The following is a 114630-nucleotide window of genomic DNA, read 5'->3' on the forward strand; positions in this document are numbered from 1 at the left end:
ATCGCGCGACGTACACCCGTAGACGAGCCGCGAGTAGACGTCGCCGCCCGGCTCGACGTGTGGCCCTTCGAGGTCGACCACGATGACGTCGGCACGTTTTCCCGCTTCGAGGGTGCCGATCCGGTCTTCGAGGCCGAGGGCCCGGGCCCCGTCTTTGGTGGCGAGGCGAAGCGCGCGCTCGGCGGGCAGCGTCGTCACGCCGGTCCTCACCTTTGCGAGGAGCGCTGCGTGCCTGAGCTCGACGAAAGGATCGAGGTTGTTGTTGCACGGCGCACCGTCGGCACCGAGGGCGAGTGGAACACCCAAGCGATCGAGCTCGGCGACGCGGGCGATGCCGGACCCGAGCTTCAGGTTCGCGCTCGGACAATGGACGATGCGCGTCTGATCGCGGGCCACATCGCGCGCCTCTTTGTCGGTGAGCTGGACGCCGTGAGCGAGGATGGCGTGAGGCCCGGCGAGGCCGTAGCGACGCAAGATCGCGATGTCGTCGTCGCCGAGAGCCGCCTTCACCGCTTTGCGCTCCCCTTCGTGTTCAGCCACGTGCGAGTGAACGAGCGCGCCGCTCGCGAGGGCCCGCTCCACGGCGCCGCGAATGAGCTTCTCCGTGCACGAAAGGATGAAGCGCGGCGCGTACGCGTAGGAGAGGCGCCCTTCTCCCCGCCCCGTCCACCTCTGAGCCAAGGCCTCGCTCTCGTCGAGGCTCGACCGCGTGGCTTCTTTGAGCCCCTTTGGCACGCCCTCGCCGGCATCCATCATCGTCTTGCCGCCGACGGCGCGAACGCCGCCCTTGTCGCACGCGTCGAAGACGGCGTCGTAGTGGTGCACGGTCCCCATATCGAGGACCGTCGTCGTCCCTGCGAGCATCATCTCGAGGAGGCCAAGCTCGGCGCTCGCGGCGAGCGACGACTCATCGTGGGCCGCCTCAAGAGGCCAGATGCGGGTCTTCAGCCACTCGAGGAGCGGCATGTCGTCGGCCATGCCGCGAAAGAGCACCTGGCACAAATGAACATGCGCTTGCACGAAGCCTGGGAGGACGGCGGCTCCCCGCGCCTCGACGACGCGACTGAGCCCCCTCTTGCCGGCCCGCGTGGCCCGGAGCTCGGGCCCGTCGCCGACCTCGACGATCGTGGTCCCTTCAATGAGCAGGTCTCCGACGAGAACGCGCCCGTCGGCGTCCATCGTGACGAGCGTGCCGTCCCGCAAAATCGTGCGCACGGACGGAAAACTAACACGGGCGGCGCCGCGGCCCCAAAAGCCGGCGGAGGCGCGCCCGCCGGGCTTTCCCGCGACCCGCAGGCCGTTCGAGGGCCCGTGTCTCCCAAAGGGAACACTCGCCCCCGCGACGCCTCCTCCCTTCGGACCTTGACCCGGGCCACGGTAGGGATAGAACGCGCAGGTGGGCGCGACCGGCCAGCGGATCTTGGTGATCGACGACAGCCCGACGCTGCGGCTCGTGGTCACGGGAATCCTCGAGCGGGCGGGCTTCGAAGTCATCGCCGTCGCCAGCGGAGAGCACGGCCTCGACGTGGTGCGGCGCGATGCGTTCGATCTGATCCTCGTCGACTTCGTGATGCCGAAGATGAACGGCTTCCAGTTTTGCCGTGCGCTTCGACAGGAGCACGCGGCGACGGCCCCGCCGGTGGCGCTCATGAGCGCCAAGGCCGACAAGATCCGCGACCGCTTCGTGGCGCACACCGGCGCCGTGGACGCGATCAGCAAACCGTTCGACGCACGAACGCTCTCGCGCTTCGTGGAGCGCGCTCTCGAGCGGGCCCGAAGCGGCGCGACCACGCGCCCCACGGCGCCGACCATTCCACCGGCCGACGAAGCCGTGTCGGCGACCACGACCTTCGCCGGCGATCTCCGCGGCGTGAGCGTCGGTTCGGTCCTCCAGCTTCTCCACATGGAGAGCGCCTCCGGCGTACTCTCCGTCGAGAGCCCGACGAGCGAGGTCCGCGTCGTGATGCGCGGTGGCACCATCGCGCGAGCCATGGCGCGGGGCGCGGCCGGTGAGTTCCGTCTCGGCCGCTTCCTGGTCAAAGAAGGGCGCGTCACGCAAGAAGACATCGAGCGCGCGCTGCACCCCTCCCCCGACGACTCCGCGGCCTTCGCCATTCGTCCGCGCCTCGGAGACGCGCTGCGCGCGGCAGGAAAGATTTCCGAGCGCGAGCTCGTCGACGCCATTTCGAAGCAATCAAGCGAGCTCATCTACGAGGTCCTTCGCTGGAAGTCGGGGCGTTTCGCCTTCCGCTCGGGTCTCGAAGACACCGATCAGCGCGAGCCCCATCTCGGCCTGCCGGTCTCCGCCGTCATCATGGAAGGCTTCCGCCGCGTCGACGAGTGGCGGCTCCTCGAAGCCAAGCTCGGCGACTTCGACGAACTGCTCGTGGTGGACACGAAAGCGTTGGAGGCGCGCGGCGCAAAGACGGCCGACGAGGAGACCGTCCTTCACGCCCTCGCGGAGGCGCGCTCGGTGCGCGACATCGTCACGGCGAGTCACCTCTCGAGCTTTGACGCGTGCAAGATCGTCTGTCAGCTCCTCGACGCGCGACTCGTCCGTCGCCAAGCCGCCTGACCCGATGTCCGACGAACTGCGTCGGCTCCTCGCCTACGAGATCGAGAAGCGCGTCGCCCCCCTGGAGGTCGGGCCCGCCGACGCCGACGGCGCGCTCCTCGCTGTGGTCTCGCTGAAGGGCTCGGCAGGGCTCGCCGGCGAGGCGGGCCTGGCCGCGAGCTTGACCCGCCTTGAGGTGCGGCTCCGCAGCGGCGACGCGACCGCCGTGGCCGCCGCCGTGGCGCTCCTGAGGCGAGCCGCACAGCGCATCAAGGAAGGGAGCGCCGCTGTGCCAGACAACTGGCCCGTCCCTCCCTTTGACCTCGAACCCGGCGAGATCGACCCCGACGTTCGTGGGCCCTATCACTCGGAGGTCAAAGACCGACTCGCAGCGCTCGATCTCTGCCTCAGCGGCGACGACGACGTCATCGAGAAGGTGCGCGTAGCGTTTCGGCACGTGCACACGCTAAAGGGCGCCGCCAGCGCCGTCGGCGATGAGCCCATGAGCTGGTTCTGTCACGGCCTCGAGGAGCGGCTCCGCGACGTGACGGAGGATGCTCGCGCCAAGCTCGCGCTCTTGGAAGTGAGCAAGGTGCGTGGCGTCTTGGGCGCGATGGCCGAGGCGCCAGCGGCGACGCTTCGTCGTCTCAGAGATGAAGTCGAGAGCCCGCCGTCGAGCGGAGCGCTCAAGGACGCTTCTTCCGATGACGAAGGCAACGACGCCACCGTGCGCGTCGCCACCGAGAACATCAACGAGCTGCTCTCGCGAATCGACGGGCTAGGGACCATGCGAGAAGAGCTCGATCGACAGGCCCGGCGCGCGAGGGAAGCCGCGCGCCGCGTGCGTGCCATCCGAGCGGAGGGCGCGCACGCGACGGCCGGGACGGCCGACCGACGAGAAGCCATCGACCGCGCCTTGGCGACGCTCGGCGACGACCTCGACGCTATGGGCGGAGAGCTGCGGCACGCGGGCGACGCCTTCGGCACCGATCTTCTCCACGTAAAGCGCCTCGCCGGCGTGCTTCGAACGACGAGCATGGGCTCGATCTTCGATCGCGTCGCCGCCGTCGTCGAAGCCGAAGGAAGGCGCCTCGGTCGCGAGGTCAGGACTCGAGCGACGGGCGACGAAGAGCTCATCGACAGGCGCCTCACAGAGCGCCTCGTGGAGCCCTGCATGCACATCGCACGCAACGCCGTCGCCCACGGCATCGAGGCGCCGGAGGTCCGCCGCGCCGCCGCGAAGGACCCCATCGGCACCATCACGCTCACGGCGAAGCGCGCTGGAGACAAGCTCTCGGTGACCATCGCCGACGACGGTGCCGGCGTCGATCTCTCGCGCGTCAGGGCCCACGCCGTCGCCCGGGGCGTGCTCACAGAGGAGCGCGCCGAGGCCGAACCCGACGCGCAGATCCTGGCCTTGCTCCTGCGGCCTGGGTTTTCGCTGCGGCAAGCGCCCGACCTCCTCGCCGGCCGCGGCATCGGCCTCGACATCGCGCTCCACGGCATTCGAAAGCTCGGCGGGAGCCTCAAGCTCATGAGTCGCCCGGGGCAAGGATTCTCTGTGCGCCTCGAGCTGCCTACCGACCCCGCCGTGAGCGGCCTCCGCGTCGAGCGCATGACGGAGGATGATCTGCCGGCCGCCATCGAGATCGTCGAGCTCACCGGAACGCGTCCCGCCGATGAGCAGCGGCAGGTGGCGGCGACGCGCCTCCGCGAAGAACTCGGGCGTCCGTGGTCTCGCGTGCGAGTCGTGCGCAGTCCTGCCGGTGAACTTTTGGCGATGCTCGTGGCGTGGCAAGTCGCCGACGAAGTGCACGTCCTCGACGTCGTCACGCGCGCTTCTTGGCGCAGGCGTGGCTTGGGCCGTGCTCTCATGAACGAGCTCGTCGCATTTGCCAAGGGCCTGCCGGTCCGGCACATTCTCCTGGAGGTGCGTCGGTCCAACGCCCCCGCCATCAAGCTGTATCGAAGCCTCGGTTTCTTCGCGACCAACGTCCGGCGTCGCTATTACGACGACGGCGAGGACGCCGTAGAGATGCGACTCGTGTTCGACGAGACCTCCCGCGAGATTCGCCTCCTGGCCGACGAAATCCCCATCGAAAACCCATGAGCAAGAAGCCCCTCGCCTGCGCCGCCCTCGCCTCGCTCTTCTTCACCTCGGCGCCGGCGGCGGCACAGGGGGCACCCTCGCGGCCTTTCGCCGCCCCGCCACCGACCAGCCCCGCGCCCGCGCCCGCGCCCGCGAAGGGCACACTCGCGGAAGGCGAAGAGGCGCTCCGCGCGAGCGACTATGGCAAGGCCAAGGCCACCCTCGGGGCCATTCAGGGCGACCTCAGGCCGGCGGCGCTCGTGGCGCTCGCGCGCGCAGAGTTCGAGACGGGACGATTCGCGGAAGCTTTGGCGCGCGCGAAGGAGGCGGAAGCCAAGCCGGCTCAGCGCGCGGCCGCGGCGTGCGTGCGCGCGGAGGTCCTCATGGCCACCGGCAAGCTCGACCTTGCCATGACTGTCCTCGCGAGCGTCGCCAAGGAGAGCGGCACGGCGAGCCTCCGCGCGAAGTGGCTCCACGGCGCAACGCTCTTGGCGGCGGGCCGCCGCGTCGACGCCGAGGCGAAGTTGATGGAGGTCATCGACGCCTACGACCAGATGGCCCCAACCGACGCCGAGGGATTGTTTCTCGTTGGCGCATCGGCCCACCTCATGAGGAGCCCGAAGGACGCCAACCAAGCGTTCAACGAATCAGAGAAGGCCGACAAGAAGAACGTCGAGCTGCTCTTGGCACGGGCCGAGCTGTTCCTCGACAAATACGATCCGGGGCACGCGGCCGAGGTCGCCGAAGAAGCGCTCGCGCTCGCCCCCAACCGCGCCGATGCCCTGGCCATGGTGGCGCGCGTGAAGCTGGAGCAGGCGCTCGACTTCGCTGCCGCCGAGCGCCTCGTCGACAAGGCGCTGGCCGTTCACCCGACCCACGGCGGCGCCCTCGCGGTGCGCGCCGGCCTCGCGCTCCGCGACCTCGACATCGCGGGCGCCGAGAAATGGATCAAGCGCGGCCTAGACACCAATCCGCGGGACCTCGAGCTGCTCAGCTTGAAGGCGACGGCACGCTTCCTGAGCGACGACCGAGGCGGCTACGAGGCGGCGAAGAAGCAGGTCTTGAGTCTCAACAAGGAGTACTCGAGGTTCTACGGCATCGCCGCGGAGTACGCCGAATGGGAGCACCGCTACGACGACATCGTCACGATGATGCGCGAGGCGACGAAGGTCGACCCGAAAGACGCCAAGGCGTGGGCACAGCTCGGTGTCATGCAGATGCGCTCCGGCGACGAAGCCGCTGGCCTTCTGGCGCTTAAGCAAGCGTGGGCCCTCGACCGCTTCAACGTGCGCGTCTTCAACACGCTCAACCTCTACGAGAAGTCCATCGCCACGGACTATGAGACCAAGACCGGTGGCGTCTTTCGCATTCGCTACCCGAAGGCCGAACGTGCGCTCTTGGAGCGCTACGTGCCGCGCATGCTCGACGAAGCATGGGCCTCCATGAAAGCCCGCTACGCGTTCGTCCCCAAGGAGCCCGTCACCGTCGAGCTCTACGAGAGCCGAGAACACTTCTCGGTCCGCACCAGTGGCCTCCCGAACGTGGGCATCCAGGGGGTCTGCTTCGGTCGCGTTCTCGCTTCCATGACGCCTCGCGGCGAGCCCTTCAATTGGGGCAACGTCTTGTGGCACGAGCTCGGCCATGTCTTCGCCATCGAGCTCTCGAAGAGCCACGTCCCCCGCTGGTTCACCGAGGGTCTCAGCGAATACGAGACCATCGTGAGGCGGCCCGAGTGGCGGCGCGAACAAGATCCCGATCTCGCGTTGGCGCTCCGCCGGGGCTCGTTGCCGAGCGCCGTCGACATGAACCGAGCCTTCACGCACGCCAAGAGCGGCGCCGACGTAACCGTCGCCTACTACGCCTCGAGCCAACTCCTCGTGTACACGGCGGAGACCTTCGGGATGGACCGCATCGCCAGCGCACTCCGCGCCTGGGGCGAGGGCCTCGTCACGGAGGACGTGTTGAAGCGAGCCTTCGGCGTCACCGCCAAGGCCTACGACGACGGCTTTCGCGCCTGGCTCAAGCAGCGGCTCGTGCGCTACGAAGGGCAATTCATGATGGACGATCGCGCCGAGCCGCTCGACCTTGCGAAGGCGCTCGCGGAGAAGTCCCCCGCGAACGCCGACGCACGCGTGGGCTATGCGCTCTCGCTGCTCCACGCGCGGAAGCTCGCGGAGGCCAAGGTGGAGCTCGGGGCGGCGCTCGCAGCCGCGCCGTCGCACATGGCCGCGCACTTTCTGTCGGCAAAGCTCGAGAAGGAGCCCAACCTGCGCGAGGTTCACCTGCGAGCGATCCAGAAGGCCGGCGGCGACGGCTACACGGTGCGCATGGCGCTGGCCGAGCTCGCGGAGATGCGCAAGACGCCCGCGGCGGCGCGAAACGACCTGCTCGCGGCGCATCGCTTCGATCCATCGCAGGCCGATCCGCTCCGGGCCCTCTACGAGCTCGCGCACGAAGCGAAACAGGCGGATGAGGAGCTGTCGATTCTGAGGAAGCTCGCTCCCCTCGAGCAACACGATCGCAAGCTCTGGCGCGCCTACCTGGAACACCTCGTCACGCGGAAGGCCTGGGACGAGGCACGCCGCGTGGGTGAGGCCGCGGTCTTCGTGGACATCGCGAGCCCCGACACCCACTTCGCGTACGGTCGCGCGCTGGCGGCCGTAGGCGACTCGAAGGGCGCGATCTTCGAGCTGGAGACGGCCGTGCTTGCGGGGCCGAAGCCGCCCCTCTTGGCGCAGATCCATGAGGCCCTCGCGGCGGTCCATCGAACGCTCGGCCAGACGAGCGAGGCCGTGCGGCACGACGACGAGGCCAAGAAGGCGCGCGCCGCCGGTCCCCCAAAGCCCTGAATCTCGCGGGATTCGAGCGACTTCGGCCTTGCGCGCCGGTCCTTTCATGACACCCGTCGGAAGGGTGCTATACGGACGCCGATGAACGGGCCGTACAGCATCGAGACGATTCAGCGCCTCCCGAAGACCGACCTTCACGTGCACCTCGATGGCTCGCTTCGGCTGGGCACGATCCTCGACCTCGCCGAGAAGCAGCGCGTCGAGCTGCCGGCGAGCGACGAAGACGGCCTTCGGAAGGCCATGCGCCTCGGCGAAAACTGCGGTTCACTGGTCGAATACCTCCGCGCCTTCGAGATCACCCTCAAGGTGCTTCAGACCAAGGAGGCGCTCGAGCGTGCGGCCTACGAGCTCGCGGAAGACGCCGCCCGAGAGAACGTTCGATACATGGAGGTGCGCTACGCCCCCATGCTCCACACGCGGCGCGGGCTCAAGCTCACGGCCGTCGTTGAGTCAGTGCTCGCCGGCTTGCGCGCCGCTCAGGCCGACTTCGGCATCGAGTCGAACATCATCATCTGCGGCATTCGCAACGTGTCCGCCGAGAGCTCCCTCGAGATGGCGGAGCTGTGTGTAGCTTACAAGAACCGCGGCGTGGTCGGCTTCGACCTAGCGGGCGCCGAGTATGACCACCCGGCGAAGCACCATCGGGCGGCGTTCCAGCTGGTACGCGACAACAACATCAACGTGACCATTCACGCCGGCGAGGCCTACGGGCCTGAGTCGATCGCCCAGGCGATCCACATTTGTGGCGCCCACCGCATCGGACACGGCTGCCGGCTACGCGAGAACGGCGACCTCCTCCATTACGTGAACGATCACCGCATCGCGCTCGAGTGTTGCCCCAGCTCCAATGTTCAAACGGGCGCCATTCGTGATCTGGCGAGCCACCCGCTCAAGCTCTATTTCAGCCTGGGTCTGCGCGTGACGGTGAACACCGACAACCGGCTCATCACCGACACGACGGCGTCGAAGGAGCTTTGGCTCTGCCACTCTCAGATGGGCATGACGCTGGGCGATCTGAAACAGGTCATCCTGAACGGCTTTAAAGCCGCCTTCCTGCCCTTCCACGTCAAACAGCAATACCTCCGCAAGGTGAGCGCCGAACTCCGTGATTTCGCCGAAACACCAGACAGCGTGCCGCCTCCGGCGAAGGCGGCCAGTGGCTCGCCGAGCCGCGTAAACTAGCGCCGCCTTCCGCACCGCCGAGGGAGGCGTGGGCGTGCGGCGCTTTTCCTTGCGCGCCCGTCGCCGCTGCGAGATACGGGGGGCGCCATGTTGCGAACGCTCGCCCTCGGTTCGGCTTTCTGCTTGATTCTCACCTCTTGCGGCGGCGCCCCGAAGCGCTGGGGCGGCGGCGGAGGCGGCGCGTCGGAAGGCAAAGGCGGCAAGCCGGCGCCAACGGCACCGAAGGTCGACTACGGCGCCCTCGGCGAACGCGAGGTATCCGGCGCATACCCGGTCCACCCGGTCAACGCCTTGGGCGGTGCGCTCACCGGGCAGCTTCAGGCGACCGCGCCCCCCGACCTCCGCACCGGCGCCTCCGGCGACGGCACGCCGCAGACGCAGCTGACGTTCCGCATCGGCGCCGGCGGGCCCATGGTCTGTTGGGTGCGCGGCGCGCGCACGGACGCAGGGACGCTCCTCCAGAACCACCTCGATGAGGTGAAGAAGGAGATGGAAAAGCACGGCGTCAAGGGCCAGCTCCAGACGCCCGAAATCGCCGTCGAGGTCGAAGGCAACCACCCGGTTCTCTACGCCGACGTCCCCGTCGTTGTCGCCGGCGCGAACAACGAAGAAAAGCGCGGTCTCATCAAGCTCGGCGTCTCCACGCGCGACGGTGGCTCGCTCTTGTGTATGCACGACGAGGTCGGCTACCGGAAGACCTTCCGTCGGATCGTGGGCGGCTTCGTGACGTCCCTCACGGTGGCGGGCGATCGTCCGCAGCCCGTCTACACCGAGATCAGCATCGCGAAGCTTGAGGGCAAGACCATTGGTTTCGCCGAGCTCTACGAGTTCGTGGAGCCCACGCAGATTCGGACCGTGCAGGTGCTGACGTCCGCGACGACCAAGCGCGTCGACGGCAAGACCGCCTGGACCGTGTCAGACTCCGTGAGGGCCACGTTCGCGACGCCGAAGGGCGAGGTCATCTCAATCAAGAGCATGACGGTGGCCAACAAGAAGCAGGTCACCTCGGTGGAGCTGAAGCGCGGCAAGGGCCCCTTGGACTACGTCTACGAGGGAGTCGTCAACGGCACGAAGGTGAAAGGAAGCTTCTCGACGCCCCGCCTCATCGAGACGGAGAGCTCCTTGGCCGTGCGCGCGCAGCAGGTCGCGTCCGGCAAAGCGAAGGACCTCAAGTACCTAGCGTACGATGAGGAGCAGCGCGTCGAAGGGCCGCTCGAGATCACGGTGACGCGGGAAGATCCCAAGACGCTCAGCCACAAGGCCGACGACGGTCGCGTGTGGACGACGTCGATCGACGCGCTCGGCTTGCCGGAGCGCGTGATGCACCCTCGTGACAAGGCTGGCGAACGCCTCATCATCGAGCGCGCCTACTCTCAGGGTCAGCCCTCTGCGCTGGCGCCGGCGAAGAAGCCGCAGCCCTGATCGCGTCCGAGTGCGTGCGCTTTAGCGCCGAGCCTTAGAGCGACTGGCCGATCTGCGATTCGACGGCGGCGTAGTCGCGCGCGGCGGCTGCCACGTCAGCAGACTTGCCGGTGGCCTTCGGGGCCTCGGGCTTCTCGACCTTTTCGGGCTTTGGCTTGGCGGCCACGGGCTCGGGCTTCTCGGCCCTTTCGGGCTTCGCCTTCGCGACGGGCTCCGGCTTCTCCACCGGCTCCGGCCGCGCGACGCGCGCCGGACGGCGTTCCACCGGCTTCTCGACCTTGGCTTCCACCGGCTTTTCGGAGGCCTTCTCCGCGAGCTTCTCGACGGCGGCCTTCTCTGGCGCAGCAGCCGCGGGCTTCGTCGGCTCCACCGGCTCAACGTTCGCCTCGACCTTCGCCTCGACCTTCGGCGCTTCGGCCACCGGCGCCTCGACCTTCTGAGGCTCCTTGGCCGGCTCTGCGGGGACCGTGACGCGCGGCGCGAAGCCGACCTCCGGCGTGGCTGGCGCCGCTGCCGGCGCGGCGGCCGTCTGAGCGAACGAGAACTTCGCGCCGCCCGTGGCGACACGAGCCCCCGCCACGCCCACGAAGACGCCAAGCGCCGTGAGCGCGGCCGCCCACGCGACGAAACCGCCCTTGCGCTCGACGCGTTGGGGCCGGGTCGTCACGCTTACGGCGACAGGATCCTTCTTCCGATTCGCCTGACCGGGCAACGGCGCCGGCAAAGACGCAGCCGACTTCACCGGCGGCGGCGCGAGGCTGGCGGGCTTCGACGTCGGGGGAGGCGGAACGGACTTGAACGGGTCGGCCTTCCTGCCGTCGGAGGGCTCGAGACGAGCGGTCGCCTCGAAGGGATTCACTGCGTGGCGTTGCTTGGGCTCGCTCTTCGATTCCTTCGAGTTGGCCCTGGCCGGCGCCGGGTCATCAAGCGCGTCGAGCTGAAAGACGGGGCCAGGAGCAGGCGTCGAGGCCTTCTGCTTCGCGAGCTCTTCCTTCAGCGTCGCCTGAATGTCCTTCACGAACATCGCCGTCGGCGTCTCCATCTCGAGGCGCGCGTCGATGACGACCCCGCTTGCGACGCTTGCGACACTGGCGCTGCTTCGCGGCTCGCTCTTGCCGACGAGCGGCGGCTCCGCCGGGCCGCGCGAAGAGGATGCAAGGGGCATCGCCGAGGGGCTCGGGGGTGCGGACGTAAAGACGTCGTTCTCGACGCTGCCGACGCGCTTCGGATCGGCCGCCGCCAGGGCCACAGTGCGATCCTCGGAAGCGTCGGCGCCGTAAGCCTCGTCTTCCGCCGCGACGAGAGTCTTAGGCGCGCCGGGCGCTCGCTGCGGAACACGAATCGGCTCCGGTGGGACCGAGCCGAGGGGAGACTTCTCGACGAGCGTTCCGTCCGCCAATCGCTTGAGCCCGTTCGTGTTGAGACGGGTCATGACGATCAGGTCCTTGGGGTCTTTCGGAGGCGGCTGGGATTGCATTTGGCCGAGGGGCTCCTTCGTGAAGCTCCAATGATGCATCGGCCGCGCCACGCTTGGCGAGGGAACGAACAAGGCAAAAGCTGCGAATTCGGGGCCCCCTGAACACGCGCCTTGCCACGGAGCGGGGGAGGTCTCCCCCGCAGAGGGGCGCCGAGCCCGCTTCGACGCGGAAATTACCTGCCGACAGCGCGATATTGCTCGCGAAGACGAAACGCGCCGGTGTCCGCGGTGCGGGTTGCGCTCACATCCACCGCATAGTTCGTGAAACGAAACTCCGCGGTTGTCACCTTGAGGCCAGCCCCCGCAAAGTAGGCGGGGGACAGCTCGCCGATCAGCGCCGAGCGCGGCCCAACACGGGCCTCGACGTCGCGAAGCAGATGCTCGAGGGCCGACGCCACCGCCTCCGGCTCGGCCGCGCGCATGACGTCGAGCGCCACAACACGCTCGCCCGGATCGAAACGCACGAGCACGTCGCTCGCGACAGGCAACGCTCCAGCGCCGAGCGCGGCGCCGGGCACGTCGGCGCAGCGCAGGGCTGTCCGCTCTTGCGCGTCGTCGCAACGGACTTTCGTAGCGAGCGCCCACGACGTCACGTCGCTGCGCGTCGTCGCGCCAATAACAAACGGTCCTGCGCTGCGCGACTTGGGTGCCGCCTCTCCGGCGAGGACGAGCGACGAGCTCGCGCGGTGGGCTTCGATCTCTTGGGGGGTTAGACCTTTGAGGGAGACGGGGCAGCCGGGAGCGGCGGCCCCAAAGAGACCGCCGAGAAGCCGTTTGCCAGGCCCGACGTGGCCGAGACCGATGAGAGCCACGCTAGCGGCCGCGGCACCAACGAGCCACGAAGCCACGCGCCGCGCCGTTGTTCGTCGCGCTCCCGCGGCGGGAGCGAGCACGGCGCCGGGCGCCGGCTCAGCCGCCGTCGTCGGATGCATCTTGCACGGGTGTCCCGGTGTCGGGCGCCGCGTCGCTGACAACGGGCGCATCGGTGCCGGCGTCGATCACCGGGATGATGTAGCCACCGTCCGGGATGCACGCGACCGGTTGGCCGCCGGCAGGAGTGAACGTTCCTCCGGCGCACGTGCAATACGTGTTGGTGGTGTTGCCGGCGCGCGGCGCAACGTCGCCCTGGTAGCCGAGGAAGACGCTGCGAATTTTCGCGAGCTCATCGTCAGTGAGTCCAGCGGCTTTGAACTGCGCGACGGCGGCCTCGAGGTAAGCCTGGAAGTCGGCCTGGTTGAGGCCCTGCTTGCCTTCGATGCTGGTGATGTCGTCGTGCGCGTTGCCCATGGACCGGCAATTCTGGCCAGACGACGACTTCGAGCCCGCGTAGACGACCCCCGGACAGCCGAAGGCTTCTTGGAGGTGGCGACGCATGCACTCCACAACGTGGGTGCGTCCACCGCCCGCGAGCCGCGAGAAGTAGATTCCGATGCGGCAGTCGGCCTGGGCCGCGGCCATGATTTTGTCCGAAAGCGTTCCGACGCCGCCGGGTCCGCCAACCTTTGCGCACAGGCCGGGCACGGTCGTGGGAGCGTCGCTACCGCCGGACGCGTCAGTCGCAGTCGATGTCGTGGCGTCGGTGCCACCGAACTGCTTCTTGCCGGTGCCGGCCTCTTCGTCCTCGACGTCGCAGGCGAAGACCAAGGCACCGGCCGCCACGATCGGGGCAACCATCACTACGACACGCGTCAAAGCCTTCATGCAAACCTCCTAAGCAGCGATGCCCGTTGCAGTTCCCGGCGTTACTTCTTGCCGCCGTCGGCGCCGCCGTCGGGTTGGTCACCCACGCAATTGCCGCTGCTCATGTTGGTGAGCGTCTCGTTGACGTAAAGCGTGAGGTTGTTGGTCTGCTCCGTGGACAACGTGTAGCGCGGGTGCGAGTTCGACTGGGGCTGCTGCGCTTCAGTGCCCTTGTCCATCAGCCGTCGAGAGCCTTCAAGGCCATCGAAGCTACCAGAGGAACTCACACGCCCTACGACGAGCTTCTGGATGTAGGGATACTGCGTGAACTTGGCGAACGTTTCGGCGCTGTTTTCGCTCAGCCACAGAGAGGACTGACCGACGACGTGACATGAGAAACAGGGGCCGGTATTCCCCAGCGTCGCGACCGTAGCCACTTCGTTGAGCTTGAGCTCCATCCAACGCTTGTAGCTCATGCACTCGCCGAACTTCTTGAAGCCTTCACGGAGGTTCGCGGGCTTGCCGGTGTCGCCGGAGAGCTTTCGCGCGTTGACCTCCATTTTGAGCCACTTGTCGACGAGCTCGCCCTGGGCGTCCGTGAACCCGGGCCCGCTGTGGAGCCCCTTCTGGCGAAGCGGGCTCGAGGTTGGCGCCGCGATGTACCCCGAGATGCCCTCGATGGCGTTGTACGACCCCTCACCCGAGTCCGAGAGATAGATCGGCGCACCGCGCTGGCCCTTGTCGTGGCAGCCGTTGGCGCAGTTCTTCTGAAGGTTCGGGTAGACGCTCCCGACGAAGAACGCCTTCGCTTCGGCGATGCTGCTGCTGCTGCCGCCGCCCGAAGACGAACCGGACTTCGTCGGCGCCTCCTCCTCCGAGGAGCAGGCGACGAGCGCCGCCGCGGCCAGACCCATGGTCAATAGGAGCGAGCTCCCGCTGAGCGTCTTCATCAGTCCTTACCTCCGTCTCGGGGGCCGGCGTCTTGCACCAGCGTGGGAACGCCCGTCTGACAAGTCCCGCCAGCCAAGTTCTGAAGCGTCGTCTGAATGAAGAACGTGATCCCCTCCTGCACGTTCGGAGCGAGGCCAAAGGTCGGGTGGCAGTCCAACTTGCCGTCAGGACAGATCTCGTTGGACTTGTCGACGAAGCGATTGGCGGGGATCAGCTTCTCGAAGGCCCCGGAGCTGTTGACCTGCCCAACGACGAACTTCTGGATGAACGGAAACTCCTTCGACTTGTCGAAGAACTGACGCGACGCCGGGGGCAGGTACGCGCCGCCTTGGCCCGTCGCGTGGCAACCCATGCAGGGCCCCTCGAGGTCCGTCTGGGAGAAGGGCAAGTCACCGACGCGGTAGTAGTTCCAGACGTCGAAGTTCATGCAATCGGCGAAGGCCTTGTAAGCCTCCGCAAGCGTGGGCGCCACTTTGAGTCCGCCTTCAAGGCCGCGCGCCGTCGCTTCTAGGTTCAGCCACTGCGTGAGGAGCGCGCGGAGCTGCGGCGTCATCGAGATCGTCTTGTCCTGGTGGAGGTGGTTCACCAGTGGACTGCGGCCGGGCCCAGCGATGAGACCGGCCGACCCCTCGATGCGCGCGTACGTGCCGTCGGCCGTGGCCGCCAAGAAGACCGACCCCCCTCCCCGTTCCCGGAGTGACAGCCGCCGCAACCGCTCTTGAGGTCGGTCTTGTCGCCGCGGGTGTTGTCGTAGACGCGTTCGATGAAGAAGTTCTTGGCCTCAAGGCCGGCCTCGGACTGTGTCGCGCCACCGACGGGTTCTTTCTTCTCAGCAGCCTCTTCGGTCGCGCAGCCGGCGGCGGCGAACACGCCACCGACGGCCACCGCCGTGAGCAAAGCAAAGGACGATGCAAAGCGGGTCATGCGACCTATGTTTTCACGAGCGACGACGGGCGGCAATTCCGCCGAGGGCCAAGCCCAGGAGAAGCAGGCCACCGGCGAAGTTCGAGCCGTTGGTGCTGCCCGGCGTGCTGCAACCACACCCGGACGAAGACTCGCTCTTCGCGGCGGGCGCCGGCGTCGGGTCGGCCACCGGGGGCGTCGACTGGGCTTCTGACGCGTTGACGGGGTTCACGAACGACGCGACGGGGTACTTGGTCACGCCGGCGACGAAGCTGAGCCAGTAGGCGTTGCGGGCGAAGCCGGGCTGGCGGCCGTTGACGCCGGTCACGAAGAACGACTTGACGTCCTTCATCCAGCCCTTCTCGACCTGGTAGCCGAGGTTGGGCACGTCGCCGATGCAGAACGAGTAGTTGCGCCCCTGGTTCATGGGGTTTTCGCCGAAGTAGTTCGAGAGGAGCTGACCGTCGGCGTACCAAGCGGTGCGGAACTTGTCGGTCTTCTCGTTCATCGTGAGGATCTTCTTGTCGGTGTCGAAGCCGAGGAAGGCTCCGCCCGAGGAGCCGACACCGGTGTGCGGCTGGCTCACGGCGAAGATGGTGTCCTTCTCTTGTCCTTCGGCGCCACGCTTGCCGGTGCAGATCGAGGAGTGCGGCCCGTGAACCGGCGCGCCCTTGTACTCCGCGACCTTCACGAGCGCGTTGCCAACGACGTCGAACACGAACGTGAAGGGAACGCTGCTTCCCTTGATGTCGGTGTTCTTACCGCGGCCGTTGCCGGCGAGGGCGTGAAGCGCGATGCGGTTCGGAGAGAGCATCTCGATGCTGGCCTGGTTCCAGTGGGCCATGTTCGAGTTCTCTTTGCCGTCGCCCACGAGCACCTTCGAGCGCCACTGAACCGTGCCGGTGGCCGTGCTGCCGATGGCGCACTCGATGTGCATCGAGGGGCGATCGTTGCCGTAGGGCGCGCACAAGACGTAGCGCTCGTTGTCGATGAGCTGAATCAGGCGCTGGCCGCGCGCGATGTCGCCCGGTGAGATAACGGGCTCGGGGTAGTCTTTCGCGGGGAGCGGCAGATCCGTGGGGAGAACCGGCGGAGTCGCGTTCGCGTCGCCCTGGGTGCGGTACAAGCGAGTCTCGCCGGCCGCACGGCCGTGCCAATCCTTGACGACCTCGACGCCCGCCGGCGTGTCTTTGAGGTAGAGGCTCGTGACGTAGGCGATGTCGTCGTCAGCCATTTGCTGGCCGTCGCCGGTGAGGTTGCCCGGGATCACGGCGTCGATCTGCGCGTTCGTGACGAGGTACTGGCCGATCCAGCCCTGGTTGCCGTCGGGGCGGTTGAACGCCTGGAACTCGCTGCAGCCACCGGAGTTACCGTCGTCGGTGGTGTAGGGCACGCTGACGACGACGGGCGCCGCGAGCTTGTTGCACATATGGTCGATGGCCGTCACGTAGTGCGACGGGCTGTTCTGATTGAAGTCGTTGCCGTATCCGACGAGGTAGCGGCCCTTCTTGTCAGGACGCTTCGACATGCACGGGTGGTGGGCCGTGCGGCGACCTTCCTGCTCCTGGAGGACCGACTGGGCAACGAGCTTGGGCGCCTCCGTCGCGAGCATCTCATACGAGTTGCACCGGATCGTCATGAGCGCCTTCTTCGGGTTGGTCTCCCGGTCGGCACTCTCCATGTAGACCGTCGTGACGAACTGACGCCCCGTGGCCTCGTCCTTGTGCCATCCGAAGACGCCCTGTTCGGCACCGGCACCGGCGCGTTGGGGGTCGGGGTTCTTGAGCATGTCGCGACCTGACTTCTCGACCTCGCTGGGTGAGCGAACGGTAACGACGGCGGGCGCGACGCTCGAGCGCTGCACCTGCTCCGTTGCGCCACCGGCCTGCTGGGCGACGGCCGCAGAGGCAATCGAAAGAACCGTGCTCGTCGCCATCAAACCGAGGATGCGTGCCTTCATGTCGTGCTCCCTTTCCTATCAACCCGTGTGAGTTTTGCTGCCCGTCGGCGCCGTGGTGCTCTCTCCGTTGGGGAGGGCGCGCCGAGGCGGTGTCTTGTGCTGGTAGATCTGAATCGCTGCTTTGCGGTCGCTTGTCGTGCCGTAGTCGATCACAGCGAGCCCCTTGTTGCGTGCGGGGACCGCGAAGGTCATGGAGGCGAGCTCTTTGGGCTCGACGCCGACGAACTCGCCGTCGGTGCCGAGCAGCTCAACGCGCTTGGCGTGCTGCGTGTCGACGCCGGCTGCCTTGAGGTAGGCCGCGAGGGAGAACTTCGGCTTGGAGAGGTCGTCGGTGGCGAGCAGGTCATTGCTGAGCGACTTGCGCTTGACGATGCTAACGAGCTTGCCGTCGAAGTAGACGCGCGTGCCCGCGCTGGCTTCCGCGTCCGCATAGGGCATGCCTTCGCCAACGAGCTTGCCGTCGGGGTAGACGAGCACGAAGTCGGCGTTCTCGCGGGGCGGCTCCTTGTCGACGTAGACGGAGACGGCGCTGATCATGTCGATGGCCGTGTTGAGGCCCATGCTCGGCCGAATGCCAGCGGCGAACCGCGGACGCGCGGGACCGGTGCCGTCGCCGCGGAAGACGAAGCGCACGCGGTCGCCGCCGCGGCGAAGCGAGTCGCCCGGAAGCATCGACACCCGACCACCGTGCATGTGGAGCGCGCGGACCTTGGCGACGTCGACGCCGAGGGCTTTGAGGTACGAGGCGAAGCCGAACTCCGTCTCGCCGGGGCGATCGACGACGCCCACGAGACCCGGGGGAAGCTCGTTGAACTTGAGGAACCCGGTGATCTTCCCGTCGACGTAGACGGCGCCGTCTTTGATGCGGGGCTGCTTCTCACGTGGCGCCGCCTCGGCGGCCGTGATCGGCGCCTGAACAACCTGCGCCGTCGCGGAGGTGCCCGCGGGCGCGGGCTTCCTCGCACAGCCAGCGACGGCTGCAGAGGCGATCAGGGCAAGGACCAACGAGCGCATCGGACAGGGCTCAATGCAGGCGGCGTGCCGCCAATGCGTATGCCTTTGTGGGCCGCGCAAAAGCCCTTGTTTCATCGGTGTAACACGAGAGCGTTTCGCGAATTCCCTGGACGCTCCACTGGCCGGTTTGGGGGCCGCCTCCCGAGAAACGGGGGAAGCATCCCCCATCGACCTTAGACCCGGGCCAAATGACGGGTAATTTCAGCACGAACGGGGACTCGACGTCGGTCGCCCGCCCCGAACTGCGTCGTCCGGCGCCACCCTGTTGTCGGCGTTGCGCCGGGCTACGGAAGCTCAGCGGCCTTGCCGCACGCGCCCTTGTCGGTCTGGCCCTTGAGCCAGGAGAGGAGGCAGGCCTCGCTGTCATCGCCCTTGTTGAAGGCGATGCCGCCCTTGTGCCGCTCGATGCCGAGGGGCTTCTTGTAGAGCAAGAGCGTGTTGGGCTCCCCGTCGCCCTTGCCGACCAGCTCGGTCTGCTCTGGCTCGACGCCCACGGCCGAACGGTAGTTCGCGGAGCGCTCTTCTGGCGTGGTCTCGCCGAGCCCCGGCTCGAAACCGCCGTCGCCTTCGATGGGCGGGAGGCGTAGGCCGTACTTGCTGTAGACGCGGAGCGGGCGACGCGAAAAGCCGTGGCAGTCGAGCGAGCCGCAGCGACGCTCGAGCATCGCGCTCACGCCGCAGGCCTGCGCGCCACCGTCGCCGATGGGCTGGCAAGGCGCCGTGAAGTCCTGCACGTTGGGCCCAGCGACGCGAAGGTCTTCGCCGGAAGGTTTCGGTGAGCACGCGACGAAGACGCTGAGCGCCGACACCGCGAGGAGCTTCTGCAACGACGAGGGGGGCTTCGCAGGGGTCATCGAATCCTCGGGTCGACTTCGCATTCGACGGGCCCCGCGCCGACCTCTTCCGTGCCGAAAAGGAAGACCTGGACGAGTTGGCTCGTGGGATCGCGGTCGAGGTTGGGCGTGTGGCAAGAGCCGCAGCTCGCTTCGCGCCCGATGACCGAGTTCATGCGGCGAAGCGTTCCACCTTTGGCCACGGCCACGAGGATCGGGAATTTCGGGTCCCATTCGTCGGGCTTCACCATGAAGTTACCAACGCAGTTGGTCTTCGTGACGTGTTTCGTGCCCAGCGAGTCGGTCATACGGACTTCGGCGTTGTTGACGCCCACGAGCTTGCTCGGCCCCTGGAAGATCGTCCCGGCGACGGTGAAGATCGAGTTCGACGCGGGCCCGTTCTTCGAGTGGCAAGCCACGCAAGGCTGCCCCGAGCGATGGAGCGGTCCCTTGGGGATCCCCTCGATTTCCTTGCCTTGCGCCTCGATGATCCCGCTTTGAATGGGGTCACTGCAGGCGGGGACGGCCCCAAGGACCAGCGCCGAAAGGAGAAAAAAACTACTCCTCGTCATTGGAACTCAGCCTCGAAACGAAGGACCCCCCACAGGGCAAGGCGCGACTTGATGTAGAGCGCATCGAAGTAGCGCGTGTACATGGCGTCGGCGTCCAGCTGGATGCCGAACTGAACTTTCTCCTCGGGCGGCGACAGCTCGAGCCGCGCCGTTCCGCCGCCAGTGACCGAGAGGAGCTGGCCCAGCTCTCGGTCCGTCGTTCGGTACTTGGGGAGGTCGATGGAGCCGTCGGCGTTGAGCGTGCCGATGTACTTGCGCTTGTAGAAGCTCGCGGGCATCTGGAAGTGAATGCGAGCGTGGGGCCCGACGCGTAGGCGGCGGGTCAGATCGAGCAGGTAACGCACGTCGGTCGAGGAAGCCTTGACGCCCCACGTGTCGAAGTACGCACGCTCCTCCGCCCGGAGCGTCGCCGTTCCGATGCGCTTGATGTACCGGCCCGCCAACGCGTAGCGCTCGCGAGCCACGGGCAGCTGCTCGAGGGGGCGCGTGGGCAGCCGAAACGCGTTGACCTGATCGTACGTGGCCCCGATGGGAATGCCGACGCCGGAGGGGAACAGCGGCACGTAGCGGTACGGCTTGGACTGATCGCCACGCTCGCTTTGCAGCGTGAAGCCGAGCTGAAGGACCGCCGTAGGCGTCATCACGATGGAGCTGCCGGCGACGATCTCGTTGATGCCGAGCTCTCGGCTGAAGACGTCGTAGCTCGTGCCGGCGCGACCGATCGTGTCCTGCGTTCGGTAGTAGCCGAGCGTCGGCGTCCACCGCTTGTCCATGAGCTCGGCGAGGAGCGTGGCGCCGAAGTTCCGCGACGTGTAGTCGTTCTCGACCGACAAGCTCGCGCTCGCCTGCGCGCCGTAGAAGCTCGGCTTGTAACCGCCGCTCACGGCGCCCGCGTGGCGCGTGTCGCGGAAGAAGTGTGACGCCGTGGAGATGACGTCCGGCGACGCGGCCGAGACGATGTCGACGAGGTAACTTCCGCCAACGTTCCAACCTTGCGTGGGCGACGTGATCGACGCGTTGAGACCGGGCGTGAGCACCTGGACGCTGGTCGTGTCGGTGTAAGTCCCGACATCGAGGCCGACGCGCACGACGAGCGGCTTCTTGTCTTGCGGGAGACAGTTGAGGATGTCTTCCTGCGATTTCGCCGCGAACATGCAGGCGATTTGCCCTTCCGTCAGGGCGCTCGGCTTCAGCGTCACGGTGACGAGGGCGTTTTCGCCATCCTTCACCTCGCGAACCTCGTCGAAGACGAGGAGCACGCCACGCACGGTGCCTTCCGCGTGGATCTTGTGCTTGCCCGGATCGATCGAGAACTTCTGCGAGAGCTTCTCCTTCGGCACGACCTTGTCGTCGAAGGTGACCTTCATGTCGGGGACGCCGGCGGGGACCTCGAAGCCGATCTTGGCCACGCGCGGCAAGAGCGCATTGATGCGCGCCTGCGCCGCTTTGATGATGACGGCATCGTTCTTCTGGATGCCAGCGGCGAGGACCTTCTGCGACTCACGGAGGCCGTCGATGACCTTGCCGGAGCGCTCGTAACAAGACGCGAGGTGCAAGCGACCGCGCGGCTGATCTTCGATCTGGAGCGCCGCCTTTTCCTTCTCGATGCAGTCGCCGAGGTTGCCGGCGGCGTCGGCGGCGATGGCCTGCTTCGCGTAGTCGAGGGCCTGCTTGTTGGTCCACGAGGCCTTCCCCGGGTCGTCGGGGTTGTTGGCGACGATCCACGAGCGCTGCGCGTCGGCGAACGCCGTCTTCATGGCCGGCGTGACCGCCGACGACGTCGGCAGTGCCGCAGTCCCGTCGATGTTGAGCGCTTCGGCGAAGCTCGCCTTGCCCTCGTCGGTCTTGCCGATCTGGACGAGGACCATGCCGGCGGCGATGTGCACCTGGCCCGTCAGCTTGGGGGGGCAGCTCTCCTTCTTGCAGCGATCCAGGAGCGTTTTGAGCTTCTTTCGCGCATCGCCGTAGTTGGCGTTCGCAAAATCGTCGCTCAGAACTTTTTCAATGACCGTCGCGACGTCCTCAGGAGGCGCGGCGAGCGCACGTGGGCCTGAAAGGGCGGTGGCCAGAAGGAAGCCGGCGACGGTGATCGCGCGGAACGAGAAGCGCACGGCGGGTACCGTACAGCAAGGCGACACCCCGGGGAAACGGAAGAGTGGAGGTCGCGCTCGCAACCTAGGGAGTCGCCGAGGACTTGACGTCGCTAGTTGTTGGGCGCGCCGCAACGGAGCCACGCGTCGATGCGGCAAGCCTCGTCCTTGGTGGCAGCGCGGCTCGGCACCGTTGGCGAGCTCTGGGGCATGCCCTGCCCGCACTGGCTGAGCATGTTGCAGAGGAAGTCGGATTTCTCCGGTTCGCCGCCGCCGTCGGGGTTGATGTACGGGTGCGGGCTTCCCTTGATGGTGTAGGCGGCCATCGACGCGTAGGCGGCGGCAGCGTTGGCTCCGCTGATGGTCGGCGGCGAGGTGCCGCCGTGGCATTTCGCGTCGACACACTTCCAGGGGCCCGTGACGAGCGGGAAGAGATCGCGGGAAAACGACACGGCGCAGTTGCCCCCGTCGCCGCCACCGCCGCCCCCACCGTCGGAGATCGCGACGCCCGTGCAAATGAGCTTCTCGACGCCGCCCTCGCCGGGGATGTTGTCGCGGCGCAAGCCCGCGGGATTTCCGAAGCTCGTTTCAGGCGGCTGCGAGCACGCCGCGACGAGTACGAGCGCGGTCGCCGCGGCGGAGGTCGTCCCGAGGGCGAGGAGCCATATCTTTCGCGGCAGCATGGGCCGCATATTCTGGGCCCTTCCTGACCCCTCGCGCAAGCGCGGCGACACGATCGGGTGGCCGAGGTCAGTTCAAGCAGAGGTCGTAGCCCACAAGAGTCCCCACGCTCGCTTGACAGACGCCCTCGATGGGACACGGGTCAGCGTCGTCCGCGTTGCACAAGATCACGCGATTCTGGTTGTTGCGACACTCGGTCGGCTTGCGGCATTGAATGCCCACGACGGCACCTCCACTCACGGTGCCGCAGCAAACGTTGCCTTTGGGGCAATCGGCCTCTTCGGCGCACGGAATCTTGAGTCCTACGCAGGGCAGCGCGGCGGCCTGACACAGAAACACGTCGGTGGCCGGCTGGCGGCAGCAGACGTTGCTCTTGAGGTCGCACGTGGCGCCGCTGGCGCGGGAGCAAAGCACCTCGGTGTCGCCAGCGTCGACGACGGGAGTCGGTGCGTCGGGTCGGGCGTCGACGCGACCTGCGTCTTGCGGCGTTGCACCGTCCGAAGAGGCGGCCGCATCGGCGCCGCTGCCGCCGTCGACCGTCGTGCCGGGGACCGAGGGCACCGAGGCGTCGCCGGAGAGCGAGAACACATCCGCGATGGAGGTGCTCCCGCACGCGCCGGTGAGGCCCAATCCCAGCGCGAGCAGCCGCACTAGCCGCGGGGAGTTCGTTGCGGCACGCGGCCCGTGGCCGGACCTTGCCGGGTTGCCTTTTGACGCGCCCATCAAATGACTTCTGCCACGATCCTGGAGGTGCGCCAACGGCGAGGCAGGCCCGAGCCCTACACCGAACGCCGAGCCAACGGGCACGTGCGCAAAAAGCTCGGTGAAAATCCACGGGACGAGCGCTATAAGCGCGCTCCCGACCATGAGCGCGCCCCCCTCCAACTCCGGCCCCGGCAAGCCCGACGCAGCCATCGACGCCCTTGCGTGGGCGGCGGCGCGGGCCGAGGAGTCGGCGGAAGGCGAAGCGGCGGCCCCCACGTCGACGCGCGAGGACTTCGGCGCCGCGCTCCTGCACGCGCCCGACAAGGTTCGCGCGTACCTCGATCGCGTCGTGATGGGACGGAATCCCGAAGCGGGCCTCGATGCCTTGCTCGACGCGCACGCCCTCGCGACGTTGTTCCCAGAAGTCGAGGCGATGGTGGGCTTTGGCGATGGCGAGTGGCGTCACAAGGACGTGTGGAAACACACCAAGCAGGTCGTTCGTCAGGCCGTGCCGCGCCTCGAAGTACGATGGGCGTCGTTGTTCCATGACATTGGCAAGGTCAAGACGCGATCCATCTCGCCGGAAGGCAAAGTGCACTTCTTTGGGCACGCCGAGGTTGGCGCGCGAATGTTCGATCGCATCGACCGACGCGTGCCGCTCTTCTCGTCGGAGCCGGCATTCCGCTCAACGGTTCGCTTTTTGGTCTTGCATCATCTGCGCGCAAACCAATACGAGCCGTCCTGGACCGACAGCGCCGTCCGGCGTTTCGCCCGCGAGCTGGGCGATCACCTCGACGACCTGCTCTGCTTGGCCCGCGCAGACATCACGACAAAGCGCCCCGAAAAGAAGCGGAAAGGTCTGTCGCAGATCTCCGAGCTCGACGCGCGCATCCGCAGCTTGGCGGAGGCCGACGCGAAGCAGCCTCCCTTGCCATCGGGCATCGGCGACGAGATCATGAAGACCTTCGCCCTTCCGCCGTCGCGCCTCATCGGCGACATCAAGCGAGCCCTGGAGTCGGCCGTGGAGAGCGGCGAGCTGCCGCCGCACGAGCCCTCCGAGTTCTACCTGGAAGCCATTCGAAACAACCCCGAGCGCTTTCACCTGCCGAAGTAGCGGAGGCCATGGGGCCCGCTGTCACCCGCGCCTCGTGACCTACCGGGAGGGTTGCGAGCCCGCCGGGGCGCTCTTCGCGTCATAGAACGAGAGACCATCGAGGAGCAGACGCCCCTCCTCTTCGCGAACCGCCGCGCCCTCGGGCCACACCGCCACTGCGAGCGTCGCGAGGCCGTTCTGCACGAAGACGCGGAAGAGCGACGAGGCGCGCCGCGCTTCGCCACCGCGCTTCACGAGGTACTTGGCGACGAGCTCTGAGCCGTCCACGCCAACGACACCCTTCGCGGCTGCCGGGCGCGGTGCCTGCTCGACCTTGAAGCCGGCCAAGTGTTCGCTCATCTGCGTTTGTTGAAGCGCGATGAGCTCCGACGCCTTGGCGTCGCGCGGTACGAGGACGACCGACAGCGACACCGTCAAGAAGTCGTTCGCGTCACCGTTCGGCCGCTCGAGGGACAGAAGAGGGAGCCCCTGCTTCTGCGACGCGCGCTCCCTTAGGGAACGCTGGAGACGGACGTCGGCGGTGCTGGCGAGTCGTGCCGCCAACTCTTCGTCGCCGAGGACGCGATAGCCGGGCGGCACGGTAAACGCGATGCCGAGATCGTCGAAGCGAACGGTGGACGCGCGCGCCGACTCTTCACGGGGCGCCGGGACGACCGAGGAAGCGGGCGACGCCCCCGCCGTCGCTGCGCCGGGCGACGCGACGGGGGACACCGCGGGGCCGCACGCAGCGCAGACGAGCGCGAGAGCTGCGAGGCGCGACGTCACTTCTTCGCGCCTCTCTTGGCCTGGGCCTTCGCCTTACCCTTGGGCGCCGGCACATCAAACTCGAGGGTCGGCAAGAGCTTCTTCTTTCGCTTGTCGATCTCTCGCTGCAGCGTTTGGACGGCGGCCTTCCGCGCGTCGTAGAGGCGGCGCGGCTTCCGATGAATCGTCGGATCGCTCAACAGGGCGTAGGTGAGCCACGGGAAGACGGCCGTCACGTCGCAGTGAACGTAGACGGACCCCGTGGCGACGCTTTCGGCGGAGACCTTGCCCCAAGTGTGGCCTTCGCCGGCGGGGCACGAGGAGAGGGCTCCGTTGTCGACGGGGTCGACGCAGAACTGGACGTCGATGTCGAAGCCGGTGGTGGGCACGCCCAGGATTTGGTCGAGCAGCGGCTCACCTTGCAGGGTGTAGTTCTTGGGGACGCCACCGCCCAGAATCCAAACGGCCATCGGCTTCTTGAGCGTGCCAAAGCAGTGGTGCTGCATGGCGCCCATCTCGAAGACGTCGTCGTTGACGTCGATCTCGAGCTTGAACTCGCTGCCGAGGAGCCGCTTCAACTTGACGATGTTGAGAAAGATGGAGCCGTCCTGCACCGCGCCGACGAAGATCGGGACGCCGTAGCGGTAGGCTGTCGAGAGGAGCGACGGGCTCTTCACGCCGAGCGCTTCTTCGATCTCGCTGATGGCCTTGCCGAGCAGGTAGTGCAGCTCAGGCGTCGTCATCTTCCGCTGGAACTCGGGCCGACGGAGGATGGCCGAGAAGAGCTTGTCGGTCTCGAGCAGGGTCTCTTCCCAGAAGCCCAGATCGTAGATGCGGATGATGCGGGCGAGTCGGTATTGGAGGTCGCCGGCGTTGGGCTCGATCTCGCGGACTCGGTGACCGATGACGCGGTGGGCGTCGTGGTAGAGGTTCGCGCCGGTCGTCGTGAGGCAATCGATGAGGCCGCGCTCGATGAGCGGGATGATGCATGACTGGTGCAGGCCGGCCGGCGTCATGGCCCCCGAGAAGGTCGTGAAGATGGCGCAATCTTCCCGAACGCTGCGGCGCATCAGCTCAAAGGCGGTCCGCTCCTGGCGGCCGACGTAAGCCGGAAACATCGTCTCGATGATCGAGGACGGCTTCTCCTTGCCGGTGATGCCGGTCGGGTGGACGTTTTTGGCGCGCTCGAAGTCCTTGCGGAGTACGCCGCGCTCTTTTGCGGATTCCTTGGCCATGGCCGGCCCTTTTCCCCCGGCGCACGGCGGGCCGTCAAGGGGAGAGCGGCACCGCGCCCTTGCGGGCATCTCGATCCACAGACACCATCGAGGAATGGCCACGCTTCCGCGCTTCGAGGTCTTTGCGTCGGCGCCGGACGCTGACGTCGAGCTCACCACCGGCGCCCTCCTTATCGCCCAGGACCTCCGGCCGGCCCTCGACGCAAGGCTCGTCTATGAGACCCTGGGTGAGCTTGCGGCGCCGCTGTCTGGCCTCGAGCTCGGGAGAGCACCGCTCGAAGAGCAGGCCGCGGCGATGGCGCAGCGGCTCTACGTGGCGGGAGGCTTTCGAGGCAACGAGGCGGACTACTACGACCCCAAAAACAGCCTATTGCCCGACGTGCTCGAGCGACGCGTCGGGATCCCGATCAGTCTGGCGGTCGTCTACTGCGACGTGGCCAGCCGCCTCGGCCTAAGAGCCCGCGGCGTCAGCTTCCCGGGTCACTTCCTCGTGCGCCTCGAGCCGGCGCCAGGAGGGCGGCCCGAGACGCCCGTGTACGTCGACCCGTTTTTCGGCGGGCGCACCCTCGATGACGGCCGGCTGCACGACCTCTTGCGAAAGGTCGCCGCCGAAGGCGACACGCTGCGGCCCGAGTACCTGGAGCCAGCCACCACGCGCGCGATCTTGCTGCGCATGCTGATGAACCTCCGCGGCATTTACCTGTCGCGCGGGGATCTCGCGCGCGCGATGCTCGTCGTCGACCGCATCGCGACGCTCAATCCGGCGTCGCCGGGCGCGATCCGCGATCGCGGCCTCTTGTCGGCGCGGCTCGGCGCATCGCAAGCGGCCATCAGCGATCTCTCGCGGTTTCTCGAGCTCGTACCCGACGCGGAAGACAAGGACGAGCTGCGGGAGAAGATCTCGTCGTTGGCCTCCAAGCCCCAGATGTGGAGCTGAATCGCGGTCCGCGTTCTTCGGAGGCACGCGGTCCGTTCAGAAGGTCCACCCGATGCCGAAGAGGAAGCGAGGCGCCACCTCCGTGGTCGCCCCTTTCGTCGTGATCAAAAGGACGCCGCCCCCCGCCGATAGCGTGAAACCGCTGCTCCAAACGAGCTGGTAGCCCACGTCGAGGGCGCCCCCGTAGGCCGTGAATCGCGCTGCGCCCGGCAGAGGTTTGGTCGAATCGAGGAGCAGCGAGGCGCCGAGGAACAACCCTTCCGGTTCGTTTCCACCGGCCACGTAGTGGCGGTAGCCGGCCTCGGCGCCAAAGCCCGTGGACTGACGGTTGGTGAAGCCCAGCGCACGTGCCGCGAGGGCATCGCGACTCTGCGAGAGCGTGACGTGCGGCGACAAGACGAGCGCGTGGCGGGGAGCGATGAGCCACTCGACGTCCAGGCTCACGCGCGCCTGAGTCAGCACGAGGGGATTGAACCTTAGGCCGTAGAAATGCCCGCGGTGCGACGGCGGCGGTTCGGGAGCGGGGCGTTCCACGTCCCGCGCCGGCGGGGACGGCTCCCGTGACGACCCGGCGGGCGGACGGCGGCGTGACGGCGGCGTCGCCGACGGTGGCGGGCTCGTCGTGGACGGCGGCGGCGCCGCGGGAGGGTTCGCCGAAAGCGGCGGCGGCGGCGGCGGCGGAAGATTCACCTGCGCCTCGGCGTCGCGACTGGTGGCGATGCCGATGGCGAGATGGAGCGAGGCGAAAACGACGACGCGACGCGATCGCCGGCGACGGGAAAATGTCCTATGGGAAAAGCGACGGTCCAGGCCCGAGAGCTTACCATCTTCCTCTCATGCCTCGCCCTCCCTCTCCCCCGTCCCGGCGCCGATCCTGGCGCCGGTCGTGTCTCGTCGCAGCGGTGCTCGCCGGCGCCCTTTCGGGAACGCGCACGGCGGCCGCTCAGGTGCGTTGGGACGCTTCGGCACAAGTGGGCGCAAGCAAGCGATTCCTCACGAGTGCCTTTGTCCAACCGCGCGTCGGCCCGGCCGCCCAGCTCGTCGGCCACATCGCGCTCTTGCCGCTCCTCCGCTTGGGAGCCTACGGCGGCTACGAGGTCTCCCCCGTTGGCGACGGGCCAGCACGCCGCATCGTTTCGCTCGGCGTGCGTGGAAAGGTCGACGCGCCGTGGGGGAGTCGCGTCTTGCACGGCTACGCCTTCGTCGGCGGCGGCTTCGCGTCGGTCTACGGCCCGAGCGCAACGGTGACCTTGCGGAGCGCGGGCATCGGCGGCGGAGCCCCCGTGACCGAGAGTGCGACCCTGCCCGGCGCCAGCGGCGCGCTGCTGGAGATTCCCTTGGGCGTCGGCCTCGCCGTGCGGCTCCGGAGGCCGTGGGAGCTGCTCTTCGAGCTTTCAGGGCAGGGCCTCTTTCGGTTTGGGAGGCGCTCTCTACGAAGGGCGCACTGCGACGTCACCGGTTCAGGGACTGCAGACCTTGGCCCCCATCGGCAACGACCGCTTCGGACTTCTCTTGACCGTCGGTCTGGGCATCGACCGGTGACAGGAGGGCGAAGAGCGGAAGGGCCCCCGCGAAACGCCGCGAGCGACGGGATTCCGCGGCGAATCCCGCGCTCACGAGGGCACCTCCTTGTGCTATCGATTGGGCTCCGAAACGGGGGCCTCGCGCGCCTCCCTCCGCGCCATTTCCGCCTCCTGCCCCCATGAGCAACGACCGCACAGTCTCGAGCACGGGCGCAGCGAGGTCGAGCGCCCGGCCTCCCGAGTCGCTCGTCGGGACGGTGATCCAGGGTCGGTACCGGATTGATCAGCTCGTGGGCGAAGGCGGCATGGCCGCGGTCTATCGCGCGCACCATCTCCACATGCGCAAGGACGTCGCCGTCAAGGTGCTCCACGCGGAGATGACCCGCATGCGCGAAGTGGTCCAGCGCTTCGAACGCGAAGCGATGGCCGCAGCGCACATCGAGCACCCGAACGTCGCTGCGGCAAAAGACTTTGGGCAGCTCGAAGACGGCTCCTTCTTTCTCGTGCTCGAGTTCGTCGACGGCAAGAGCCTTCGCGATCTCATCGCCGAGGGGCCGCTTCCCCTCGGGCGGGCGCTGCGCGTCCTTCATCAGATCGCCGCTGCGCTCCAAAGGGCCCACTCGCTGGGCATCGTCCACCGCGATCTGAAGCCAGAGAACGTCATGCTCGTCGAGCGCGAAGGCGAGACGGACTTCGTCAAGGTCCTCGACTTCGGCATCGCGAAGGTTCCCATTGGCGAGATCTCGGCCGACGGCGCGCCGCCGGGCACCGCGCTCACGCAGCTCGGCATGGTCTACGGCACCCCCGAGTACATGGCGCCTGAGCAAGCCCTCGGGCAAGCCGTCGACCCGCGCGCCGACATCTATTCACTCGGCGTCATCACGTTCGAGATGCTGGCCGGCGTGCGCCCCTTCGAGCACGCGAGCAAGGTGACGCTCCTCGGCATGCACGTGACAGCGCCGGTGCCGCGGATCGCAGACAAGGCTCCCCTGGTCGTCGTCCCCGAAGAGATCGAGGCGATCATCCGAAAGACCCTCGAAAAGGAAGCCGGCCACCGCTACGCCGACTCGAAGGAGTTGCTCGAAGCCATCGACGCCGTGTGGACCGGAGACTACGGCCCAACGATGAGCGTCGGCCCCCGCGGCTCGCTCGCCGGACGTCCAAGCACACCGCAGGCGGAAGCGCTCCCGGTTTCGGCACCTTTGCCAGGGGCGCCGGCCATCGTGACGGGACGCCAGCCGCCCATCTCGCCCCTGGTGCGCATGCGGGAGAACCTCCTGGTTCAGTACAGGGACAACCCTCGCCCCTTCGTCATCGGTGGCGCGGCGGCCTTCGCGAGCGTCGCGCTCTTGGTGCTCTTGGCGCGCGGGGGGAGCTCGCCAACCACGCCCACCACGCCGACCGCCCCGTCCTCGACGACCAACGCCGACACACCGCCAGCGACGAGCGACGGTGCGACCAACACGGCGCCGAGTGCGACCAGCAGCGCCAACCCCGATGTCGAAGCGCGAATCACCGCGGGCGTCGCAGCCATCGAGCGAGGTGACTACGGCACAGGCATCTCATCGCTTGCCGAACTCGAGAAGGACCTTGCGGGGCGGCCCGAGATCCATCGCGCTCTCGAGAAAGCGTACACGGCCACGCGCAAGCCCAAGGAAGCGCTCCGCCAAGCGGCGCTCTTGATCAAGGCCGACGGCCGAGCGGCAAACGATCTGAAGCTCGCGGAGAATGTTCGCAACGCGGCCGTTGGCCGCGACGCCGCGGACGACGCGTTCCTGCTCCTGGAGAGCGGCATGGGTACGATGGGCGGGGAGATCCTCTACGACATCGCCTACGGCGCGTCCGGCGCCCAATACCCGGCTGCCGCGGTCCGCGCGCAGAAGGCACTCCAGAAGGCTGACGCGCGCAAGATTGCCACGCCGGGCTTGCAGGTGACCCTCGAGCTGCGGGCAGCGGCGAGCTGCGAGGCCAAGCGCGCGCTCTTGGCGAAGGCGCGCGAGGTTGGTGACTCACGCACGGCGACCGTGCTGAAGCCGCATCTTTCAACGAGGGGCTGCGGGTTCGCCAACGCCCGAGACTGCTGGCCGTGCTTGCGTAAGGACAACATCCTTGTGCGAACCATTCAGGCCATCGAGGAGCGACAGCGATGAACCCGAAATCGATGTGGATGATTCTGCTTGCCGGCGCCCTTGGCGTCGCCGCCTACGCGGGGCTTCGGTCGCCGACGCCCGTGCCGGAGCCGGTCGCGGCGCCCCCCCCCGCGACGCCGGACAACCGCGGCGCCTTGCCGACGGGCCACCCGCCGATCCCCGGCGCGGGACCAGCGGGCGCCATGCCCGAGGGCCATCCGCCGATGGGAACGCCGGGGTTGCCGCAGGGTCACCCGCCAGTAGGACAGGGCGCGCCGCCGGTCGGAGCCGCGGCCGCACCGGCCGCCGGCGGCGACGAGACCGGCGCCGTCACGTGGACCAAGCCGGCACGCTGGCAAGACGCGCCAAACCCCAGCTCCATGCGCATGGCGACCTATCGCATTCCGAAGGCAGGAAGCGACGCGGAAGACGCCGAGATGAGCGTGAGCCGCGCTGGCGGCGGCACCGCCGCCAACGCCGAGCGATGGGTGGGCCAGTTCGACGAAGCGGGCCAGAAGAGCGCGAAGCGCAGCGAGCGAACGGTCGGCGGCTTCAAGACGACGATGGTCGAGGTCGAAGGCACCTTCGCCGCCGGCTCGATGATGGGCGGCGCCGCGGCGCCAAAGACGGGCTTCGCGCTCGTGGGCGCCATCGTCGAGACGCCAGGAATGGCGCACTTCTTCAAGCTCACGGGCCCGAGCGCCACCGTGAAGAGCGCCCGCGCCGAGGTCGACGCGCTGCTCCAAAGCATCAAGGCAAAATGATGCAAACGGCACGCATTCGAGGCGAGCCATGCCGCTGACGCTCGTCACCATCGCGCCCAGCCACTACTGCGAAAAGGCGCGATGGGCCCTCGACCGCGCGGGCATGCGCTACGAAGAGCGGCGCCACATTCCGCTCCTTCACTACGTCGTCACGCTGCCCGTCGCCCGCCAACGGACCGTGCCGATTCTCGTCACGCCCCACGGCTCGATCAAAGACTCGACCGAGATCCTCGAGTTCGTCGATCGCGCGCTCGACGAACCGCGCCGCCTATTTCCGCACGAGCCGCAGCTCCGCCGCGAGGTCGTCGACCTCGAAGGCGCCTTCGACCGGCGACTCGGCCCGGCGACGCGACGGTTCGCGTATTTTTATCTCACACAGGACCCCGACGTCTTTGTGAAGACGGTGACGGCGGGCATGGGTCCGCTTCCGCGCGGCGTCGCGGGGGCGCTCGCGACGCCGCTGATCGTCGCCATGCGGCGCGGGCTCAAGCTCACCAAAGAAGGCGCCGAGCGGTCGCGCGCGCGCATTCACGAGGCCTTCGAGATGGTGGAAGCGCGGCTCGCCGACGGGCGACGCTACCTCACCGGTGAGCGCTTCACGGCCGCCGACTTGACGTTCGCCGCGCTTGGAGCCCCTGTCGTGCTCCCGCCGGAGTACGGCTCATGGCTGCCCGCGCTCGGGTCCCTCCCGACTTTCGCAGACGATCTCGAAGCGTTTCGAGGACGCCCCGCAGGGCAGTTCATCTTGCGACTCTTCCGCGAGGACCGGGGCCGGCGTTCAACCAAAGACGCGCAACAAAGATCCGTGAACGGGCTCGTCTAGCGCTCGCCGGGCTGCACGCCTCGCGACGGCGAAGGCCTTCCGGCCCTCGCCCAGGGCGAAGGGCCCCGAGCGCGGGAGGTCTTCGATCACCAGCGACACCATGTCGTCGCGACTCGGGACACGTGTCGCGTCACCGTCGCGGCGGCGCCACGGACTGCGAGACGCGATGTGGTGGAAGAGGACGCGCTCACCCTCGCGCTCTGGCATCCCGAGGATGCCGGGCCGATCGGCAACGCCGCCGTCGACGTACACGCGCGCGCCGATACGGACCGGGTGAAAGAGAAGCGGCACCGCGCAGGACGCGTGAACGGCGGCAGGGAGGTTTCCCGCAGTCATCACGCGGGTGCGCCGCGAGAGGGCGTCGAACACGCTGATCGCCACCGGCACTCGGCACTCTTCGAACCGCTGCGCGGGCAAGAGCGCCTCAAGCCGCGCGCGGAAGAGCGCGCCGCGAAGCAAGCCGAGGCCTGGCCTCGGGTCCCAAAAATCCTCGCGATGGAGGGCCATCAGTGTCTGCTCGAGGGTGGTAGCGGCGACGCCCGCAGCCCAGCTCGCTGTCACGAGCGCGCCGGCGCTCGAACCGCTGACGCGTGACGGCAATAGACCTTCGTCCTCGAGGACCGAAAGCACGCCGGTGTGCGCGAAGAACGCGAAGAAGCCCGACGACATGGCGAGACCGAAGGGTCCTTCCTTGAGCCAATCCCGAAGCGTCGGCGCGACCATGCGTCAACCCACCGGTGGCGCCGAAGGAGGGCCGTTGGGGGGCGCTGCGAGGCGCAGCGCAGCGATGTCATGCAGCGCCGCCGCGAGGACAGCGGCGACGAGCGCCTCTCCCTTTTCACGCGTCGCGAGGGTCGCGTCGCCGTATACCCCCGTGGGCGAATAGAGGGCTTCCGCGTTCCCATCGCGCGTCAGTCGAAAGGACCTCCGCTCGTGAATGTCCCTTACCGCCTTGCCCATGTCCACGCGGTGAGGAGAGAGCGCGAGCATCATGGAGGTTTCGCCCTCGTCCGCGTGGGTGCCCGCCTCCTGCGCGAGGAGCGAACGCTCCACGGGTTCGAGCGCGGCTCGAAGGTCTGTGAACGCCATCAGCAACCCGCGGGCGCGCAGCGCCGCGGCCGCCGCCTCGAGGGGGCGCATCGTGGAGACGCCGGTGTTGAGGACGTAGAACCGCCGCGGGCCAAAGGCGGCGAGGCTCGCGCAGACGTCGACGACGAGATCGCGCGCGGTCGTTTCGCGGAGCGTCGTCGAGCCCGGGTATTCCACGAACGCCGGGTAGTGGTGGTAGGTCAGCGTCGGAGCGGCGATCAGCGGGAGCGGCTCTCGCGAGAGGAGGCGGTCGCGAAGCGCCTCCGCGAGGCGCGCGTCGTTGTCGAGGCGCAGGTGCGGGCCGTGCTCCTTGGCCGCGGCGCCGAGCGGCAACAGAACGACGGCGTCGGCCGTGAGGTGCCGCTCGGCTTCGAGCCACGTGAGATCCGAGAGCAGCACGCTAGTGCACCGCCGCCCGGATGAGCGCAAGCTCCGCCTTACGCGGTGCACGAGCGAATTCGCGGGGGTGAATTCGCCGGTTGGGCGAAGCCCAAGGGATTCGGCTAGTGCACCGGCGCCTCGAGCAGCGAGGCGACCGCAAGCGGACGTTGATGGAACATCGACGGCGGTGCACTAGAACTCGAGCGTCCCTAAGAGCTCGAAGAGCGCAAAGAGCGAAGGCGCGTCGGCATGCTCGAAGACAACGCCGCAGCGCACGCCCGAGGGGCGGCCGGCCTGGGTCCACGCGACGCGCCCGCGCACGTGCAAGGGATCCCACAGCGTGGGAGCCATCATCTCGACGACGAGCCGGTCGCCGCGCTCGACGAGCTCCGAAAATTCGAGGGCGGCGCCGCCGAGTCCAAGGTCGATGACCTTGCCCTCTACCCGCCACCCGGCGAGCGGGTGGGAGATGCTGGCCACGAGCCCCGCCTTCCGGCGGTCGTGGGCGCGAAAGGGTCTTTGGTCGAGATCAGGCATGAACCCGCGTGAAAAGAGAGGTCACTCTCCCCAAGTTAGCGCTCCTTGGGAGATCCCGGCTACGATTGAGAAGCTCGACTACCGCGAAGGGGCTCGTCACGAGGGCCCGTCATGGTCTCGTCGCGCCAGGTGAAGACCGATGAGCCAGGATACTCGCAAAGACCCGCGCGCGAAGATCGTCAGCCTCAATGTCAGGTACAAGAGCGCGACCGTCGACGAGTTCATCGAGAACCACTCGCACGACGTGAGCCGAGGCGGCCTCTTCATCAAGACAGCGACGCCGTTCGCCCAGGGCACGCTCTTGAAGTTCGAGATTCGCCTCGCGAGCGACCAGGCCGTGATTGCGGGTGTTGGCCGCGTCGTGTGGAAGCGTGAGCCGGGACAGGCCGCCGCCGACAGGCCGGCGGGCATGGGCGTCAAGTTCATCAAGATCGACGACCGCTCCCGCGGCATCATCGATCGCTTGGCAAGCAACAAGGCCAATGCAGGCTTCGCCTACTCGTCGGGCTCCGGTGTCGACGACGAAGTCACCACGGTCCGTCCCTCGGTCGCGCCGCGTACCGAGCTACCGTCCCTCAAGCCCACGGTCTCCGGGATGCCCGCCGTGTCGGAGCCGCCGACGTCGCTGGCGCCGACCGGCGGCGCGGTGCAGCGCTCATCGGTCTCCGACGCAGTCGCAACGCCCGTCGTCCCGAGCGGTGGCGGCTTCTTCCCGTCGACGAACAGCGAAGAGGACATGCCCCCGCCACAAGAGCGCACGATGATGCGACAGGCAGCCGAGCTCCTCGAAGAGGCGCTGAAGGCTTCCGGCGGCTCGATGGACGAGGTGGCAGAGGTCGCTCACAACCCGCTGTTCAAGGGCGTGGCCGACGCGCCCCCGAAGGAAGAGAACCGGCGCGAAGAGGCGACCATCGGAGGCTTTCCTGCGTCCGTGACGCCCACGCCGGCGGTCGTTACACCCGCGCAAGCCGCGGCCGACGCCTCGAACGAGTTGGCGGCGCCACGCCGCTCAACGCCGCCTCCACCGGACCGCGGCTCAGCACCACCGCCGCGCGCCTCCGAACAGCCACGGCCGTCGCTCGCGGGCCGTCCCGTTCGCGCGACCGACATGTTGGCCGACAGCGCGCCGAAAAAGGGTGGCGGTGGAATGTTCGCCGCCGCCGTCGCGGTCCTCGCGCTCGGTGGCGGCCTCGTCTACGCGTACCAAGCGGGGATGTTGTCGGAAGGCGAGAAGCGAACCGGCACGCCTGCCCCCTCGGCGCCGGCGCTTGTTCCGAGCACCGCGGCGACGGTCGTGCAGGCTTCACCGGCGCCGTCGTCGACCACAACCACAACGCCGTCGGCCGTTGCGTCCACAAGCGCGAAGCCGGCAGAAACGGCCGCTGCGCCTACCGTGTCCGCGAGCGCGCCGGCGCCCGCCATTTCGGCCCCGGTGGCCGTCGCCATCGGCAAGCCAGAGACCAAGCCCGTCGAAGCGAAGCCCGAGCGACCGCGAAAGCCGGAGCCGAAGCCCGTCGAAGCGGCCGAGGTGAAGCCGGTGGAAGCCAAGCCGGCGGAAAAGCCGGCGGAGCCGAAGCCCGCTGAGGCGAAGCCAGTAGAGGCCAAGCCCGTCGAAGCGAAGCCCGCGGAACCCAAGCCGGCGGAACCGAAGCCAGCAGAGGCCAAACCCGTTGAGGCCAAGCCGGCCGAGCCTGCACCGAAAAAGAAGCCGAAGAAGGAAGACTCCGACAACCCGTATTGAGCGCGCCCGTTCGCTACGGACAGCTTTCGGCGGGCGCGATGCAGGTCACGCGGCCACCCTTCCGGCAGCAGACCTGGCTACGACGGCACTCCGAGCAGTCCTTGCGGCACTCGTTGCCGGAAGAACCCTTCTGCGGACACTCGCCCCGGCACGCGTAGTCGCCGCAACACTCGGTGCCATTCGGCGGCTGGTTGGGGCACCCGAGAGCGCCACCCTCGACCTCGGCGGTCGCACTGGCATCGAGCGCGCTCGGAGGGCCGCCCTCGGACGTGCTTGGTGTGCCGCCGTCGGGTGACGGGGCGAAAGAGCCATCGGCGCTCTCGAAGACGACGTTCGGTACCGTTCCGCATCCGATGCAGATTGCAACAAACCAAGCCCCGGCAGCCCGCATCAGAAAGGTCCTCCGAACGTCAGAGCGAAGCCGTTCGCCTGAGGAACAAGCCTAGCAGCCGCAGGCGGCACGTTCGAACGGGGCATGGTCGAGCGATACAAGAGCACACCGCCGACTCCCGCCGACACCGCGCCGAGTAGGCCACAGGCGATCCCCACGGGAACCATCGCCTTGGCGCGATCTTGCGCGCTCACGACCTCGCCTCTGCGAGCCTCGGGGCAGCGATTACCGGGGCACGCGTCTTCGACGGTGGCGATGGCATTTTGCCGCACAATCACGGTGACGCCGGACGCCACCAAGAGCCCCGCGCCCGCGCCAATCAGGGCCCAGCCGAGGGCCGGCGACGGCGCGGGTTCGACCGGTGGCGGCGGTGCCGCGAGGGCTACGTCGAGCGGGACCGACAATGAAACGCCAGCCCCTTCCGAGAGCGTCACGTCGGTCGCGTAGGGCGGGACGCCCGTGGCTCGGCCAGCCACCTTGTGCGCTCCCGGGTCGAGCGGTAGCGGACGCCCGAGGTCGGTCGGTGCGACCGGCTTCTCGTCGACGAGAACCACGGCGTCGCTAGGCGCCTTGGGCGAGAGCGTGAGGGTGAGCGTCGGCATGCGCCGCGCGATGGCCTCGGCCTTGTCGCGAGAAGCGGTGACGAGCTCCTTCTGCGAAGGGTCCGCGGAAGCCGCGTCGGCAGCGCTCGCGTACACCTTCTGCGCCTCTCGGAGTTGCCCGAGCGCCTCAAGGCACGCTCCCACACGAAAGCGCACGGCCGCCGTGTCGCGAACAGCTTGCACCTTGCGAAACTTGCCGAGGGCGACCTCGAACTGGCCCGACTCTTCGTCCTTGACCGCTTCCGTGAAGAGCTTCCGCGCGGCGGTCACGTCGACGTCGGACTGCGCTCGGGCGCTGGACGCTAAGAACGCTAGCGCCAAGCACGTTGCCCAAAGCACTCGTCGCGCCACCATGGCCAGGTACCTTACCACCGCATGCTCAGCGCACTCGACAGCATTGTGGTGCGTGGAGAGCCACTCCTCGCGTAGCATCGGCCGATGAACGAGCGTGGCGGAGCGGACAAGACCGTCGCCGTAGAGACTCGAGCGCGGACCGGCATGACCGTGCCCCGTCTCGTCGCGGCGTCGGGACCGATGGCTGGTCGGGCCTTCGCCATGGCATCGTCTCTGGCAACCGTCGGTCGCCACTCGACCAACGACTTCGTCATCGACGATCCGAAGGTCAGCGGAGTGCACCTCGAGCTTCGGCGTGTCGCCGATCGCATCCACGTGCGCGATGCCGGCAGCACCAACGGTACCTGGCTGGGGCGGCAGCGCCTCATCGAGGCGGAGCTGCAATCAGGGGCTGAGCTCACCATCGGAGAGACGACGCTACGCCTCGACGTGGACGACGCCGTCGTGCCGTCACCGATGTCCGATGGCGAGACGTTCGGCGAGCTCATTGGCCGAAGTCCGGCGATGCGAGAGCTCTTCGCCACGCTCGAACGAATCGCAAAAAAGGACATCGGCGTCTTGGTGCAAGGCGAGACGGGCACCGGCAAGGAGGAGGTCGCGCGCGCACTCCACAGCCGCAGCAACCGCAGCGAAAAGCCGTTCGTGGTGATCGACGCGACATCGCTTCCCGAGGCCCTGGCCGAATCGCTCCTCTTCGGCCAAGAGAAGGGCGCCCCGGGCGGCGCCGGCGAAGCGCACATTGGCTATTTCGAGGCCGCCAACGGCGGGACCGTCTTCCTCGATGAGATCGGTGAACTGAGCTCGTCGCTGCAGGCGAGGTTCCTCCGCATCCTTGAGCGGCAAGAGGTGATGCGCGTCGGTGGCGCCACGCCTATCAAGCTAGACGTCCGCGTCATCGCGGCGACGCACCGCGACTTGAGGCACGAGCTGGAGGCGGGCCGGTTCCGGGAAGATCTCTACTTCCGGCTGGCACCGGTGCGCTTGCTCCTGCCGGCGCTCCGCGATCGCCTCGAAGACATCCCGATCCTTTGCCAGAAGCTCCTGGCGCGCGTCGCGAAGGAGCGCGGCGCCGCACAAGGCACGCTCATCGAGCAAGCGGCGTTGGACTTCCTCGCCGCGCAACCTTGGCCCGGCAACGTCCGCGAGCTCATGAACGTCTTGGCGCGGGCCGCGGCCTTGGCGTCGGATGACCTGATTCGCCGCTCCGACGTGGCCGGAGAAGGGTTCGGCTTCCGCGGGACGCCCGAAGAACGCAACCCGCTCGACGTGTCGGGCACCTTTGGCACGGCCAAGGAGCGCGCCGTCGGACGTTTCGAGGCGGCGTACCTCTCGGCGCTCATGAAGCGATGCAAGGGCAACCTGTCGCTGGCGTCGCGCGAAGCCGACTTGGCGCGGCATCACCTGCGTGACCTCTTGAAAAAGCGGGGCCTCTACGGCCTTAGCTGGGACGAGCCCGAATAGTCGAACGTGCGCACCGGCGACCCGCGCTGCACCTGGCCGCCCGCTCATCTCGCGGTGACTTGGCTCCTCGGCTAGGCTTACGGGCGCATGGCCGCCGTCCCGACCACCCCGCCCCGGCAGTTCAAGCCGGGCGATCGCCTCGCAGGGAAGTACTCCCTGACGCGGCGCATCGCCGTGGGCGGCATGGGTGAGATCTGGGTCGCGCGCAACGAGATGACCGCCGCGGAGGTCGCTGTGAAGGTCCTCCGCGCTGACATCGAGCGAAAGGCTGACGTCGAAGGACGCTTCCGCCACGAGGCCCAAGTCGGGGCCACCTTGTCTCATCGCAACGTCGTCAAGGTCTTCGATCTCGCCGCCGAGCCCGACGGAACGCTGGTCCTGGTGATGGAGCTGCTCCGCGGCGAGACGCTTCGGCGCGCGCTCAAGGTCCGCACCTCGCCGATGTCCGCGACGGAGGCGACAGCCATCATCGCGCCGGTCCTGTCGGCACTCCAACACGCCCACGACGTCGGCATCGTTCACCGCGACTTGAAGCCCGCCAACATCCTCTTGGCCGTCGACCCCGACGGACACGTCACGCCAAAGCTCCTCGATTTCGGCATCGCCAAGGTCGCCAACTCGAGCGTCAAGACGCTCTTCGGGCGTGTCCTTGGCACGCCGCGCTACATGTCTCCGGAGCAGATTCGCGGCGAGCAGAAGCTCGACGGCCGCAGCGACGTGTTCAGCGTCGGTGTGCTCCTCATCGAGCTGATGACCGGTTCGTCTCCGTTTCGCGCGGTCTCCCCGTCGGCGTCTTTGGCCGCCGTGCTTGAGCAGGAGATCGATCCCGATCAGCGGGTCGACCCGCAAGTGTGGCTCGTCCTCAAGCGTGCCATCGCAAAACGCGCCTACGAGAGGTTCGCCAGCGCATCGGAGTTTGCCACGGCGCTCAAGCGAGCCGTTGGAGCCACGGACGCCGAGCTTCAAGAGGCGCTGCAGCGGGCGGCACCGGCGAGGGCAAGCTTCTCCGATCTGGCTTCGGTCTTCGGTCCCGACACGGGAGACTCAGACAACGATGATGCTGACGCGGAAGAGGTGGACCTCAACGTTGCAACGACCGCGGGGCCGGACGACGGGGTAGAGCCCGGCATCGGCGTTACCCAGCCGTCGCGAACACGCCTCCGTTGGATCGCCGCCGTGGTGCTCGGCGCGGCGGCGCTTCTCCTCACGGCGGCCTTCCTGCTCCAGAGGACGCGCCCGCTATCGCAACCGGTGGCCACGGGCGGCCAAACGACCGTCCCCTCAACAGCCCCTTCGCCGGTGGAAGGCGCCGCAGCCGACGCTCCCTCGTCCAACAGCTCCGGCAGCGCCGCGACCTCTGAAGGGAGCGCACCGAAAGAGCCGCCCGCCAAGTCGAGCGCCAGCGTGAGCACGGCGAAGCCTTCCAAAGGGCCGCCGAAAAAGAAGCCGGTGGCGCGCACCCCGGATTTTTGACGCGTTCATGACCACCCAAAACGCACCTTCACCGGCTCCGCGCGGTCCGTCCGTGCGCTCGCCGCGTCATGACAACACCTCAGCGTTCCGCATCGTGGCGCGAGGACGGCGCGCCAGCCCCCACGAGGACGTCTACCACTTCCTCTTGGTGCGCCCGTGGTGGGTCTTCCTTTCGCTGGGGGCAGCGCTGTACCTCGGCCTCTGCCTGGTCTTCGCGCTCCTCTACCTCATGGTCCCGGGCTCCATCACGGGCACGCGCCCCGACTCCTTCGAGGACGCCTTCTACTTCAGCGTCCAGACCATGAGCACCATCGGCTACGGCGGGCTCGCGCCGGCCAATCGATGGGCCCACGCGCTCGTGACGTTGCAAGCGCTCTCAAACATCGTGCTCGTCGCGCTCTTCACGGGCCTTACCTACGCGAAGTTCGCCCGGCCCACGGCCCGCGTCCTCTTCACCGACAAGGCCGTCATCGCGACACGCGACGGCGTGCCGCATCTCATGATCCGCATGGCGAATTGGCGGCACAATCAGGTCGTCGAGGCGCAACTGCGAATGTACGTCATCGTCGTGGAGCGGACCCGTGAGGGCGAGGTCATGCGGCGTCCTGTGGAGCTCCGGCTGGTCCGCGATCGAACGCCGATCTTCATGCTGACCTTTACTGCGATGCATCCGCTCGACGAGTCGAGCCCGCTGGCAACGGAGGAGCAGCGCCAGCGGCTCGCCAACGACGGCGTCGACATCGTCGTGGCCTTCACCGGCCTCGACGAGACGCTCGGGCAGCAGATCCACACGCGGCACGTCTACTCGATGAAAGACATCGTGCACAACGCACGCTTCGCGGACGTCCTCACGATGCACCCCGACGGCACGCGAGAGATCGACTACTCCCATTTCCACGAGGTCGTGCCGCTCGACGCCCCTGTCGACGCGACATAACCACGCCGAGCCGCGCGCTGCGTTGGTGGAGGTTGCTGCGGCGGTCCCGGCGTCAATCGCGCCATTTCTCCTTGCCGGCGCGTTCCCGCGCAACGAAGGCGAGCTCCTCGGCGAGCGATTGCGTCGGCTTCTTCTTCGACGCCTTCGGGTCGAGACAGGCGAGCTCCCACGCTTCGCCGAGCAGGCCCCACTGCCGCACGTAGGGCACGCCGTCGTCAGTCTCGTCGAGGGGAAACGTGATGCAGGTCGCCGGCTTGTAGCGATTCTTGTCACCCTCGGCGGCGCCAACCTTGTGGAGCACGCAACCGTCGTTCCAGAACACGCAATACCGGTCGACGATCGCCAGCATCGGGCGGCCTTCTTTCACGCGCGCCGTGCGGTAGCCGCGCTGCTCGACCACCCGCCGTGCGGTGGGTCGGAGGAGCGGCAAGAACTTCTTCATCGACTTGCCAATGCGGGCGTCCTCGCCAGGACTTACCGGTGGGCGACTCTCCTTGCAGCAGGCGCCGCCGCAGCTTGGGTACACGCACTCGAAGCGCGCTGTGTCGAGGTTTAGAACGGGGAGACGCTTGGGCGATTGGGCGGCTGGGGAGGATGCCATCGGCCCCAGTCTGCCAACGAAGGTTGACGCTGAAAAGCACGGTTCATCGGAGGGAGGGCTTCGGCTAGCATCGCTCCCCCATGCCCGCTCCGTCGATGGATTCGGTTGTCAGCCTCTGCAAGCGCCGCGGTTTCATTTTCCCAGGGTCCGCCGTCTACGGCGGCCTCGCCAACTCGTGGGACTACGGTCCCCTCGGCGTCGAGCTGAAGAACAACGTCAAGCGCGCCTGGTGGCGCTCCGTGGTCTACGACCGCGACGACATGGACGGTTTGGATAGCGCGATCATCACGAACCGCCTCGTGTGGAAGTATTCGGGCCACGAAGCCACGTTCTCCGATCCGCTCTTCGACTGCCGCGCCTGCCGCGCGCGCTCGCGCGCCGACCAGGTCTACGAAGCGCAGCGCGGCCAGCCGCCGAAAAACCTCGACGAGGTGAACGCCGCCATCCGCGAGAAGAAGCTCCAATGCCCCAAGTGCGGAGCCAAAGACCTCACCGATGCCCGCCCCTTCAACCTGATGTTCCGAACGACCATCGGCGCGGCAGCCGAAGGTGACGAAGGCCTCGCCTACCTCAGGCCCGAGACGGCGCAAGGCATCTTCATGAACTTCCACCACGTCGTGGGCACGATGCGCCGGAAGCTCCCCTTCGGCATCGCGCAGGTCGGCAAGGCGTTCCGCAACGAGATCACGCCGGGCAACTTCACGTTCCGTACGCGTGAGTTTGAGCAAATGGAGATCGAGTATTTCGTTCGCCCCGGCGAAGACGAGCGGCTCCATGACGAGTGGATCAAAGCGCGCATGGACTGGTACCGGGACCTGGGCATGAGGCCCGAGAACCTCCGCATGCGCGAGCAGGCGAAAGACGAGCTGGCCCACTACGCGAAGCGTTGCGTCGACCTCGAGTACAAGTTCCCCATCGGCTGGAGCGAGCTCGAGGGCATCGCGAACCGCACCGACTTCGACCTCGGGCAACACTCAAAGGGACCGAACAACCCCGACTCGATCGAACACCTCGTCTACCACGACCAGGAGAAGAACGAGCGCTTCACGCCCTACGTCATCGAGCCCTCGGCCGGTGCTGACCGCGCGACCTTGGCGTTCCTCTGTGACGCCTACGACGAGTCGCTCGTCAAAGATCCGCCGGCGGCCGACGTCGACAAGTTGAAGCAGCTCCTCGAGAGCTTCGCCAAGAGCGTCGGCAAGCGCGAGGAGCTTACGGAGGCCACCAAGACGCGCATCCGTGAGAACACCGAAGCCGTCATCGCGGGACTCCCGGGCTCTTTGCCGCGCGTGTCGTCGCTCATCGACGACGACGCGGTGCAGGGGCTCGAGATGACCAAGAAGGTCCGCGGCGTATCGGACAAGATGGGCGACGATTTCACGCGCACCGTCCTCGCGCTCCATCCGCGACTCGCCCCCATCAAGGTGGCGGTGTTCCCGCTCAAGAAGAACGAGCCGCGCATCGTGGACATGGCCAAGGGCATTAAGAAAGCGCTGCAGAACGCGGGCCTTCGGACCGTCTACGACGACGGCGCCGGCATCGGAAAGCTTTACCGGCGCCAGGACGAGATCGGCACGCCCTTCTGCATCACGGTCGACTTCACGAGCCTCGACGATGGAACGGTGACGCTGCGCAGCCGCGACACGATGGCCCAGGATCGCGTCGCCGGTGCCGACCTTGCGGCGGCCCTCAGTGCGAAGATCGGACCGACGTAGGATCCGTTGCGCGGAGGGGCCGAACGACCGCCTTGCTAGGAGAACGCCTTCATGAGCTCTGCCATCACGAACATGATCTTCGGCGCGCTGGCCATCGCTGGCGCCCTGAGCGGCCGCTTCCGCCTGCCCTTCACGCACGGGCCCACGCCGCTCATGATCGTCGGCGGCGGGGTCTTCGCCCTGGGCATCTACCAGCTGATTCGCCACAAGCGCGGCTGAGGAAGGCCCCATCGCGGGGGATCCAGCGGGACCCGGGGTCCCGTTGCGGCGCGCGACTTTTTTCAGGCATTTGTGCCATCTGGCTGGGCTCGGGCGTCGGCACGCGCCGTGCGGAGCGGAAGGCATGGTGCATCGGACACTCGCGCTCCTTCTCTGTGGCCTCATCGGCGCAACAACGGCCTGCAGCGGGGCGGAGCCGGTTGCCGATGAGAGCGACCGATCGGACGACGCGCTCAGCGCCACTGGCGCAACCTGTGCGGACGCCGACGGGGCCGTCTTCTTTCATGGGCTCCAGGGGCTCGGGCGCGAGCTCGCCGGCGAGGGATTGTGCGTCCCGCGCCTGGACGTGTTCTCGATCGACAACCCATTCGTCGACGCGCCCTCCGCAACCGTCGTCGGCGGGTACAGCGCGGGACGCCTCCCCCTCTTGGGTCGTCTGGCGAGTGGACGAGGCCGCGAGGCCACGGCCGTCATGCTCGACCCGTCCTACTCCGACGGCCGTCGTTTCAACGGCAGGACCGGCCCGAGCATCGTCGCCGACTGGCTCGCCGGCGACCGCGCACGGCGCTTCGTCTTCGTCTATTCACGGCAGAGCACCGGCTGGGTCGAATACCTGTCGCTGAAGGAAGGGCCTGTCGCGTCGCAGGTGCGGGTCTGCCCGATGAACGGAGCCCACGGCGACCTGCCGCGCCTCGTCACCCGAAGGCTCTTTACCGACGTCGACGCCTGGCTCGCGGAGCGCTGCCGGTAGGCCACGCCGGCAGCGTAGCCCGCGTTTGCTGGGCGGGGCGTGTCCCAGCTACGCTCGCCGAAACCCCACTCGGGAGGCCGATGAGACACGTTGCGTTTTCGGGCATCTCAGCGCCTCTTCTCGTGCTCGTCGCTTGCTCCGGTGGCGGCGCCGGCGGAGTCGGCTCCGGTTCAGGCCCAAGCTCCAGCGACGCCTTTGCGACAGACTACTGCGACGCGATCCAGCCGTGCTGCGCGCAGGGCGGCTTCCGTACCGACGGCGTGAGCTGCCGCGCGCTCATCCCCGCGGTGACGGGCCAAACCAGCTACGACGCGCAGAAGGGCGGCGCCTGCCTGAGCGAGGTGCGTGCTGCCGTGTCCGGCGCAGGCGGCTGCGCCAGCGCCTCCTCGGCCCCGAGCTGCAAGACCGTGTTTGGCACCACCGGTAGCCGAGGCACGAAAGCCCCCGGCGAGGCGTGCACGGACGGCAGCGATTGCGCGGCGAACCCCGAGGGGGAGGTCACGTGCACGACGCTCTTCGCGAGCGGTGCGCAGGAGAGCTATTGCCAGCTTCGCATCGTCGGGAAGTTGGGCGACACGCCGTGCGTCGGGACGAAGAGCGGAAACGTCACCAGCTATTCGACGGGCAAGGAGAGGGTCGCGCGCGGCTTCGTGTGCGACACGGCGACGGGGACTCAGTGCGACGCGACGACGAAGACGTGCGCGGCGCCCGCGAAGATCGGCGACGCCTGCACGTCGGATCAAGGATGCGAGCGCGCGGCCCGCTGCGATTTCACGTCTCGCAAGTGCGTGGACCGCATTCCCGTCGGCGGCGACTGCACCGGCCAGTCTTCTGGCTGCGTCGTCGACGCGGGCTGCGACAACGCCACGAAGAAGTGCGTGGCGAGGTTGCCTGACGGCGCTGACTGCACGACGGGCAGCGAGTGCGCGACCAGCCTGTGCGTCAACAAGAAGTGCGGCACGACCGGCTCGTCGAGCTTTTCGCTGCTGTGCGGCAGGCCGTAATCCCGCTCCCGGGGGCGCAAGGCCCGCATCAGGGTCTTGCGTTTCACAGCCATTTTCGTATGTCTCTCCTGTCCTGGGTACACAGCCCGCTTCATCGCGGTATCCATTCCGACGTCGTCTAATGGCAGGACAGAGGATTTTGATTCCTCTTACGAAGGTTCGAATCCTTCCGTCGGAACCACGCCTCCCGCCCCCCACGCCTCGCCCACCGGGGCTGAGGCGCAGCGGCTGCGCTCGCTCGAACGCCGCGCCGTCTGCCGCGCTAGCATGCGCCGGTGGACGACGCCGCGCGCGAACATGACAAGCAGCAAAAACGCGCCGGGGCCGCACGCCGTGACGTGGTCCAGTGGAGCGACCCCGCAAAGGTCCTCTTGGTGTCGGGGCTCACGCTCCCGTTTGCGTGCGCGTGGGTGATGCGCCTCTTGGTTCTCCGAGCCGACAGCCAAATCTCGAGCTACGTGAGCCGGGACTATTTGCCTCGCGTCTTGACGTTTACTGTCGCTCAAGCGGGCGCGCACCTCGTGCTGATTCTGGCGGCGCTCGCACTCCTCCGCCGGCGGCACGTCGCTTGGCTGGTCAACGCCGAGATTCAGACGTGGTTCATCTGCCTAACGTTCTCGCTCTACACGCTGGGACCGCTCACGAGCCCCATGAACGTCATGCTGCTCGTGCTCCCCGTCGTCGGTTACCTCCTCTTCGACGCTCGCTCCATGAATCGGGGGCTCGTGACGGGAGCCGTCGGTACGGCGTTCGCCATCGGGCTCCCAGCGGTCGGCGTGGCGCCCTACGCGCCGTTCCTCGAGCGCGCACCTTTTGCCGGCGGCCGCATCGAACCCGCGTGGGTCGTGTCGCAAGGCGTCCCTTCGCTGTTCGCGACAGCCGTGGGCGTGGCGCTGTTCACGTCGCTCTTGCGCCGCCTCCGCGCTCGGCAACGGGAGCTGGAGGAGCTCAGCAGCACCGATCTTCTTACCGGCCTCGCGAACCGTCGCGTGCTCTTTGAACGACTCGAGGAAGAGATCGCGCGCGCGCGCCGGCACGAACACGCGTTGTGCTTGCTCATGCTCGACGTGGATCACTTCAAGGCCATCAATGACAGACACGGTCACCTGATGGGCGACGTCGTGCTGCGCCGCGTCGCCGCACGGCTTCGCGATGCGCTGCGGCTCGGCGACGTGGCCGCCCGCTATGGCGGTGAGGAGTTCGCCATCGTGCTCCCCGAGACGAGGCTCGTCGGCTCGGGCGTCGTCGCTGCGCGACTTCTGGCCGTGGCGCGACAGGTCGAGCTACCCGATGGAGCCTACGTGACGGTCAGCATCGGGGTCGCTGAATGGGCCGCCGGTGAAGACACCGAAGGCTTGCTCGCGCGCGCCGACGCGGCGCTCTATGCGGCGAAACGCGAAGGGCGAGACCGGACATCGATCGCGCCAGAGTACCGGCACGCCGCCGACACCGTGGCGCGTAGAAAAGGAGACGCGATCGTCACGTCGTGACCCTCGGGGTCGCGCGCGGGGAGCGCCTCAACGGAATCGCCGCCCATCGCCCGATGGCGATATGCTGGCCACACACTGGAGGGGACATGGACGATCCGGTTCTTCGTGGGCGCGTCATTGCCATCGCCATCGGCATCGTGATCGCGGGCGCGCTCTGGCTGGTCATTTCGCGAAGCTCGGCCGACGTCGCCGATCCCACAAGCGACGCGCACAAGAAGATCATGGAGCGCGGCTGCGAAGCGGCGGGGCACGAACGCGGGACGCCTCGCTTCGCGACATGCGTCGAGCGGGCGACGGCTCAGTGCGGAGGGGGCGGCGGCGTTGCCCGGAACCTCGCCACGTGCGCGCGGGGCGTCGCCGAGAGCGAGTTCTGAACTCGCTCGTCGCGAACGACTCGATGCCGCGTGCTCGAGTCGTGGGCTGCGGGCCCGTTCGCGACGGAACCACTCGCAACGGCTCGCGCCGAGCAAAACTCCGTGCGAGACCTATCGCGGCGTCGACGACGCGCTCATCACTGACCGGCGGTCGAAAGAGTCGGCGCCGGCGCCTCGACGCCCTCGTCGGTGGTGCCACCCTCGACGTGCACGATCTCGATCTCGTCTTCCGGAGAGCCGGGCGGACGGAGAGCCTTCTCACGCTTGCGGTCGGCCTTCTTCACTTCCTTGTCGCGCTGCTTTTCTTTGCGCTGGCGCTCTTTCTGGCGCTTCAGATGACTCATGTTGGACATAGAAGGGATTCCTCACGACGATCCGCAACTTCAGGGTCGAAGTCGGCATTTCGTCCATTCGCCAACGCGCGCGACGCGCCGCGGGACCGCGAAGCATCGATGCAGGGCACGTTGAACGGGTTTGACGGGCGGGGCCTATGTGCGGTTCTCGAACGGCCTTTGCCGACGTCGAATTCTGGCGGCTTGCCTCTTCGCATCCCCTCTCGCGTGCAGCTGCAGCGGGCGAGGATGCGTCGATTCGCTTTCGACGAGAACGCAGTGGTCACCGTAGCGACTTTTGGGCCCAAAGCAATGTTGGCACCAACAATCGTGCCGCGCCGCCTTGCGTGAGTCTCCCCGTGCCCGTAGTGTGCGCCTCGCTCACGAACACGTTTCACGCAAGGCAACTCGCTCTCTCGCAACTGGGATCGCGCTTGGCTCGGCGAGCTCGTCAACGTGAGGACGCGGAGATGGCTCCGCGAACCTCCGGCTCATCGGACGGTAGGACCTTCCGACCTTCCAAGCCAAAGCGGCGCTCGATGCGCCAGAACACGAGAGAGAATCATCATGGGAAACCGCCTTTACGTTGGAAACCTGTCCTTTGACGCGTCCTCGGACGCCGTCCGCGCTCACTTCGCTGAAATCGGCGAAGTCACCGACGTGCAGGTCGTCATGGATCGCGAGACCGGCCGGTCGCGCGGCTTCGCGTTCGTCACCATGGGCGAGAGCGGCACGGCGCAGCGCGCCATCAGCGAGCTCAACGGCACGCTCCTCGCGGGTCGCCCGCTCCGCGTGAACGAAGCGGAAGAGCGCCCGCGCGGTGGTGGCGGCGGCGGTGGCGGCGGTGGTGACCGCAACTCGCGCGGCGGCCATCGCGGATGGTGAAGAAAGACGCGGAGGGCGGTGCGCGCGCGGTGCGCATCGTGCTGCAGTTCCGCGACAAGGAGACGCTCGCCTGCGATCTCGATTGCGCTGGGCATCGCTTGGCGATCCGGGTCGCAACGGAGAACGTAGAAGCGAGCGCGGACCGCTATCGCATCGATGCTCGCATGAGCAACACCGCTGACGCGTTCGTCGCGTCAGCGGCGGCGGGTACGAAGCTCGAAGCCCTCCGCGAAGTCGCGAAGACGTGGACCGAACGCGCACCGATCCTTGGCCTTGCGCCCATCGATTGGAGCGGTGTCGAGCGCGCGCTCACGGCCGTCCGCGCCGTCTGAGTCCCAGGGCCAAGGCCGCTTCAGGCAGACCGACGACTCGGCGCGCTACGCGACCGCGTCGGGAGTCGGCCCGCGGTCGAGGACCTCGCGCACCTTCGCCGTGAGAGCTTCGAGGGAACACGGCTTTGCGAGCAGTGGCCTTGTGTTCGCGGCGATTTGGGCCGCGCGCCCCGACATGTAGAGCACCTTGGCATCTGGACGCGCCTCCTTTAGCCCGCGCCCCAGCTCCGTTCCTGACATCCCGGGCATGCTGACGTCGGTGACGACGAGGTGGAGCTGTCCCTCATGTTGCGCCGCGAGCTCGAGCGCCGCTTCCCCGCTCTCCGCCGTGAGCACGACGTATCCCGCCGACTTCAGCACCCGCGCGAACGCGCGACGGAGCGCCGCCTCGTCATCGACGACCATGATGGTCTCAGCGGCGCCCTCTCGAGACGGCGGCCGTCCCTCGGGCGTCGCTCGGTCGGCGGGGACGGCCGTGCTCGCGCCTTTGGCGGCCGCTGGCAGGCAGACCTCGAAGGTTGTTCCTTGCCCCAGCGTGCTCCGCACGGAGATCTCGCCGCCAGCCTCTTGGACGATGCCATAGACGACCGCGAGGCCTAGCCCGGTGCCCCCCTCGTCCTTCGTCGTAAAGAGCGGCTCGAAGACTCGCGCCGCCGTTTCCGGCGTCATGCCGGTGCCATCGTCCGCGACCGTCAACACCAAGCACTCACCGCCGGAGTCTTCGCCATCGGCGGAATGAGGCGCGCGGTTGGCCGTTGCGAGCGCGACGGTCCCACCGCTGGGCATGGCGTCGCGAGCGTTGCATACGAGATTCGTAACGAGGCGCTCGAGCTCGTCGGCTGCGATGTTTGCGAAGGCGCGTTCGGCTCCGAGCGCGAACACCAGCTTGACGCGCTCGCCGAGGAGGGCGCGCAACGCTGTCGCCAGATCACCGACGACGCGGTTGACGTCGCAACACGTGCCGCGGTGCGGCTGCTGGCGCCTGCTGAAAGCGAGGAGGCGGCGCGTCACACAGGCAGCCCGCTCCGCCGCGGCCTTCACCTCAGCGAGATCCGCGTACGACGCTGACGAAGGCCCCACCGCATCGAGCGCCAAGGATGCGTGCGTCAGGATGATCGCCAGAGCGTTGTTGAAGTCGTGGGCGAGGCCGCTGGCGAGGCGCCCCATGGCGTCCATCGTCTGGGCCAGGCGGAGCTTCTCTTCGGCGCGGCGCCGGGCCGTGATGTCCACGATGATGACACCGCAGGAGTCGGCGCTCGTGCCCGACAGAACCATCTGCACGATGCTCGCGTCAGCCCCCGCCCCCTCGAGAGACAGCTCGCATTCGGCTTCGACGCGGGTCAAAAGCGCGCGCGCCAGCGCGGCGGCGAAGGCTGGGCGATCGCCGGCTGCAATGAACGCGGCGAGGCGTCGGTCGACGACCTCGGCGCGGCGCGCGCCGAGCATGCGAGCGCCCGTCAGGTTGACCTTCTGCACATCGCCCTCGGCATTGAGCGTGGCGTAGCCAACCGGCGCTGCGTCGTAGAGCTGCGTGTAGCGTTCGAGTGCTTCGTCGAGCTCGCCTTGAGCTTGAAGCAGCTCCTCCGTCTGCATCTCGAGCTCGAGCTGGTGGACTTCGAGTTCGTTGAGCGCCGCCACAGCCTCCTCAAGACTCGGCGCTTTGGCGCCTCCCGAGGCATGTTTTCGCTCGCGCAGTCGAAGCTCCGCACGTCGCCTTCGCTCGGCCGGCGTCACACCTTCGCGCTTCTTCATCGCTCCCCCTTTGGCTGCTTTTTTGGCCGCACGGAGGTTGGCGGCGGCGTACGCGGCGGTCCCGTGAACGTGATGACCAGACCCTCGATGCGGTGATCACTCGTGCGGTAGGGCATGATGCGAACGGCCAGCTCACGGCCGTCACGCCGGACGACGGTGCGTTCCTTGAACGCGAGGGTGCGGAGCACCTCATGCGCGTCGTCGAAGAGCGACGGATAGGCGAGCGTCGACGCGAGATCCGCGAGGGGCCGCCCGACGTCCCCGGGGATGAGCTTGATGAGGGTGGCCGCTTGCGCCGTGAAGCGCCGAACGCGGAGCTCGCGGTCCAAGAAGAGCACCGCGATCTCCGTGCTCTCGAGGAGGTTCTCCATGTCGTTGCTCGCGCGCGACAGCTCCACGAGCTTCGTCTCGAGCTCATGGTTGAGCGTCTGGAGCTCCTCGTTCATTGACTGAGATTCCTCTTTCGAGGTGGTGAGCTCTTCGTTCGCCGACTGCAGCTCCTCGTTGGCGGCCCACAGCTCACGATTGGTCGCCTCGAGCTCCTCCTGCGAGGCGCGCATCGCTTCGCGAGTCAGGCGTACGTCCTCGCGCGCCTCGGCGAGCGCTTGCGTCACCTGCGAGAGCTTCGGGGCCCCGCGGCGATTCTTCACTGGAGCCGCGCGCGAGCGCGTTGGCCGCGCACCTTCGACAAAAATGACGAGCAGCGCGTTCGCGAGGGCGCCGGCCTCGCGCATCGGTTCGACGGTCACGTCGAGCCAGCGGGTCGCGCCGTCGCTCACGACACGGAGGCCTTTGGACGTGACGGCCCTCTTCCCCTGGACCGCGCCCTGAAAAGCGACCGCTAGCGCGTGCCGCAGACCCTCGCGGGCCATCGCGAGCACGTTCCAATTGGCCTTGCCGGCGGGAAGCTCGAGGTAAGCTCCCGTTCGACCGCTCACGTAGAGCACGTCGCCCGATTGGCTCGTCAGGATGGCCGCCGGGGCATACCGCCCGAGCAGGAAGCGTTCCACTCGCGACCGAATATCGACATGACGGGGAAGGAGCGCCGGCCTTGGCGCGCTCGCCTCATGAGCCGGTGTCACGAGGCGGGGCGCCCCGCCGGCTGGCGGCGCAACCTCGGGGGCGCGCCGGTAGATGCGCCTCTGTCCCCGCGTGGCCGGCGAGAAGAGATGCGTGAAGGTGCCCGTCGTCTCCGCCGCACCGAGCACAAGGATCCCCCCGGGAGCGAGCGCGTAGTGAAAGAGGGGGATGAGTCGCTCCTGAAGCACCGCGTCCAAGTAGATGAGCAGGTTGCGACAACTGAGCAGCTGCAGCTTGGTGAGCGGCGGGTCCTGCAGGAGGTCGTGGGTGGCAAACACGACGCTGTCGCGAATCTCCTTCGCGATTCGATAGCCTTGGTCGGTCGCCACGAAGAACTTCCGAAGGCGCGCTGGCCCGACGTCCTTCGCGACATCCTTTGGGTAGACGCCCTGCCGCGCGCGGTCGATGGCGTGGGCGTCGAGGTCCGTGGCGAAGAGCTGGAGCTTGAGGTGCTTTTGCGGCCGCAGGGTGGCCGCGGCCTCGTGCAGCACGATGGCCAACGAGTACGCTTCCTCGCCCGTGGAGCACGCGGGGACCCAGGCGCGCACGGTGGAGCCCTCGGGGCACGCGGCGAGGAGCTCCGGCAGCGTCTCCCTCTCTAGCTCCGCCCACACGGCAGGATCGCGAAAGAAGCTCGTCACCCCGACCATCAGCTCCGCCAACAGAAGCTCAGCTTCCTTCGGATTCGCTCGGAGGAAGCTCGCGTAGTCCGAGACGCTCGCGAGGCCGTGCACCATGCGCCGGCGGTCGATGCGACGCTCAACGGTGCCTCGCTTGTAGTGCGAGAAGTCGCGACCGGTGACTTCGCGAACCACGCCGACGATCGCGCGAAGGTCCGGTGCCGTCGCGTCGTCCTGCGTCGCGACGACCGGCGAGACTTCGGTCAACGTGCCGCGCGCCGCGCTGTGCGAAGCGATCCGCTCGGGGAGCTCCTCGACGGGAGCAGCGATGGCGCCGAGGCCTGCTTCGAGCGCACTCCTGGGCATCGCGTCGAACTTGGCCGACGCGGGACTCTCGACGAAGAGGGCCCCGCCGCGTTTGGCCATAGCCGCCATCCCCTTGGTCCCGTCGGCGCCCATGCCCGAAAGCAAGACACCAACGCATCGCTCGCCCAACTCGTCGGCGAGCGAGACGAAGAAGTAGTCGATGGGGAGACGTAGCCCGCGACGCACCGTTGGGGCCGAGAGCTGAAGCGTGCCCTGCGTGAAGGCCATGTTCTTGTTCGGTGGGATCACGTAGACGCGGTTGGGCTTCACGCGAACGCCAGACTCGACTTCGACGACCGGCAACGGCGTCGCGCGCTGCAGGAGCTCGGCGAGGAGCCCTGGGTGCGTCGGGGCCATGTGCTGAACGACGACGAAGGCCTGTCCGCTGCTTGGCGAAACGTGGCTCATGAAGCGCTGCAAGCTCTCGAGGCCACCCGCTGACGCACCGATCCCCACGACAGGAAACGCCAGGGGCCGGCCTACAGCGGGCCTCCCTCGCGGCTTCGCCTTCATCGGCGCCGCCCGCTTCGGTCGCGCCTTCATCTTCCCCTTGCGGACACGGTAGCCGATCCTGGCTCCGCTTCCCCTCCCTTTCCGAAGAGGAATTGACCCAAACCAGTGGCGCTGCCACGATCCTCTGACTTGGGGTACGCGGTTCATATCAGGCGCAAAGCTGGCGCGATTTCGCTCGACCAGTGGCTCTCCGCCGCCCGTGGCACGCCGGACCTAAGGGAAGAGGCTCCGCTCGACTCAGGGCCTCCGCGCTTCGTTTGGGGCGAGGCGATTTTCGTGTGGCGCGGCGGCGAAGTGCACGTTGATGACCTCGACGACGAGTGGTGCGCCAAGCTTGGAGAAGTCGCCGATCGGCTAGGCGCCGAGGCCATCGGCGACGACGGAGAGCGGTACCTCGCCGACGGTCGCGTCGACTACGGCGACGGAGCACAGACGCTGCACCGGGTCTCGACCATGGCGGCCCTGAAGAACATCACTGTGCACTCGTCGGATCCGAGCGCCCTCAAGCCGCGCAGTCGCGCGCTTTGGATCGTCCTGGCCTTGGCGACCCTCGTGGCCCTCGCGCTCGCCTTCAAGCTCGCTCGCTGAGGCCTCAGGCGACGGGTGCCGCGAGGGGCATCGCGCCGCCTTCGGCAGCAGCCAGCGCGAGCCCGCTTGCGCCACTTCAAGAACGTGCCGACCACGACGAGGCTTGCCCCCGCGACCAGTAGCCCCGACTCACCGACCCAGATGTTCGTCGATGAGAGGCTCGACGAGCCCACGGTGGACGCGTCGAAGACGCCTTGAATGATGGAGTTCCATGCGGCGTGCGCCAGAGCCGCAGGCCACAGGCTGCCGCTGTAGAGGCGGGCCCAACCAAAGAGGTAGCTCGCCGCCATCACCGACGCGAGGAACACGACGCTCGACAAGAGCGGATACGGACCGACGGCGTAGTGCCCCGACGCGATGAGAGGCACGTGCCAAAGTCCCCAGACGAGGCCACTCACGAAGAGCGGTCGTCTCACGCCGGCTGCGACGAGCCGCGGGAGGAAGTAGCCGCGCCAACCGATCTCTTCACCGAGCGCCGCGATGAGCGAGAGCGGGACGCCGGGCAGGAGCGCGAAGGCGAGGCGCACGAAGAAGCGGCCCGCGTCGCTGCCGGGCCGGATGCCCATCGTCGACACCGGCGGCGCGAAGGTGGCGAGGGATGTCGCCCAAGCGAGCCCGTAGGCGATAACGCCAACGACCATCGGATAGGCGACGACAACGGCGATGGCGTGAGCGCCGCGGCGACCGCCGAAGCGAAAGCTCGCGTCGCCGATGCCCTCACGACGGAAGAGGCGAACCGCGAGGCTCGCGAGGCCGGGCGTCCACATGAGCGCCAAGACCAGAGGCCCCGCAGAAGCCAGCGTCGGACCGCGACGCATGATCGCGAGCTCGAGGGCGGCGCTCGCCACGAGGAAGAGCACCGAAAAGAAGAACAGACTACGGCGCGCTTCGCTCTGACTCATCGAGCCCCTTTCGCGCGGGGCGCCGAAGAAATTTCAGGCGTCAGCTCTTGAAGCCGACCTTTCGATGGGTGCCGTCGCAATAGGGCTTCTTTCCCGATTGACCGCAGCGGCACAGCGCCGTCTTGACCACGCGATTGAGCGTCCGGCCGGTCCCCGACACGAGCTCGAGGTTGCCATCGACGAGCAAGGGGCCGTCCTTGGCGGCGGTCACCTTGACGCAGCCGTTGCGAGCTTGGAGCGCTTCGCTGGCGTCCGTGCCCGGCTCACCGGTGGCGGTGAATCCGGCGGTGGCGTGAGCGCCGTCGCAGAAAGGCTTGTTCTGCGAGGCACCGCAACGACACAAGGTCGCGCGGTAGCCGACCTTCTGCCCGTCGACTTCGAGCTCCGCGTGAAGGGCGAGGGGACCATTTTCACGAACCCGCGCCAGGTTCACGATGGGCGCGGCTTCTTGCGCGCCGCCATCGAGGCGTTCGTATTGAATCGCGCCCGACGGGCACGACTGGGCGAGCGCGGCCAGCTCTTCTGGCGTCGCGGCGTCAGGATGGATCCATTCGCCGCTCACGTTGGGCACGAACACGTCGGGGCGGCCAAGCACGCACTGGCGCGAGTGGATGCACTTCTTCCCCTCGAACTTGAGGAGGACCTTCTTGCCGCGAACCTCTTCGACGCCGCCGTTTGACATGCCCCGTGAGTAGCGAAGGGGCGGTCGTTCTGCAACTGACGAGCTGGACTAAAGATCCGGCGGCGTCACGAGCACACGCGACGTGACCTTGCCTTCGACCGTCAGGGCGCCAACGTCGCGCGACGTTCGTGAGCAGATGACGCGGACGGCCAAGTCGATGCGCGCGTCGCCAGCCTCCGTCTCGTCGCGCACGAATTTCTTCGGGAGCTGAGGGAGCGTGTCGAAGATGACATCGCCGCGCCCCTGACACTCGAGCTCACGAACGCCGTTTTCGGCCTTTTCGTCGCTGATTTGCAGGAAGATCACCGTCACTGGGATGGGCCGACCACGGACCAACTCGCCGTCGATTCGCACGTCGAGCTCGGCCCCCTTGAACACGGTGCTCGTCGACTCGAACGCCTGGAGCGCGTAGCCGTGACGCCGGTTGCCGAGGATGAGCCCGCGGCGAAACGCGACGCGCTTGCCGGCGATGAGTCCTTGAAGATCACCGGGCGCCGGCGCCGGAAGCCGATCGGCGTCGTCGTACGATGGACGACGCGAAGGACCGTCGCTCAAAGACCGACGCGAGTCCTCGCTGCTGCCTCGCCGCGACGGTGGGTCGTCGACGGGCGCACGCCGTGGTGGCGGGTCATCGAGCGGAGCCCGGCGCGGGGGCGGCGGCTCGTAGCGCGCGGGCGCCGGCTCTTCACGGGGACGCTCCGTCACGGGCTCGCTGCGGGGCTCTTCGGTTCGAATCTTCGGTGGCGCCGCGCGGGTCGTCGCCGCCATGACCGGGGCGAGCAGTTGGTCGTCGGGCACGAGGGGCCCGGAGGCGGACGTCGTCTCCGCGCGCGCGCTCTTGGCAGGTGCCGCGGCTGTTGCCGCGGGAGCCGTCGCCGCAGCGGCAGGAGGAGGGGCGGGCGCAGCAGGCGTCGGCGCGGCGACGCCGACAGACGCGGAGGGACGCGCCGAGAGCGAATCGGCCCGTGCGCCGCCGCCGCGCGCCTTCCCTTCCTTCGCCTCCTTCGCTTCCTTCATGGCGGCGCGCTCCGCCAAGGCGCGCGCGCCAGCGGCCTTGCCCGCATCGCGGGCCGCTTTGAGCGAGTCCTTCGCGGCCCCCTTTGGGCTCGCCGCGGCGGCGGCCGGTGACGCGCCGCTCGTCGCCGCCTTCGGCGCGGGTGCCCCGGGCTTGCCGGGCTTCGCCGGCTCCGCATCGACGACCGGCGGCGTGGCTGGCTTCTCCGGCGGCGCCGTCTCGCCGGCCGACTCCCATCGCGGCGGGGGCTCGTCGCTCGCGGGGCCCTGCACGTCCTCGGCGCTCGCGATCTTCTTCTTCGACGCGCCACAACCGACGGCGGTCGTGAGCAACGCGACGACGAACAGCGCGGACGATACGCGAGCCAAGCGTCGTGCAAGGCCCGTCACGGGGAGCATGTCTGTAGCATGACAGCCGACATCCCCTGCGCAAGCAACCGCTTCGTCGTGGCCCTGCGCAGGCGTAGCGTGGATCGCCCTTGCCCCGCGGCGTTGGGAAGCACAATCGCGCGCCGCTAGCGCCGTGCGCGGCGACGGCTAGCGAGCGCCAGCGCGAGGCCAAGCGCGACCGCAAAACCCGCTGGCGCCGGCGCGCCACTCTGTGAAACAGAGCACCCGCCGTCGTCGCCGGCGGCCTTGCTCTTCTTCTTCTTCTTCGGGCCCGCGTCGCCGCTCTCGCCACCGGGACCGACGATCGCGTCGGGGTGTTCGCCCGCTGCGGGCGGCTCCGATTGAATGGTGGGCGGCGAAGCGGGGGGCGTGTTCGCCACTGGCGGAGGCGTCTGGGCCGCCTGGCAAAGGCCGATGTTCGGATCGTCGGCCGATGCGCCGCACGCCTGGCCCGCGCTGCACATGCCTTGGGCCGCCACGCGACAACCGTCGAGGCAACGGCCGCGCGGGATGTCGCAGACGCGCGGCTTCGCGCCGACCTGTCCCTTGCATTCTGCATCGACCTGACACTCGCGCGTGCCGGGCGTCTGCGGGCAGAGGGGGTCGCCGGGGCACTTGGCCGCTTCCGGCGCCGTGTAGGGCCCTTGGTTGTAGAGCGGGTCGCTGGGACCGGCTCCGTTCGGGCCGCGACAGATGCCGAGCGTACCCACCGGTTGCCCCTGGACCGAGCAGGTGGTGCCGGCACCGCACTGATTGGAACCAACTCGGCAACCGAGCATGCACCGGTTGGTCTTCGCGTCGCAGACACGACCGGAGGCCGCGGCGCCGCACTGCGCGTCCGTCAGACAGAGCTGCGACGTCCCGCCGAGGAGCTTCTGGAGGAACGGCGCCTGCGACGCGACGTCGGTGAACACCGACAGCGAGCCTTGCGCGCACTCCCCGACGACGCCGGCAACGATGCCGACGAGGTTGCCCGCGAGGTCGAAGGCGGGTCCGCCGCTGTCGCTGCCGCAGGCGACGACCTCGGTCGTCAGCTCGGCGGCGCGATAGCGCCAGTAGAACGAGCGACCGTCCTCGAGGACCGCCTGCACGAGGGAGCGTTCTTGGGCGCCAGCCCAGACGTAGACGCCGTCGCGACGTTCGCGGCGAAGCTGGGTGAAGAAGCCAAAGGGGTCGCGCGCGACGGTCGTGTAGCCAACGACACGAACGGTGGAGTCACCTTGCGAGGGCTTCTGAGAAACGGTGCGCGGCTTGACCTGCGCGAAGCTCGCGTCGATGGGCTGAACGTAGAGCGCCGCGATGTCGATGGAGCGAAGCGGCACGGGGCCTTGAGCCTTCTCGACGGCGTCGGGGACGACGATCCGCGACACGATGGCGGCGCGATTGGCGCTCGGCTTGTTGCCGAAGTGCACCGAGAGCTCCTGCGGCATAAGGCGCGCACCGACCATCGGCTGCGGTCCGCTCGTGTCCAGATCGGCGACGCAGTGGAGCGCCGTCAGGAGCACGTTCGGCGCGATGAGCGTCGCGGCGCACCAGGGTTCGCCGCGCCGATAGAGCGCGAAGACAGCGTCGTCCTCGGCGGTCGATTCGGTGCCGCCGAGTAGGGCGCCGTTGTCTTCGTCGACCTCTTCCGAGGCGGCGTCACCAGCGCTGCAAGCGGCGAGTGGCGCAAGCAGCGAGAGGAGGGATGCGGAGAGGAGCGAGTTGCGGAGGTTGCGGAGCATACGGCTCCCTACAGCACACCCCATGCCATGGAGAGTCGGGGGCGTTGAGCAAGGAAACCAAGCGGTTGCGCTCGCGGGTCACGGTGCGGCCACACGTGGGTGACTCTCACGAGAGACGCGCTCCCAGGTCAGGATCCCGCTGGTCCCAGCCGGTGGCGCCTATGCGGAGAGAACGCCGCTCACGCGCCGGAAAGGTCGTCCAAATCGGAGAGCTGGGCGTCCGTGCGGATTGAACCGAGAGCCCCATGTGCCGTACGCATAAAAATGCGCCGGGCGTCTAACCGCTGCGCGAACGCGGCGAGCGTTCATCAGACATCACATCAACCCCTGCCGCTTTAGTCGAGGAGGTCACATGGTTCGGTTTGCTTGGCTCGTAGGTGCACTCATGATGATGGGCTGTGCGGTGGAGGCCGGTGACGAGGACGTCGCAACGGCCGTCGACGACAGCGTCGCCACGAAGGACGTCTTGGCGATGGGGCCCCTCAAGGAGAACCGCGGGATCCCGGCTCCGATCTCGGGGCCCGAAGACAGCGACGGACGCTGCGGCAACAAGCGCCAGTTGGTCCATGGTCTCCCGAACGTCGAGCGTGTCATCGACCGGCAGGCGCTCGTCACGCACTGAGCGACGCACTGAACAGGCCGCGGCTCGCGATGGCGAGGCACCGGTGTGAGGACAGCGGCCATCGGAGTTGAATCCGTTGGCCGCGTCGGCCGACCCGGTTACCCTCCGGCCGATGGTCGTTCGTCGCCCCCCGTCGACCATGAGAGTTGTGCAGCGTGCGCTGTTGGCGCTCGTGCTCCTCTCGCCTGCGCCGCTCCTGCTCTCGCTGTCCGCCAGGACCGCGGTCGCAAAAGAGGAAGCGAAGGAGACCAAGGCGAGCCTCGTCGTCATCGTTGAAGGCGCTGGCGGCGACAAATTGAAGAGCGCCATCGGCGCCTCGCTGCCAGAGCCGTGGGCCCGCGCCGACGCGAAGTCCGTGGCGAAGGCTGCGAAGACGCGCAAGCTCGCGACGAGCCCCAAGGCCCTCGACAAGCCCAAGACCAAGGGCCCGTACCTGGAGAAGCTCGCTCAGGTCACGGAAGACGTCGGCGGCAAGGCAGCGCTCGTCGTCCGCGTCGCCCCCGGCAAGAAGCGCAAGGCGCGGGTGCTCCTCGTGTCAACCGTGGGCTCGACGCTCGTGGACACGGTGCTCACGCTCGACGCGCCCGCCAACGATGCCGCGCTCGTCCAGAAGAGCATCGCCAACGAGCTGGCCATTCTAGCGCCCTCGAAGGAGCCCGAAGCGGCGCCTCCAACGCCCGCAGCAGCGGTTCCGCCAAAAGCTGAACCACCGCCAGAAAAGGTGGTCGCAGCAGTGGCCCCACCGACCGAGGCGGCGAAGGACCCCGCCGCGGAAGCCGTGGTGGGGGTGCCGCCGCCGACGGAGACGACGCGCGAGCTGCCCCCGGTGTTGGAGGCCACGCTCGCGATGGAGCTCGCTACGCGCCACATCGGCTACCGCGATCTCGTCTCATCCAACCTCAAGCCCTACAGCTCGGGTGCGGTGCCGACGCCCTCGGTGGCGCTCGACTTCTACCCCCTCGCGCGAAGCGGCGCGGTGTTCCTGCAAGACCTCGGCATGTTCGGCGACTTCAAGCGCGGACTCGGTCAGTCTGTCGACCTGCCCGACGGCACGCGCATCCCGATCGTGTGGACCCGCGTCGACGCGGGCGCGAAGCTTCGCATTCGGGTCGGTCGCGGGTGGCACGTCCCCGCGTTCTACGTCTCGGGGAGCTACGGTCAGGAGTCCTTCCTGTTTCGCGATCCGAACCCCGCGGCGCTTCCGCTCGACACGCCGTCGGTCGCGTATCGCACGCTTCGGCCTCGCCTCGAAGTGAGGCTGCCGCTGGGCCCGCTCGCCCTCTTGGTCGGCGGTGGATACCTGGCGGTGCTCTCTTCCGGCGAGCTCAGCGGCCGCCTCCGCGACGCGAAGGTCGGCGGCCTCGAGGCTGACGGCGCGCTCGTGCTCCCCATCGTGAAGAGCTTCGAGCTTCGAGCCGGGGGCGCCTACCGCCGCTTCTTCTATTCGTTCACGCCGGCGCCCGGCGACGCGACCGTGGCCGGCGGCGCGCTCGACGAAATCGTGCGTGCCGACTTCGGGATGACGCTACGCCTTTGAGCTTCGGAGAGGACGCACCATGAAAGTACGGGCGCTCGCAATCTCGTGGCTCTTCGCCCTTTGGGCGTGCCCCGGCTCGCTCGCCGACAGAGACGCGTTCGTAGACGCCGGCGAGGCCTCGCAGGCGGACGCGAGCGTGGCCGCCGACGCGGCATTCACGAGCACCGACGCGCAGTCGACCGTCGCCTTCGACAGCACCGCGCCCCTCGGTCCGCTCCAAGAAGTCGACGACGGCGGACCGTGCCCCGATGTTGAGAGCGTGCTCTTCCCGACGAAGTGCGGGGGCTGTCACGGCGGCGGCCAGAAGATGGGCGAGCTCGACCTGACAGCGCCCAATGTCGTGACGCGACTCTTGGGCAAGCCCGCCTATGGCGATGCAGGCGTCCTGCTCATCGATCCGAGCGCGCCACCGAAGAGCGCCATCTACTCGAAGCTGCTCGCGTCGCCGCCATTTGGCTCACGTATGCCGCCAGCCATCGCGCTCTCGAACTCGAAGCAAGCGTGCGTGCTCGCGTGGATCGAGAGCGTGGTTCCGAAGGATGCGGCCGCGGACGCTCCCGCCGACGCGCCCTCCGACGGCGGCTCCGACTAAGCGGCCTCCGTCAGGTGCGCCGCGGAGACGGCGGCACCGCGAGATTGGCCGACGACGCGTGGAGGGCGAGCATCTGCTTCAGCGTTCCCTCCATGCCGCTGGCCGAGCCGTCGAGGAAGAGGACGTTGCCGCGCCCCGTCTCCGCCATGTGTTTCATCGCCTCGGTCCACATTTGAAAGAGAATGAGCGACGAGCTCAGCCCCGCTTGCTCCATTTCGCGTGCCGCGAGGCTCATGCCGCGGGCCGCCTCTTCGCGGAAGAGCGCGATGCCTTGACCACGAAGCTGCTGAGCCGAACGGTCCGCCTCCGCGCTGATACGGATGGCGTTGCCGTCGGCCTCGGCGCCGCGGGTCTTGGTGATGAGGAGCGCTTTGCCCTCGTTCTCGGCCGCCGCGAGCATGTTCTGCGAGGCGACGACGCGCGCCATCGATTCCATGACCGCCTGATCGAAGACGATGTCGTTGATCTGCAAATCGATGAGGTGGTAGCCCCAGGACTCGAGGCTCGGGTCGAGGTAGGCCTTCACGGCGGTCACGATCTCGCCGCGCAACGCCAAGATCTCCGACTGCTTCTTGGTGGCCACGAAGGAGCGAACGGCGCCTTCGACGGTGCGAGAGAGCGCCTGCGCGAAGCTCTGCTCGTCGACGAACTTGAAGGCCACGTTGAGGATCGTGCGCTCTTCTTGATCGAGCACCGAGTAGAGGAGCATCGCCTTGAAGTAGACGTTGGCCTGGTCCTGCGTGATGGCCTGAAAGGCGAGCTCGACGGAGCGGTTCTGCACCGAGATGACGCGCTGCACGCTTTCAACGACGGGAATCACGATGTTCAGGCCCGGGTAGAGCAGCCGCCGGTAGCGGCCGAACATCGTGACGACGGCGACGTTGCCTTGCGCCACCGTACGCAGGGCGCCCAGCCCCGCAAGCGCAGCGAGCACGACGACGACGGCGAGAGCAGCGAACGGCATGAGACCTCCAGCGGGCCGATGATCGTTAGCCGTCGCGGCGGCGGCCAACTTTCGCGTAGGGCGCGGCTCAGGGGCGTTGGCGTCCTTGATCAGCTCTGCGAAGGGAGCCAGGCGGCCGAGTCGGAGCGACGATGATCCACCTTGCGGGACGGCGCCGGTCCATGGGCCACTTTCCGGTGGCGGTAGGGCGGAACGTCGATCGCCGATAGCTCAGGGGGTGCACCCACTCCCCGGCGACTTGACCGCCTCGGTCGGCGCGGAAACGTGCAAACCGCACGCGACGAGCGCGAAGTTTTGCGGCCAAATCGCGACACTCGCGGGAGCGATTCATTTTTGCCCCACAACCGCGCCGATGTCGGGAAACGCGGGCAAACGGGCGCCCTAGAGGCTGAAAATTGCAGCCAAATCGGCCGCGCGGATGGCGCAGACCTTGAAGGGTACGAACCGTCAGGGAGGCGGCGTCAGATGGAGCTCGTTCGCGCGGCGGTGGGTTGTGGGTTGGCGGTCGCGGCGCTTGTGGTCGGCTGTTCGAGCGCCGACCCCTATGGAGCACCACTGCCCTCGCCGCGCCCCGTAGCGACGCAGTCGGGTCTGCCGCCGCCCTCCGCGGCCGTGTGCTCGAGCGCGGCGCCGGCCGCTGGCATCGGCGACCCGTCGACGTTGCCCGCGTGCTGCACGGCAGGCCAAACGGGACGCGCGCGCTGCGTCGCACGCGAGAAGGTTCCCGCTGGCGTCGCGTCGCAGCTCGACACCTGCGCCACGGGCCTGTGCGTGCCCGAGACGTTCGTCAAAGATCCCAACTACCAACCGAAGAAGTGCAAGGCGTTCAACGGATTCGACGGCGCCTGCATGAGCGTGTGCGTGAAGCAGGTTGCGGAGGTCGTCGGGATCCTCACGCAGGACGTCTGCGAGGCCGACGAGCGGTGCGCGCCCTGCGTCGACCCTCGCTCGAATCAACCGAGCGGAGCTTGCGACGTTGGGCACAGCAAGGAACAAGCGGCTGCGGCCGCCGCCGCCTGCGACAAGGGTCAGCAGTTCGGCCAACCGGCCCCCACGCCGGGCACGACGCAGCCGGCGGCGCCGCAGCAGTGCCCGCATCAAGGTCCGCCCGTGCTCGACCCGAACACGTTGCCGCCGTGCGGAACGTCGGGCGGCGCTCACTGCGTGCCCGCGAACCTCGTGCCTCCCTCGCAACAGGGGCAGCTCGCGGCCTGCGGCGGCGGCTTCTGCGTCCCCGATCTCTTCATCGCCACCGGCGGCAACTTCATTCCGCGCACCTGCGGTTCCGTCGGCGGCGTGGAAGGACGATGCCTCCACGTCGATCTTCCAGAAGTCGCGGCGCAAGCCTCGAAGCTCCCCGTCTCGACGTGCCAGCCCTTCGAACGCTGCGCGCCTTGTTTCGATCCGCTCACTGGACAGGCCACCGCGGCATGTCGGCAATCATGCGATCGCGGTCCCGTCGATGTGCAGCGCGTCTTCAAGGGTTGCTGCCAGAAGGGCGGCTTCTCCTACGGGCGCTGCATTCCCAATCAGATGATCCCGCCGGGACAAGACAAGGAGTACCTCAGCGAAGACGAGTGTTTCGGGGAGAACAAGGGCGTCTACTGCGTCCCCGCGGAGATGGTCGTGGACTCCGCCTTCGCCGGCAAGCCGTGCCAAGCCTCCGCTCTGCTCGGAACCTACTCGGGCGTATGCCTGAGCGACTGCCTCGACTTCGGGCTCGAGGGCATCGCCATGGATCGAGGCAGCTGCGACAACGTGCATACGTGTGTACCCTGCAAGAATCCGCTGACGGGCGCGTCTACCGGCGCGCCCGGTTGCCCGCCCTGATGGCTGCCGCGCCGCGGCGATGTTCGCTAGGCTGCCCCGAAGAACATCGTGCGAAGCGTCCCCGCCTGGCCCACGACCGTCGCCATCACGAGCCTCTTGCTCGCCGTTGCGCCTCGGGCCCGCGCTGGCGGCTACGAGGTCCCCGATCTCGGCGCCGAAGCCATGGGGCGCGGTGCCGCTTTCACGGCGAAGGCCGACAACGGAACGGCGTTGCTCTACAACGTCGCAGGCTTCGCGAAGCAGCGCGGGACAAGCCTCCAGCTCGACGTCAACGTCGTCTCCGACAGCTTCACGTTCGCGCGGGCCGGAGCCTACACCGACAACGCGCAGAACCCGGCAACGCCATGGGGCGGGCGCACATTCCCCAAGTCCGAGAACCTCGGCGCCGCTGCGGTGATTCCCACGCTCACCGCGTCGACGGACTTCGGCGCCTTCGAGAGGCTCACGCTCGCGGCAGGGCTCTTGACGCCAGCGGGCTCGGGCAACCGCGTATTTCCTCTGAATGTGGGGAGCGGCGCCTCCGGTGCGCCAAACCCCGCGCGTTACGACTCCGTCAGCGGCGACTCGCTGGCCGTCTACCCGACGCTCGCGGGCGCGTATCGCGTGCTGCCGGAGCTCGACATCGGCCTCGGAGGCCACCTCGTCTACGGGAGCTTCGACGCGCTCGCCATCAGCTACGCCGACTTCGGCGCGACCTCTTGCCCCAACGCCGAGTTTCGCGGCTGCGACGTGGACTCGCGCCTCCGCGCGAGCGGCACATCGTTCGCGGCGTCGGCCGGCGCCCTATGGCGACCGTCGAACACCCTCGAGTTCGGCCTCATGGTGCGCTCGCCATGGAAAATGCGCGCCGAAGGGAACGTCTCGACGACGCCGCCGTCGGCGCAGCCGGCACCGATCCCCGACGCGAAGGCCACGCTCCTCGTGGGCTTTCCGCTCGTCCTTCGCGCCGGCGGCCGCTACCGCGTCCTCGAAGGCGAGCGCGAGAGCGGCGACGTCGAGCTCGACGCAACGTACGAAGCGTGGAGCGGCGCCGAGGGCTTCGGACCTACCGTGGACATTCCGAGCATCGACATCGGCGGCAAGGCGAGCCCCGTGAAGTCTGTGAGCCCGCACGGCTATGGCGACACGTACAGCGTGCGCGGAGGCGGCGCGTACAACTGGGACGCACCAGCCTTGGGACTCGGAGCCGTGATGACCGTGCGCGCCGGCGCATTTCATGATTCGACGGCCACGTCGAACGCGTACACGCGCGTGGATGTGAACACGCTCGACAAGTTCGGGGTGACCGTTGGGGCCGGCCTCAAGAGCGGTGCCTTTACGTTCAACGTCGCTTACGCGGAGATCTTCTCTCCGTCGCGCACGGTCACGAACGGCGCGATTCGCCCATCCAACGGGCTCAAGAACGGTGACCCGGTGGGCGCCAACGGCGCCCTCTTGGGGGCCGTGAACAACGGCCGCTACGAAGGCCACATGCGGACGTTGTCCTTGGGGATCGCCGTCACCTTCGGTGCGGCCCCGGCCACCGCGAAGGAGGCGCCAGCGAAGCCGAACGCTTCGCTCGACGAAACGGCGCCAAAGGATGCGCGCGCGGCGGAAGACGAGCGAGACGCCGCCCGCGATGATGACGAGCGGCAGGCACCGCCGCGCGACGCCGAGCCGCGCGACGAGGAGCCCGTGCAAGACGCGGCGCCGGCGCCGCCGCGCCGGAAGCCTGCCAAGAAGCCGCGGCCGCGACCCCGACGCTAGGTCACGCTGGAGCGCCCCCCGATTCAGCGCACTCGACCACCGTCGGGATTGTCCCGCCTATACCTCGCGAACGAGTCTCCGAAGGTCTTGCCGCTGGCGCCAGCTAGCCACGCAGTGTACCTGCGGGGCGATGTGGCGTTCTCTTGTCGGCCTGCTGGGAGTGCTCTTCGCAACGACGCTTGTGGGCGTGACGGCGGGCGCATGCTCACCGGCCGGTCGGTCGTCGGCCACCGCGACCGCTGAAGGTGGCGCCGGCGAAGACGCGAGCGCCGCAGGCACCGACTTCGTCGACGGCGCGGCCCCGACGCACGAGGTCTTGGCGACGCTGCGCGGGAGCGTTCGCGCCCCGAACCCGCAGATTCCCATCGCTGGCGCCCTCGTTTACCTCGCGGCCGAGGCTCCGACTCCCCTCACCCGCGGCAAACACTGCGACGAGTGCGTCACGCTTAGCGCCGACACCCCATTCGCGATCACCGAACCCGACGGCTCCTTCGAGCTTCCCTCCTACGAGCTCGGAGTGCGCACGCTCATCGTCCAGAAGGGCGGCTTTCGCCGCGCCCGCGAGTTTGACGTCGTGGGCGGAGACAACGACGTGCCGCGCGCGCTGACGACGCTCCCGTCGGCCCGAAACGCGGCGCAGAGCGACGAGGTCCCTGCCATGGCCGTCGTGTCCGGGAGCTACGACAAGATTGAAGACTCGCTCGTCGAGCTGGGACTCACCAAGGCGGCGCTCACCATGGTGTCCGACGCGGACACGTTCTTGCGCGACGCGAAGCGCCTGGACGCCTTCGACATCGTCTTCTTGCCCTGCGGCTCCGAGAGCGACCTGTCGGTCGATCCAACGACCATCAAGAACCTGCGGAGCTTCGCCGAGGGCGGCGGGCGCCTCTACGTCACCGATTGGCACTACGACTTCGTGCACCAACCTTGGGCTGGCTACGTCGGCTTCGAAGGGCAGAGCACCCAGCCCTGCAGCGGATGCGGAGGGATGTACAACGCGCCGGCGAAGGTCGAAGACCCGGGGCTCGAGGCGTGGCTCGCCGCGCAAGGCGTCACGACGTTCCAACTCGAGAAGAACTACACGAAGATCACGAGCATCAACGCCCGCCCTGGCAAGGACAAGGCGGGCAATGACGTGACCATCACGCCAAAGGTCTGGGTGAACGGACTCATCGGCGGCAAGCCTCAGCCATCCACGGTGAGCTTCGAGCAAGGCTGCGGCCGCGTCCTCTTCAGCACGTACCACACGGAGTCGTCGGGCGCGGGCTCGCTCTTGCCGCAGGAGCGCGCCCTGCTCTACGTCCTGCTCGAAGTGAGCGTCTGCACGGGCTCGGAGAACGGCGTCATCGTCAAGTAGCTCCAGCGGGGCGCCTACCCGCGGCGCGCTCCCGTGATGACGATGGGTTGCATCGGCGCGTCTTTCGCGAACGGTCCCTGCGCTCCCGTCGGCGCGGCGACCATCTTGTCGACGACATCCATGCCTTGCGTCACCTTGCCGAAGACGGCGTAACCAAAGCCCGATGCCGACTTGTCGCGCTGGTCGAGGAAGGCGTTGTCGGCGACGTTGACGAAGAACTGCGCCGTGGCCGAGTGCGGGTCGCTCGTCCTGGCCATGGCCACGGTGCCGCGGAGGTTCTTGGCGCTCGGGCTCGCTTCGTTCTCGACAGGCGCGCGCGTCGGCTTCTTCTCGTAGCTCGCGTCGAAGCCGCCACCTTGCGCCATGAAGCCCGGAATCACGCGGTGGAAAAGCGTGCCGGCGTAGTGTCCTTGATCAACGTAGGCGAGGAAGTTCGCGACGGTCTGCGGCGCGAGCGTCGCGTCGAGCTCGAGGTGGATGGAGCCGAGGGAGGTGTCCAGAACGACTGTGGTCGACATGCCGGGAGGCTAGAACGGAAACGGTGCACGAGTCTCGCGAAGGCGCGCCCTCGGTCGACGGGCGGCTCATCCACAAAAACGTGGTGTCTCGCGCGCATCCGGTTGGGGGCGAGCTGCACCCACATGGAAATTTGCATGGATTCTCGCGCCCGAGCCGTCTAGGAAGGTCGAGGCGCCCGCGGACGGCTGTTGTCACACTGCCCCGGCCGCCGGTGCCGATTCGGACCTTAGGGCGCGCCCCTCCCCTCGAAGCGGGAGTCGGCGCGCAAAGCAAGAAGGAATGACCATGCACTCTCGACCGTACCTTACCTGCCTGGCCGCTCTGTCGCTGATGGTCGCAGCCGTTGGCTGCGGCGGTGCGACACAGTTCGCCGGGGCGCAACCCATCCTCATCGCCGGCACTCCGCCGCCGCCTCCCCCGCCCCCGCCGCCGAAGCCCGTCGAGCCGCCGAAGCCGCCGCCGCGCGTCGAGCTCCGCGACAACAAGATCGAGTTCAAAGAGAAGATCCAGTTCGAGGTCAACAAGGCCATCATCAAGGAAGCGAGCTTCTCGCTCTTGAAGGACATCGCCGACGTCATCAAGAACAACGCGCACGTGAAGAAGCTCTCCATCGAGGGCCACGCGAGCGCTGAGGGCGACGCGAAGAAGAACAAGAAGCTCTCCGATGACCGAGCCAAGTCGGTTATGGAGCACCTCATCAAGAAGGAGAGCGTCGACGCCGCGCGCCTCACGGCCAAGGGCTGGGGCTCGGAGAAGGGCATCGCGCCGAACGACAACGAGGAAGGTCGCGAGAAGAACCGTCGCGTCGAGTTCCTCGTCGTCGAGCAGGATGTCACGGCCAAGAAGGTCGAGATCGATCCGGCCACGGGCAAAGAGAAGGTCGTCGAGGAGAAGAAGGAGACCCAAAAGGCTCCCGACGCGGCGCCCGTTCCGGCGGACCTGAAGAAGCCCGAAGGCGTAAAGCCGACGGACCCGAAGGCCCCGGTGAAGAAGGAAGCGGTCAAGAAGGTCGAAACGGCCAAGAAGGTCGAAGCGAAGCCTGCCGAGCCCGCCAAGAAGCCCGAACCCAAGCCTGCGGAGAAGAAGTGATGAAGAAGGGACTACTCTTGGTTACGGCGTCGCTCTCCCTCACGGCTTGCTCCTTCGCGGCGCGAAGCCCCGAGATGTATCGCGACGACACGAAGGCTGCGCTCGAGTCCAAGAACGCGGAGATCCTCGGCTGCTACGATGGCGTCCTTAAGGCGACGCCCGGTGCGCAGGGCAAGGTCACCATCAAGTTCGAGGTCGAGACGGAGACCGGGAAGTTCGTGAACATCAGCGTCGACAAGGCCGCCTCGACGGCCCCCGACGCGGTGGGCGAATGCGTGACGAAGGCCGTGGGCTCGCTGGCGATCAAGCCGCCGGACGCGCGCACGGGTCAAGCCACGTGGACCTACGACTTCGCTGCACCGCCGCCGCCGGCGCCCGCGCCGAAGAGCTGAGCGAACCGCTCACTCGGAGAGAGCCCCATGCGGTCACCGCGTGGGGCTCTTCTCTTTTGTGCCGAACGCAAGCCCCGCGTTCACGTGACGCGCGAGAGCGCCTGCTCCACGGCCGCTTCATTCTCGGCCTCCGCGAGCGCCAACAGCGCGGCGCGTGTACCCGGATCGGCGCACGCCTCAGCGGCCACGCGAACGGTCTCCTTGTGCTCGCTACGTTGCGCGAGGACCAACGCCGCGGCAGCTCCGGCGCGCACGTCGCCGGGAGACAGAGGGTCGCGCGCTATCTCTACGAGCCGCTCGGCGCTCACGGCTACCGCGCGGTACCCGCGGGCGGTGCCTCGTGCGAGCCCATCGAGCGCTTGGCGCCACTCGGTCGACGATCGCCCGCTGCGCGCCAATAGCGCCGGTGCGGCGCCGCTTGGACCGCGCTCCTGCCAAGTGGCCCAGGCGCGCGTGACGTGGGCGAAGAGGGCTTTTCCACTGGTGCCGCGTTCATTCTCCGTGTCGGGCATCTCAAGGGCTCGCAAGCGAATGGGGCGGCCCGCCGTCCGTTCCACGACCGTATCGATCACGTGGGGCGCGAGCCGCGACTCCACTGACCTCACGGCCGCGACCTCATTGAATCCCACGAAGCGCTCGCGGACGAGCCAGCGCAACAAGAGCCCATCGGCGCCTACGACGACCCGCCCGCGCACGAGGCCCAACATCCACGCCGGCCCGAACGAGAAGAAGGCAACGATGAACGGCCACGCCACAACGGCGAGGAGCGCGTCCGTGTGATTGAACCATGCCCACACGACCTGAAGCACGTAGACGGGAAGACCTAGCCCCAGCGAGACGATGAGGTACCGAGCGCCGAACGGTACGACGCGCTCAAAAGTGGCCCGCCGTTGGCCGACGCCGACACCAAGCGCGTGAAGGAGACGCGTGGCTTCGGGTCGTGCGAGCCAAAGACGAAGGCGCGCGCCGTCGCGCAGCGTGAAGTCGGCGACCGTATCGACCCCCTTGCCCTCGCGCGGGACGAGCTTCGCCTCCACGATGTCTTGCGCATCGACCTCGCGGACGCCCTCGCCCTCACCGAGACAGAGCCGCCCTGCGTCGGCGCGTAGCGTCAGGCGACGCGACAAGGGGAACGCATTCCGCAAGAGCGGCAGCAATGCAAGGAAGGGCCCCATCCACAGAGCGAAGAGGCCGAACGCGCCGTTCGGGCCACGGGTGCCAAAAAACGTCCAAAGACCGAGCGCGGTCATCGCGAGGCCAAGGGACGGGACGTACCAATTGCGCCGAAGCTCGAGGCATTGGCCTTCGAAGAGCGGCGAACCGGAAGCGCCCTGGGGCGCCGGCGAAGCGCGCTCATCCATAGATGACAAAGGATAGCAGCCGGCCGCGACACGTCGCATCGCCGGTACGGGTCGGCGCCAGGTATCGTGTGACGCGTGTCTCGCTTTCTCGCCGCCATCTACGATAGGGCCACGGCAGGCGCCGAAGCCGCGTGCCTCGCGGCATGGCGGCATGATCTGCTCGCTCCGCTCGAGGGTCGCGTGCTCGAGATCGGCGCCGGCACGGGAGCGAACCTGGCGCACTACGGAGCGGGCGTCACCGAACTGGTCCTCGCGGAGCCCGACGATGCGATGCGGTCGAAGCTAGCGCGAAGGGTCGAGGGCAGCACGCACCGCATCGAGCTCATCGGCGCGCCCGCGGAGCGTCTGCCGGTGACGCGAGACTCGTTCGACGTCGTCGTCTCGACCCTCGTCCTCTGTTCGGTGACGGAGCCGGCGAGCTCGCTCGCGGAGGCGTGGCGCGTCCTCAGACCCGGCGGCACCCTCGTGTTCCTCGAGCACGTCGCTTCAGAGGAGCCGTCGCGACTCGCGTGGCAGCGGCGCTTCGAGCCACTGTGGAAACGCATCGCAGGCAACTGTCACCTGACGCGGCGCACTGGCGAGGCCATCGAGCGCGCCGGCTTTGCACTGGAGGCGGTGACGGCGGAGAGCATGAGAAAATCCATTCCCATCGTCCGCCCCACCGTTCGCGGCGTCGCGCGGAAGCCTCGATAGCGTAAGGAAGGCGCGCCCGAGAGCCGCAACAGCGGCCCCGGAACATTGCACGGATCGACTCCATGTCATGGGCTGATCAAACGGATCCGGGGAGGCGGAGAAACCCTTGCTCCACCAACAATCCCGGGCCGATAGCTCGTGAGGTGCGATGGAACGCGGCTCGCCTTCGTAGCGGTCAATGCAGGTCGCGAGGCTCCTTTCGTGTGCAGCCCTCTTGTGCGGTTGTTATGGGGGCGAAGAGCAGGGCGTAGCGGCAAGCGAGCCCTCGCGGGGCGACGCGAAGGCGCAGGGGGTGACTTCGACCCCGGCGAGTGCGTCGGCCGCTCGCGATGCGGGAAGCGGCCCCTCGCCGCGCGTGGACCTCGGTTCGCTGTCTGCCGCGGAACAGCAGCGCATCAACGACGCCATTGACGGCTACATCCGAACGGCAAAGCTCTCGGTCCCCGCGAGACGCGGTGAAGTGGTCCCGTGGGAAGATCCCTCGGAGGGGAAGGTATCCGTGAGCGTCGTCCGCGCGCACCACGCCATTCACCACCAAGGCGAGCACTTCCTCACGTGCCACCGCTGGTACCTGGGGCAAATGGAGGCGGCCATCGGCCATCAGCTGCCCAATGGGAGACTTCCCTCGTGGAAGCCATCGGCGCAGGTTCCCGCACCATTCTTCCAGCTCGATCCGCCGACGGGGGGCGATTGCGAGACGCTCGGCAGCGTCAGCTCGACCAACAACAGCGGCTTGCTCTGCGAGTTCGCCTACACGAACTCGTACACGAACGTTCATGGCCGGCGCGTCAACGTCAAGGGCCTCGAGACGCAAGCGCCAGCCGTGCCGATCCCCACGCGCTACACGACGAAGGAGATCTGCAAGTTCCCCTCCGTGGGCGCCCTCGCCGACGATCTGGGCGGCGGCTTCGGCGGCGGCACGGGCTTCCACACGGTCGTCCACGAGACCATTGGCGGCACGATGCGTACGATGGACTCGCCCGCGGCGCCCATCTTCTGGGTGTGGCACGCGACCGTCGACGAGATCTACCAGCGGTGGATCGACTGCAAGGTCGCAGCGCCCAAGGCGTGCCCCACGAACTGAGCGGGAACGAGCCGGATGACGACCGAGATGCCGTCGCCTGCGCAAAGGCTCGTGTAGGGTGCACGTCATGAACGCCGCTCACCTCCGCGAACTCCAGGCACCGCTGAAGGCCCGATACAAGGAGTCGCCAGCGTCCGCGCTCGTCACGCTCACGGCGCGAGGGCGCGTCTCGCAGACCGACGTCACCTGCGTGCTCGAGTCGAGCCAAGGCTTGACCACGGCGGGGTTGCACCGGGCCGCTGGCGGCGACGGGACGGCCGCGTGCTCAGCGGTGATGCTCCTTGAGGCGCTCGTGGGCTGTGCCGGCGTAACGTTCGCCGCCGTCTCGACGGCGATGGGCATTGAGCTTGGAGCGGCAACGGTCGTGGCGAGCGGCGAGCTGGACTTTCGGGGAACGCTGGGCGTGTCCAAAGACGCCCCCGTCGGGTTCACGTCGATCGACGTGACCTTCACCGTCGACGCCGTCGCGCCGCCGGAGAAGCTCGAGAAGTTGGTGCAGCTCACCGAGCGCTACTGCGTGGTCTTTCAGACGCTCGCGAAACCGCCGACCGTCGTCGTGAAGCTCGCAGAGCCGTCCGCGTGAGCGAGGCTGGGCGTTTCACGTTCCGGCGACAGAAGCCCCTTAATCCGCCTGAAAGTACGTCTTCGTGAGGTGCTTGAACTTCCCCGCAGGGCCGGCGATCTCTTTCGTGTCGTCACCGAAGTAGCAGACGCCCTCGTAGCGGGACAAGCTGGCCTTGAAGACCAGGCTCTTGCCCTCCGGTACCCGCAACCACACCGGCGACGACACGTAAGTGCCCTTGTAGCCGCCATCATGGGCAACGGTCACGGGCGCGAAGCCTTCGTGACTCGCTGCGCCTTCCACATCGACCCACGCCACGTCGTTGTTGGATTCGTACGCCGCCCTCGAGGCATCGGTGAACCCATAGACGACGCCGCGAAGCTTTCCGGCGAAGGCGGGCTCGCGGCCGACTCGCGTCTGGAAGCACTCGCCGGCGAAGGGATACGCTGCATAACTCTGCGCGTCGACGCCCACGAAGCGACCGGCGGGCGCCTTGAGGTCGACGCTTTGTTCGCGGAGCCATTGGGCCGACGCGCCCATCGATCCGTCGAAGCGCTCGACCTTCATGGCGAAGAGCGCGAACGCCTTCCCTCGATGCTCGCTCGGCACGGTCACGACGACGGCCTTGTTGGCCCCCTCCGCGTCGTACTCGATGGGGATATCTTGAACGCCCTCCCAGCTCGGCCGCGCGCCATCGTCTCCCTCGCGCACCGCAAGGGGCGGCCGGGCGTCCGCGAAGCCGATGTGGACGAGCTTGGGGAGCAAGCGCCAGGCCGCGCTCTGGCGCGCGATGTCGTTGTGGAAGAAGCCGGCTTGGATGAGCTCGAAGCTGGCGGGGGCCTCACTCTCAAGCGCCGCTTCGGACGTCGCGTCCGATGGAGGGGTTGTGCCGCACCCAACCGATGCCTGAGCCAGCAGAGCCACGAGAGTCGACAGGGAGAACGGACGCGTCATTCCGCGCCGCGCCGCAAAGCACATGCCAGCGTGGGCGTCATCGCGAACTTCCGCCACAATTGCGACTCGCAGGCCTGGAAATTCCGCCTCCCTGCGCCCCCGAAGCCGACGCCGTTTGCAGCCCCGCGCGCCGGCAGCGCGCTCATGGACACGAAGTGCTGCACGCGACGTGCACACGATGCGCTGCGAGCATCACCCTTGGCCAGCGCCCAAGGCCTGTGCGGCGCCTGCGTCTCGAAGCTGCTCGACGGAGGCTTCGCCTCACGTTCCGGCGACGGACACCTTCTCGAAGAGCAACGACGGCGATTGCAGCGACGAATACAGGTACGGATCGTTGCCCACGGCGACTAGCCGCTTCCAGAAGTCGAGGTGATTGCCGGAGATGTTCATCTCGCCAACGGCTTCAGCGCGTTTGCCGGCGACGACGCGGTAGCCCGCGAGGCCCAGCGAGAAGACCCCCGTCGTGCCGTTGGAGTTTCCGCCGAGGAAGCTGGTGATGACGATGCCGTCTTTCATGTCGGCCGTGAGCTGGTCCTTCGAGCGCGTCCCCGGCGCGACCAGGACGTTGGTCGTCGCGCCGGAGTTGGGCGTCAATTTGAGCTTGTTCGCGTAATAGACGTCGAGGAGGTAGGTCTTGAGGACGCCCTTCTCGAAGAGCGCGCGGCGCTTCGTGCTGATCCCTTCGCTGTCATACGGACGCGACGCGAGCCCCTCGCGAAGGAGCGGATCGTCCATGAGCGAGAGCTCGCGACTGGCCACAGCGCTCCCGAGCTTTCCTTCGAGGAACGACTCGCGTTGTTGGAGCGAGGCGCCGGAAAGCGGGCCCACGAGGTGCCAGAGGAGCCCGCGCGCGCGCGCCTCCACGAGGACATTCATGGTACCGGACGGCATCTTCTTCGCGCCGAGCCGAGCGAGCGCTCGCTCCGTCGCCTCGCGGCCGACGAGCTCCGGGGCCGGCAGCGACGACAGCTTCCGTGTCGTGGCGTAGGCCCAATCCTCCGGTCGCCGACCGTCGTCGTCTTTGACCGAAACGCTCGCCGACTGCGACGCGTAGCTCGCCTGGAACGCGCCCTCGAAGCCGTTGGTCGTGACGCGCGACGAGGCGACGGTCTGATCGGAGACGGCCGTCGACACCGACAGGATGCGGCCGCCGTCCTTCACGCTGCGCGCCGCCTCCTCGAGGGCCTTGGCGCGCGCGACGCGAGCGTCAGCCGTCACCTCGAGCAGCGCCGGGTCGAAGGCCCCGAGGTCTTCAGTGCTTCGGCCCGCATAGAGCGACGGGTCGGGGAGCGTCCGATGAACGTCGGGAGCGATGGCGCGAACCATTTGAACAGCGCCTGCGACGAACCGATCGAGCGCGTCGGGGCGCAGATCGCTCGTAGACATGGAGCCGTATTTGCCGTCGGCGTAGACCTGAAGCGTCACAGACCGAGAGACGGCGTCCGACACCTTCTCGATCTTGCCGTCGCGCCAGGTCGTCTCGACTTCGCGAGACCGCGAGGCGCTGGCCGCCGCGTCCTTCGCGCCGTGCTTCTTTGCCAGCGCGACGGCGGAGCGGGCTGCGACGAGGAGCTCTTGTTGACTCATGCCTTCCTCCCACCGACGGTCATGCGGGCGACGCGAACGCGCGGCATGCCGAGGGAAACGGGCACCGACTGTCCGTCCTTGCCGCAAGTCCAGCCGCCTTCGTCGAACTCGAGCTTCGCGCCGACCATGTCGACTTGCTCCAAGACCTTCGGTCCGTTGCCGATGAGGTTCACGTCGGTGATCGGCTGCGTGAGCTTGCCGTCCTCAATGAGGTAGCCATTCTTGACGTAGAAGGTGAAGTCGCCGGCGCCGATCTGAACCTGGCCGTTGGTGAAGTTGGTGCAGTAGATGCCGCGCTTCACGGAGGCGAGGATCTCGTCATCGCCGTGAGGCCCGGCGAGCATGTACGTGGAGCGCATGCGCGGCATCGGCGCATGACGAAACGACTCGCGACGACCGCTGCCCGTCGGCTTCACGCGGTAGTGCTTCGCCGAAATGGTGTCGTGCAGGTAGGTGGCCAAGGTGCCCTTGTCGACGAGGAGCGTCCGTTCGGCCAAGTTGCCCTCGTCGTCGACGTTGATGCTGCCTCGCGCGAAAGGGATCGTCCCGTCGTCGACGATGCTCACGATGTGCTTGGCGATCGGCTTGCCGACGCGGTCGGCGTAGATCGACGTGTTCTTGCGGTTGAAGTCCGCTTCCATGCCGTGCCCGATGGCTTCATGGAGCAAGATCCCCGACGCGCCCGCGGCCAAGACGACGGGCATCTCGCCGAGCGGCGCTGGCTTCGCATCGAAGAGCACGCTCGTGCGCGCAACGGCTTCGCGCGCGACGCGGCCCAAGCGATCGTCCGTGTAGAACTCAAGGCCTGCGCGCGCCGCCACGTTGTAGCCATTGGATTCGCGGCGACCGCCGTGGTCCATCGTGCACGACATGCGCAAGGTCGTCATGGGGCCAAAGTCTTCGAAGACGCGGCCGTCACTGTCGACGAAGAGGATGGCGCCGTGCGAATCACCCAACGAGACGCGCACCGTTCGGACCCTACGGTCGGCCTTCACGGCGGCGGCCTCGAGGCGCGTGAGCAGCGGCAGCCGCTCCGCGATAGCGACGTTTTCCCAAGGCAACGCGGCCGTGTAGCGTTTGGGAAGCTCGAGCGCGTGAAAGGCGCCGGCGATGCGGCCGGCGCTGCCGCTCGCCACGACCGCCGCCGTCTTGCCGGCGCGCCGCACGGCCTCGAGAGAGAGGTCTTCGGTGTAGGCAAAACCTGTCTGGTCGCCGCGCACGGCCCGCACGCCGACACCCAGCGTCACGTTGGTGAGGGCGCGATTGACTTGGCCGTCCTCCAGCGAGAGCGCCGTGTAGACGTCGTGTTGAAAGTAGAGGTCCGCACGCTCCGCGCCGCGCGACAGCGCCGCCGACAAGCCTTCCCGGAGGAGGTTTTCATCGACGCCGAACGCGGCGAAGTGCTTGAGCACGAGGCCCGGCGGCGGCCTCGGCGATGCCTCCTTTGGCAACGGAGCCGACGGTGACGTGATGGCCGGCGCGCACGCGACGAGTTGACTCAGCGATGCGGCGCCGGCCGAGAGGAGCACGTCACGACGACCAAGGAGCGAGCTTCGATCACGCATGGGCGAATCCTCTGGGGCATATGGCGCGACGTCAACGGCGCGGGTTCGGTCTGGTCTTTACGGACCGAGGACCGAGCGCTGCTATTCCCATCGCGAGAAGCGCCCGCTCGCCGGCGGATCTCAATCCGCGCACCGACGCCTTCGCGCCCGCGCGATCGCGACCCCTCACGAGGCGCGCATCCCAGTTATGCCCCTACGCAGCCCGCCCTCGGCGCCTTGGCCGAGCGCTTGCAGTCGGCCCCATCATGAGAATGCACGTCTTCACCATCGCGTCTGCGATGTTGTCCCTGCTGGCTTGCGGCGTGGCTTGCGGCGGCACCGCCGATAGGTCTGACGAAGGTGCGGCGGAAGGCGCGCTGATCGGTGGCGGTGTCCCGGCTATGGCCCAGCGGCAAGAGCTGAAGCCCGTCGTGTACTTGGGTCGCTGCACTGCGACGAAGGTTGGCCCACGCCACTTTCTCACGGCGGCCCACTGCATTCTGGCCGAGAGTGCCCTCACACCGTTCCCTGGGAAGGAGATATCCATTGAGATGTCGAACTACGAGGACGGCCCCTACGTCGATCGCGTTGAACGCCAGCGCTGGCCCTTCTTGGAGCACATCTCGCTCGACGAGCCGTGGCAGGAGGCGTGCAAAATTTGGAGCGTGTCGGACGATCAACAGAATCGTTGCCGCACCGTCGGCTTCACGCGCAACGCGCAGGCCTATACGGGCGGCGCCTCGGACGTCGCGCTCGTCGTGATGAAGGACCTCGCGCCGCCGACGCAGTCGGGCGAGGTCAATCACTCGGTGCGCGACCTCCCGGAGATTCCCGTCACCACGAAGGCGCTCGTCGCGGGCGAAGCCGTCACACTCGCGGGGTACGGGTGCAGCGGCGACGCCGCTGCGCCGCCGTCCTGGTTGCGCAACAACATTCTCCGCATCGGCGCCACCAAGGTCGTCGATGGGAACGCCTCGGTGGGTGCCGTCTCCGACGACTGGAAGCAACTTGGCGCGCGCTACCTCTTCACCGAGAACGTGTCGAGCCTGTGCGCTGGCGACTCGGGAGGACCGGTCCTCGTCAAACGCGGCGCCGCTGGCCGCCAAGCGTGGGCCGTCGCGGGGGTTCACGCGGGCTTCACCACGCAGGGCAACTACAACGTCCTCGCCAACTGGCACACGCGCCTCGACGACGGCGCGAAGATTCGACCGAAGAACGCCAATCCGGCGCAGGGTGCACCGGAGACCTCGATGGGCGACTGGCTGCGAGCCGAAGGCGCCACCGTTCTTCCTTGACGGGCATTCTGACGGACACTCGCTGACGGACGAGGTCGCAGGCGCGACTTGTCGAGGCCAACGAGGCGCGGCAACATCGCGAGGTGACGAGGAAGCGACTCGAGTTGCTCACGGAAGACGTCGCGGTGCGCTGCGGTGCCATCACCCTGGCGCACGACGACTGGCCGTGCCGCGCGGGATGCGACGATTGCTGTCGGTCGCTCGCTTCCGTGCCTGAGCTCACCGGCATCGAGTGGGAGATGCTCAGTGCCGCGCTTGAGCGACTTGCCGAGAGCGAACAGCAGTCCATCGCCGCGGCAATGACGGAGCGCCGCGGGCGCGGCGCAACGCGTCCGATCGCTTGCCCTCTGCTCGATGACGCACGTGGGACATGCCGCGTGTACGACGCGAGGCCCGTGGCTTGTCGGACCTACGGCTTCTACGCCGACCGGGACGGCGTCCTCGGTTGCGCTCGCATCGAGGCGCGAGCGCGCTTCCCCGAGGGTGCTGACGTCGTCTGGGGCAACCACGCCGCAGCGCTCGCCCGCGTCGCGGACCTGGGCGACGCCCGCTCGCTGCTCGATTGGTACTTCTCCCGCTGAGGCGTGGGGGCGGACCGGGGAAAGCACATGGTGCGACGCGACCTCAGATGGACGCCCCATCGACCACCTCTAGAGAGGGTTCTAAGCCAACAAAGTCAGGCGATTGGCGCGCCTGGGCGACGGCATGGCCGATGCTTTACGGTCTCGTGGAGTCGGATTTTTTCCGGCCCAGAAGGAACTCCGCCATGCGCCTCTCTCTCCTTTCCTTATTGGCCGTCGGCAGCCTCTCCGCGCTGGGCATCGCTTGCAGCGCCGCCCCCGCCGAAGACGGTGACGGCTCCGAGGACGCCCTCGAGACGACCAACATCGGGGCGCGCCACTTCGGCCTAGAGGAAGGCGAGCTCGTCCTCACGCTCGACGACGGGCCCGGCCCGCGGACCAAGGAGCTCGTCGACTTCCTCGTCGCGAACCAGGTGCCGGCGATCTTCTTTCAGGTTGGCAAGAACTCCGAGCGCGACCCCGCGTCGTCGGCGTACATCGCTGCCAACTCGGCGCGAGTCCCGGGAGGCCTGATCGTCGCCAATCACTCGAACACGCACACCGACCCGCTCCCGAAGCAGGGCGTCAGCGGCTCGATCAACGAGATCATGACGGCCGACCGCCACCTCTTGCCGCATATCAAGGCGTCGCAGTCCCAGTTCGCGAGCCCCATCAAGTTCTTCCGGCCGCCCTACGGCGCCTTCACGGCCCTCGGTGCCTCCAACATTCAGCAGGTCAACAGCGCCGGCGGCAACGGTTACGTCGGCCCGGTCTTCTGGGAGATCGGCGGCGAACTCAAGGGCGGCTTCTCCGCCGACTGGGCCTGCTGGGGCAGAAACGGCGTTTCCGTCGACGTCTGCGCGAACGGCTACGTCGCCGAAGCGCAGGCTCGCAAGAAGGGCATCGTGCTCTTCCACGACGTCCACGCGAAGACCATCGACATGCTGACGGGCAAGGGCACCGTGTCGCTCATCAAGCGGCTCTTGGAGACTCCCGTCGACCCGCGCAATCCTGCCGGGAAGAAGTTCAAGTTCGTCTCGCTCCGAAAGAACGACGCGGCGGTCCAGGACTTCGCCCGCCACGAGGAGCAGCAGCAGGTCGCCGGCGCTCAAATCAACGCGTCTGCTGACGTCGACGACGACGGTGACGTGAGCGTCACGTTCGACGTCGCGCCCGTCGGCGCGGCGAAGGGCGTGGTCAGCTTCGACGGACCGCCAACGTCGGCACAGGTCGCGGCGGCCACGGGCCGCGGTGGCACAGTCGTCAACAAGGACCTCGGGCCCGGCCAGCACGTCGTGTACGTGTCGGCGATCGGCGCCGACGGGAAGGTCCAGTCGGAGCGTCGCTTCAACCTCATCGTTCCCTCGGTGCTCGACGCCGACAACGACGAGGGGGATGCCTGCTCGAACTACGCGAACCTCACGAAGGTCCGCAGCGACGGCCGCACCGCCGGTCGCCCCTTCAAGGTGTTCATCAAGCAGGAAAACTGCGGCGGGAAGACGGCGAACGACGGCCGCGCGCCCTACGTCGCCATGCCCGGCGAGTGTTACCGATACAACGGCACGGCCAAGGTCGCGGCGAACGCCGACGGACGCACGGCCGCCGTCAAGGCCGTAGGTGGCGACGAGTGGAGCGTCGAATACGACCTCGGCTTCGCGTCCGATCCGAACGACAAGAGCAAGCTCAGCCTCATCATCGAGTCCGGCAAGGGCCACATCGTCACGGGCAAGCGCAGCTTCAAGGGCACACGCCCCGCGGTGAACTTCCACGAGACGTCGGTCGACTGCGAGAACGGCGTCTGGCGCGGCGTCCTCGGCACCGAGGAGTTCCTCTTCCGCTCGCCGATTCAGGGCGAGCCCGAGTTCGAAGATCGCTGAGCGAGACACGGTTACGAAACGACAGAAGGGAGGCACCGCCAACGCGGGCCTCCCTTCGTCACGTCCGGTTCGTCGGGCTCGTCAGGCAGCTTTCGCGACCACCGCCGTTGCTCCTCACGCTCCCGCGCCTCCAGCTCGGCCACGGTGACGAGCGGTGCTACTCGGTAGCGTTTGCTCACGAGCGCGAGCAGGTAGGTCTTCAGGCAGTAACCGAAGATCGACGATTCGGCGAGGCGGGCGTCCATGTGCGGCGCGATCTCTTTGTTGTGGGCCGCGCGCGCGAGGCTCCAGTGAAGGCCCGGGCGCTCGTGATGAATCGTGTGGAAGCCGTTGTCGAAGACGAACCAGTTGAGCCACGGCGAGACGAAGTTGCGTGAGTGATCGTATTTGGACCACGGATCGCAGTCGACGTGCTGGAGGTAATTGGTGAACATGAGCCCCCAGAGCGCGAGCGCCGCCGGGATTCCGAGCGCCGAGGCGTACACCAGAAGGCCGCGCAAAGGGCCGTGGAGCGCGAGAGCGAGGCCTAGGGCCGCCGCGTGCACCCCGTAGACGACGGCGTATTGCGTGCGAATGAGCGAGTAGATCACGGGCCGCTTCTCGCGCGCCTTGGCGATATACCGCGCGATGAGCGGGCCTTGCTCCTTCGCGGAGACGAAGAAGTAGAAGAGCGCCGCCGCGGCGTTGTTCTTCTTGAAGCGGTGCCAGATGATGGTGGCGTCGCCGGGGCGGTTGCCGAACTTGTGGTGGTTCTCGTTGTGCGTCGGGATCCACGCGAAGGCGGGGTAGCCGTAGAAGATGGAGATCCACGTCGAGAACCACCCGTTGGACTTGCGGTCGACGAACGTTGGCGTGTGGTTGTGGTTGTGGGCAACGACGCCGGCGCAATACGCGAGGTAGATCGACAGCGGCATCAAGAACCCGGCGGTCTTGGGCCACACGTATTGGACGATGGCCACGGCCGGCATCAGAAGGAGCGTCCATACGACGGTCTTTCGATCCGCCGCGTGCCGCAAGACCGCGCCGGCGCCGTCACTCGTGATCGTTCTTACAGTGGTCATGCTTGCCTTCTTCGTTTGAATTCGCGCCAGCTTGTGGGAAGTTCTGTCCCGCGAGCGCGCGCCTTCGCGATGCCCCGCAGGTGACCAGCATCCTCCCGCCAAACTGAGCCTTCGGCCATTCGCCTCCCCTTCGGGTTTGTTTCAGGTTTTCGTCATGGCCAAGCAAGCGAAGCGACCCCCGAGAAAACCGCCGGTTCAGGCCCGCGCGCAGGCCACCGTCGAGTCGATCTTGGAGGGAGCCATTCGGATTTTGGATCGCGAGGGGCTCGACGCGGCCACCACCACGCGCATCGCCGAAGTGGCGGGCGTGAGCGTGGGAACGCTCTACCAATATTTCGCCGATCGCGACGCGATCCTCCACGCGCTGCAAGACCGAGAGTTCTCCCGTGCCCTCGAGCTCATGCAGACGGTGCTCGCCTCCGCCAACCTTACGCAATCGCCACGCGACACCGTGACCGCCGTCGTTCGCGGGCTCGCGAGCCTCTACGCGTCGTGCCCGGGGCTCCACCGTGTCTTGACCATTGAGGGGCTTCGCTCGCTGCACGCCGATCGGGTCCACGCCTTCGACACGCGCATCGTCGCCATCATTCGGTATTTCTTGTCAGCCACCGGCGCCACGGTGCGCCGCTCCAACGTTGACGCCGCGGCCTTCGTCGCCTTTCAATCGGTGCGCGCGACGATGCTCGCGAGCCTCCTCGAAAGGCCGCCGGGCCTCGACATGGAGGTCCTGACGGACGAGATCGTCGACCTCGTGCTTCGGTACCTCGTGGAGGAGGTGCCGGCGGAGGGTGCCGCCCGGAAGGCCAAGAAGGCGGGCGCCCGCCCCTGAGCCTCAGGCCTCGCTCACGCTCTCACGGTAGAGCGCTTCGACCTTGGCCCGCGCCCACGGCGTACGCCGTAAGAACGTGAGGCTCGACTTGATGCTCGGGTCGAACTGGAAGCATCGGACGGGAATCGCTCGGGCGAGCTCGGGCCAGCCGTAACGCGCGACGAGACGCTCGAGGATCATCTCGAGCGTCACGCCGTGCAACGGATCCGTAGGCGTCACGGAAGCGAGTGTCGCACGCCTTTGGCGGTGACATCGTCGCTTCTCGACGCGTCTACGAGGCGCTCAGTTCTCGAAGGAGACCCACTTGGGCAAGCTCGACGCGGTCGCCGGGTGCCCGCCGTTCGGCGGATGAAGCTGGATGTTGCCGCCGCCAAGCTGACCCAACCCGGCCGAATACAGGATCGTGCCCGACTGCTGGTTGGCCGGGTCGACCTGCTTGCGAAGGGTAATCCGGTATTCGTCGGGCGCCGTGCCGGGGCGATTGCCTTGACTCGATGTGTTGCCGGGCTCGCCGTGATCTTCCACAAAGACGTCGAACCAATAGCCCTCGGCGAGCGGCCCCGTCTCGGCGAAGCGCGCGGGCCCGCCGAAGTACGCTTGGTTGTCCTTGAGGTCCTTCTTGGGTCCCGAGGGGTGGCCGGGCCCGGGCTCGTCGACGTGACGGCAGACCAAGTAGCGAACCTCTCCGTGAATGTGACCCCCGGTGCCGTGATCGACGTGGTTCCACTCGCCTTGAATGCGGCCGTCCTTCATGGGCTTGCCGTTGCCGCCGAAGCTCGCTTTCCCGTTGCCGCCGGTCGTCACGGAGACGAAGCCGCCGCCCGTGATCCAGCAGCCGCCAGTGCCCGGCGGAGCGCAATCGCCCCCCGACTCGCCTTCGGGCACGCACGCGCCGCACTCGGCGGCCTTGGCCCCTTTCACACAAGAAGAGGGCTTCTTGCTGCGGCACTTCACCGCGCCGCTCTTTTCGCCAACGCAGGTGTATCCGCTCCCACCGTCGCCACCGCCGGAGCCGCCGCCGTAGCCGCCTCCCGAAGCGCCACCACCACCACCAGCGGAGCCCGCCGAGTTCGCCCCCGGCGAGCCTTCACTCGAGGCGCCGTTGCCCTTGCCGTTGCCATTGGCGCCGCCGTTACCGTTCGCCGCGCCGTTCCCGTTCCCATTCCCATTGCCGTTACCGCTGCCTGCGGCAGAGCCGCCGCTCGCCGCAGCCCCGCCGCAATAGGTGAGGTCTGGGCCGTACGCACACTCGGATGCGAGGCCGCCGTTGGAGGCATACCCGACGCCGATAGGGCCCTCGGCGCCAGTGCCACCGGAGCCGGCCGTGCCACCGGTACCAGTCGCGCCACCGGTGCCGGCCGTTCCGCCGGTGCCGCCCGACGTGCCCTCGCTTGCGCCGGCACCGCCGCCGTACGCGACGCCAACCGCGATGCCGCCGCCGCCGGTAGCGCCGGTGCCGCCGCTGCCGCTCCCGCTCGACGCGCCCGCGGCGCCGCTCGAGTCGGTCGTGCCGTCCGCACCCGGGCAAAGCGGACTCACGACGCCGGGCGCGCAGTCCCACGTGTAGATCGCATACTTCGTGTTCACGTCGAAGACGCTGGGCGCTACGCCGTCGCTGCTCGTCGCAGCCGTGAGCAGCGCCGACGACACGGTGGCGGTGCACTCGGACGCTTGGCCGAGGGGCACATCGACGCGAGAGCAGTTCCACGCAACGCGACCCGATTCGCCCTGGTCGTCACCGGTGCCAGAGCACGCGGCGAGCAGGGCGAAGGCCGGCAACATCGAGGGGAGGAAGCTTCGCATGGGTGATCTCCTTCACCTCCCTTTGCAGCACGCGCTGTTCCACGAGCGACGCTGATCAATGGACACAACCGTTGCCTCCCAGCGGGTTGTCGAGGCGCCAGGCGGCGATCTCGCATGACTCGCGGATCGGGGCCGCTCTCGAGCGACTGATACCGCGTGAACCCACCAATGGTCAGCGCGCTTGTCTGAGCCGCGCGGTCTCAGGCGATGGACCGTTGATCCAGACGGCGTCCAGCGCGCGTGGCAAGGTGCGGTGAATGTGCATGCATTTCGAGTGTTTCGGCGTTCCGGGAGCTCGGGACCTTTGTTCGGGGGTGGAAGCCCGGCACCGAGACCGACCCGGGACGGGGCTAGCGCATCCGGCGCCACACCGCTCGGCTCAATACGGGCAGGCGGCGCAGGCGTTCCCGCCGCAGAGCACGAGCTCGTTGTACGGCACTTGAATGGCGCCTCCGTCTTTGCCAGCGATGCAGGTCGTCTGGCACGGAGACTTGGTCCCTCCGTCGGCCATGCAGCCGGCGAAACACTGGGCGAAAGCCTTGCAGTCGGCGACGCCCTCGCATGCCTTCACCTGCGCGCAACAACTCGCACCAAGGCAGCTCACGCACGCCGGCTGAAAGCCCGACGCAAACAGCGGCTGGCTCGGCGGACACGCGCCTGCGTCGGGCGTGCCTGTATCCGGCGCGAACAGAACGCCGCCGTCGGTGACGCCTGAAGCATCGGGCGCCGCGCCCTCGGGGGTAGCGCCAGCAGCGTCCGCCGCCGCATCGGCCGCGGTCGGGGTCGTCGTTTCGTCGCTGCTGCAAGCGGCAACGGCGCCTGCTGCGGCGGAGAGCGCGAGAGCGCAGACTGCGGTGGCGTTGATCAACTTGGGGCGCATGAACAGGGAGCTCACTTTGGGTTCGGAGTGCAGCAGCCGGTCAGACAGAACTGACCCGTCGGACAGGGCGCTTGGCACGCGAGCCCGCACGCCGCGCCGGAGAAGCAGAGTTGCCCGCCGCACGTGCCGCCATCGCCCGCCGGAAAGGCGCCGCCGTCAGACTGGACGATGCCGCCGTCAGGGAGGATCAGGCCGCCGTCGGGCAGCGACAAACCGCCGTCGGGGATCGAGATCACGCCACCATCGGGCAAAAGCACCCCGCCGTCGGGGAGGAGCGTGCCGCCGCCGTCAGGAAGCGGGATGCCGCCATCGGGAATGACCGGCGGTGGCGGCGGCGGCAAACAATCCGCCGGCAACGTCGTCTTGCCGATGCACAGCTCACACCGCTCGCAGGTGTTGAGGCACGACTGGACCGGCGTGCACGAGTGGCACTTGGTCGGATCGTTCACCTTGTCGGCGGTGCAGCTCGGGTTTCCGTTCGTATCGAGCGAGCCGAGCCACACGTACTTGGGCTTCGCCGCGGGGCGCACGCCTCCATCGGCGAGCGGCGGTTGCACCGCTTCGACTTCGTTGGCGAGCGCGGGGAAGGTGCAGCAGCCGAAGCAGTCGCACCCGTTGGGCGTCAGCGGGCCGCAGAAGTTGTGGCACTCGTTGGGCTGCCCCGGCGAATAGAAGAACTCCGAGCAGGTCCCGTTGCCCTGGACCTTGGTCTTCTCCCAGTCGTACTTGCACTGGGCGCCGCTCTGCGTCTCAGGATAGAAGTTGGGCGAGGTCTCGTGGGGGTCGCAGCCGTGATCCCAGACGCACTTGTCGTTGCCCGAGCCGGTGTCCTGATCGAAGTAGCAGTCGGCCTTGCACGGCGCGTTGTTGCCGCCGGGAATGCCGAGCGTGAGATCGGTCTCCGTGTTGTCGCACGGGCCCAAGCAACCGACATCGTCCATGTCGGTTTTGCCGTCGCCATCGTTGTCGATGCAGTCGCCGCACGCGTAGAGCTTGCCCTGGCAAGTGGCCTGCACGCAGCGGCCACCGTCGGGCAGGATCACCACGATGCCGCCGTCAGGCGCCGAAATGCCGCCGTCGACGACGCCGACCTGCCCGCCGTCGGTGATGGGGATCACGCCACCATCGGGCAGAAGAATGCCTCCGCCGTCGGCGAGGAGCACACCTCCGTCGGGAATGGAGATCACGCCGCCGTCGGGCAAGAGAATGCCACCGTCGGGCAGGATGACGCTGCCATCAGGGAACGCGAAGGGGTCGGGCGCGTCGGCGTTGCCAGCCGCGTCGCTGCCCGAGCCACCGTCGGCGGCGGTGCCATCGAGGAGCGCCATGGCGTCTTCGCCGCCGTCGACGTCAGGGACCTGAACGCCTCCCTCGCCGTCGGAGCCGCAGGCCTGTGCCGCAAGGGCGCCGAGGGCCAGCCAGATCGTCGCGAGGGTGGTCCACCTTGTTCCAGTGCGCATGCGGAAGACGGTAGCCGCTTCGCCTCGCCTTGCACTCGAACATCGACGCCAAAGGCGCCGTTTTGTCGCGCGTTCCGAGACAGAGGACCACAGGACAGAGGACCGACCAGCACCCTTGGCGGATGACCGGTAACCGCTGTGGCCGGAGCCTCGTCGTGCGAGAATCGCCCCGTGGCCTTCGAGACCCACGGCAACTGCACGGCCTGTCTGGTCGAGGGCGCGACCACCGAGACCTGGGATGACCAGGCCGCGTGTTCGCGCCTCGGCGTGGCGGTCGCGTCGCGGTGCCGCATGTGCCTCCGCACCACAGAGGGCGTGTCCTCCGCGGACACCGCGGCGCGGCTGGCCTCCGGCGACGGATGCCCGCAGTGCGGCGCGACGCTCGACGACGCTTGTTATGAGGCGCATCGGTGCCCATTCTGCGGCGCCACCGCGGACGCCCGCGAGACGGAGCCGGCGACGAGCTTCCCATCTCCAGCGGACGTCGCGCGTGCACTGGAGCGCTGGGCGGAAGAAGAAGGACTCCACGACGCCGATGCGCTCCTCTCGGCGTCGTTTGTGGGCGCCAGCGTGGCCGCGCTGCACGCGGCCCTGCAGAAGCGCGAGGTCATCGAGACGACCTTCGACGTCGCCGACTTCCTCTTCTCCGCCGGCGCAGGAGCCACCGCTGGCTCCGAGGTCAGCGCGCGCGAGCCCTCGCGGAGCGACGACGCTCCCGACACCATTCGCGCACCGTCTATCCCTTCGCTAAGGCGCGTGGGCGGCGCACGAGAAGAGCTGCTGGCGCTGGCGTCCGTCGCCGCCGCCGACGGTGAAGCCTCGCCCGAAGATCACATGGCGCTCAGGCGCGCCGCGACCAAGCGCAACCACCCGCCGCTCCTCGGCGACGACATCCGCGTGTGGCGTCCCGCCGAGCTCGATCCTCCGGCCACGCTCTCGCGCCGTGAGGAGCTCCTCGAAGAAATGCTCCAGATGGCGTGGGCCGATGGGCAGTTCGACCCGAGCGAGCTGCGCATCGTCCGCGACTACGGGCGCGCCTGGGGCATCGATCCCGAGCGCCTCGACGCGATGGTTCAGGTGTACACCTTCGGCGACGTGAGTCGCTTCGAACGGTGGGCTCGTCGGCTTGCTCTCTTTCTGTTTCCCGCGAGGTCTTGATGCAAAACTCTCCGTACCAGAACGCCCCCGTCGCCTCCGGCGCTGCCCAAGGGCCCGGTCAAGCGAGCCACAAGGAGCGCATCGCCAAGGTCGGCGAACAGTTCCGCACGGTGCTGCAGAACGTGGAGCGCGTGATCCTCGGGAAGACGGAGGTCGTCGCGAAGGTCCTCTCGGCCATGTGCGCCGGCGGCCACGTGCTCTTGCTCGACGTGCCGGGCGTGGGAAAGACGATGCTGGCGCGCTCCGTGGCCGCGTCGATTCATTGCTCCTTCAAGCGCATCCAGTTCACGCCGGACCTCTTGCCGCTCGACATCACCGGCACGAACGTCTTCAACCTTCGCAAGAAGGCCTTCGAGTTCGTGCCGGGCCCCGTCTTCGCGAACCTGCTGCTCGCCGACGAGATCAACCGCGCGACGCCGAAGACGCAGGCCGCGCTTCTCGAGGTCATGGCGGAAGGGCAAGTGACCGTCGACGGGACGACCCACGTCTTGCCGCAGCCGTTCCTCGTCATCGCCACCATGAACCCGCTCGAACACGACGGCACGTTCCCGCTGCCGGCGGCGCAGCTCGATCGCTTCTCGGTGCGCCTCACCATGGGCTTCCCGCCGCCCGACGCGGAGATTCGCATGCTCGACGTGCACCTCGGCAAGGATGTCGCCATCTCGGGGCTCTCGCCCGTGCTCGGCGCCGACGAGTTCCTCGCCTGGCAGAAGCTCCTGCCGTCGATCTACGTCGCCGAGGCTATCAAGCGCTACGCCGTGAGCGTCGTCTCGGCCATGCGCGCCGACTCGGGATGCCTCACGCCGCCGAGCCCGCGCGCGACCTTGATGTGGCTACGGCTCGCGATGGCCACGGCGATGCTTCAAGGGCGCGACCACGTCTTGCCGGGCGATCTCCAGAGCTGCGCCGTTGACGTCTTCGCGCACCGCATCGTGGTCTCGGGGCAAAGGAGCGCGGGAGCTTACGTTGATCACGTGGTTCGCCACGTCCCCGTCGAGCGCTGACGCGTGACCGAGCGCACGCCGATGAACGTGAGGCCCAAGCGCCACAAGCCCACCTCGCCGAAGAGCAAGGAGGTCGCGTGGCTGTTGTGGCTATTTTTTGGCTGGGCCGGCGCCCACCGCATGTACTTGGGCGGCTTCGCCCTTGGCGCCATCTACGGCATCCTCACGTTCTTCAGCTGCGGTCTGGGCAGCGTCTTGGGGTACCTCGACGGCATCGTCTGTTTGCTCGGCACGCCGCGCGATCAACACGGCTTGCCGGTGGTGTGGTCGTGGAAGCGGGGCAAGCTCTTCGTCGATCCGCTCGAGGAGGGCACCTACGAGCCGGCCGAATCGGTCGGGCGCCTCTTGTTCCACGGGTGCTTGCTCTTCGTGTTGCCCTACGCCGTCATGAGCGCGGGCCTCACGCTCTTCGAGACGAGCGAGGTCAAAGACACGCTGTCGACCTTCACGCTCCTCGCCTGCGTGATCTTGCTCCCGCTCTTCCTCGTGCAAATCGTCTCGGCCTTGCGGAAGGCTTCGGCGCAGGTGGCGCTCTTGAAGGCCGCGGGCGCGCTCACGCGCCGCACGCGCCTCGACGCCATCGCCCGCTCCGTCGCCATCATCACGCCGCGGGGCGCCCTCGTGCTCGTCACGGGCTTGGCGTTTCTCACGCTGTCGCTCGCGTACAAGTGGGCGAGCCTCGGCGTCATCGCCGTGATGGCGCTGACGGCCTTCTACCTCATCACCTCCGCGACGGCGCTCGTGAGCGGTATCCTCGTGAGGCGCTTCTCCGCGAGCCTCTTGGGCCGGGGCGCGGCCGTGCACCGGCGCTTCGAGCCCGGCGTGGCCCGCGCCGGCGACGCGGTGCGCGACGTGGTGGATGTGAAGGGCGTGCCGGTGCCCCCGGGCTTCTTCCTCACGATGGAGGGGAAGCTGCCGCCGCGCCTGCGCACCGAAGCGCGCCACGTGATCCCGCCGAAGTCGCGCGAGGAGCGGGTCACCATGGGCGTCTATTTGGAGCGCACGCCGCGCGGCACCTACGACGCGCCTGCGCTGCATGTAACCTACACTGACCTTCTCGGCCTCACGCGCGCCGCCGTCGCGTCGCTCGCCACGGCGCGTCTTCGCGTGTTGCCAGCGCTGAAGCCCGCCGAGGTCGTCCCGCCGCCCGCGTCGAGCACGGAGGAACCCGACATCCTCACGAGACCGCACCGGTTTCCGACGGAAGATCTGTTCCGCTTTCGCGAATACGTGGCCGGCGATGACACGCGCCGCATTCAATGGCGCATGTCGATGCGCGCGGGGACGATGATCGTCAAGACGCCCGAGAGCCGCGAGACCTCGGCGCGGCGGGTCATCGTGGCCCTCGACACCTGGACGTCACCCGACTGGCTCGACCACACGGCCGTCCTCGACGACGCCCTCGATTCCATCGTGGAGGCGTGGCTCGCCATCGCGCAGCGGCTCATCGAGCAGGGCGAGAAGGTTACGCTCCTCTGCGTCGTCCGGGCCGAAGACGGCTCGTTCCGTCGCGAGCTCATCGCTTGCTCCAGCGCGAACCACGCCCAGTGGCTCGACGCCGGCGCGCGCGCCGAGTGGCAGGCCGAGGTGCCCATCGAAGCGGCGCTTGCCTCTGACCTCAGCGGTCAAGACAAGACGCCTGGCGTCGCCAAGGAGAGCGCGTCGTTCGACAACGCCATCGTCGTCACCATGCGCCTCGCGCCGCCGATGATCCCGGTCGTTGCGCGCGAGACCACCTGGATTGCGTACGATCCCGACGATGCCTTGGGGCCCTTGCCACGGAGCTCTTACGAGACGTGGCTCGACTACGACGACACCGGCCGAGCGGCCACGACCGGTGAGCTCGTGCGGCGATTGCTCTTTCTCCCCTACCCCATCGGCGCCGAGGAGAACGGCATCATCGCGCGGATGAATCACCTCGAGCGGCGCCTCGAAGATCGCGCGCATCGGCTCGCGCTCCGGAGGCTCATCGTGATGTCGGAGCGACGAGCGCTCGACGTGCTCCTCGCGCGGCCCGACGCCGTTTACCGCTTGGAGGTCAAAGGCGGTCACCAAAAGCTCATTGGCCTGAAGGGCGTCACGAGCTTCGGCGCGGCGGGTGCGGGGGCGGGTGCCGGCGGAGGTCAGCCGCCGTGGGGCGGTGCCGCGGGCGCGCAACCACAAGCCGGCGGGAGCTTTCGATGAGCTTCAAGAACACGCTTCGGGCCACGTGGCCGGTCCTCGCGTCGTACGGCGCGTTCACCGGATGGGGCCTTCTGTGTTTCGTGGCCAGCGTGATGTTGGCCGGCAAGCTGGGCCTCAATCCGGGCGACGTGGCGGCGCTCATCGGCATCGTTGGCGCGAGCCTCACGGGTCACATCGTGGGCAACGTCCTTGGGCTGCTCCGCTTGCGCCTCGCCGTGGTCGTCACGCTCTTCGTCGCGCTCATGTTCGCGGCGACGTTCGCCACGGTGACCCTCGGGCCACTCGGCGCGTACCTCTTCATCGGCTTCGTGGGTCTCTTGGGCGGCTACCTCGGCGTCGCCAGTCGCCTCGATGTGGTGGCCGCGTGGTTTCCCCTCACGCTCGCCGTGGGCGCGGCCATCTACTGGATGAACACGCAGGGCAAGACGGCGACGTTCTTTCGCGGTCAGAAGTACGCGCTCTGGGATCCGTTCACGATCGTGTGCCTCGCGGGCGCGGTCTTTCTCATGCTCGTGTTCTTGGCGACGCGAAACGCGCTGGCCTTGGCCGCGTGGCAAGACACGAGCGGACGCGCCGACCCGGAACGCGGCACGCGCGCGAGCGCCGCGCGACCCGGGCGCGGCAGCATCGTCGTGCTCTTCATCTTCTCGCTCGTGCTCTTGGGCGTCACGGCAGCGCTCTCGCCGTACCTGTTTCGTTCGCGCCCGGCGGAGAAGGGCGAACAGGGCAAACACAACACCAGGGACGGCGACAAACAAGGCGACAAGGGAAACAAGGGCAAGGGGAAAGGCTCGAAAGGCAAGGGTCAGCAGGGCCAGGGACAACAAGGGAACGGGCAGCAAGGCCAGGGGCAACAAGGCAACGGACAGCAAGGCCAGGGACAACAAGGCGACGGGCAGCAAGGCCAGGGACAACAAGGCGACGGGCAGCAGGGCCAGGGACAACAAGGCGACGGGCAGCAAGGCCAGGGACAACAAGGCGACGGGCAGCAAGGCCAGGGACAACAAGGCGACGGGCAGCAAGGCCAGGGACAACAAGGCGACGGGCAGCAAGGCCAGGGACAACAAGGCGACGGGCAGCAAGGCCAGGGACAACAAGGCGACGGGCAGCAAGGCCAAGGTCAGGGCGGCGACGACGACAGCGACAAGCCGAGCGCATCGCAGGCCGGCCAGCAGGCGCAGCAAGCGCTGCTCTCCGGCTTCAACATCATGATGTGGTTCTTGCTGTTCGCGCTCGCGATGCTGATCCTCGGACTCATCGGCTTCCCGCCGCTTCGAAGGCGCACGCTACTCCGCCACCTCGAGACGCCCGTGTGGCCTGTCGCCCCGACGGAGCGAGTGACCAACCTCTGGCGACGAGCCATCGAGGCCCTCGCGGAGGCGGAGATCATCGCGGAGAGCGGTGAGACGCCGCAGGACTTCGCGCGACGCGCGACGCGCGAGGTCGAGGAGCGCTTCAACATCCGAGCCGAGGGGCTCGTCTACGCGGCGACGCTCTTGGAAAAGGTCGACTACGCAGGTCGCGGCCTAGGGCCCGGCGACGAAGACGCGATGAGGCGCGCCGTCATGACCTTCGTGAATCAGCTGACGCCGTACGTGCCTTTCGGCAAGAAGGTCGCCGCCGCCTGGGGGCGGGCTCCCGAGGTCGAGCCGTAGGGTTGCGCGTCACGAGGCCTTGGCCTCGCGACGAGAGTCGTGGCCGCTCTTAGTCAGGCGAGAGGCCTGGCGCGTCGCGCGACGCGTCGGTCAGTTGCCCCGCGTCGGTAGCGAGCTCTTTTGGACAATAGCCGGAGCCTGGCGAGGTCTTGGTGCAACTCCAGGCACCGTTGACGCACGAGCACTCGTACCCGTCCCACGGCCCCTGGTGCCCGGCGATGGCGCATGGGTCGACGATCGTTAGACTGCATTTTGCATCCGAGCGACACACGCCGACGGGAAGCGCGTCGGACGTGTACGTGGCTGGCCAGATCGAGGCGTCAGATTTCGGGCACGGGCTGGACTGTGCGACGTCCTCGAGCGGGGCGTTGTTGTTGCAGGCCGAAGCCATGAGGGCGCATCCAAGAACGGTCGCGGCATGCGCTATCCGGCGGGTGCTAGCAGGTTGCTGGTAGGCCATGGGGTGTTGGTGGCTTCCACCTAGAGTGAGTATTGCACCGCCACAAGAAACACGAGATTGTCTCGATCATGCTCGGATCCTCTGGCCTTCGCCGCGCCTTCTTCTTGCTCGTCGCCGCTGTCGCGCTCCTCGTTGGTCCCTCGTGCACGACGACCAACGACGCGGCGCGCCCCGTAGTGACCGACGTGACGCCGCGGAGCGCCAAGCGCGGAGACCTCGTCACGTTCCGAGCCACGGCGACGGGCAACCCGACCGCGTACAGCTACGTCTTCTGGCAGGAAGGTTCCACACCTTGGACCAACGCGGCGACCGCGCGGACCGACGGACCGGCGCTCGTCACCGTGACGGCGTCGGGCGTCTTCACGGCTCTCGTCACGGCCACCAACGCGGCGGGCACGTCGGATCCCTTCGCCTTTCAAATCTCGATCGAGGACGACCCGTGTTTTGGCGTGCTCTTCGCCGACCAAGAGCTCCCTCACGCGACCACCGCAATCCCCTACGACTTCCGATTCCGTCTCGTGAGCCCGACGGGGTTCGACACATCAACGGCAACCTTTCGCGTGGTCTCGGGCGCGCTCCCCGACGGCATGACGCTCGCCCCCAACGGAAGCCTCACGGGGACCACGCGCGCAGCGCTCCCTCGCACCTTCACCGTGGCCGCCACGGCCGGGGCGTGCCGTCTCGAACAGGCCTTCACCCTGACGGTGCAAGGCGGCGTCGACTGCTCAGGTTTTGCGTTCCGCGTCGCCGACAAGGACGTCACCGTCGAGCGCTACGTGCCCTTCGACCTCCACGTCGGCCCCGACGTCGACGGCGGAACCTTGAGCCACATCGAGGTGGCCGCGGGACAGCTTCCGCTCGGCGTCCAGACGGTCGATCCCGATCTCGTGACTGGCACCCCCGAAGCGAACGGCGACACCAACGTGACGCTCCGCGCGCTCCGTGCTGACGGAAAGTGCTCCGCGACGGGCCGCTATCGGTTCATCGTTCGCACGACGACGGGTAGCGATGGTGGAACCGACGCGAGTGTCGACGCTTCGGATGCGGGGGTGACGGCCTCCGACGGAGGCATGGACGCTGCGTCCGATGCGACCGTCGCCGTGCCCGATGGCGGCGGCGCCGGTGACGGCGGCGCGTCCCCGCTCATGACGATGTCGGGGAGCGGCGTCGCGCTCACCGTCGTTGGAAGCACCGTCTACGCAACGGCGAAGGGAGAAGATTCTCTCTGGGCCGTGTCGACCACAGGGCAGAACCCACACAAGGTCGCGACCTACGGGAGCCCGCCCTCGGGCGTACTCACGCACCTCGGGGGCAACCTGTACACGGTGGCCTATTCGCAAGCGACCGGCACCGGCGGCCTCTACAAGGCCGCAGGCTCGGCGACAGGCACCGCCGCTACGCCGCTGGTGAGCGGCAAGCCCTATCCCTTGGGGGGCACGTCAAACCGCTACGGTGTGACGACCGACGGCACCGATCTCTTCTGGTCGGACGACGGCGACCCGGGTCTTCACCGCACCACGGCCGCTGGCACAGACTCGTCGTACACCGCCACGGGGGCGAGCATTGCGCACCTCGTGGCAGCCGACGCAACGCACGTCTACTACACCGATTCGAGCTTCGACCACTCGATCCGCCGCACCAACGTGGGCCTCACCTTCACGCCGAAGATGATCTTGTCGGGGACCAACATGGCGGCGCTCGTGGGGCGTCCTCTGGCGATGACGCTCTACGGCGGGCTGCTGTACGTCGTGGGAATGAGCAACTCGGTCACGGGCATCGCGCCCGGCGCCGGCGAGGGCGACACGCCCAACGTCACGTATACGTCAGGTTCACTCACGACGTTGATCGGCGGTGGCCTACCCAGCTCCATCGCGGTCGACGCGTCGGGTGTCTACGTTGGGGTCGTGCAAGGGCTGAACCCTGGTGCCGGCGTGTATCGCTTCGCCCTCTCGGGCGTCGCTCCCACGCCGACGCTGGTGGCGCCCGCCGACGGCGTCGCCGCCGTGGCGGTCGACGCCACGCACGTCTACTTCATCTCCGGCGCCAGCGTTTATCGCGTCGCGAAGTAGGCTAGAGCGGACTCATCACCGGCCTTCCGGCACGGCGACGCGACACGAACTCTGACGCAACGTCGTAAAGAAGCCGACGCCACCGGATTCCTCGAGCGCATCGGGGATCTCGATGCGACTCCACGGTTCGCCTCGTTCGCGCACGACGAACGGCGCGCCGGCGCGGAGGATGCCGATACGGCGTCGCTCGTCGCCGGAACCAGCGGCCAAGGGCATGACCCGATCGCAGACCCAGCGCTCGGTCGGTTCGCGGTCGAGCGGCAGGCGCGGCGGAACGCCCATACCCGGCGGAATCGGATCGTGAGGAAACGGAGCGACGACCTCCTTGAGAACGCGCTCGCGCGGGACCCAACCGACGAGCACCGCCCCGGGCGGCGGCAGCTGCAGGAGCACCCGCAGTCGCGGCCCCTTGGTCGCCTTCTCCGACAGGCTCAAGATCGCCGCTGGCTTGGGCAACGTGACGCTCAAGGTCGAGGCGCCGTCGGCCGTCGGCGCGAACGGCGTCGTGCCCTTCTTGAGCGAACGCATGGTCGTGTCACCGAGATCGAGATCGTCGGCGACCGACGGCGGCTTGGTGGGCGAGAGTGACAAGCTGGAGCACGGCACCGTTGCTTCGAGGCGCGGAAGCTCGCCTTCGCGCGGCGGCGCCATGGCGACCCGCGCTTCATTGTTCCTCACGTGGACGAGCGAGAGAGGCACGTAGTGCCCCGGCGACGCGACGCCGTGAAATTCGATGAGCCGCGTCGTGTAGAGGTTGAGCGTCGCGGCGTCGACGAGCGCATCGAGCTCGAAGGCCGCGTGGTCGACGTGCAGAAACGCCGCGCCATCGGACGCGAGCTTCACGCGAGCCTGTCCACCGCGGCCGGCGAGGCGACCGACCACGACGCCGGGCCGCAACCAAAGCGCGACCGATGGCATCGTGCCCTCGCCGGTGGTGCACGAGAAGGCGCTGGGGATATCGAGTCGTGGGAGCGTGGGCTCTTCTTCGGGAATGTAGCCACCACACGCGATCGGCGTCGGAGGCAGAGACTCGGTGGGCGCTAGCGGCGATGGGGCGGTAGCGCCGCACGCGAGGAGAAGGGCCGGAAAGAGGACGAGCCCGGCGGGTCGGAGCATTGAGGGAGGGTAGCGAAGAACGCACCCCGTCGGCGTAGCGCCCTGCGATGGATAGGAGGCCGACCGGTCACATCCCCGCGAAGGTGTAGCCCACGTTGACGTTCACGAAGGGCATCAGCTCGTGGCGCTCGTGCTTGTAGGTTGTGCCATCGGCGCGGCGCAGCGTGCCGTCACCGGAGTACGTCGACGCGACCGTTGGCCAGAAGCGAACGCTCGGCTGCACGAACAAGCCCTTGGCCAGGTAGATGTCGTAGAACGCCCCCGGCCCGACCGTGAAGGACGTGTAGCGAAGCGTTTGGTTCGCGTCGGCGCCCGTGATCTCGTAGCGGTGCGCCTTGACCTCCACGAGCACATGGAGGTTCGGCGTGATCTGAAAGCCGGCGCCGCCACCGGTCGTCCACGCCTGCTCGACCCGGACACCGGCAGCACGCTCCTCCGACGTCAGCGCGAGGGCCGCGATGCGGTCGAGCTTGAGGGCTTGGCCGTGGGAGTACTCAAGGACGAGTCGCCCGACCTTCACCTGCCCCGCCACATTGCCACCCCCGAACACGAGCCACTGCGAAAGGCCCATCATCACGCTAGGGCGCAGCGTGTAGGGCGAGCGGCTCGGCTCGGTGGCGCTACCAATGGGTGCGTCGACCGACTGGTCCGGCGGCGAGAGCGGCTGAGCCGGGAGCGGCTCGGGCGCGCTCGACGACGGCGCCTGCGGCTCCGCGGCGAATGCGATGGGGTGGATGGAGAGCACGAGGAGAAACGCAGCGGCGCGGCCAATGGTCTTCATGGCTCCAGGGTGGCGCCGCGAGCTTCATTCCTCCAACGAATGTTCGTTATGTTTGTGATTAGCATCGCTTATTATCGCGGTGTGGCGGCAACCACGCTCCCCGACGACCTTGATCTCCTGGTCGCCCTCGACGTCTTGCTCGAAGAGCGGCACGTCACGCGCGCAGCGCGACGGCTCGGAGTGACCCAAGGCGCGGCGAGCCAACGACTCGCCCGCTTGCGCGACTACTTTGCCGATCCGCTCCTCGTGGCAGGTCGCCCACGACTCGTCCTCACACCTCGCGCCGAGGCGGTGCGTTTGCCGCTGGCGCGGGCCCTGGCGGATCTCCGCTCGGCCGTCGCCGCGGGTGCGCCCTTTGACGCAAAGCGCTCCGAGCGGCGCTTCGTTCTCCTCGGCAACGACCTCTTGGAGGCCCGCGCGCTGCCGTTGCTCCTCCGCCTCTTCGCCGCCCTGGCGCCGCGGGTAGCCATCGCCGTGGAGCGCGCCGACGCCGACTTCGTGTCCCGTCTCGAGCAAGGCACCGCGGATCTCGCCTTCGTGCCGGACTTCCTGGTGCCCGGCTCGCTCCGGAGACGCGCCCTCCCCGACGAACCGTTCGTCGTGCTGCTGCGCGCGTCTCATCCCCTCCTCAAGAGACGCCGCCGCAAGGTCGCGCTGACGCTCCCCGAGTACCTCGCGCTGGAGCACATCCTCATCGCGCCCCGCGGGATGCCCGGCAGTCTCGTCGACGGGTTGCTGCAGGGCGGCGGGCATCAACGCCGGGTCGTCGCCACCATCCAGACCTTCGTGGCCGCTCCCCTCCTCGTCCTGGCGACGGACCTCGCGGTGACGTGCCCCGCGTCACTTGCGAAGGCGATCCCCGAGGAGATGCCTATCGTCGCCCTGGCTCCACCTTTCGAGCTGGGGCTCGATCGCACGAGCGTCGTGTGGCACGAGCGCTCGCAGAGCGACGCCGGTCACGCTTGGCTTCGGGGACGCATCGATGGGATTCTTTCGGCGAAATCGAAGGGCCGGCGACGAGCGTCGACCTAGAGTCGGTCTTCGCTTCGATGCGAAGCTCGAGGCCCCTGGGACAGGGTCCGCGCTGGGCAAGTGAAGCGTCAAAGTGGCCGATCTGGGACGTTCTCAGCGATGTAGACGCCGTCACCCGCGGCGACGAGGATTTGCAATTCGGCCCCGTTCGCAGACGGCACGACCAAGATGTCTTCCGCACCGGTAAGGGTGACGCCGCCAAACGGAGTCCACGGCCCTGTCGAGCTGCGCTTGAACACCTCGCCGCTCTTGGTCGTGACGTACTTGTCGACGCGGGGCGTGACGGCGAGCGACACCAAGCTCTGACCGCTGGGGCCAGGCTCCTTGAGAGCGCATTTGCCCGGCGTGCTCACGTCGCCGGGAGCCAGGTCGCCAAACGCGGCGACCTCCACCACCTCGGAAATGCCGCGCACCATGAGCTTCCCAGTCAGTCCGGAGCTCGAAGGGGGCGGTCCCTGTATGACCCGCAAGTAGCTCCTCAGGCAAGGCGTCAGCTCGCCGCGGCCCCCGTCCGCAAGCCAGTGGATGAGGCCGCCGGTCGTAGTTGACACGAGCCCCTCGGTGCTGCCAGTGCCAATCAACGCGAGCCCTTTGCCGAGGCCCCCGCTGCCGCAGTGGACCGACACCGATGCGTCGACACTTCCAACCGGAAACGCGATGGCACACGGCGAGGAGGCCTCGAGAGCAAGCCCCACGATCCCGGACGAGACATCGACGCCCCGATAGTTGGCGAACTGCGGCGCAGCCACCTGCGCTCCTGCATCGGCGTTCGACAGGAGCGACGCGAGGCTCGCGCGCCAAAGCGACCCCTGGCGCGTCCAGTAGAGGTCGCCGTCCGCAAATGCGAGGCCGTAGACTTGCTCCGGCGACGACACCAATCGCCGAAACACGATCGCCCCGCCATCGGGCAGAGCGGCGTCGATCGCTCCGGCCGCGTCCTCGCGAGGCGCAACGGGAGGTGCAGGCGCGTCGGCCAGGCCGCCGCCATCGGGCAGCGGGGCGGGCGCGCAGTTCGCACCCGGTTGATCGCAGACGTCGACGGCGGCGAGCGGCGCGCAGAGCGGCGTCGCGTTTGCCGTGCAGGGCTCCTTCTCGCAAGGCACGCACGTCTGGCCATCGGGACACAAGATGCCGCGGCAGGAGTTGGCGAGGAACACGGGAAGCTCGAGGGGCTCGTGCTCGGCGTACCGAACCCTTCGCCGCGCGACGATGCAGTCGTGGAAGTTGTTCGCAGCGGTGCACGCCTCGCTGGGGACCCCCACACCTGCCACGACGGTCACCGTGACCGTATCGCTCTTGCTGCCGCTGGGCGCCAAGACCAGCGTGCCGATGGTCCGGCTCGGCCCGTCCGTGCAGTCGGTCGTCGTCGTGAACGGAACCGCCTCCGCGCCCGTGGCGTTGCCGTTGTAAATCGACGTGCTCCGGAGCTCGGAGCAGGCGACGTCCGTCGTGAGGCGCAACGTGATCTGGGTCGGCTTGAGACACGCCCAGGCAACGGCGGCCGAAGCCGCCACGCCAACCATGCCCGCAAGGAGACGTCGCTGCCGCACGCGACCGCGAGTGTACACCAGCGCCGCGTTGCGCGACCGCGGCCCCCGTTGGTCGCACGTGGAGAGAGGTCGGCCCGGGTCGCGCCCTAGGACGCGCTCGCTTGAGAAGGCTCAGTTCTGAAAGGCGTGGCACCCTCCGCAGCCGAAGCCCTGGTGCGTCGCCGGATCGTAGGGCTTGAGGCCCATGGCCGCGGCCATCTCGGGGACGACCTTCTCGGCCATGAACTTCGCGACCTCGGGCTTCTTCTCGAAGGCGACGGGCTTGCCGTCCTTCATGGCGAGCTTCGGCAGGAAGTCTTTCGGGTCCTTGTTGTCGGGGCCGTGACAGGTCTTGCAGGTGACCGACGCGTAACGCTTCGCATCGTGGGCTTGAAGCACCGCCGTCATCTTCGGCATGACCCGCTTCTTCATGAACTCGACCTTCTGATCTTTGCTCATGTCTTCGCGCCAGGTCTCGCCTGAAGCTTCCGGCTTGGCGCCCTCGGCTTTCGGGGCACCCTCGGCCTTCGGAGCCTCGGACGGCGTCGCGGGGGCGACGGGAGCGCCGCCGCAGGCGGCGAGCAGGGCGAAAAAGGACGTGAAGGCGAGCAGATTGCGCATGCCTCTTCGTCTAGCGAACGCCGCGCGTCGGCAGTAGTCGCCCTCGTGGCAACGCAGAGTTGCAAATCAGCAACACTTCTCTACCGTGGGACACGGTTGGCTCTCATGAAACGCGATCCGCGCCCCGACCCCCCGCTTGACCTTCAAGACCTGCGCGCGTTTTGCGCCGTGGCAGACCTCGGCTCCATCACCGGCGCGGCGCGTTCGTTAGGAGAAGCCAAAGGTAGCGTGAGCCGGCGCCTCACGCGGCTAGAGACCCGTCTCGGCGTGGCGCTCCTTCAACGAAGCCCACGCCTCGTTCAGATCACCGACGAAGGCCTGGCGTTTCGTGATCGTCTGCGACGCGCGCTCGCGCTCATCGATGAAGCCCACGCATCCGTCCGGCATGTCGGAAAGGAACCGAAAGGCCGGCTGCGCATCACCGCGCCCGTTGACCTCGCGTTGCGGGTCCTTGCGCCCATCGTGTCGGACTTCTGCCGCCAACATCGCGAGGTGCGCATCGAGATGCTCATGACCGAAGCACACCTCGACTTCGACACGCACCGCATCGACGTAGCGCTCCGGGCAGCCCGGCGCCCCCTCGGGAGCTCGTCACTGGTGGCGCGCCCGCTGGCGAAGACGAGAGGGCGCTTCTTCGCGGCTCCGCTCTACGTGTCGCTGCACGGAGCGCCGCGAACGGTGGCCGAGCTTGCCTCCCATCGCGTGCTCTTGGCGGGGCCTGCGCGCCTCACGCTGCAGCGCGACCGGGACGCTCGTGCGAAGGCCGTAGACTTGACGCCGTTCGTTGCGGCCAACGACTTTGCGTTCATCCGAGAGCTCGCCCTCGCCGGCACTGGGGTGGCGCTCCTCCCGGAGCTGCTGGCGGCCGCCGATGTTCGCGCCGGCCGACTCCAGCCGGTGTTGCCCGACATCACCGCGTTCTCTGGCACCCTCTACCTCTTGCGACGAGGCGGACCGACGGCACGTCCTGCGGTCAGAGCCTTCGTCGACTTCGCCGCCGAGGCGATTCGACGCTCTGCCGACATGCGTGCGTTCTGACCGCGCTGCGCGCTCCGGTCCGCATCGGCGCGGGTCACGTAAAGATGATCTGCGCCCCCTCGGCGAGGTCGTAAAAATCACCGGCGGTGATGATGTCCTTGACCTGCGGCACGAGGTCTTCCTTCGTGCGCTTGAACATCTTCATCGCGAGTTCGCACCCGTAGAGCTCGGCGCCCGACTCTTCCAAGATCTGCAGCATCTCTCGCACCGTCGGCAGATCAAGCTCGGTCATCTGCTTCTTCATCATGGAGGCGGCGAGGCTCTCCATGCCGGGCAGGCCTGCCACGAGCGTCGGCATGCCCGACGCCGCGTTCCCCGCGAGGTTGACGTGGAGGTGATCGACCTTGCTCTTCGTCACCACGTCGAGGCCCCAGAAGGTGAAGAACACAAAGGCGTCGATGCCCGACTGCCTCGCCGCGTTGGCGAGGATCAGCGCCGGATACGCCTCGTCGAGGCCACCGTGCGAACAGATGATGGCGACTTTTCGTTTTGCGGTCGTGATGCTCATGATGACTCCGGAACCAAGCGATGGATCACCATCGGCCGCTCCATAGCGAGGCGCCGATGACGGTCGGGGATTTAGATGCAACCCGCCGGCTTCGGAATGCCGGCGATCTTGGCGATGGTGCGCGCGGGCGCTTTCGGAAAGAGCGCGTAGAGTTCCTTCGTTCCGAGGCCAGTCCCCTGGGTCAGGCGACGAATGTTCGGTGACACGCCGTTCTTCTCGAAGTCGGCGCGGGCGAAGGTCACGATCGGCATGCGCGCCTCGTCGAGGTTGACGCTCTCCGCGGCGGCAATCTTGTGCGCCAACGCCTGCGTCCACGCGCTCGGGTCGACCATGTGACCGTCGGCCGTAAACGCGACGCCATCGATGACGGCGGCCGCCTCGCGCGAAGTGCTCTTCGGCACGGCGCACGCGGACGGGGGCGGCAGCTCCGCCGACGCCGCGGCCCCGGGCCGCTCGATGCCGAGGGCACCCTTGCGGCGCGGGCCAAGAGCCGCAGCGAGCTTCGCCTTACGCTCGGCGCCCCGGTCCTTCTTGTCCGCGTCCTTCTTCTGCTCTTCACGAACGGCCGTGGCGACGTGCCCCACGTGGCGCATGAGCTCCATCATGACGGCCATGCCCTTCTGGACGTCGTCGTCACGGGTAGCGCGGACCATACCGATAAGACCCAGCGGCTCCGTCTCGTCCGCCTTCTCGATGACCTTTGACGCTTGCCCGGCCATCTCCAAGACGCGCGGCTGTGTCATGGCCCGCACGGTGCGCAGAATGCTCACCACGGCATCCGCAAGTTGCCGGACGTCCGCCGGCGAAAAGCCGGTGACGACGCGCTCGGACAGCGTCACGAGTTCGCGACCGAAGGCGAAGTACCCAGCCTTGTCGAGGCCGTCGAGCTTCGTCGTAGCCGTGGCCATCACCTCTTTGATGATGGGCCCCATCTCCCGAAAGAGGTCCTCGCTTCGCTCCTGTCGCGCAGCCATCTGCGCGAGCCGAGCGTCGATGGCGTCGAGGCGAGCCATGATTGCGGTTGAGTTGGTGTCCATGATCAGCTCCACTTGCCCGCGAGAAGCATCCGGTGGTCCAAGGGAAGCTCTTTGCCTTCCAGAAGGACGTTCCAGTAGACCCACCGAAACGCCAGCTTGCCCCAGTGGTTCGTGGCGCTCTCCTCGAGCAACGTGAACGGTCCGATGCCCGGCAACGGGAACCGGCCCGGCAGCGGCTCCGTTTCGTAGTTGAAGTCGATGAGCATCGCCTTGCCGTAGCCAGTCTCGATGAAGCAGTTGGCGTGACCATCGAAAGCCGGCTGCAGGGGTCGCCCGCCGATGAACCGAAGGATGTTGTCGAAGAGCACCTCCGACTGGAAGTGCGCCACGGCACCGGCCTTCGACGCGGGGGCGTCGGTTGCGTCGCCGAGGGCGAAGACGTTCTCGAGGGTGGGGCTCTGAAGCGTGTGCTTGTCGACTGGCAGCCATCCGCTGGCGTCTCCCATCTGGGAACGGGAGATGAGCTCCGAACCGCCGTACGTGGACACCGTGACGAGCAAGTCGTAGTTCGTCTCCCGTCCGTCGTAGGCTTTGAGGGTCCGACGCTCGCCATCGACCTCCGAGACGGAGAAGTCGCCGAGCACCTGAATGCGCCGCTGGGCGAGCATGTCGCCGAAGGCCGCCGATGCGCGCGGCTTGGTGAATGCGCCTTCGAGCGGCGTCGCGTAGGCGATCTCCACCTTGTCACGCATGCCCCGCTTCGTGAAGAAGGCCTCCGCCAGGAACAAGAACTCCAGCGGCGCAACGGGGCACTTGATGGGCATCTCGACGACGTTGACGACGAGACGACCGCCCTCGAATCGCTCAAGCTTGTCGCGCAACGCCAGCGCGCCCTCGAGCGTGTAAAAGTCGAAGGCTGTGTCGCGCCAACCGACGCCCGTGAGGCCGGTCGTTTGTTCGGGCATGATTCGGCTACCCGTGGCGACGATGAGAAGGTCGTAGGGCAACGCCTCGCCGCCGCGCATGACGACCCGCTTCTCCGCGGGCGCCACGCGTTCGACCTCACCGAGTCGAAGGTCTACGCGCCGGTCCAAGAGGTGCTTGCGACGTCGCACGATGTCCTGCGGCTGGTAGTCGCCGAACGGCAAGAACAAGAGCCCCGGCTGGTACAGGTGAACGTCGTCTCGGTCGACAACGGTCACGCGCCAGGCGTCGTCGGGCAGCGCACGGACCAGCTTGTTAGCCATCATCGTGCCGCCGGTGCCGGCGCCGAGTATCACGATTCGCTTCATGGGACCTCTCCGGGTGCCCACCGCCCTCCCCCAACGGTGGCGCCGCCGGGCGCGACGCAACAGTCAGACCAGCGGCGGCCCGCGCTTGATCGTCGCGAACATCGAGCCCTAAGCGACGATGCGGGCGCAGGTCCTGCGCCGTGCCGCAAGGTCAGCCGGGGCGCATTGGCGCCGCGCCGCTAGGGCTCCGGGAGGTTCTCAGCGATCCAAATGCCGTCTTTGGCGGCGACGAGGAGATGAATGGTGTTCGAGTTTCCCGGGCTCACGGCCAGAAGGTCCTCCGTCCCCGTGAGGGTGCCAAGGGGCACCCAAGGAGCGCCTGGAAGCGCTTGCTTGTAAACAACGCCGCTCAGCGTCGTGACGTAGTTCGCCTTGTTCGGCGTGATGGCGAGCGCGACGAGCGTCTCGCCCGGGGGACCGGGTTGGCTCGACAGACAGACACCGGGCATGCCGCTGAACCCGAGCTGGCTCCGGATCCCGGAGTCCGAGACGCCGGACGCCGTGGTGAGAACCGAGCCCACGCGCACGCCCCTTAAGTAGCTCGTCGTGCAGCCATAGGGCGCGCCGATTCCCCCATCCGTGTTGTACCTCGAGAGCCCCGCCGCGGTGGAGAGGACGACGTCTCCGGAACCGGGCGGCGCGAACAGGATGCCTCGCCCACCCCTTCCCGGGGACGGCGGGCAGTCCAACTGCCGTGTCGCGCTAGCGCCCCCCGGATAGAACACCGTGCCGCACGACGTTGGGTCCGCTAGCGCAAGCGCGACCGCACCGTCGACGACGTCAACGCCCCGATAGCCTGGCGACCCGGGCGCTGCCACCGTGACGCCCGCGTCGGCATCCACCAAGAGCGAAGCGAGGTTGGCCTTCCAGAGCTGTTGATTGCGCGTCCAGTAGAGGTCCTGGCCCTCAACGCCGAGGCCGTAGACCTGCTCGGGCGAAGAAACCAAGAGGCGAAACGGCGACACGCCCCCGTCACTCCCCGCGGCATCGATCACCACCTCCGCGTCTCGCGGCGGCGCGACCGGCGGGGTGGGAACATCCGAGGCACCGTCGCCGCTCGACACGGGCGCGGGCGCCGGTGCGCAGTTCGACCCCGGTTGATCGCACACGTCGACCGCGGCGAGCGGTGCGCAGAGGGGTGTCGCGGCGACGGTGCAGGGCTCCTTCTCGCAAGGCACACACGTCTGGCCGTCGGGGCACACGATCCCGCGACACGCGTTCGCCAGAAATACCGACACCTCCAGCGGCTGGTGCTCCGAGTACCGAACCTTCCGCCGCGCCACGATGCATTCGCGAAAGTTGTTTGCCGACGTGCACGTTTCACTGCGAACCTTCACGCCAGCCACGATCGTCACCGTGACCGTGTCGCTCTTGCTGCCGCTGGGCGCCAAGACCAACGTACCGATGGTCCGCGTCACACCCTCGGTGCAGTCCGTCGTCGTCGTGAACGGAATCGCGTCGGCGCCGCTCGCGCTCCCGTTGTAGATCGACGTGCTCAAAAGGTCAGCGCACGTCACGTCTGTCGTTAGCTGCAACGTGATCTGCGTCGGCCTGAGGCATGCCCACGCAAACGCCGCTGCAGACGCAACTCCGAGCGCACCGCCAAGGACAGCTCGCGAACTCACCTGCGAAAGATACACGCGCGGCCCCCCTTCAATCGCGGGACCTCACGAAACAAAGCGCCTAAGGCGCGCTTCCACGGCGCCTCTTGCCCCAAAACGCTGCCGGCGGAATGGAGACCTCCGCGAAGGGTTCGAGCGTCGCTGGCGATTCCTCGCCGGCCCAACTCGCTGCGAGCACGTACGCGTCGCCCGTGAGGCGAAACACCTCCACGGTGCGGTCACGTGGGTCGACGATCCAGACGTGGCCCACACCTTCACGCGCGTAGATGGGCATCTTCTTGACGCGATCGACGCGCGCCGTACTCGTGGAGAGCACCTCGGCGACCCAGTCGGGCGCCACACGATAGAACGCGTCGTCGTCATCCACGTCGCCGGGGTATCGCTCGTCGCGCCAAGCCCCAATGTCGGGCACCACGATGTCGGGCTCGGAGCCCAGATGAAGCTCTGGCTCAAACACGACAACCCAACCGCCGGGACCGTTGTGTCCGGCGTCAAACGCGCCGTAGAGGTGGCCCCCCAGCGCGGACGCGGCGCGGAGGTGACGGCGCGCCGGCCTTGGATGAAGATGCAGCTCGCCGTCGAGCACCTGCGCAACCATGTCCTCGGGCGCACCGAGGACATCTGCGTACGTCGCTCGCTTGCGCGCCGGGTCGGCCATGAGTCCTCAGTCTAGCAAGGGTTCCGCGCAGCGCCCGGTGCCAGCCTCAGGCGCGCAGCTTCTTGAACTTGATGCGGTGCGGCTGATCGGCCGCGTTGCCGAGGCGCTTTTTCCGATCTTCTTCGTAGGCCTGGTAGTTCCCGGCGAACCACTCGACGTGGCTGTCGCCCTCGAAGGCCAGGATGTGCGTGGCGATGCGATCGAGGAACCAGCGATCGTGGCTGATGATGACGGCGCACCCGGGGAACTCGCTCAGCGCGTCCTCGAGCGAGCGAAGCGTGTCGACGTCGAGATCGTTCGTGGGCTCGTCGAGCAAAAGGAGGTTGCCACCTTCCTTGAGGAGCTTCGCCAAGTGAACGCGGTTTCGCTCACCGCCCGAGAGCGTGCCGACCTTCTTCTGCTGATCGGCGCCCTTGAAGCCGAACCAGGAGCAATAGGCCCGCGAGGAGACCTCCTTCTTGCCGCCGAGGGAGATCTTCTCCTCGCCGCCGGAGATCTCCTGGAAGACCGTGTTGTCGGCGCCGAGCGACTCGCGGCTCTGATCGACGTACGCGACCTTCACCGTCTCGCCGACCTTGAGGGCGCCGCCGTCGGGTTTGTCTTCGTTGACGAGCATGCGGAAGAGCGTCGTCTTGCCGGCGCCGTTGGGGCCGATGACGCCGACGATGCCGCTCCGCGGGAGCTGGAACGTGAGGTCGTCGATGAGGAGACGATCGGCGAAGCCCTTCTGGAGATGATCGGCCTCGATGACCACATCACCGAGCCGCGGCCCGGCAGGGATGCTGATGTCGGCGCCTTCGGCGACGGCTTGCGACGACTTCGCCATGAGCTCTTCGTAGGCCGAGAGGCGCGCCTTGCTCTTGGCTTGGCGCGCGCGCGGGCTGGCACGCACCCACTCGAGCTCCTGCTTGAGCTTGCGCTGCCGCGCGCTCTCCGACTTCTCTTCTTGGGCGAGGCGCGCGCTCTTCTGCTCGAGCCAACCCGAGTAGTTCCCCTTGAAGGGAATGCCGCGACCGCGATCGAGCTCCAAGATCCATTCGGCGACGTCGTCCAGGAAGTAGCGATCGTGCGTCACCGCCACGACGGTGCCCTTGAACTCCTTCAAGAAGCGCTCGAGCCACGCGACGCTCTCGGCGTCGAGGTGGTTCGTGGGCTCGTCGAGCAAGAGCATGTCGGGGCTCTCGAGCAGGATGCGCGCGAGGGCCACGCGCCGCTTCTCGCCGCCGGAGAGGTGCGCGATCTCCGCGTCGGGCGATGGGCAGCGCAGCGCGTCCATCGCGACGTCGACCTTCTGGTCGATGTTCCACGCGTCGACGGCATCGAGTTTGTCTTGGAGCTCACCTTGCCGCGCGAGGGCCTTCTCCATGGCGTCGTCGCTCATGGGCTCGCCGAGCGAGTTGCTCACGGCCTCGAACTCGGTGATGAGGTTCTTCACCTCGGCGACGCCGAGCTCGACGGCCTCACGCACGGTCTTCGCGTCACCGAGCTCGGGCTCCTGCGCAAAGTAGCCGACGCGAATGCCCGGGTGGGCCTTGGCCTCGCCGTAGATGTCTTTGTCGACACCGGCCATGATGCGAAGAAGGCTGCTCTTGCCTGAGCCGTTGGAGCCGATGACGCCGATCTTGGCGCCCGGAAGAAACGCGAGGGTGATGTTCTCGAGAACCTTCTTGTCCGGCGGGTGAACCTTGCTCACTCCGCGCATCGTGAAGATGTAATCCATGGCTCCTCGGGGCTCGCTGCCTCCGGCGGCGCCGAAAGCGGCGGCCGAAGGGCCGGCCAGGATAGCGCAAGTCAGCGCGAGGAGTAGGGCCCCCTCCCTTTAGGGTTCGTACGCGCCCTCGGAGGTCGCGTCGTTCGAAGTGTTGGTCTCGGAGCTCGAATACGAGGGCTCCTCGTACGAAGACTCGGTCGTGGATGACTGCGTGGTCTGCTCGTAGGTCTCCGTGTCCGGCTGGTACGAGGTCGTCTCCGGTTGCGTGTACGTCGGTTCGTAGGTCGTGGCGCCCTGCTGATATTCCGGCTGGGCTGGTATTCGGGCTGGTACCCCTGCTGATATTCGGGCTGGTTTTCCTGTTGCGCGCCGAGCATCGAACTCTGCTGCGACCCCTGATCGAACGGTTGATCGTATCCCTGGCCGTAACTCTGCTCGGACCCCTGCGCCGTGCCGCCGAGCGAACCAAAGGAGTCGTCGACGCGCTGTTGGGCGGTCGCCTCACCGAGGTTCGAGAAGCTCCCGTCGATTCGCTCTTGCGGGGTCGCGTTGCCGAAGCCGGAGAGGCCGTCCGCGGAGCCTTCTGCCGCGCCCTCCGCGCGACCAAGTCCGCGGGTGAGGCCAGCCCCGTCGCCGCCTGTCGTCGGCGCCGCGCCGCCACCTTGGAAGGCGTCGAAGCCGCGGTCGATGCGCTCTTGGGGCGAGGGACCAAGGGCGCGGAAGTCTTGATCGATGAGGGACTGCGGCGTCGGCGCGGCGCCGCCCGTGAACGGATCGCTATGCTCGCGAACGATGGCGCCGCTCTCGCTCCGGCTCAACGAGCCGTCGTAGCCATTGGCCTCTCCCGTTCGGAGGCGCGCCTCGTCGCGCTCCATCGTGTGCCGCGTGTAGGCTCCCGACACAGTGTCGCCACCCGTGGTCCGGCCGTCGTAGGCCACGTAGTCGGCGCGGGGATTGTCGCGCAGGAAGGCCGCCGAGCGGCTGTCTGCGTCGGCCTCGGCGCGGCCCTGCGCAAGGTCGTTGAAGGTCATGTTGGCGCGGCCCGGTGAGAAGTTGCCCGCCGTATCCACGTCCCCGAAGGGCCGAGGCCGCGGAAGCGGCACGCGCTCCGCACCACCGGCCACAGCGTCGAGATCAGTGAGCAACAGACATCTCATGCCCAAAGGCAACGCAAGCGTCGGGCCAGGATTCGCAACAGATTCGCAGCAAAAATCCGCGACATCGGGCACGTGAACGCCGAGGCCCCACCGCGATTTCCCAGGCCGTGCCGCGGAGTGTTCCGGCGCAGGTGTGGGCAAAATGAGGTTCGGGCGCTGGGCAGACTTCGCTGAAGCCCACGGCGACCTAGGACGAACGCGTTCAATGCCGCTCGTCTCCACCAGGTAAGATTTTCCCGTGGGTATCGTTCACCCAGAACCGACGGTAGCTACCGTCAAGCAACTCTATGGCTGCGCCTCCGCCTGCGGCTTTCCTGGGTGCCGCGAGCCGCTCTACAAGGGAGCCGGCACCACTTTCACCCTGAACTCTCGCGTCGCGCACATCGCCGCGCGCTCCGAGGGTGGGCCGCGGTGGGATCCGCGCCAATCAGCGGAGGAGAATCGCGCGGGCGCGAACCTCATTCTCCTGTGCATTCCGCATGCAGCTCAAATCGACGAGCTTCAACTCGTGGCCAACTACCCGGCGGACGTCTTGCTGCAATGGAAAGAGGAGCAGCTCCGACCTGCGGTCGCCAGCCCCGGATTGACTGACGCCCAAGCGAACGAGGCCATCCGCGCATCATTCGAAGGCGACGTTTTTGATCTGCGGAACGCGGTCGTTTCACTCGGTGGAGAGGGTGGGCGCGCCATCGGGGCCGGCGGCGGGGGCGGTGGCGCACTCGGCCGCGGCGCCCTCGGCGGACCGGGCGGTCACGGAGGACCAACAAGGTTCTCCACCGCTGGGCAGGCGGGCACGGCCCCGGGCACCGGCGGCGGGGGTGGAGGGTCGGCAATTCCCTTCGCGCTACTTGACTGGACGCTCCCCGACAAGCAGCCCCTGCGCCCTCCCCCCGCGCGCCACGTGCATCACGCCCCCTTTCACGACGGCCTCCGTCTGACGAGCCTCTATCTCGCTGAGTGCGCCCGCACGCCGCCCAACGGGCTCATCTACGCCCTCGGAGCTGGCATTTCTTTCATCGCGGTGCAGCTGCCAGCCGACGTGTTCTGCGCGCTAGTGGTCTCCGTGCACGTTGGCTCCCACCTGGATGTCCGCGGAAGCGAGAACAGGGGTGGACACAGTCCGACTGACCGCAATTCTTCGTCAGCCCGACGGCGCCCCCGTCCTGCAGCAAGACTTCGGCATCCGCGTGGACACTTCCTCGGTCACGACGACGACCGCCATCAGTCTCAAGTTCGCGCTCACCGCCTTCGGCCCATGGACGGTTCAGGTTTTTGAGGGCGCGACGGAGCTCGGCTGGCTCCCATTCGAGGTGCGCGCCTCCTAGCGCCACCGGTCCGAGCGTCACCCCACATACCTCCGCACGAGCCCTTCGCTGACGAGCAGTCTCCATTGCCCTGCGAGCTGCTCCGCGAAGACCGGGTCGGCGATGAGCACGCCTGCCTCAATGTTTCGCGTCTGTCCGCGATCCGTGAAGTTCGCTGAGGTCACGAGCGCGCGTTCGTCGTCGACCACCACACACTTCGCGTGAAGCGTCGCCCACTCGTGACCGGGCACGTCGCCGCGAATGGCGGTTCGTGGATCCCAATAGACGTCAGGCCGCGGGGCACCTTGCGGCCACACTTCGCGAAACCACCGATCCACGAACGCCGTCGCGAACGCGTCGCCCTGCGCCGGGTCGTCGGTCTTCTCATCGATGTCGATGAACATCGTCACCGTGACGCCACGCTCGCTCATCGCTCGGCAAAGCGGTTCCAAGATCTCCGCCCGGTCGAAGCGGTATCCGCCGACGATGATTGATTGCGTCGCCCCCTTGAACAGCCGCTCCACGACGAGGCCCGTGCTGAGCGACACACTCGCGTGCGTCTCGGGGCCGGTCCAGACCAGTTCGAGTCGCGGCGGCGGCCGATGGATGCGTTCCGCAACGGCAACGCGGAGAGCGCCGAGGACACCGACTCGATCAGCGCCATCGAGGGCGACGGAGAGGTCGGGTGCTGCGGCGCGGAACCCGGCATCGACCAAGTCCGCCACTGTGAGGGGGCATTCGAGCCGCCCCTGTTCGACCAAGGCCACGAGCTGCTCAAGCTGCGGCAACGAGACACGACTGAGCCCCCACCCTACCGTCATGATCCTGTTTGGCTCCGGTCCCGTTCGTCAGGGTCGCTTTGAGAAGAAGGCCAGGTCGGCCGAATGCCCTATGGAAGGCACAACGAGCGCGCGGTCCAAGTAGCGATTGAATCGCTCGCAGCTGCACTCCGCGACGAAGAGGCAGCCGTGGCACGCGGCGCCCTCTAGGAAGCGCTCCGCGTGATCACCGTGGGGCGAGTGCGTGCCGCACACGGGATCGTTCGAGCAGAGACGCCCCATGTCCCACGCCTTCTGCAAGTGCGCGCGAATCTGCCGACCTTGTTCGACGAGGCCGCCGAGCGTGCCCTCGGTACCGGACGTGCCGGTCGAGAGCAGAATCGCCGCCATCGGCGTCGGGTCCTTCGCCGACGGGCCGCAGTAGATTCGTTCGCGGATGGCGCTCGCAGCGTAGCCACACTCGAGCGAGATCGCGTTCATCAACAAGTGAGAGAGCGAGTGAAGCAGATAGAACCGCGCGCCCGGAAACGGCGGCGGGGCCTCCGCGGTTCGGGCCCACGCGTCGTAGCCCGCGCAGAGCTCCTTGTTGCGCTCCTTCACGACGTCGCGCTCCTCCCACTCGCGGACCGCTGTCTCGTCGAGTTCAAGGAAGACACCTTCGCCACGGATCTCCGACGCGGGAAGCCAGTTGGTCGTGAGCCCGAGGGCGGCGGTCTTCACGCCCAGATCGTATTCGCCCTGCAGATCAGGACTAACGGGCTCGAGGCGCGTGAAGCCAAGTTGCGCCGCTACCTCTCGGAGCTTCGCCGCGACAACAACCCGCGCGACGCCGCTGGGCAGGCCTCCCTTCACCTTGGCCTTTCGGGCGAAGAACTTCTCGTCCACCGCTGGGATGTCACCGGCGACTTCGGGCTTCGCTTGAACGAGCTGCTTGAACTCCGCTGTTCGAAGCGGCCCCGATGTGAGCGGTCGCCCGTCCTCAATCGCCTTCACGGCGGCGAGCACCGTGTCGTCCGCGTACCCTTCGAGCGCGATCCGCACCTTCTCAATCTTTCGGAAGTGAGGCAGAAGCTCCTTGGTCGCGGTCTTCAGCACGTCGAAGACGGAGCGAACCTTCTCTTGAAGCTCACCAGCCGGATCAGGGATCGACAGCGCGCTGACGACTTGGGGAAAATACGAGTTGCTCGCCGTGCGGACGAGCAGTCGAGCCTCCTCTTCGCAGCTCTCCCTTCCTTGAGAGCCTAGCCACGGCCGTTCGCCGCGGCACGTGAGCAGCTTGCCGCCCTGCACCTGGCTCAGCTTGGCGCGCTGGCCACACGCGCACCGGATCCAGATGTCGTTGAAGTCGCCGGTGGCGCCCTCCTCGAAGGTCAACGCCGGCGACGCGCACCGCGCAGCCTTCTGGATCTCGTGCACGAAGAGGATCCACGGGAACTCGTCGATGTGGCCCCGCTTGCACGCGGTCACGAAGCGGACGGGCACGCACTCTTGCTTGTGGGTCCGATCGCACTGGTGCCAGTAGCGCGTGCCTTTGCGCTCGAGGCCGCCTTTGCGCATCAGCGCACGGCACTTCGCGTTCTGGCAGACGAACCACTGCGGAAACTCGAGCGCACCGATGCCCGCGAACTTGCTCGGCTCGCGATCGTTGCCCACCGGAGGCGCACGAAACGGCTGCTCTTGGCTGAGGTCTCGATTGAGCTGCTTGAACCGCTCCACGATGGAGTCGCGCAGGCGCGGCTCTTCGATGTGCGGAACGCCGTGCGCCTTGTCGTAACTCCAGAAGTCGAGGCCGCCCATGAGAACGGCGTCGGTGAGCAAGTCGACCATCGCGCCGGGCCCGAACGTCGTCACAACTTGGCTCTGCCGAACGGTGCCGTTCGGTGGCTCGTACGTGCCTCTGCGAAATTCCCCCATGGCTAGCGCCTTCCCCCGAGCACGCGACGCTCGACCCAAAGGTGCACCGACGGCTCCACGTCTCGCATCGACGTGGGCGCGATGAAGCGACCCTCGTCGGTGTTCACGTCGGGCTTGTTGTCGTCGATGGCCGTCCAGAGGAGCGGTCGGCCCGCGGTCTTGTCACGGTCGAACTGCGAATACGAGCGCTTTGCGGCCGCCTCGTGGCGTGCTTCCTTCACGAGCTTCGTCCACGCTTCGACGATCTTCATCCCCCGATCGCGGAGCGATTGGCTCACCTTCGCGAAGTCCTCGTTGTCCTCGGCTTGAGCGCCGCCACGGCGCGCGATCTCTTCCACGCACGCCTCGGCGAGCTTTCGATGGGCCTCAATGTCCATCGCGGCCGACGGCGGCGTCATCTGACTGTCGCGCAGGCGCGTCATCGCGACGAGCGTGCCGGAGAGACCGCGCTCGAGCGCTGGGCCCGAGAACGGCGTGAGGCTCGTGGCCTCCACGTAGCGATAGAAGCTCTGGTGGTACGCGGCGAAGCGCTCGTAGTGAGACCGATCGCGCGGACGGCGGACGTTGAAACAGGTGACCACGAGCCCTGGGTGCTGCCTTCCGACGCGACTCGACGCCTGGATGTATTCGCTCGTCGTCTTCGGCTGCCCCGCGATGACCATCAGACCAAGGCGGTCGATGTCGACGCCGACGGAGATCATGTTCGACGCCAGCAGCACGTCGACGTGCTCCTTGCTCGCGTGCGGTCGACTGAGGCGCGCCTTCGCGTCCTTGATATCGCCGGCCTTCTCGCGCGACGTCAGCTCGACCGGCATGTGGATGCTCCGGGCGCGGCCCCACGCGTGAGCGCCGACCGCGTCGTCGGGTACGCGCTTCTCCAGGTCGGCGAGGCGCGTTCGTACGTCATCCTCGACGAGCCGACGCATGCCACCAAGCTCGCGAAGGCTATTGAAGTATCCCGCGAGCGTCATGTACGCGTCGCCGGGCTGGTCGTCCCCGCCCTTCGCGTCGAAGTGCTTCTGTCCGGCACCGAGCAGAGCCACGTAGGTTCGGAGGAGGATCGCTTTCAGCGGTCGACCGGGCGCCGCGACGCCCACGTACAGCCGACCCGCGGCCTTCTCATCACGCGTGGCGAAGAACGTCTCGGCCGCGTCGACGGCGGGCGGTGGAAACATCGAGACCTGGCTGGCGCCGCGGCCAAAGAGCGCGTGAATCTGCTGCCGCGCGCGCCGCACCGTCGCCGTTGACGCGATGATCTTTGGGCGAATCGTCTTTCCGGCTTCGTCGCGACACGACAGCCATTCAATGGCGGTTTCGTAGAGACCGACCATC

The 114630-nt window shown here is 67.7% G+C and carries 101 protein-coding genes and 1 tRNA gene (2 of these 102 running past the window's edge); 47 read left to right on the forward strand and 55 right to left on the reverse strand.

Annotated elements, in window-relative coordinates; all coding sequences use genetic code 11:
* Window positions 1-1179, reverse strand: partial view of an amidohydrolase family protein gene (locus tag IPG50_10590; GenBank protein MBK6692639.1) — the 5' portion only. It extends 129 nt beyond the left edge of the window; only the first 1179 of its 1308 coding nucleotides appear in the window; its start codon is at window positions 1177-1179; its stop codon lies beyond the left edge, outside the window.
* 217 nt (window positions 1180-1396) lie between these two features.
* Here IPG50_10590 and IPG50_10595 point away from each other — a divergent pair, with 217 nt between their 5' ends.
* The 5 genes from IPG50_10595 (at window position 1397) to IPG50_10615 (ending at window position 10096) form a co-directional block, all read left to right on the forward strand.
* Complete coding sequence (locus IPG50_10595; protein MBK6692640.1) at window positions 1397-2575, forward strand: response regulator; 1179 nt, start codon at window positions 1397-1399, stop codon at window positions 2573-2575.
* A 4-nt stretch (window positions 2576-2579) separates the two neighbouring features.
* Window positions 2580-4664 (forward strand): GNAT family N-acetyltransferase, encoded by a 2085-nt coding sequence (locus tag IPG50_10600; protein MBK6692641.1) that lies wholly within the window; start codon window positions 2580-2582, stop codon window positions 4662-4664.
* Window positions 4661-7492, forward strand: coding sequence for a hypothetical protein (locus tag IPG50_10605; GenBank protein ID MBK6692642.1), 2832 nt, complete (start codon window positions 4661-4663; stop codon window positions 7490-7492). Before IPG50_10600 ends, IPG50_10605 begins: the two co-directional genes overlap by 4 nt.
* A gap of 81 nt (window positions 7493-7573) precedes the next feature.
* The gene (add, locus tag IPG50_10610; protein MBK6692643.1) at window positions 7574-8674 is read left to right on the forward strand and encodes an adenosine deaminase; all 1101 of its coding nucleotides are present in this window, start codon (window positions 7574-7576) and stop codon (window positions 8672-8674) included.
* Window positions 8675-8761: 87 nt separating this feature from the next.
* A complete protein-coding gene (locus IPG50_10615; protein ID MBK6692644.1) occupies window positions 8762-10096 on the forward strand; it encodes a hypothetical protein in 1335 nt (444 codons plus the stop codon).
* A 34-nt stretch (window positions 10097-10130) separates the two neighbouring features.
* Here the strand turns inward: IPG50_10615 and IPG50_10620 are convergent, their stop codons facing one another.
* From IPG50_10620 to IPG50_10680, 13 genes are all read right to left on the reverse strand, one after another.
* Window positions 10131-11528 (reverse strand): hypothetical protein, encoded by a 1398-nt coding sequence (locus IPG50_10620; GenBank protein ID MBK6692645.1) that lies wholly within the window; start codon window positions 11526-11528, stop codon window positions 10131-10133.
* A gap of 218 nt (window positions 11529-11746) precedes the next feature.
* Window positions 11747-12505, reverse strand: coding sequence for a hypothetical protein (locus tag IPG50_10625; protein ID MBK6692646.1), 759 nt, complete (start codon window positions 12503-12505; stop codon window positions 11747-11749).
* The gene (locus tag IPG50_10630) at window positions 12483-13274 is read right to left on the reverse strand and encodes a hypothetical protein (GenBank protein MBK6692647.1); all 792 of its coding nucleotides are present in this window, start codon (window positions 13272-13274) and stop codon (window positions 12483-12485) included. Before IPG50_10630 ends, IPG50_10625 begins: the two co-directional genes overlap by 23 nt.
* 41 nt (window positions 13275-13315) lie before the next feature.
* Window positions 13316-14203 carry a hypothetical protein gene (locus IPG50_10635; protein MBK6692648.1) on the reverse strand — a complete coding sequence of 296 codons (888 nt, stop codon included), beginning with the start codon at window positions 14201-14203 and terminating at the stop codon, window positions 13316-13318.
* Window positions 14203-14790: a hypothetical protein gene (locus IPG50_10640; GenBank protein MBK6692649.1), complete on the reverse strand. Its 588-nt coding sequence runs from the start codon at window positions 14788-14790 to the stop codon at window positions 14203-14205. The genes IPG50_10635 and IPG50_10640 overlap by 1 nt, the downstream gene beginning before the upstream one ends.
* Window positions 14787-15128, reverse strand: coding sequence for a hypothetical protein (locus IPG50_10645; protein MBK6692650.1), 342 nt, complete (start codon window positions 15126-15128; stop codon window positions 14787-14789). The genes IPG50_10640 and IPG50_10645 overlap by 4 nt, the downstream gene beginning before the upstream one ends.
* A 13-nt stretch (window positions 15129-15141) precedes the next feature.
* Window positions 15142-17067, reverse strand: a complete 1926-nt coding sequence (locus IPG50_10650) for a hypothetical protein (protein MBK6692651.1) — start codon at window positions 17065-17067, stop codon at window positions 15142-15144.
* Window positions 17068-17085: 18 nt separating this feature from the next.
* Window positions 17086-18081 (reverse strand): hypothetical protein, encoded by a 996-nt coding sequence (locus IPG50_10655; GenBank protein ID MBK6692652.1) that lies wholly within the window; start codon window positions 18079-18081, stop codon window positions 17086-17088.
* Between the two features lie 284 nt (window positions 18082-18365).
* A complete protein-coding gene (locus tag IPG50_10660) occupies window positions 18366-18935 on the reverse strand; it encodes a hypothetical protein (GenBank protein ID MBK6692653.1) in 570 nt (189 codons plus the stop codon).
* The gene (locus IPG50_10665; GenBank protein ID MBK6692654.1) at window positions 18932-19486 is read right to left on the reverse strand and encodes a hypothetical protein; all 555 of its coding nucleotides are present in this window, start codon (window positions 19484-19486) and stop codon (window positions 18932-18934) included. Before IPG50_10665 ends, IPG50_10660 begins: the two co-directional genes overlap by 4 nt.
* Window positions 19483-21597, reverse strand: coding sequence for a DUF3570 domain-containing protein (locus IPG50_10670; protein ID MBK6692655.1), 2115 nt, complete (start codon window positions 21595-21597; stop codon window positions 19483-19485). Before IPG50_10670 ends, IPG50_10665 begins: the two co-directional genes overlap by 4 nt.
* A 92-nt stretch (window positions 21598-21689) precedes the next feature.
* Window positions 21690-22259 carry a hypothetical protein gene (locus IPG50_10675; protein ID MBK6692656.1) on the reverse strand — a complete coding sequence of 190 codons (570 nt, stop codon included), beginning with the start codon at window positions 22257-22259 and terminating at the stop codon, window positions 21690-21692.
* A 67-nt stretch (window positions 22260-22326) separates the two neighbouring features.
* On the reverse strand, window positions 22327-22908 hold the full coding sequence (locus IPG50_10680; GenBank protein ID MBK6692657.1) for a hypothetical protein: 582 nt from the start codon (window positions 22906-22908) through the stop codon (window positions 22327-22329).
* Window positions 22909-23122: 214 nt separating this feature from the next.
* Between IPG50_10680 and IPG50_10685 the strand changes: the two genes are divergently transcribed.
* Window positions 23123-24076, forward strand: coding sequence for an HDIG domain-containing protein (locus tag IPG50_10685; GenBank protein MBK6692658.1), 954 nt, complete (start codon window positions 23123-23125; stop codon window positions 24074-24076).
* A gap of 39 nt (window positions 24077-24115) precedes the next feature.
* On the opposite strand, the gene IPG50_10690 is transcribed toward IPG50_10685, so the two are convergent.
* Entirely contained in the window at window positions 24116-24841 is a 726-nt protein-coding gene (locus IPG50_10690) for a hypothetical protein (GenBank protein ID MBK6692659.1), read from the reverse strand.
* Window positions 24838-26055: a deoxyhypusine synthase family protein gene (locus tag IPG50_10695; GenBank protein ID MBK6692660.1), complete on the reverse strand. Its 1218-nt coding sequence runs from the start codon at window positions 26053-26055 to the stop codon at window positions 24838-24840. Before IPG50_10695 ends, IPG50_10690 begins: the two co-directional genes overlap by 4 nt.
* A gap of 94 nt (window positions 26056-26149) precedes the next feature.
* Between IPG50_10695 and IPG50_10700 the strand changes: the two genes are divergently transcribed.
* Window positions 26150-26992 carry a tetratricopeptide repeat protein gene (locus IPG50_10700; protein ID MBK6692661.1) on the forward strand — a complete coding sequence of 281 codons (843 nt, stop codon included), beginning with the start codon at window positions 26150-26152 and terminating at the stop codon, window positions 26990-26992.
* Window positions 26993-27028: 36 nt separating this feature from the next.
* Here the strand turns inward: IPG50_10700 and IPG50_10705 are convergent, their stop codons facing one another.
* The gene (locus tag IPG50_10705) at window positions 27029-27682 is read right to left on the reverse strand and encodes a hypothetical protein (protein MBK6692662.1); all 654 of its coding nucleotides are present in this window, start codon (window positions 27680-27682) and stop codon (window positions 27029-27031) included.
* Between the two features lie 281 nt (window positions 27683-27963).
* Here IPG50_10705 and IPG50_10710 point away from each other — a divergent pair, with 281 nt between their 5' ends.
* From IPG50_10710 to IPG50_10725, 4 genes are read left to right on the forward strand one after another with little or no spacing between them, the layout of a single operon-like run.
* Window positions 27964-28698 carry a hypothetical protein gene (locus tag IPG50_10710; protein MBK6692663.1) on the forward strand — a complete coding sequence of 245 codons (735 nt, stop codon included), beginning with the start codon at window positions 27964-27966 and terminating at the stop codon, window positions 28696-28698.
* Window positions 28695-30665, forward strand: a complete 1971-nt coding sequence (locus IPG50_10715) for a serine/threonine protein kinase (protein MBK6692664.1) — start codon at window positions 28695-28697, stop codon at window positions 30663-30665. The genes IPG50_10710 and IPG50_10715 overlap by 4 nt, the downstream gene beginning before the upstream one ends.
* Window positions 30662-31408, forward strand: coding sequence for a hypothetical protein (locus IPG50_10720; protein MBK6692665.1), 747 nt, complete (start codon window positions 30662-30664; stop codon window positions 31406-31408). Before IPG50_10715 ends, IPG50_10720 begins: the two co-directional genes overlap by 4 nt.
* Before the next feature lie 28 nt (window positions 31409-31436).
* Window positions 31437-32231, forward strand: coding sequence for a glutathione S-transferase family protein (locus IPG50_10725; protein ID MBK6692666.1), 795 nt, complete (start codon window positions 31437-31439; stop codon window positions 32229-32231).
* Here the strand turns inward: IPG50_10725 and IPG50_10730 are convergent.
* From IPG50_10730 to IPG50_10740, 3 genes are all read right to left on the reverse strand, one after another.
* On the reverse strand, window positions 32187-32954 hold the full coding sequence (locus IPG50_10730) for a patatin-like phospholipase family protein (GenBank protein ID MBK6692667.1): 768 nt from the start codon (window positions 32952-32954) through the stop codon (window positions 32187-32189). The two genes, IPG50_10725 and IPG50_10730, sit on opposite strands and share 45 nt — an antisense overlap.
* A gap of 3 nt (window positions 32955-32957) precedes the next feature.
* Entirely contained in the window at window positions 32958-33719 is a 762-nt protein-coding gene (locus IPG50_10735; protein ID MBK6692668.1) for a creatininase family protein, read from the reverse strand.
* Window positions 33720-33893: 174 nt separating this feature from the next.
* Entirely contained in the window at window positions 33894-34181 is a 288-nt protein-coding gene (locus tag IPG50_10740; protein ID MBK6692669.1) for a PilZ domain-containing protein, read from the reverse strand.
* Window positions 34182-34377: 196 nt separating this feature from the next.
* Here IPG50_10740 and IPG50_10745 point away from each other — a divergent pair, with 196 nt between their 5' ends.
* The gene (locus IPG50_10745) at window positions 34378-35979 is read left to right on the forward strand and encodes a TIGR02266 family protein (GenBank protein MBK6692670.1); all 1602 of its coding nucleotides are present in this window, start codon (window positions 34378-34380) and stop codon (window positions 35977-35979) included.
* Between the two features lie 390 nt (window positions 35980-36369).
* Here IPG50_10745 and IPG50_10750 read toward each other — a convergent pair whose 3' ends face one another.
* Window positions 36370-37326 carry a hypothetical protein gene (locus IPG50_10750; GenBank protein MBK6692671.1) on the reverse strand — a complete coding sequence of 319 codons (957 nt, stop codon included), beginning with the start codon at window positions 37324-37326 and terminating at the stop codon, window positions 36370-36372.
* A gap of 84 nt (window positions 37327-37410) precedes the next feature.
* Here IPG50_10750 and IPG50_10755 point away from each other — a divergent pair, with 84 nt between their 5' ends.
* The 3 genes from IPG50_10755 to IPG50_10765 all read left to right on the forward strand — a co-directional run bounded on the left by IPG50_10755 (window position 37411) and on the right by IPG50_10765 (window position 41197).
* On the forward strand, window positions 37411-38787 hold the full coding sequence (locus IPG50_10755) for a sigma 54-dependent Fis family transcriptional regulator (protein ID MBK6692672.1): 1377 nt from the start codon (window positions 37411-37413) through the stop codon (window positions 38785-38787).
* Between the two features lie 87 nt (window positions 38788-38874).
* Window positions 38875-40260, forward strand: coding sequence for a protein kinase (locus IPG50_10760; protein ID MBK6692673.1), 1386 nt, complete (start codon window positions 38875-38877; stop codon window positions 40258-40260).
* Window positions 40261-40267: 7 nt separating this feature from the next.
* The gene (locus IPG50_10765; protein MBK6692674.1) at window positions 40268-41197 is read left to right on the forward strand and encodes an ATP-sensitive inward rectifier potassium channel 10; all 930 of its coding nucleotides are present in this window, start codon (window positions 40268-40270) and stop codon (window positions 41195-41197) included.
* Window positions 41198-41249: 52 nt separating this feature from the next.
* Here the strand turns inward: IPG50_10765 and IPG50_10770 are convergent, their stop codons facing one another.
* Window positions 41250-41798 (reverse strand): DUF3109 family protein, encoded by a 549-nt coding sequence (locus IPG50_10770; protein ID MBK6692675.1) that lies wholly within the window; start codon window positions 41796-41798, stop codon window positions 41250-41252.
* 80 nt (window positions 41799-41878) lie between these two features.
* Here IPG50_10770 and IPG50_10775 point away from each other — a divergent pair, with 80 nt between their 5' ends.
* The 7 genes from IPG50_10775 (at window position 41879) to IPG50_10805 (ending at window position 47351) form a co-directional block, all read left to right on the forward strand.
* Window positions 41879-43513 carry a glycine--tRNA ligase gene (locus IPG50_10775; protein ID MBK6692676.1) on the forward strand — a complete coding sequence of 545 codons (1635 nt, stop codon included), beginning with the start codon at window positions 41879-41881 and terminating at the stop codon, window positions 43511-43513.
* A 51-nt stretch (window positions 43514-43564) separates the two neighbouring features.
* A complete protein-coding gene (locus IPG50_10780) occupies window positions 43565-43732 on the forward strand; it encodes a hypothetical protein (GenBank protein ID MBK6692677.1) in 168 nt (55 codons plus the stop codon).
* A gap of 124 nt (window positions 43733-43856) precedes the next feature.
* The gene (locus tag IPG50_10785; GenBank protein ID MBK6692678.1) at window positions 43857-44483 is read left to right on the forward strand and encodes a hypothetical protein; all 627 of its coding nucleotides are present in this window, start codon (window positions 43857-43859) and stop codon (window positions 44481-44483) included.
* Between the two features lie 80 nt (window positions 44484-44563).
* A complete protein-coding gene (locus tag IPG50_10790; GenBank protein ID MBK6692679.1) occupies window positions 44564-45487 on the forward strand; it encodes a hypothetical protein in 924 nt (307 codons plus the stop codon).
* A gap of 107 nt (window positions 45488-45594) precedes the next feature.
* A tRNA-Gln gene (locus IPG50_10795) sits at window positions 45595-45668 on the forward strand.
* A gap of 94 nt (window positions 45669-45762) precedes the next feature.
* Window positions 45763-46977: a GGDEF domain-containing protein gene (locus IPG50_10800; protein ID MBK6692680.1), complete on the forward strand. Its 1215-nt coding sequence runs from the start codon at window positions 45763-45765 to the stop codon at window positions 46975-46977.
* An 86-nt stretch (window positions 46978-47063) separates the two neighbouring features.
* Window positions 47064-47351 (forward strand): hypothetical protein, encoded by a 288-nt coding sequence (locus IPG50_10805; protein MBK6692681.1) that lies wholly within the window; start codon window positions 47064-47066, stop codon window positions 47349-47351.
* A gap of 137 nt (window positions 47352-47488) precedes the next feature.
* On the opposite strand, the gene IPG50_10810 is transcribed toward IPG50_10805, so the two are convergent.
* On the reverse strand, window positions 47489-47695 hold the full coding sequence (locus IPG50_10810; GenBank protein MBK6692682.1) for a hypothetical protein: 207 nt from the start codon (window positions 47693-47695) through the stop codon (window positions 47489-47491).
* Between the two features lie 555 nt (window positions 47696-48250).
* Between IPG50_10810 and IPG50_10815 the strand changes: the two genes are divergently transcribed.
* Window positions 48251-48568 (forward strand): RNA-binding protein, encoded by a 318-nt coding sequence (locus IPG50_10815; GenBank protein MBK6692683.1) that lies wholly within the window; start codon window positions 48251-48253, stop codon window positions 48566-48568.
* On the forward strand, window positions 48562-48900 hold the full coding sequence (locus IPG50_10820) for a hypothetical protein (protein MBK6692684.1): 339 nt from the start codon (window positions 48562-48564) through the stop codon (window positions 48898-48900). The genes IPG50_10815 and IPG50_10820 overlap by 7 nt, the downstream gene beginning before the upstream one ends.
* A 45-nt stretch (window positions 48901-48945) precedes the next feature.
* Here the strand turns inward: IPG50_10820 and IPG50_10825 are convergent, their stop codons facing one another.
* The 6 genes from IPG50_10825 to IPG50_10850 all read right to left on the reverse strand — a co-directional run bounded on the left by IPG50_10825 (window position 48946) and on the right by IPG50_10850 (window position 58531).
* Window positions 48946-50652: a response regulator gene (locus tag IPG50_10825; GenBank protein ID MBK6692685.1), complete on the reverse strand. Its 1707-nt coding sequence runs from the start codon at window positions 50650-50652 to the stop codon at window positions 48946-48948.
* The gene (locus IPG50_10830; GenBank protein MBK6692686.1) at window positions 50649-53174 is read right to left on the reverse strand and encodes a PAS domain-containing protein; all 2526 of its coding nucleotides are present in this window, start codon (window positions 53172-53174) and stop codon (window positions 50649-50651) included. Before IPG50_10830 ends, IPG50_10825 begins: the two co-directional genes overlap by 4 nt.
* Before the next feature lie 470 nt (window positions 53175-53644).
* Window positions 53645-54721 (reverse strand): CPBP family intramembrane metalloprotease, encoded by a 1077-nt coding sequence (locus IPG50_10835; GenBank protein MBK6692687.1) that lies wholly within the window; start codon window positions 54719-54721, stop codon window positions 53645-53647.
* A 40-nt stretch (window positions 54722-54761) separates the two neighbouring features.
* A complete protein-coding gene (locus tag IPG50_10840) occupies window positions 54762-55403 on the reverse strand; it encodes a CDGSH iron-sulfur domain-containing protein (GenBank protein ID MBK6692688.1) in 642 nt (213 codons plus the stop codon).
* A 48-nt stretch (window positions 55404-55451) separates the two neighbouring features.
* Window positions 55452-56807 carry a hypothetical protein gene (locus IPG50_10845; GenBank protein MBK6692689.1) on the reverse strand — a complete coding sequence of 452 codons (1356 nt, stop codon included), beginning with the start codon at window positions 56805-56807 and terminating at the stop codon, window positions 55452-55454.
* A gap of 125 nt (window positions 56808-56932) precedes the next feature.
* Window positions 56933-58531, reverse strand: coding sequence for a trypsin-like serine protease (locus IPG50_10850; protein MBK6692690.1), 1599 nt, complete (start codon window positions 58529-58531; stop codon window positions 56933-56935).
* Window positions 58532-58883: 352 nt separating this feature from the next.
* On the opposite strand from IPG50_10850, the gene IPG50_10855 reads away from it, so the two are divergent.
* The 3 genes from IPG50_10855 (at window position 58884) to IPG50_10865 (ending at window position 61282) form a co-directional block, all read left to right on the forward strand.
* Complete coding sequence (locus IPG50_10855; protein ID MBK6692691.1) at window positions 58884-59153, forward strand: hypothetical protein; 270 nt, start codon at window positions 58884-58886, stop codon at window positions 59151-59153.
* Between the two features lie 139 nt (window positions 59154-59292).
* Window positions 59293-60690 carry a hypothetical protein gene (locus IPG50_10860; protein ID MBK6692692.1) on the forward strand — a complete coding sequence of 466 codons (1398 nt, stop codon included), beginning with the start codon at window positions 59293-59295 and terminating at the stop codon, window positions 60688-60690.
* A gap of 19 nt (window positions 60691-60709) precedes the next feature.
* Entirely contained in the window at window positions 60710-61282 is a 573-nt protein-coding gene (locus IPG50_10865) for a hypothetical protein (GenBank protein ID MBK6692693.1), read from the forward strand.
* 10 nt (window positions 61283-61292) lie between these two features.
* Here IPG50_10865 and IPG50_10870 read toward each other — a convergent pair whose 3' ends face one another.
* Window positions 61293-62246 (reverse strand): SPFH domain-containing protein, encoded by a 954-nt coding sequence (locus tag IPG50_10870; GenBank protein MBK6692694.1) that lies wholly within the window; start codon window positions 62244-62246, stop codon window positions 61293-61295.
* A 465-nt stretch (window positions 62247-62711) separates the two neighbouring features.
* On the opposite strand from IPG50_10870, the gene IPG50_10875 reads away from it, so the two are divergent.
* From IPG50_10875 to IPG50_10885, 3 genes are all read left to right on the forward strand, one after another.
* On the forward strand, window positions 62712-64076 hold the full coding sequence (locus IPG50_10875; protein ID MBK6692695.1) for a hypothetical protein: 1365 nt from the start codon (window positions 62712-62714) through the stop codon (window positions 64074-64076).
* Between the two features lie 48 nt (window positions 64077-64124).
* Window positions 64125-65822 (forward strand): outer membrane protein transport protein, encoded by a 1698-nt coding sequence (locus IPG50_10880; protein ID MBK6692696.1) that lies wholly within the window; start codon window positions 64125-64127, stop codon window positions 65820-65822.
* A 130-nt stretch (window positions 65823-65952) separates the two neighbouring features.
* Window positions 65953-67179, forward strand: coding sequence for a hypothetical protein (locus IPG50_10885; GenBank protein MBK6692697.1), 1227 nt, complete (start codon window positions 65953-65955; stop codon window positions 67177-67179).
* 14 nt (window positions 67180-67193) lie between these two features.
* Here the strand turns inward: IPG50_10885 and IPG50_10890 are convergent, their stop codons facing one another.
* Window positions 67194-67697, reverse strand: a complete 504-nt coding sequence (locus IPG50_10890) for a peptidylprolyl isomerase (GenBank protein MBK6692698.1) — start codon at window positions 67695-67697, stop codon at window positions 67194-67196.
* A gap of 286 nt (window positions 67698-67983) precedes the next feature.
* Between IPG50_10890 and IPG50_10895 the strand changes: the two genes are divergently transcribed.
* Both IPG50_10895 and IPG50_10900 read left to right on the forward strand, forming a co-directional pair.
* Window positions 67984-68787 carry an OmpA family protein gene (locus IPG50_10895; GenBank protein MBK6692699.1) on the forward strand — a complete coding sequence of 268 codons (804 nt, stop codon included), beginning with the start codon at window positions 67984-67986 and terminating at the stop codon, window positions 68785-68787.
* Window positions 68787-69179, forward strand: coding sequence for an AgmX/PglI C-terminal domain-containing protein (locus IPG50_10900; protein ID MBK6692700.1), 393 nt, complete (start codon window positions 68787-68789; stop codon window positions 69177-69179). The genes IPG50_10895 and IPG50_10900 overlap by 1 nt, the downstream gene beginning before the upstream one ends.
* An 80-nt stretch (window positions 69180-69259) precedes the next feature.
* Here the strand turns inward: IPG50_10900 and IPG50_10905 are convergent, their stop codons facing one another.
* Window positions 69260-70540, reverse strand: coding sequence for a hypothetical protein (locus tag IPG50_10905; GenBank protein ID MBK6692701.1), 1281 nt, complete (start codon window positions 70538-70540; stop codon window positions 69260-69262).
* Between the two features lie 75 nt (window positions 70541-70615).
* On the opposite strand from IPG50_10905, the gene IPG50_10910 reads away from it, so the two are divergent.
* The 3 genes from IPG50_10910 to IPG50_10920 all read left to right on the forward strand — a co-directional run bounded on the left by IPG50_10910 (window position 70616) and on the right by IPG50_10920 (window position 72900).
* The gene (locus IPG50_10910) at window positions 70616-71233 is read left to right on the forward strand and encodes a class I SAM-dependent methyltransferase (protein MBK6692702.1); all 618 of its coding nucleotides are present in this window, start codon (window positions 70616-70618) and stop codon (window positions 71231-71233) included.
* Between the two features lie 292 nt (window positions 71234-71525).
* Complete coding sequence (locus IPG50_10915; GenBank protein MBK6692703.1) at window positions 71526-72317, forward strand: tyrosinase family protein; 792 nt, start codon at window positions 71526-71528, stop codon at window positions 72315-72317.
* A 67-nt stretch (window positions 72318-72384) separates the two neighbouring features.
* Window positions 72385-72900 carry an OsmC family protein gene (locus tag IPG50_10920; protein MBK6692704.1) on the forward strand — a complete coding sequence of 172 codons (516 nt, stop codon included), beginning with the start codon at window positions 72385-72387 and terminating at the stop codon, window positions 72898-72900.
* Window positions 72901-72939: 39 nt separating this feature from the next.
* Here IPG50_10920 and IPG50_10925 read toward each other — a convergent pair whose 3' ends face one another.
* From IPG50_10925 to IPG50_10935, 3 genes are all read right to left on the reverse strand, one after another.
* On the reverse strand, window positions 72940-73803 hold the full coding sequence (locus tag IPG50_10925) for a hypothetical protein (protein MBK6692705.1): 864 nt from the start codon (window positions 73801-73803) through the stop codon (window positions 72940-72942).
* A gap of 291 nt (window positions 73804-74094) precedes the next feature.
* Entirely contained in the window at window positions 74095-75420 is a 1326-nt protein-coding gene (locus IPG50_10930) for a TldD/PmbA family protein (GenBank protein MBK6692706.1), read from the reverse strand.
* Window positions 75417-76985: a TldD/PmbA family protein gene (locus IPG50_10935; protein MBK6692707.1), complete on the reverse strand. Its 1569-nt coding sequence runs from the start codon at window positions 76983-76985 to the stop codon at window positions 75417-75419. The genes IPG50_10930 and IPG50_10935 overlap by 4 nt, the downstream gene beginning before the upstream one ends.
* Window positions 76986-77230: 245 nt before the next feature.
* On the opposite strand from IPG50_10935, the gene IPG50_10940 reads away from it, so the two are divergent.
* The 3 genes from IPG50_10940 (at window position 77231) to IPG50_10950 (ending at window position 80696) form a co-directional block, all read left to right on the forward strand.
* The gene (locus IPG50_10940; GenBank protein ID MBK6692708.1) at window positions 77231-78259 is read left to right on the forward strand and encodes a trypsin-like serine protease; all 1029 of its coding nucleotides are present in this window, start codon (window positions 77231-77233) and stop codon (window positions 78257-78259) included.
* An 83-nt stretch (window positions 78260-78342) separates the two neighbouring features.
* Window positions 78343-78840, forward strand: a complete 498-nt coding sequence (locus IPG50_10945) for a YkgJ family cysteine cluster protein (protein MBK6692709.1) — start codon at window positions 78343-78345, stop codon at window positions 78838-78840.
* 185 nt (window positions 78841-79025) lie between these two features.
* Window positions 79026-80696 (forward strand): polysaccharide deacetylase family protein, encoded by a 1671-nt coding sequence (locus IPG50_10950; protein ID MBK6692710.1) that lies wholly within the window; start codon window positions 79026-79028, stop codon window positions 80694-80696.
* A gap of 11 nt (window positions 80697-80707) precedes the next feature.
* Here the strand turns inward: IPG50_10950 and IPG50_10955 are convergent, their stop codons facing one another.
* Complete coding sequence (locus tag IPG50_10955; protein ID MBK6692711.1) at window positions 80708-81757, reverse strand: fatty acid desaturase; 1050 nt, start codon at window positions 81755-81757, stop codon at window positions 80708-80710.
* Between the two features lie 154 nt (window positions 81758-81911).
* Here IPG50_10955 and IPG50_10960 point away from each other — a divergent pair, with 154 nt between their 5' ends.
* Window positions 81912-82586, forward strand: coding sequence for a TetR/AcrR family transcriptional regulator (locus tag IPG50_10960; protein ID MBK6692712.1), 675 nt, complete (start codon window positions 81912-81914; stop codon window positions 82584-82586).
* Between the two features lie 3 nt (window positions 82587-82589).
* Here the strand turns inward: IPG50_10960 and IPG50_10965 are convergent, their stop codons facing one another.
* From IPG50_10965 to IPG50_10980, 4 genes are all read right to left on the reverse strand, one after another.
* Window positions 82590-82805 (reverse strand): DUF2132 domain-containing protein, encoded by a 216-nt coding sequence (locus tag IPG50_10965; protein MBK6692713.1) that lies wholly within the window; start codon window positions 82803-82805, stop codon window positions 82590-82592.
* 63 nt (window positions 82806-82868) lie between these two features.
* Window positions 82869-84389 (reverse strand): hypothetical protein, encoded by a 1521-nt coding sequence (locus IPG50_10970; protein MBK6692714.1) that lies wholly within the window; start codon window positions 84387-84389, stop codon window positions 82869-82871.
* A gap of 379 nt (window positions 84390-84768) precedes the next feature.
* Window positions 84769-85269: a hypothetical protein gene (locus IPG50_10975; GenBank protein MBK6692715.1), complete on the reverse strand. Its 501-nt coding sequence runs from the start codon at window positions 85267-85269 to the stop codon at window positions 84769-84771.
* 11 nt (window positions 85270-85280) lie between these two features.
* Window positions 85281-86729 (reverse strand): hypothetical protein, encoded by a 1449-nt coding sequence (locus IPG50_10980; protein ID MBK6692716.1) that lies wholly within the window; start codon window positions 86727-86729, stop codon window positions 85281-85283.
* Between the two features lie 171 nt (window positions 86730-86900).
* Here IPG50_10980 and IPG50_10985 point away from each other — a divergent pair, with 171 nt between their 5' ends.
* From IPG50_10985 to IPG50_11000, 4 genes are read left to right on the forward strand one after another with little or no spacing between them, the layout of a single operon-like run.
* Entirely contained in the window at window positions 86901-87887 is a 987-nt protein-coding gene (locus tag IPG50_10985) for a hypothetical protein (protein ID MBK6692717.1), read from the forward strand.
* Window positions 87887-88891 carry a MoxR family ATPase gene (locus IPG50_10990; protein ID MBK6692718.1) on the forward strand — a complete coding sequence of 335 codons (1005 nt, stop codon included), beginning with the start codon at window positions 87887-87889 and terminating at the stop codon, window positions 88889-88891. The genes IPG50_10985 and IPG50_10990 overlap by 1 nt, the downstream gene beginning before the upstream one ends.
* Window positions 88892-88894: 3 nt before the next feature.
* Window positions 88895-91075, forward strand: coding sequence for a DUF58 domain-containing protein (locus tag IPG50_10995; GenBank protein ID MBK6692719.1), 2181 nt, complete (start codon window positions 88895-88897; stop codon window positions 91073-91075).
* On the forward strand, window positions 91072-92730 hold the full coding sequence (locus IPG50_11000; protein ID MBK6692720.1) for a DUF4129 domain-containing protein: 1659 nt from the start codon (window positions 91072-91074) through the stop codon (window positions 92728-92730). The genes IPG50_10995 and IPG50_11000 overlap by 4 nt, the downstream gene beginning before the upstream one ends.
* A gap of 49 nt (window positions 92731-92779) precedes the next feature.
* Here IPG50_11000 and IPG50_11005 read toward each other — a convergent pair whose 3' ends face one another.
* On the reverse strand, window positions 92780-93121 hold the full coding sequence (locus IPG50_11005) for a hypothetical protein (protein MBK6692721.1): 342 nt from the start codon (window positions 93119-93121) through the stop codon (window positions 92780-92782).
* Window positions 93122-93258: 137 nt separating this feature from the next.
* On the opposite strand from IPG50_11005, the gene IPG50_11010 reads away from it, so the two are divergent.
* Entirely contained in the window at window positions 93259-95259 is a 2001-nt protein-coding gene (locus IPG50_11010; GenBank protein MBK6692722.1) for a hypothetical protein, read from the forward strand.
* Window positions 95260-95274: 15 nt separating this feature from the next.
* Here IPG50_11010 and IPG50_11015 read toward each other — a convergent pair whose 3' ends face one another.
* Together IPG50_11015 and IPG50_11020 are read right to left on the reverse strand one after the other, a co-directional pair.
* The gene (locus tag IPG50_11015) at window positions 95275-96375 is read right to left on the reverse strand and encodes a hypothetical protein (protein ID MBK6692723.1); all 1101 of its coding nucleotides are present in this window, start codon (window positions 96373-96375) and stop codon (window positions 95275-95277) included.
* Window positions 96376-96442: 67 nt separating this feature from the next.
* Complete coding sequence (locus tag IPG50_11020; protein ID MBK6692724.1) at window positions 96443-97156, reverse strand: hypothetical protein; 714 nt, start codon at window positions 97154-97156, stop codon at window positions 96443-96445.
* A 48-nt stretch (window positions 97157-97204) separates the two neighbouring features.
* On the opposite strand from IPG50_11020, the gene IPG50_11025 reads away from it, so the two are divergent.
* Window positions 97205-98188 carry a LysR family transcriptional regulator gene (locus tag IPG50_11025; GenBank protein MBK6692725.1) on the forward strand — a complete coding sequence of 328 codons (984 nt, stop codon included), beginning with the start codon at window positions 97205-97207 and terminating at the stop codon, window positions 98186-98188.
* A gap of 68 nt (window positions 98189-98256) precedes the next feature.
* Here IPG50_11025 and IPG50_11030 read toward each other — a convergent pair whose 3' ends face one another.
* Window positions 98257-99738, reverse strand: a complete 1482-nt coding sequence (locus IPG50_11030; GenBank protein MBK6692726.1) for a hypothetical protein — start codon at window positions 99736-99738, stop codon at window positions 98257-98259.
* Between the two features lie 111 nt (window positions 99739-99849).
* On the reverse strand, window positions 99850-100338 hold the full coding sequence (locus IPG50_11035; GenBank protein ID MBK6692727.1) for a hypothetical protein: 489 nt from the start codon (window positions 100336-100338) through the stop codon (window positions 99850-99852).
* 105 nt (window positions 100339-100443) lie between these two features.
* Here IPG50_11035 and IPG50_11040 point away from each other — a divergent pair, with 105 nt between their 5' ends.
* Window positions 100444-101376 (forward strand): LysR family transcriptional regulator, encoded by a 933-nt coding sequence (locus IPG50_11040; protein ID MBK6692728.1) that lies wholly within the window; start codon window positions 100444-100446, stop codon window positions 101374-101376.
* Window positions 101377-101410: 34 nt separating this feature from the next.
* Here the strand turns inward: IPG50_11040 and IPG50_11045 are convergent, their stop codons facing one another.
* The 7 genes from IPG50_11045 to IPG50_11075 all read right to left on the reverse strand — a co-directional run bounded on the left by IPG50_11045 (window position 101411) and on the right by IPG50_11075 (window position 109301).
* On the reverse strand, window positions 101411-101884 hold the full coding sequence (locus IPG50_11045) for a DsrE/DsrF/DrsH-like family protein (protein MBK6692729.1): 474 nt from the start codon (window positions 101882-101884) through the stop codon (window positions 101411-101413).
* A 71-nt stretch (window positions 101885-101955) separates the two neighbouring features.
* The gene (locus IPG50_11050) at window positions 101956-102921 is read right to left on the reverse strand and encodes a TusE/DsrC/DsvC family sulfur relay protein (GenBank protein MBK6692730.1); all 966 of its coding nucleotides are present in this window, start codon (window positions 102919-102921) and stop codon (window positions 101956-101958) included.
* Window positions 102922-102923: 2 nt separating this feature from the next.
* Window positions 102924-104153 (reverse strand): FAD-dependent oxidoreductase, encoded by a 1230-nt coding sequence (locus IPG50_11055; GenBank protein ID MBK6692731.1) that lies wholly within the window; start codon window positions 104151-104153, stop codon window positions 102924-102926.
* Window positions 104154-104332: 179 nt separating this feature from the next.
* Entirely contained in the window at window positions 104333-105778 is a 1446-nt protein-coding gene (locus IPG50_11060; GenBank protein MBK6692732.1) for a hypothetical protein, read from the reverse strand.
* 58 nt (window positions 105779-105836) lie between these two features.
* Window positions 105837-106433 carry a Uma2 family endonuclease gene (locus tag IPG50_11065; GenBank protein MBK6692733.1) on the reverse strand — a complete coding sequence of 199 codons (597 nt, stop codon included), beginning with the start codon at window positions 106431-106433 and terminating at the stop codon, window positions 105837-105839.
* A 46-nt stretch (window positions 106434-106479) separates the two neighbouring features.
* On the reverse strand, window positions 106480-108153 hold the full coding sequence (gene ettA, locus IPG50_11070; GenBank protein ID MBK6692734.1) for an energy-dependent translational throttle protein EttA: 1674 nt from the start codon (window positions 108151-108153) through the stop codon (window positions 106480-106482).
* Between the two features lie 71 nt (window positions 108154-108224).
* Entirely contained in the window at window positions 108225-109301 is a 1077-nt protein-coding gene (locus IPG50_11075; GenBank protein MBK6692735.1) for a hypothetical protein, read from the reverse strand.
* 1109 nt (window positions 109302-110410) lie between these two features.
* On the opposite strand from IPG50_11075, the gene IPG50_11080 reads away from it, so the two are divergent.
* On the forward strand, window positions 110411-110626 hold the full coding sequence (locus IPG50_11080; GenBank protein ID MBK6692736.1) for a hypothetical protein: 216 nt from the start codon (window positions 110411-110413) through the stop codon (window positions 110624-110626).
* Window positions 110627-110643: 17 nt separating this feature from the next.
* Here IPG50_11080 and IPG50_11085 read toward each other — a convergent pair whose 3' ends face one another.
* The 3 genes in view from IPG50_11085 to IPG50_11095 are tightly spaced (at most 27 nt apart) and all read right to left on the reverse strand, a layout consistent with a single transcriptional unit that may run on beyond the window.
* A complete protein-coding gene (locus tag IPG50_11085) occupies window positions 110644-111426 on the reverse strand; it encodes a phospholipase (GenBank protein ID MBK6692737.1) in 783 nt (260 codons plus the stop codon).
* A 27-nt stretch (window positions 111427-111453) separates the two neighbouring features.
* The gene (locus IPG50_11090) at window positions 111454-113298 is read right to left on the reverse strand and encodes a DUF1998 domain-containing protein (GenBank protein MBK6692738.1); all 1845 of its coding nucleotides are present in this window, start codon (window positions 113296-113298) and stop codon (window positions 111454-111456) included.
* A gap of 2 nt (window positions 113299-113300) precedes the next feature.
* A protein-coding gene (locus IPG50_11095) for a hypothetical protein (protein ID MBK6692739.1) crosses the window boundary here: on the reverse strand, window positions 113301-114630 show its end. 2075 nt of this gene lie beyond the right edge of the window; only the last 1330 of its 3405 coding nucleotides appear in the window; its start codon lies off the right edge, out of view; its stop codon occupies window positions 113301-113303.

Source organism: Myxococcales bacterium (genome assembly GCA_016703425.1).
GTDB lineage: Bacteria > Myxococcota_A > Polyangia > Polyangiales > Polyangiaceae > JADJCA01.

Coding starts and splice junctions, on each gene's coding strand:
- IPG50_10600 (MBK6692641.1), top strand. CDS start 2,580: ATGTCCGACGAACTGCGTCGGCTCCTCGCCTACGAGATCGAGAAGCGC.
- IPG50_10605 (MBK6692642.1), top strand. CDS start 4,661: ATGAGCAAGAAGCCCCTCGCCTGCGCCGCCCTCGCCTCGCTCTTCTTC.
- add (MBK6692643.1), top strand. CDS start 7,574: ATGAACGGGCCGTACAGCATCGAGACGATTCAGCGCCTCCCGAAGACC.
- IPG50_10615 (MBK6692644.1), top strand. CDS start 8,762: ATGTTGCGAACGCTCGCCCTCGGTTCGGCTTTCTGCTTGATTCTCACC.
- IPG50_10620 (MBK6692645.1), bottom strand. CDS start 11,528: ATGACCCGTCTCAACACGAACGGGCTCAAGCGATTGGCGGACGGAACG.
- IPG50_10625 (MBK6692646.1), bottom strand. CDS start 12,505: ATGCATCCGACGACGGCGGCTGAGCCGGCGCCCGGCGCCGTGCTCGCT.
- IPG50_10630 (MBK6692647.1), bottom strand. CDS start 13,274: ATGAAGGCTTTGACGCGTGTCGTAGTGATGGTTGCCCCGATCGTGGCG.
- IPG50_10635 (MBK6692648.1), bottom strand. CDS start 14,203: ATGAAGACGCTCAGCGGGAGCTCGCTCCTATTGACCATGGGTCTGGCC.
- IPG50_10645 (MBK6692650.1), bottom strand. CDS start 15,128: ATGACCCGCTTTGCATCGTCCTTTGCTTTGCTCACGGCGGTGGCCGTC.
- IPG50_10650 (MBK6692651.1), bottom strand. CDS start 17,067: ATGAAGGCACGCATCCTCGGTTTGATGGCGACGAGCACGGTTCTTTCG.
- IPG50_10655 (MBK6692652.1), bottom strand. CDS start 18,081: ATGCGCTCGTTGGTCCTTGCCCTGATCGCCTCTGCAGCCGTCGCTGGC.
- IPG50_10660 (MBK6692653.1), bottom strand. CDS start 18,935: ATGACCCCTGCGAAGCCCCCCTCGTCGTTGCAGAAGCTCCTCGCGGTG.
- IPG50_10665 (MBK6692654.1), bottom strand. CDS start 19,486: ATGACGAGGAGTAGTTTTTTTCTCCTTTCGGCGCTGGTCCTTGGGGCC.
- IPG50_10675 (MBK6692656.1), bottom strand. CDS start 22,259: ATGCTGCCGCGAAAGATATGGCTCCTCGCCCTCGGGACGACCTCCGCC.
- IPG50_10685 (MBK6692658.1), top strand. CDS start 23,123: ATGAGCGCGCCCCCCTCCAACTCCGGCCCCGGCAAGCCCGACGCAGCC.
- IPG50_10695 (MBK6692660.1), bottom strand. CDS start 26,055: ATGGCCAAGGAATCCGCAAAAGAGCGCGGCGTACTCCGCAAGGACTTC.
- IPG50_10700 (MBK6692661.1), top strand. CDS start 26,150: ATGGCCACGCTTCCGCGCTTCGAGGTCTTTGCGTCGGCGCCGGACGCT.
- IPG50_10715 (MBK6692664.1), top strand. CDS start 28,695: ATGAGCAACGACCGCACAGTCTCGAGCACGGGCGCAGCGAGGTCGAGC.
- IPG50_10720 (MBK6692665.1), top strand. CDS start 30,662: ATGAACCCGAAATCGATGTGGATGATTCTGCTTGCCGGCGCCCTTGGC.
- IPG50_10725 (MBK6692666.1), top strand. CDS start 31,437: ATGCCGCTGACGCTCGTCACCATCGCGCCCAGCCACTACTGCGAAAAG.
- IPG50_10730 (MBK6692667.1), bottom strand. CDS start 32,954: ATGGTCGCGCCGACGCTTCGGGATTGGCTCAAGGAAGGACCCTTCGGT.
- IPG50_10745 (MBK6692670.1), top strand. CDS start 34,378: ATGAGCCAGGATACTCGCAAAGACCCGCGCGCGAAGATCGTCAGCCTC.
- IPG50_10750 (MBK6692671.1), bottom strand. CDS start 37,326: ATGGTGGCGCGACGAGTGCTTTGGGCAACGTGCTTGGCGCTAGCGTTC.
- IPG50_10755 (MBK6692672.1), top strand. CDS start 37,411: ATGAACGAGCGTGGCGGAGCGGACAAGACCGTCGCCGTAGAGACTCGA.
- IPG50_10760 (MBK6692673.1), top strand. CDS start 38,875: ATGGCCGCCGTCCCGACCACCCCGCCCCGGCAGTTCAAGCCGGGCGAT.
- IPG50_10765 (MBK6692674.1), top strand. CDS start 40,268: ATGACCACCCAAAACGCACCTTCACCGGCTCCGCGCGGTCCGTCCGTG.
- IPG50_10770 (MBK6692675.1), bottom strand. CDS start 41,798: ATGGCATCCTCCCCAGCCGCCCAATCGCCCAAGCGTCTCCCCGTTCTA.
- IPG50_10775 (MBK6692676.1), top strand. CDS start 41,879: ATGCCCGCTCCGTCGATGGATTCGGTTGTCAGCCTCTGCAAGCGCCGC.
- IPG50_10780 (MBK6692677.1), top strand. CDS start 43,565: ATGAGCTCTGCCATCACGAACATGATCTTCGGCGCGCTGGCCATCGCT.
- IPG50_10785 (MBK6692678.1), top strand. CDS start 43,857: ATGGTGCATCGGACACTCGCGCTCCTTCTCTGTGGCCTCATCGGCGCA.
- IPG50_10790 (MBK6692679.1), top strand. CDS start 44,564: ATGAGACACGTTGCGTTTTCGGGCATCTCAGCGCCTCTTCTCGTGCTC.
- IPG50_10805 (MBK6692681.1), top strand. CDS start 47,064: ATGGACGATCCGGTTCTTCGTGGGCGCGTCATTGCCATCGCCATCGGC.
- IPG50_10810 (MBK6692682.1), bottom strand. CDS start 47,695: ATGAGTCATCTGAAGCGCCAGAAAGAGCGCCAGCGCAAAGAAAAGCAG.
- IPG50_10815 (MBK6692683.1), top strand. CDS start 48,251: ATGGGAAACCGCCTTTACGTTGGAAACCTGTCCTTTGACGCGTCCTCG.
- IPG50_10820 (MBK6692684.1), top strand. CDS start 48,562: ATGGTGAAGAAAGACGCGGAGGGCGGTGCGCGCGCGGTGCGCATCGTG.
- IPG50_10825 (MBK6692685.1), bottom strand. CDS start 50,652: ATGAAGAAGCGCGAAGGTGTGACGCCGGCCGAGCGAAGGCGACGTGCG.
- IPG50_10835 (MBK6692687.1), bottom strand. CDS start 54,721: ATGAGTCAGAGCGAAGCGCGCCGTAGTCTGTTCTTCTTTTCGGTGCTC.
- IPG50_10840 (MBK6692688.1), bottom strand. CDS start 55,403: ATGTCAAACGGCGGCGTCGAAGAGGTTCGCGGCAAGAAGGTCCTCCTC.
- IPG50_10850 (MBK6692690.1), bottom strand. CDS start 58,531: ATGCTCCGCAACCTCCGCAACTCGCTCCTCTCCGCATCCCTCCTCTCG.
- IPG50_10855 (MBK6692691.1), top strand. CDS start 58,884: ATGGTTCGGTTTGCTTGGCTCGTAGGTGCACTCATGATGATGGGCTGT.
- IPG50_10860 (MBK6692692.1), top strand. CDS start 59,293: ATGAGAGTTGTGCAGCGTGCGCTGTTGGCGCTCGTGCTCCTCTCGCCT.
- IPG50_10865 (MBK6692693.1), top strand. CDS start 60,710: ATGAAAGTACGGGCGCTCGCAATCTCGTGGCTCTTCGCCCTTTGGGCG.
- IPG50_10870 (MBK6692694.1), bottom strand. CDS start 62,246: ATGCCGTTCGCTGCTCTCGCCGTCGTCGTCGTGCTCGCTGCGCTTGCG.
- IPG50_10875 (MBK6692695.1), top strand. CDS start 62,712: ATGGAGCTCGTTCGCGCGGCGGTGGGTTGTGGGTTGGCGGTCGCGGCG.
- IPG50_10885 (MBK6692697.1), top strand. CDS start 65,953: ATGTGGCGTTCTCTTGTCGGCCTGCTGGGAGTGCTCTTCGCAACGACG.
- IPG50_10890 (MBK6692698.1), bottom strand. CDS start 67,697: ATGTCGACCACAGTCGTTCTGGACACCTCCCTCGGCTCCATCCACCTC.
- IPG50_10895 (MBK6692699.1), top strand. CDS start 67,984: ATGCACTCTCGACCGTACCTTACCTGCCTGGCCGCTCTGTCGCTGATG.
- IPG50_10900 (MBK6692700.1), top strand. CDS start 68,787: ATGAAGAAGGGACTACTCTTGGTTACGGCGTCGCTCTCCCTCACGGCT.
- IPG50_10905 (MBK6692701.1), bottom strand. CDS start 70,540: ATGGATGAGCGCGCTTCGCCGGCGCCCCAGGGCGCTTCCGGTTCGCCG.
- IPG50_10920 (MBK6692704.1), top strand. CDS start 72,385: ATGAACGCCGCTCACCTCCGCGAACTCCAGGCACCGCTGAAGGCCCGA.
- IPG50_10930 (MBK6692706.1), bottom strand. CDS start 75,420: ATGAGTCAACAAGAGCTCCTCGTCGCAGCCCGCTCCGCCGTCGCGCTG.
- IPG50_10935 (MBK6692707.1), bottom strand. CDS start 76,985: ATGCGTGATCGAAGCTCGCTCCTTGGTCGTCGTGACGTGCTCCTCTCG.
- IPG50_10940 (MBK6692708.1), top strand. CDS start 77,231: ATGAGAATGCACGTCTTCACCATCGCGTCTGCGATGTTGTCCCTGCTG.
- IPG50_10950 (MBK6692710.1), top strand. CDS start 79,026: ATGCGCCTCTCTCTCCTTTCCTTATTGGCCGTCGGCAGCCTCTCCGCG.
- IPG50_10955 (MBK6692711.1), bottom strand. CDS start 81,757: ATGACCACTGTAAGAACGATCACGAGTGACGGCGCCGGCGCGGTCTTG.
- IPG50_10960 (MBK6692712.1), top strand. CDS start 81,912: ATGGCCAAGCAAGCGAAGCGACCCCCGAGAAAACCGCCGGTTCAGGCC.
- IPG50_10970 (MBK6692714.1), bottom strand. CDS start 84,389: ATGCGAAGCTTCCTCCCCTCGATGTTGCCGGCCTTCGCCCTGCTCGCC.
- IPG50_10975 (MBK6692715.1), bottom strand. CDS start 85,269: ATGCGCCCCAAGTTGATCAACGCCACCGCAGTCTGCGCTCTCGCGCTC.
- IPG50_10980 (MBK6692716.1), bottom strand. CDS start 86,729: ATGCGCACTGGAACAAGGTGGACCACCCTCGCGACGATCTGGCTGGCC.
- IPG50_10990 (MBK6692718.1), top strand. CDS start 87,887: ATGCAAAACTCTCCGTACCAGAACGCCCCCGTCGCCTCCGGCGCTGCC.
- IPG50_11000 (MBK6692720.1), top strand. CDS start 91,072: ATGAGCTTCAAGAACACGCTTCGGGCCACGTGGCCGGTCCTCGCGTCG.
- IPG50_11005 (MBK6692721.1), bottom strand. CDS start 93,121: ATGGCTTCGGCCTGCAACAACAACGCCCCGCTCGAGGACGTCGCACAG.
- IPG50_11010 (MBK6692722.1), top strand. CDS start 93,259: ATGCTCGGATCCTCTGGCCTTCGCCGCGCCTTCTTCTTGCTCGTCGCC.
- IPG50_11015 (MBK6692723.1), bottom strand. CDS start 96,375: ATGCTCCGACCCGCCGGGCTCGTCCTCTTTCCGGCCCTTCTCCTCGCG.
- IPG50_11020 (MBK6692724.1), bottom strand. CDS start 97,156: ATGAAGACCATTGGCCGCGCCGCTGCGTTTCTCCTCGTGCTCTCCATC.
- IPG50_11025 (MBK6692725.1), top strand. CDS start 97,205: ATGTTTGTGATTAGCATCGCTTATTATCGCGGTGTGGCGGCAACCACG.
- IPG50_11035 (MBK6692727.1), bottom strand. CDS start 100,338: ATGCGCAATCTGCTCGCCTTCACGTCCTTTTTCGCCCTGCTCGCCGCC.
- IPG50_11040 (MBK6692728.1), top strand. CDS start 100,444: ATGAAACGCGATCCGCGCCCCGACCCCCCGCTTGACCTTCAAGACCTG.
- IPG50_11045 (MBK6692729.1), bottom strand. CDS start 101,884: ATGAGCATCACGACCGCAAAACGAAAAGTCGCCATCATCTGTTCGCAC.
- IPG50_11050 (MBK6692730.1), bottom strand. CDS start 102,921: ATGGACACCAACTCAACCGCAATCATGGCTCGCCTCGACGCCATCGAC.
- IPG50_11055 (MBK6692731.1), bottom strand. CDS start 104,153: ATGAAGCGAATCGTGATACTCGGCGCCGGCACCGGCGGCACGATGATG.
- IPG50_11065 (MBK6692733.1), bottom strand. CDS start 106,433: ATGGCCGACCCGGCGCGCAAGCGAGCGACGTACGCAGATGTCCTCGGT.
- ettA (MBK6692734.1), bottom strand. CDS start 108,153: ATGGATTACATCTTCACGATGCGCGGAGTGAGCAAGGTTCACCCGCCG.
- IPG50_11075 (MBK6692735.1), bottom strand. CDS start 109,301: ATGAGATGTCTGTTGCTCACTGATCTCGACGCTGTGGCCGGTGGTGCG.
- IPG50_11085 (MBK6692737.1), bottom strand. CDS start 111,426: ATGACGGTAGGGTGGGGGCTCAGTCGTGTCTCGTTGCCGCAGCTTGAG.
- IPG50_11090 (MBK6692738.1), bottom strand. CDS start 113,298: ATGGGGGAATTTCGCAGAGGCACGTACGAGCCACCGAACGGCACCGTT.